103 protein-coding genes, 8 tRNA genes and 1 pseudogene (1 of these 112 cut by a window edge) are annotated in these 115,343 nt (G+C 40.9%); 53 read left to right on the top strand and 59 right to left on the bottom strand.

The window, feature by feature from the left end; all coding sequences use genetic code 11:
• The 4 genes from P3L44_RS15165 to P3L44_RS15180 form a co-directional block, all read right to left on the bottom strand.
• On the bottom strand, window positions 1–1,138 hold the start of the coding sequence (locus P3L44_RS15165) for a glycoside hydrolase family 38 C-terminal domain-containing protein (protein ID WP_272661709.1). It extends 1,448 nt beyond the left edge of the window; 1,138 of the gene's 2,586 nt are visible here — the first part of the coding sequence; the start codon lies at window positions 1,136–1,138; its stop codon lies off the left edge, out of view.
• Window positions 1,139–1,229: 91 nt separating this feature from the next.
• A complete protein-coding gene (locus P3L44_RS15170; RefSeq protein WP_004256743.1) occupies window positions 1,230–2,348 on the bottom strand; it encodes a PTS fructose transporter subunit IIC in 1,119 nt (372 codons plus the stop codon).
• A complete protein-coding gene (locus P3L44_RS15175) occupies window positions 2,335–2,655 on the bottom strand; it encodes a PTS fructose transporter subunit IIB (protein WP_004256746.1) in 321 nt (106 codons plus the stop codon). The genes P3L44_RS15170 and P3L44_RS15175 overlap by 14 nt, the downstream gene beginning before the upstream one ends.
• Before the next feature lie 21 nt (window positions 2,656–2,676).
• Window positions 2,677–3,123, bottom strand: a complete 447-nt coding sequence (locus P3L44_RS15180; RefSeq protein WP_004256749.1) for a hypothetical protein — start codon at window positions 3,121–3,123, stop codon at window positions 2,677–2,679.
• A 931-nt stretch (window positions 3,124–4,054) separates the two neighbouring features.
• Between P3L44_RS15180 and gpmA the strand changes: the two genes are divergently transcribed.
• Window positions 4,055–4,807, top strand: a complete 753-nt coding sequence (gpmA, locus tag P3L44_RS15185) for a 2,3-diphosphoglycerate-dependent phosphoglycerate mutase (RefSeq protein ID WP_140170873.1) — start codon at window positions 4,055–4,057, stop codon at window positions 4,805–4,807.
• A 165-nt stretch (window positions 4,808–4,972) separates the two neighbouring features.
• Entirely contained in the window at window positions 4,973–5,719 is a 747-nt protein-coding gene (locus P3L44_RS15190) for a hypothetical protein (protein WP_004256754.1), read from the top strand.
• Between the two features lie 47 nt (window positions 5,720–5,766).
• Here the strand turns inward: P3L44_RS15190 and P3L44_RS15195 are convergent, their stop codons facing one another.
• The 5 genes from P3L44_RS15195 to P3L44_RS15215 all read right to left on the bottom strand — a co-directional run bounded on the left by P3L44_RS15195 (window position 5,767) and on the right by P3L44_RS15215 (window position 11,509).
• A complete protein-coding gene (locus P3L44_RS15195; protein WP_140170874.1) occupies window positions 5,767–6,711 on the bottom strand; it encodes a hypothetical protein in 945 nt (314 codons plus the stop codon).
• Window positions 6,712–6,911: 200 nt separating this feature from the next.
• Window positions 6,912–7,967, bottom strand: a complete 1,056-nt coding sequence (gene aroG / locus P3L44_RS15200) for a 3-deoxy-7-phosphoheptulonate synthase AroG (RefSeq protein WP_272661708.1) — start codon at window positions 7,965–7,967, stop codon at window positions 6,912–6,914.
• A gap of 353 nt (window positions 7,968–8,320) precedes the next feature.
• Window positions 8,321–9,043, bottom strand: coding sequence for a nicotinamide riboside transporter PnuC (pnuC, locus tag P3L44_RS15205; protein WP_140170875.1), 723 nt, complete (start codon window positions 9,041–9,043; stop codon window positions 8,321–8,323).
• Between the two features lie 70 nt (window positions 9,044–9,113).
• Window positions 9,114–10,154: a quinolinate synthase NadA gene (gene nadA / locus P3L44_RS15210; RefSeq protein ID WP_272661707.1), complete on the bottom strand. Its 1,041-nt coding sequence runs from the start codon at window positions 10,152–10,154 to the stop codon at window positions 9,114–9,116.
• Between the two features lie 503 nt (window positions 10,155–10,657).
• A complete protein-coding gene (locus P3L44_RS15215) occupies window positions 10,658–11,509 on the bottom strand; it encodes a hypothetical protein (RefSeq protein ID WP_140170877.1) in 852 nt (283 codons plus the stop codon).
• A 418-nt stretch (window positions 11,510–11,927) separates the two neighbouring features.
• Between P3L44_RS15215 and P3L44_RS15220 the strand changes: the two genes are divergently transcribed.
• Window positions 11,928–12,797 carry an aminoglycoside 6-adenylyltransferase gene (locus P3L44_RS15220; RefSeq protein ID WP_272661706.1) on the top strand — a complete coding sequence of 290 codons (870 nt, stop codon included), beginning with the start codon at window positions 11,928–11,930 and terminating at the stop codon, window positions 12,795–12,797.
• A gap of 410 nt (window positions 12,798–13,207) precedes the next feature.
• On the opposite strand, the gene P3L44_RS15225 is transcribed toward P3L44_RS15220, so the two are convergent.
• The 21 genes from P3L44_RS15225 to sdhC all read right to left on the bottom strand — a co-directional run bounded on the left by P3L44_RS15225 (window position 13,208) and on the right by sdhC (window position 33,140).
• A tRNA-Lys gene (locus P3L44_RS15225) sits at window positions 13,208–13,283 on the bottom strand.
• Between the two features lie 33 nt (window positions 13,284–13,316).
• Window positions 13,317–13,392: transfer RNA gene (locus P3L44_RS15230), tRNA-Lys, on the bottom strand.
• Window positions 13,393–13,588: 196 nt separating this feature from the next.
• Window positions 13,589–14,380, bottom strand: a complete 792-nt coding sequence (cpoB, locus tag P3L44_RS15235; RefSeq protein ID WP_140170879.1) for a cell division protein CpoB — start codon at window positions 14,378–14,380, stop codon at window positions 13,589–13,591.
• Window positions 14,381–14,402: 22 nt separating this feature from the next.
• The gene (gene pal / locus P3L44_RS15240) at window positions 14,403–14,900 is read right to left on the bottom strand and encodes a peptidoglycan-associated lipoprotein Pal (RefSeq protein WP_004909091.1); all 498 of its coding nucleotides are present in this window, start codon (window positions 14,898–14,900) and stop codon (window positions 14,403–14,405) included.
• Window positions 14,901–14,944: 44 nt separating this feature from the next.
• A complete protein-coding gene (gene tolB, locus P3L44_RS15245) occupies window positions 14,945–16,237 on the bottom strand; it encodes a Tol-Pal system beta propeller repeat protein TolB (RefSeq protein WP_004256782.1) in 1,293 nt (430 codons plus the stop codon).
• 146 nt (window positions 16,238–16,383) lie between these two features.
• Entirely contained in the window at window positions 16,384–17,502 is a 1,119-nt protein-coding gene (gene tolA, locus P3L44_RS15250; RefSeq protein ID WP_272662832.1) for a cell envelope integrity protein TolA, read from the bottom strand.
• Between the two features lie 51 nt (window positions 17,503–17,553).
• Window positions 17,554–17,976, bottom strand: a complete 423-nt coding sequence (tolR, locus tag P3L44_RS15255; RefSeq protein WP_004256786.1) for a colicin uptake protein TolR — start codon at window positions 17,974–17,976, stop codon at window positions 17,554–17,556.
• Window positions 17,977–17,994: 18 nt separating this feature from the next.
• Window positions 17,995–18,678, bottom strand: a complete 684-nt coding sequence (gene tolQ, locus P3L44_RS15260; protein WP_004256787.1) for a Tol-Pal system protein TolQ — start codon at window positions 18,676–18,678, stop codon at window positions 17,995–17,997.
• Window positions 18,675–19,070 (bottom strand): tol-pal system-associated acyl-CoA thioesterase, encoded by a 396-nt coding sequence (gene ybgC, locus P3L44_RS15265; RefSeq protein ID WP_004256789.1) that lies wholly within the window; start codon window positions 19,068–19,070, stop codon window positions 18,675–18,677. The genes tolQ and ybgC overlap by 4 nt, the downstream gene beginning before the upstream one ends.
• A gap of 134 nt (window positions 19,071–19,204) precedes the next feature.
• Entirely contained in the window at window positions 19,205–19,492 is a 288-nt protein-coding gene (gene ybgE / locus P3L44_RS15270) for a cyd operon protein YbgE (RefSeq protein WP_004256791.1), read from the bottom strand.
• Window positions 19,493–19,497: 5 nt separating this feature from the next.
• A complete protein-coding gene (cydX, locus tag P3L44_RS15275) occupies window positions 19,498–19,611 on the bottom strand; it encodes a cytochrome bd-I oxidase subunit CydX (protein WP_004256792.1) in 114 nt (37 codons plus the stop codon).
• Between the two features lie 11 nt (window positions 19,612–19,622).
• Window positions 19,623–20,762: a cytochrome d ubiquinol oxidase subunit II gene (gene cydB / locus P3L44_RS15280; RefSeq protein ID WP_140170881.1), complete on the bottom strand. Its 1,140-nt coding sequence runs from the start codon at window positions 20,760–20,762 to the stop codon at window positions 19,623–19,625.
• 14 nt (window positions 20,763–20,776) lie between these two features.
• Window positions 20,777–22,345 carry a cytochrome ubiquinol oxidase subunit I gene (gene cydA / locus P3L44_RS15285; RefSeq protein WP_272662831.1) on the bottom strand — a complete coding sequence of 523 codons (1,569 nt, stop codon included), beginning with the start codon at window positions 22,343–22,345 and terminating at the stop codon, window positions 20,777–20,779.
• Window positions 22,346–23,186: 841 nt separating this feature from the next.
• Window positions 23,187–24,059 (bottom strand): succinate--CoA ligase subunit alpha, encoded by an 873-nt coding sequence (sucD, locus tag P3L44_RS15290; protein WP_272662830.1) that lies wholly within the window; start codon window positions 24,057–24,059, stop codon window positions 23,187–23,189.
• Window positions 24,059–25,225: an ADP-forming succinate--CoA ligase subunit beta gene (sucC, locus tag P3L44_RS15295; RefSeq protein ID WP_004256812.1), complete on the bottom strand. Its 1,167-nt coding sequence runs from the start codon at window positions 25,223–25,225 to the stop codon at window positions 24,059–24,061. Before sucC ends, sucD begins: the two co-directional genes overlap by 1 nt.
• A gap of 132 nt (window positions 25,226–25,357) precedes the next feature.
• Window positions 25,358–26,569, bottom strand: coding sequence for a 2-oxoglutarate dehydrogenase complex dihydrolipoyllysine-residue succinyltransferase (gene odhB / locus P3L44_RS15300; protein ID WP_004256815.1), 1,212 nt, complete (start codon window positions 26,567–26,569; stop codon window positions 25,358–25,360).
• A gap of 14 nt (window positions 26,570–26,583) precedes the next feature.
• Window positions 26,584–29,397, bottom strand: a complete 2,814-nt coding sequence (gene sucA, locus P3L44_RS15305; protein ID WP_272662829.1) for a 2-oxoglutarate dehydrogenase E1 component — start codon at window positions 29,395–29,397, stop codon at window positions 26,584–26,586.
• 496 nt (window positions 29,398–29,893) lie between these two features.
• Window positions 29,894–30,610 (bottom strand): succinate dehydrogenase iron-sulfur subunit, encoded by a 717-nt coding sequence (locus tag P3L44_RS15310; RefSeq protein ID WP_004256824.1) that lies wholly within the window; start codon window positions 30,608–30,610, stop codon window positions 29,894–29,896.
• 35 nt (window positions 30,611–30,645) lie between these two features.
• A complete protein-coding gene (gene sdhA / locus P3L44_RS15315) occupies window positions 30,646–32,412 on the bottom strand; it encodes a succinate dehydrogenase flavoprotein subunit (protein WP_140170883.1) in 1,767 nt (588 codons plus the stop codon).
• Window positions 32,413–32,757, bottom strand: a complete 345-nt coding sequence (sdhD, locus tag P3L44_RS15320; RefSeq protein ID WP_140170884.1) for a succinate dehydrogenase membrane anchor subunit — start codon at window positions 32,755–32,757, stop codon at window positions 32,413–32,415.
• Window positions 32,751–33,140 carry a succinate dehydrogenase cytochrome b556 subunit gene (gene sdhC, locus P3L44_RS15325; RefSeq protein ID WP_004256840.1) on the bottom strand — a complete coding sequence of 130 codons (390 nt, stop codon included), beginning with the start codon at window positions 33,138–33,140 and terminating at the stop codon, window positions 32,751–32,753. Before sdhC ends, sdhD begins: the two co-directional genes overlap by 7 nt.
• 672 nt (window positions 33,141–33,812) lie before the next feature.
• Between sdhC and P3L44_RS15330 the strand changes: the two genes are divergently transcribed.
• Window positions 33,813–35,099: a citrate synthase gene (locus tag P3L44_RS15330; RefSeq protein ID WP_004256842.1), complete on the top strand. Its 1,287-nt coding sequence runs from the start codon at window positions 33,813–33,815 to the stop codon at window positions 35,097–35,099.
• Between the two features lie 85 nt (window positions 35,100–35,184).
• On the opposite strand, the gene P3L44_RS15335 is transcribed toward P3L44_RS15330, so the two are convergent.
• Entirely contained in the window at window positions 35,185–35,946 is a 762-nt protein-coding gene (locus P3L44_RS15335) for an AraC family transcriptional regulator (RefSeq protein WP_272662828.1), read from the bottom strand.
• Window positions 35,947–36,076: 130 nt separating this feature from the next.
• Here P3L44_RS15335 and P3L44_RS15340 point away from each other — a divergent pair, with 130 nt between their 5' ends.
• On the top strand, window positions 36,077–37,210 hold the full coding sequence (locus P3L44_RS15340; RefSeq protein ID WP_272662827.1) for a multidrug effflux MFS transporter: 1,134 nt from the start codon (window positions 36,077–36,079) through the stop codon (window positions 37,208–37,210).
• A 258-nt stretch (window positions 37,211–37,468) separates the two neighbouring features.
• On the opposite strand, the pseudogene P3L44_RS15345 reads toward P3L44_RS15340, so the two are convergent.
• The 12 genes and pseudogenes from P3L44_RS15345 to P3L44_RS15400 form a co-directional block, all read right to left on the bottom strand.
• Window positions 37,469–37,683, bottom strand: a pseudogene (locus tag P3L44_RS15345) (hypothetical protein); the annotation flags it as partial.
• 200 nt (window positions 37,684–37,883) lie between these two features.
• Window positions 37,884–39,044 (bottom strand): TPM domain-containing protein, encoded by a 1,161-nt coding sequence (locus tag P3L44_RS15350; RefSeq protein WP_316928246.1) that lies wholly within the window; start codon window positions 39,042–39,044, stop codon window positions 37,884–37,886.
• Window positions 39,041–39,637 (bottom strand): LemA family protein, encoded by a 597-nt coding sequence (locus tag P3L44_RS15355; RefSeq protein WP_136135427.1) that lies wholly within the window; start codon window positions 39,635–39,637, stop codon window positions 39,041–39,043. The genes P3L44_RS15350 and P3L44_RS15355 overlap by 4 nt, the downstream gene beginning before the upstream one ends.
• Before the next feature lie 117 nt (window positions 39,638–39,754).
• Window positions 39,755–40,024 carry a type VI secretion system PAAR protein gene (locus P3L44_RS15360; protein WP_136135428.1) on the bottom strand — a complete coding sequence of 90 codons (270 nt, stop codon included), beginning with the start codon at window positions 40,022–40,024 and terminating at the stop codon, window positions 39,755–39,757.
• Between the two features lie 11 nt (window positions 40,025–40,035).
• Window positions 40,036–40,881, bottom strand: coding sequence for a hypothetical protein (locus P3L44_RS15365; RefSeq protein WP_227528829.1), 846 nt, complete (start codon window positions 40,879–40,881; stop codon window positions 40,036–40,038).
• 109 nt (window positions 40,882–40,990) lie between these two features.
• Window positions 40,991–42,832 carry a hypothetical protein gene (locus P3L44_RS15370; RefSeq protein WP_140170887.1) on the bottom strand — a complete coding sequence of 614 codons (1,842 nt, stop codon included), beginning with the start codon at window positions 42,830–42,832 and terminating at the stop codon, window positions 40,991–40,993.
• Between the two features lie 11 nt (window positions 42,833–42,843).
• Entirely contained in the window at window positions 42,844–43,458 is a 615-nt protein-coding gene (locus tag P3L44_RS15375; RefSeq protein WP_316928247.1) for a hypothetical protein, read from the bottom strand.
• Entirely contained in the window at window positions 43,416–43,790 is a 375-nt protein-coding gene (locus P3L44_RS15380) for a DUF4123 domain-containing protein (RefSeq protein ID WP_316928248.1), read from the bottom strand. Before P3L44_RS15380 ends, P3L44_RS15375 begins: the two co-directional genes overlap by 43 nt.
• Window positions 43,783–45,879, bottom strand: coding sequence for a type VI secretion system Vgr family protein (locus P3L44_RS15385; protein WP_316928249.1), 2,097 nt, complete (start codon window positions 45,877–45,879; stop codon window positions 43,783–43,785). The genes P3L44_RS15380 and P3L44_RS15385 overlap by 8 nt, the downstream gene beginning before the upstream one ends.
• Window positions 45,880–45,948: 69 nt before the next feature.
• On the bottom strand, window positions 45,949–46,467 hold the full coding sequence (locus P3L44_RS15390; protein WP_004246976.1) for an Hcp family type VI secretion system effector: 519 nt from the start codon (window positions 46,465–46,467) through the stop codon (window positions 45,949–45,951).
• An 857-nt stretch (window positions 46,468–47,324) separates the two neighbouring features.
• On the bottom strand, window positions 47,325–48,068 hold the full coding sequence (locus tag P3L44_RS15395) for a type 2 GTP cyclohydrolase I (protein WP_110591334.1): 744 nt from the start codon (window positions 48,066–48,068) through the stop codon (window positions 47,325–47,327).
• 234 nt (window positions 48,069–48,302) lie between these two features.
• Window positions 48,303–48,509 carry a YbfA family protein gene (locus tag P3L44_RS15400; RefSeq protein ID WP_036957942.1) on the bottom strand — a complete coding sequence of 69 codons (207 nt, stop codon included), beginning with the start codon at window positions 48,507–48,509 and terminating at the stop codon, window positions 48,303–48,305.
• 452 nt (window positions 48,510–48,961) lie between these two features.
• On the opposite strand from P3L44_RS15400, the gene kdpF reads away from it, so the two are divergent.
• The 7 genes from kdpF to P3L44_RS15430 all read left to right on the top strand — a co-directional run bounded on the left by kdpF (window position 48,962) and on the right by P3L44_RS15430 (window position 57,329).
• Window positions 48,962–49,051: a K(+)-transporting ATPase subunit F gene (kdpF, locus tag P3L44_RS22155; RefSeq protein ID WP_071585860.1), complete on the top strand. Its 90-nt coding sequence runs from the start codon at window positions 48,962–48,964 to the stop codon at window positions 49,049–49,051.
• A 1-nt stretch (window position 49,052) separates the two neighbouring features.
• Window positions 49,053–50,756 (top strand): potassium-transporting ATPase subunit KdpA, encoded by a 1,704-nt coding sequence (gene kdpA / locus P3L44_RS15405; RefSeq protein ID WP_272662547.1) that lies wholly within the window; start codon window positions 49,053–49,055, stop codon window positions 50,754–50,756.
• Window positions 50,757–50,770: 14 nt separating this feature from the next.
• Window positions 50,771–52,834: a potassium-transporting ATPase subunit KdpB gene (gene kdpB / locus P3L44_RS15410; protein ID WP_272662550.1), complete on the top strand. Its 2,064-nt coding sequence runs from the start codon at window positions 50,771–50,773 to the stop codon at window positions 52,832–52,834.
• 10 nt (window positions 52,835–52,844) lie between these two features.
• On the top strand, window positions 52,845–53,438 hold the full coding sequence (gene kdpC, locus P3L44_RS15415; RefSeq protein WP_036957946.1) for a potassium-transporting ATPase subunit KdpC: 594 nt from the start codon (window positions 52,845–52,847) through the stop codon (window positions 53,436–53,438).
• An 8-nt stretch (window positions 53,439–53,446) separates the two neighbouring features.
• Window positions 53,447–56,134, top strand: a complete 2,688-nt coding sequence (gene kdpD / locus P3L44_RS15420) for a two-component system sensor histidine kinase KdpD (RefSeq protein WP_272662551.1) — start codon at window positions 53,447–53,449, stop codon at window positions 56,132–56,134.
• 16 nt (window positions 56,135–56,150) lie between these two features.
• Entirely contained in the window at window positions 56,151–56,837 is a 687-nt protein-coding gene (kdpE, locus tag P3L44_RS15425) for a two-component system response regulator KdpE (protein ID WP_140172798.1), read from the top strand.
• A 96-nt stretch (window positions 56,838–56,933) separates the two neighbouring features.
• Complete coding sequence (locus tag P3L44_RS15430) at window positions 56,934–57,329, top strand: DUF5329 family protein (RefSeq protein ID WP_140172799.1); 396 nt, start codon at window positions 56,934–56,936, stop codon at window positions 57,327–57,329.
• Between the two features lie 216 nt (window positions 57,330–57,545).
• Here P3L44_RS15430 and glnS read toward each other — a convergent pair whose 3' ends face one another.
• The 5 genes from glnS to nagE form a co-directional block, all read right to left on the bottom strand.
• Window positions 57,546–59,213 (bottom strand): glutamine--tRNA ligase, encoded by a 1,668-nt coding sequence (gene glnS / locus P3L44_RS15435; RefSeq protein ID WP_272662552.1) that lies wholly within the window; start codon window positions 59,211–59,213, stop codon window positions 57,546–57,548.
• A 168-nt stretch (window positions 59,214–59,381) separates the two neighbouring features.
• Complete coding sequence (locus P3L44_RS15440; RefSeq protein WP_272662553.1) at window positions 59,382–60,197, bottom strand: sulfite exporter TauE/SafE family protein; 816 nt, start codon at window positions 60,195–60,197, stop codon at window positions 59,382–59,384.
• Between the two features lie 212 nt (window positions 60,198–60,409).
• Window positions 60,410–61,177 carry a sel1 repeat family protein gene (locus P3L44_RS15445; RefSeq protein WP_272662554.1) on the bottom strand — a complete coding sequence of 256 codons (768 nt, stop codon included), beginning with the start codon at window positions 61,175–61,177 and terminating at the stop codon, window positions 60,410–60,412.
• A gap of 195 nt (window positions 61,178–61,372) precedes the next feature.
• Window positions 61,373–61,627 (bottom strand): colicin E3-like toxin immunity protein, encoded by a 255-nt coding sequence (locus tag P3L44_RS15450; protein WP_272662555.1) that lies wholly within the window; start codon window positions 61,625–61,627, stop codon window positions 61,373–61,375.
• 248 nt (window positions 61,628–61,875) lie between these two features.
• Window positions 61,876–63,861: an N-acetylglucosamine-specific PTS transporter subunit IIBC gene (gene nagE / locus P3L44_RS15455; protein ID WP_410480063.1), complete on the bottom strand. Its 1,986-nt coding sequence runs from the start codon at window positions 63,859–63,861 to the stop codon at window positions 61,876–61,878.
• 459 nt (window positions 63,862–64,320) lie between these two features.
• Between nagE and nagB the strand changes: the two genes are divergently transcribed.
• From nagB to P3L44_RS15505, 10 genes are all read left to right on the top strand, one after another.
• Window positions 64,321–65,124, top strand: a complete 804-nt coding sequence (gene nagB / locus P3L44_RS15460; RefSeq protein ID WP_004256954.1) for a glucosamine-6-phosphate deaminase — start codon at window positions 64,321–64,323, stop codon at window positions 65,122–65,124.
• Window positions 65,125–65,199: 75 nt separating this feature from the next.
• The gene (gene nagA, locus P3L44_RS15465) at window positions 65,200–66,363 is read left to right on the top strand and encodes an N-acetylglucosamine-6-phosphate deacetylase (protein ID WP_272662557.1); all 1,164 of its coding nucleotides are present in this window, start codon (window positions 65,200–65,202) and stop codon (window positions 66,361–66,363) included.
• 11 nt (window positions 66,364–66,374) lie between these two features.
• Window positions 66,375–67,598: an ROK family protein gene (locus tag P3L44_RS15470; RefSeq protein ID WP_272662558.1), complete on the top strand. Its 1,224-nt coding sequence runs from the start codon at window positions 66,375–66,377 to the stop codon at window positions 67,596–67,598.
• 371 nt (window positions 67,599–67,969) lie between these two features.
• Window positions 67,970–68,046: transfer RNA gene (locus tag P3L44_RS15475), tRNA-Met, on the top strand.
• A gap of 7 nt (window positions 68,047–68,053) precedes the next feature.
• A tRNA-Leu gene (locus P3L44_RS15480) sits at window positions 68,054–68,138 on the top strand.
• A gap of 31 nt (window positions 68,139–68,169) precedes the next feature.
• Window positions 68,170–68,244, top strand: a tRNA-Gln gene (locus P3L44_RS15485).
• A 31-nt stretch (window positions 68,245–68,275) separates the two neighbouring features.
• Window positions 68,276–68,350, top strand: a tRNA-Gln gene (locus P3L44_RS15490).
• 50 nt (window positions 68,351–68,400) lie between these two features.
• Window positions 68,401–68,477, top strand: a tRNA-Met gene (locus P3L44_RS15495).
• A 10-nt stretch (window positions 68,478–68,487) separates the two neighbouring features.
• A tRNA-Gln gene (locus P3L44_RS15500) sits at window positions 68,488–68,562 on the top strand.
• 546 nt (window positions 68,563–69,108) lie between these two features.
• Entirely contained in the window at window positions 69,109–70,464 is a 1,356-nt protein-coding gene (locus P3L44_RS15505; protein WP_272662559.1) for a dicarboxylate/amino acid:cation symporter, read from the top strand.
• Between the two features lie 70 nt (window positions 70,465–70,534).
• Here the strand turns inward: P3L44_RS15505 and ubiF are convergent, their stop codons facing one another.
• On the bottom strand, window positions 70,535–71,722 hold the full coding sequence (gene ubiF / locus P3L44_RS15510; protein ID WP_140172803.1) for a 3-demethoxyubiquinol 3-hydroxylase: 1,188 nt from the start codon (window positions 71,720–71,722) through the stop codon (window positions 70,535–70,537).
• A gap of 462 nt (window positions 71,723–72,184) precedes the next feature.
• Between ubiF and miaB the strand changes: the two genes are divergently transcribed.
• The 5 genes from miaB (at window position 72,185) to lnt (ending at window position 78,012) form a co-directional block, all read left to right on the top strand.
• Entirely contained in the window at window positions 72,185–73,615 is a 1,431-nt protein-coding gene (miaB, locus tag P3L44_RS15515; RefSeq protein ID WP_096864953.1) for a tRNA (N6-isopentenyl adenosine(37)-C2)-methylthiotransferase MiaB, read from the top strand.
• A gap of 39 nt (window positions 73,616–73,654) precedes the next feature.
• Complete coding sequence (locus P3L44_RS15520; RefSeq protein ID WP_004908988.1) at window positions 73,655–74,707, top strand: PhoH family protein; 1,053 nt, start codon at window positions 73,655–73,657, stop codon at window positions 74,705–74,707.
• A complete protein-coding gene (gene ybeY / locus P3L44_RS15525) occupies window positions 74,708–75,175 on the top strand; it encodes an rRNA maturation RNase YbeY (RefSeq protein ID WP_140172804.1) in 468 nt (155 codons plus the stop codon).
• 423 nt (window positions 75,176–75,598) lie between these two features.
• Window positions 75,599–76,483, top strand: coding sequence for a CNNM family magnesium/cobalt transport protein CorC (gene corC, locus P3L44_RS15530; protein ID WP_036958175.1), 885 nt, complete (start codon window positions 75,599–75,601; stop codon window positions 76,481–76,483).
• On the top strand, window positions 76,483–78,012 hold the full coding sequence (lnt, locus tag P3L44_RS15535; protein WP_140172805.1) for an apolipoprotein N-acyltransferase: 1,530 nt from the start codon (window positions 76,483–76,485) through the stop codon (window positions 78,010–78,012). Before corC ends, lnt begins: the two co-directional genes overlap by 1 nt.
• A 46-nt stretch (window positions 78,013–78,058) precedes the next feature.
• Here lnt and P3L44_RS15540 read toward each other — a convergent pair whose 3' ends face one another.
• Window positions 78,059–78,982: a sugar kinase gene (locus tag P3L44_RS15540; RefSeq protein WP_200129370.1), complete on the bottom strand. Its 924-nt coding sequence runs from the start codon at window positions 78,980–78,982 to the stop codon at window positions 78,059–78,061.
• On the bottom strand, window positions 78,982–80,001 hold the full coding sequence (locus tag P3L44_RS15545; protein WP_004257001.1) for an SPFH domain-containing protein: 1,020 nt from the start codon (window positions 79,999–80,001) through the stop codon (window positions 78,982–78,984). Before P3L44_RS15545 ends, P3L44_RS15540 begins: the two co-directional genes overlap by 1 nt.
• A gap of 151 nt (window positions 80,002–80,152) precedes the next feature.
• Between P3L44_RS15545 and P3L44_RS15550 the strand changes: the two genes are divergently transcribed.
• Entirely contained in the window at window positions 80,153–80,866 is a 714-nt protein-coding gene (locus tag P3L44_RS15550) for an NUDIX hydrolase (protein ID WP_272662561.1), read from the top strand.
• A gap of 48 nt (window positions 80,867–80,914) precedes the next feature.
• Here the strand turns inward: P3L44_RS15550 and P3L44_RS15555 are convergent, their stop codons facing one another.
• From P3L44_RS15555 to P3L44_RS15575, 5 genes are all read right to left on the bottom strand, one after another.
• Window positions 80,915–81,442, bottom strand: a complete 528-nt coding sequence (locus P3L44_RS15555) for a protein K (protein ID WP_096864955.1) — start codon at window positions 81,440–81,442, stop codon at window positions 80,915–80,917.
• A 110-nt stretch (window positions 81,443–81,552) separates the two neighbouring features.
• Window positions 81,553–82,053 carry a protein disulfide oxidoreductase gene (locus P3L44_RS15560; RefSeq protein WP_004908960.1) on the bottom strand — a complete coding sequence of 167 codons (501 nt, stop codon included), beginning with the start codon at window positions 82,051–82,053 and terminating at the stop codon, window positions 81,553–81,555.
• Window positions 82,054–82,403: 350 nt separating this feature from the next.
• A complete protein-coding gene (locus P3L44_RS15565) occupies window positions 82,404–83,135 on the bottom strand; it encodes a DsbA family protein (protein ID WP_272662562.1) in 732 nt (243 codons plus the stop codon).
• Entirely contained in the window at window positions 83,132–85,204 is a 2,073-nt protein-coding gene (locus P3L44_RS15570; protein WP_140172809.1) for a protein-disulfide reductase DsbD family protein, read from the bottom strand. Before P3L44_RS15570 ends, P3L44_RS15565 begins: the two co-directional genes overlap by 4 nt.
• A gap of 48 nt (window positions 85,205–85,252) precedes the next feature.
• A complete protein-coding gene (locus P3L44_RS15575) occupies window positions 85,253–85,663 on the bottom strand; it encodes a metal resistance protein (protein ID WP_096864958.1) in 411 nt (136 codons plus the stop codon).
• A gap of 580 nt (window positions 85,664–86,243) precedes the next feature.
• Here P3L44_RS15575 and P3L44_RS15580 point away from each other — a divergent pair.
• The 8 genes from P3L44_RS15580 (at window position 86,244) to nadD (ending at window position 94,552) form a co-directional block, all read left to right on the top strand.
• Window positions 86,244–87,137: an amino acid ABC transporter substrate-binding protein gene (locus P3L44_RS15580; RefSeq protein ID WP_004908948.1), complete on the top strand. Its 894-nt coding sequence runs from the start codon at window positions 86,244–86,246 to the stop codon at window positions 87,135–87,137.
• 115 nt (window positions 87,138–87,252) lie between these two features.
• Window positions 87,253–87,993, top strand: coding sequence for an amino acid ABC transporter permease (locus P3L44_RS15585; RefSeq protein WP_004257036.1), 741 nt, complete (start codon window positions 87,253–87,255; stop codon window positions 87,991–87,993).
• Between the two features lie 4 nt (window positions 87,994–87,997).
• Window positions 87,998–88,675 (top strand): glutamate/aspartate ABC transporter permease GltK, encoded by a 678-nt coding sequence (gene gltK, locus P3L44_RS15590; RefSeq protein WP_036958176.1) that lies wholly within the window; start codon window positions 87,998–88,000, stop codon window positions 88,673–88,675.
• Window positions 88,672–89,397, top strand: a complete 726-nt coding sequence (locus P3L44_RS15595) for an amino acid ABC transporter ATP-binding protein (RefSeq protein ID WP_004257041.1) — start codon at window positions 88,672–88,674, stop codon at window positions 89,395–89,397. The genes gltK and P3L44_RS15595 overlap by 4 nt, the downstream gene beginning before the upstream one ends.
• Window positions 89,398–89,710: 313 nt before the next feature.
• On the top strand, window positions 89,711–92,293 hold the full coding sequence (leuS, locus tag P3L44_RS15600) for a leucine--tRNA ligase (RefSeq protein WP_272662563.1): 2,583 nt from the start codon (window positions 89,711–89,713) through the stop codon (window positions 92,291–92,293).
• Between the two features lie 30 nt (window positions 92,294–92,323).
• Window positions 92,324–92,863: an LPS assembly lipoprotein LptE gene (gene lptE, locus P3L44_RS15605; protein ID WP_036957952.1), complete on the top strand. Its 540-nt coding sequence runs from the start codon at window positions 92,324–92,326 to the stop codon at window positions 92,861–92,863.
• Window positions 92,863–93,894, top strand: a complete 1,032-nt coding sequence (holA, locus tag P3L44_RS15610) for a DNA polymerase III subunit delta (RefSeq protein ID WP_140172813.1) — start codon at window positions 92,863–92,865, stop codon at window positions 93,892–93,894. The genes lptE and holA overlap by 1 nt, the downstream gene beginning before the upstream one ends.
• Entirely contained in the window at window positions 93,887–94,552 is a 666-nt protein-coding gene (gene nadD, locus P3L44_RS15615) for a nicotinate-nucleotide adenylyltransferase (protein ID WP_272662565.1), read from the top strand. Before holA ends, nadD begins: the two co-directional genes overlap by 8 nt.
• Here nadD and P3L44_RS15620 read toward each other — a convergent pair.
• Entirely contained in the window at window positions 94,543–95,265 is a 723-nt protein-coding gene (locus tag P3L44_RS15620; protein WP_094961797.1) for a YbgA family protein, read from the bottom strand. The genes nadD and P3L44_RS15620 overlap by 10 nt on opposite strands.
• Before the next feature lie 263 nt (window positions 95,266–95,528).
• Between P3L44_RS15620 and rsfS the strand changes: the two genes are divergently transcribed.
• The 9 genes from rsfS (at window position 95,529) to lipA (ending at window position 104,120) form a co-directional block, all read left to right on the top strand.
• Window positions 95,529–95,855: a ribosome silencing factor gene (gene rsfS, locus P3L44_RS15625; RefSeq protein ID WP_004257063.1), complete on the top strand. Its 327-nt coding sequence runs from the start codon at window positions 95,529–95,531 to the stop codon at window positions 95,853–95,855.
• 2 nt (window positions 95,856–95,857) lie between these two features.
• Window positions 95,858–96,328 carry a 23S rRNA (pseudouridine(1915)-N(3))-methyltransferase RlmH gene (rlmH, locus tag P3L44_RS15630; RefSeq protein ID WP_036957956.1) on the top strand — a complete coding sequence of 157 codons (471 nt, stop codon included), beginning with the start codon at window positions 95,858–95,860 and terminating at the stop codon, window positions 96,326–96,328.
• 32 nt (window positions 96,329–96,360) lie between these two features.
• Window positions 96,361–98,250 carry a peptidoglycan DD-transpeptidase MrdA gene (mrdA, locus tag P3L44_RS15635; protein ID WP_272662567.1) on the top strand — a complete coding sequence of 630 codons (1,890 nt, stop codon included), beginning with the start codon at window positions 96,361–96,363 and terminating at the stop codon, window positions 98,248–98,250.
• 37 nt (window positions 98,251–98,287) lie between these two features.
• Window positions 98,288–99,400 carry a peptidoglycan glycosyltransferase MrdB gene (gene mrdB / locus P3L44_RS15640; RefSeq protein WP_004257071.1) on the top strand — a complete coding sequence of 371 codons (1,113 nt, stop codon included), beginning with the start codon at window positions 98,288–98,290 and terminating at the stop codon, window positions 99,398–99,400.
• Between the two features lie 13 nt (window positions 99,401–99,413).
• Window positions 99,414–100,388, top strand: coding sequence for an endolytic peptidoglycan transglycosylase RlpA (gene rlpA / locus P3L44_RS15645; protein ID WP_036957957.1), 975 nt, complete (start codon window positions 99,414–99,416; stop codon window positions 100,386–100,388).
• 172 nt (window positions 100,389–100,560) lie between these two features.
• Complete coding sequence (gene dacA, locus P3L44_RS15650) at window positions 100,561–101,772, top strand: D-alanyl-D-alanine carboxypeptidase DacA (protein ID WP_094961795.1); 1,212 nt, start codon at window positions 100,561–100,563, stop codon at window positions 101,770–101,772.
• A 150-nt stretch (window positions 101,773–101,922) separates the two neighbouring features.
• On the top strand, window positions 101,923–102,186 hold the full coding sequence (gene ybeD, locus P3L44_RS15655; RefSeq protein ID WP_004257083.1) for a DUF493 family protein YbeD: 264 nt from the start codon (window positions 101,923–101,925) through the stop codon (window positions 102,184–102,186).
• Between the two features lie 230 nt (window positions 102,187–102,416).
• The gene (gene lipB, locus P3L44_RS15660; RefSeq protein ID WP_410480064.1) at window positions 102,417–103,031 is read left to right on the top strand and encodes a lipoyl(octanoyl) transferase LipB; all 615 of its coding nucleotides are present in this window, start codon (window positions 102,417–102,419) and stop codon (window positions 103,029–103,031) included.
• Window positions 103,032–103,154: 123 nt separating this feature from the next.
• On the top strand, window positions 103,155–104,120 hold the full coding sequence (gene lipA / locus P3L44_RS15665) for a lipoyl synthase (protein WP_004257088.1): 966 nt from the start codon (window positions 103,155–103,157) through the stop codon (window positions 104,118–104,120).
• A gap of 143 nt (window positions 104,121–104,263) precedes the next feature.
• On the opposite strand, the gene cspE is transcribed toward lipA, so the two are convergent.
• Together cspE and P3L44_RS15675 are read right to left on the bottom strand one after the other, a co-directional pair.
• A complete protein-coding gene (gene cspE, locus P3L44_RS15670) occupies window positions 104,264–104,473 on the bottom strand; it encodes a transcription antiterminator/RNA stability regulator CspE (protein ID WP_004257099.1) in 210 nt (69 codons plus the stop codon).
• A 216-nt stretch (window positions 104,474–104,689) separates the two neighbouring features.
• Window positions 104,690–105,148 (bottom strand): methylated-DNA--[protein]-cysteine S-methyltransferase, encoded by a 459-nt coding sequence (locus P3L44_RS15675; protein WP_004257101.1) that lies wholly within the window; start codon window positions 105,146–105,148, stop codon window positions 104,690–104,692.
• Window positions 105,149–105,436: 288 nt separating this feature from the next.
• Here P3L44_RS15675 and nrdH point away from each other — a divergent pair, with 288 nt between their 5' ends.
• The 8 genes from nrdH to P3L44_RS15715 all read left to right on the top strand — a co-directional run bounded on the left by nrdH (window position 105,437) and on the right by P3L44_RS15715 (window position 114,738).
• Window positions 105,437–105,664, top strand: coding sequence for a glutaredoxin-like protein NrdH (gene nrdH, locus P3L44_RS15680; protein ID WP_140172817.1), 228 nt, complete (start codon window positions 105,437–105,439; stop codon window positions 105,662–105,664).
• 8 nt (window positions 105,665–105,672) lie between these two features.
• A complete protein-coding gene (gene nrdI, locus P3L44_RS15685; protein WP_140172819.1) occupies window positions 105,673–106,086 on the top strand; it encodes a class Ib ribonucleoside-diphosphate reductase assembly flavoprotein NrdI in 414 nt (137 codons plus the stop codon).
• 11 nt (window positions 106,087–106,097) lie between these two features.
• Window positions 106,098–108,230 carry a class 1b ribonucleoside-diphosphate reductase subunit alpha gene (nrdE, locus tag P3L44_RS15690; protein ID WP_004257107.1) on the top strand — a complete coding sequence of 711 codons (2,133 nt, stop codon included), beginning with the start codon at window positions 106,098–106,100 and terminating at the stop codon, window positions 108,228–108,230.
• Between the two features lie 12 nt (window positions 108,231–108,242).
• Window positions 108,243–109,214 (top strand): class 1b ribonucleoside-diphosphate reductase subunit beta, encoded by a 972-nt coding sequence (gene nrdF, locus P3L44_RS15695; protein WP_272662569.1) that lies wholly within the window; start codon window positions 108,243–108,245, stop codon window positions 109,212–109,214.
• Between the two features lie 727 nt (window positions 109,215–109,941).
• The gene (gene proV, locus P3L44_RS15700) at window positions 109,942–111,141 is read left to right on the top strand and encodes a glycine betaine/L-proline ABC transporter ATP-binding protein ProV (protein WP_004257111.1); all 1,200 of its coding nucleotides are present in this window, start codon (window positions 109,942–109,944) and stop codon (window positions 111,139–111,141) included.
• Window positions 111,134–112,309, top strand: coding sequence for a glycine betaine/L-proline ABC transporter permease ProW (gene proW / locus P3L44_RS15705; RefSeq protein WP_272662570.1), 1,176 nt, complete (start codon window positions 111,134–111,136; stop codon window positions 112,307–112,309). The genes proV and proW overlap by 8 nt, the downstream gene beginning before the upstream one ends.
• A gap of 102 nt (window positions 112,310–112,411) precedes the next feature.
• Window positions 112,412–113,407, top strand: a complete 996-nt coding sequence (proX, locus tag P3L44_RS15710; RefSeq protein WP_004257119.1) for a glycine betaine/L-proline ABC transporter substrate-binding protein ProX — start codon at window positions 112,412–112,414, stop codon at window positions 113,405–113,407.
• 131 nt (window positions 113,408–113,538) lie between these two features.
• Window positions 113,539–114,738, top strand: a complete 1,200-nt coding sequence (locus P3L44_RS15715) for an MFS transporter (protein ID WP_272662571.1) — start codon at window positions 113,539–113,541, stop codon at window positions 114,736–114,738.
• Window positions 114,739–115,343 lie beyond the last annotated feature (605 nt).

Consider the following 115,343-nt stretch of genomic DNA (forward strand, 5'->3'; position numbering starts at 1 on the left):
CTTGTTTTGCTTCAATCCCGCGAGCAAGCATCTTCATATTAAGGTCAAACAGTTGATTTGCACTTTCTAAACCATCTTGTAAGCGTGCTTTCACCATGCTATTAACACGATCAGAATTACATCCGCCGATACTATCATGAGCGTGTGACTGCATAGCTTTACGCCAAATATTGTCAATCGCAGTTTGTGGATAAGGTAAACCAAGCCGCCAGTTAATGGATAGAAGAGGCTCAAGTTGTTGACTAACAAATTGTTCTAATTTTGCATTTAATAATTTAATGTCCATTCGAGTAGAAAAAATACCACGATGTACACGCATATATTTCGGGCTCAGCAATTCACCATTAAATTCAGGTAGTTCAGTGCTATTTGCTTGTAAAGCATCAAAAAATGCACTGAAACTACTTTTGACAAAATAATATTCCTTTTGAGCTTTATTTAATTGCTCAAGCATCGCAGGTACGGCATATTCAAAAGGGGATTGGTCATTACCATTAGGTAGTAATATTTGGTCTGAGTGAGCAAAACGGGCTTGTTTTTCCAAGATAGCAGGTAAAACGGCAGAGGCTTTTTCTGGATTATCAGGTAACCATTTCGCGCAGCCGTAGCCCCAAGGTAATACAGCAGTAGCCACACTATGACCTGACTGCGATTTCCAAATAAATTCACTACTTGCGACATCATGTTCACACCATCCACGCCATACGACCGCATGTTTGATACCAAACTCTTGCAAAAACATAGGTAGCTGTGCACTTTGTCCAAATGAATCAGGCACATAGCCTATTGGCATATAACCGCCCCATTGCTCACAATCTACTTTTCCCAACAGTAAGTTTCGCGTGATAGATTCCGCTCCAACGACTAAAAAATCAGTTTGTGTGTACCAAGGGCCAATAAGAATTCGGCCTTGTTTAATTAATTTCTGTAAGCAATCACGCCTTTCTGGTGCAACCTGTAAATAATCTTCCAGCACCACGGTTTGCCCATCTAAAACAAAGGGGCCAAGAGAAGGATCTTCTTCTAAATGTTTAATTAAATCATTCATGAAATAATAAAGAACAATTTTTGAATCATTCTCAGTGAAATACCATTCACGATCCCAGTGCGTATGTTGAATTAAATGTACCGTTTTCATTTTATGACCTTAAAATATTTTTAGCAGAACAGCCCCGTCACGTTATTCACGCTAATTAACACTGTACGACATTATTAAAATAACTCTCTAATTAACGACCAACTTTAAATTTAGGAATAGCTGTTTCTGTTTTTTTAGTTTCTATCGTTTCATTACCACGAAATATTAATAAAGAGCCAATAGTAATAATTGCAGATCCCACAGCAACCGATAATATATATATCGGCCATTTATCTACGGCTAACCACCCATAAAATCCCGAAATAGGAGCATGATTTATCGCACCTAGACCGACCGCCATAGCTGCACCTGTTGCTGCACCAATAATGTTAATGATAATAATCTTTGGATTAGCAAGAGCAAATGGGATCGCGCCCTCAGAAACGCCAATTAACCCCATTAGCGTAGAAGCTTTTCCTGCTTCTCTTAATGATTCAGGAAAACGTTTTGACCAAATTAGCGTTGCTAAACCGATCCCAATTGGGGGAATAATAATAGCAACTTGAGCTGCTGTATTTGGCTCGTAAATTTCCGATGCTAATAATGCCATTGCAGTGGTTACTGCGGCTTTATTAACCGGGCCACCAAGGTCAAATCCAACCATTGCGCCAATAACGGCAGCAAGAATTACTTTATTAGATCCCGACATTGATAAAAGCCATTGCTCCATACCATGATTAAGTGCCGCTAAAGGTGCACCAATCACAAATGCCATAATAATACAGGTGAGTAATGTACCACCTACTGGCAAAATAAAAATCGGTCCTGCTGATGCAAGTGATTTTGGTAATTTCGTATATTTAGCTAACAAACGTACAATATAACCAGCAATAAACCCTGCTGCTAAGGCCCCTAAAAACCCGGTGCCTAAATTACTTGCCAACAAACCACCGACCATTCCAGGCGCTAAACCAGGCTTATTCGCGATAGCAAAGCTGATATACCCCGCGACGATAGGTAACATAAGAGAGAGTGCTAATCCTCCAAAACCATCAAATTTATGAAGCACTTGGACGACGAAATTTGTAGCTTCCAGATGGCTAGAATCCCAAATATTATCAATACCATATAAAGATGCACCAATACGAGATATCCCCATAATCACTGCACCTGCGATAACAAATGGCAGCATCCATGACACACCCGTCATAATGGCATTTTTTATTTCCGTACCAATGCCTAGTTTCGATGTTCCATTAGACTGCCCCATTTTTCATTTCCTCCTCAATTGCATCAATAATTGCATCGCCATACTTGATTGGGTCTGCAACACTGCATTCAAGCTTAATCATCCCATTAAATCGCTCCTTATTAATAACAGCGACATCAGCAGCCAAAATGACCGCATCTGCTCTTGCTAAATCGTCACTGGTAATCTCATTTTCAATTCCCATACTCCCTTGAGTTTCAACTTTAATTTCATGGCCTCTTTTTTTTCCTATGATATCCAACGATTCAGCAGCCATATATGTATGAGCAACACCAGTAGGACAAGCCGCAACACAAACAATAAACATAACAACTCCTTAAAATTTAATTCAGACAATAAAAAAAGCACAATGGCATAAATGCGCATTGTGCTTTTTAAAGGCAGCTAAAGGTAAAGAAATAATATTTCCAGGTGCACCACTAGAATGACGACAAATCATTATGTGGCGCAAACTGGACACAAGGAATAAAAAGATCAATTCGTGACGTTTACGAATATTTAATGATATTAAAGGGTTAACATAAGCATTTCTTTCTAATTTAGTTAAATCGCTATCAAATACAGAAATATAAAGTTTCTGTGCACTCTGCCATAACTGTGACCAATTAACTGAGAAATCATTTTCAGATTGATTAGAATTCTCAGATTCATCTTTTTCAAGGGAAGCAATTGGTACAAACCAGCAAATTTTGCTTAATAAAGCTTTCATTTTGCTATCAAGTGATAGCAAAAATAAAATGCAGCCTTTAAAAAATAAAGCAAAATGTAAAGACATAGTGTCCCCCTTTAGAAACTAGTACCATTCTAAACGTATAAAATAGAAAATTACTGTGATTCCACCCTCATTTATTAAATTAAATAAAAATTAAAATGCTAAAAATATTAATGGCTATTTTCATTTTTCAATAAAAACCTGATTATCAAAGATTTATCTAAAATAAATTTTTTAGATAAATAATAACCTCACTGAAAACCTAAAAGTATAATAATCTAAGAATTTCGCAATACTATTAATTATTAATCTGAGCTTTTTATATTAATCCAATAGAAGCTATTTTTATATGTTTTTATATAGAATGTCATTTTTCTTATTGGCTAAATTTAAAGAGATACAATGAAACAAAAAAATCAAAAAACAATTAATTTAGGATAGAGTAATATAATAATTCGATTGATACCCCTAAAGCACCTAAATGATATTACTCAATATAAGATTATAAAATAACGCATAAATAAACATTAAAAAATTCAACCTTATCAATCCATTAGTCACTTTCATGCTCATTTTTCTTAGCTATATCATTAAAAAATTTAGAGTGAATGCATCCTTGAACAAAATTCATACGAAAAGAGAATCTAATGCTGTAAAATTATAGATAGAAGCAATAATCTCCAATAACTCGTAAAAAACAACCATTACTGGTTCTTCTTGTTAGAGGTAATTGAGTGCTTAGATTGATATCTATCATGGGAATGCACAAACAATCATTTTACCACTTGCTGTATCGATTCAATTCGAGTTAAATTTAGAGTATCCACAGGATCTATGAACCTAGAAAACAAGTCATCACTCTCGTGTAAAATTTGTTTTTCGCATTGATAGGGAGAAAATGCAAGTTGCTACTAGCGTTCGAGTTGACTATCCCTATAATGTAGGTCAGCAATAATTCATTTTTAATTTGAGTGTACTGATAGGAGTTTTAGCTATGGCTGTAACTAAACTGGTTTTAGTAAGACACGGTGAAAGTGAGTGGAACAAAGAAAACCGCTTCACAGGTTGGACTGATGTAGAACTGTCCGATAAAGGCCGCGAAGAAGCAAAAATTGCAGGCCAACTGCTAAAAGACGAAGGTTTTGTGTTTGATTTTGCTTACACTTCCGTTCTGAAACGCGCTATTCATACTTTATGGAATATCCTTGATCAAGTTGAACAATCATGGCTACCCGTTGAAAAAAGCTGGAAATTAAATGAACGCCACTACGGTGCTCTGCAAGGTTTAGACAAATCAGAAACCGCGGCAAAATACGGTGACGAGCAAGTTAAATTATGGCGCCGTGGTTTTGCTATCACACCTCCAGACCTAGAAAAAGATGATGAGCGTTACCCAGGGCACGATCCTCGCTACGCGAAACTGTCAGATAAAGAATTACCCGTTACTGAAAGCTTAGCAACCACTATTGAGCGTGTCGTTCCTTACTGGGAAGAAATCATCAAGCCTCGCGTTACTAGTGGCGAGAAAGTCATTATTGCCGCTCATGGTAACTCTCTGCGTGCTTTAGTGAAACACTTAGACAACTTAAGTGAAGATGAAATTTTGGAATTAAACATCCCAACTGCGGTACCAATGGTTTATGAGTTCGATGAAAACATGAAACCAATCAAACGTTACTATTTAGGTAACCAAGATGAAATTGCTGCAAAACAAGCCGCAGTAGCAAACCAAGGTAAAGCGAAGTAATTATTAACTTTATCTCTAAATATTGAAGGGCTAAGCCATATGCTTAGCCCTTTTTTCTTATCCATTTACTTCTATTCCTCAAAAAAAACTTAACTCACAGTGTAAGAAATCCCAATAACCGATTATTATAGGGAAAACACATTGAAAGGTTGATAAAACAATAAAATGAACAAATTTAATATGTATGTTTGGGTTGGCCTTGTACTTAGCGCCAGTATCTTGGGTTCTCTGCTGTATATGATCCAAGGTGGCGAATTAGTCGTTGATGGTTCAAATGGTGCTGCTAATGCCGAGCTGATGAAAACCTTAATGATCATTGCTTGTATCAGCTTCCCAGTACAAATTATTAGTATGATGGTGATGACTTATAAACCTCGGTTATCCATTGTCCTTGCCGTACTCAGTAGTCTAGCATTAATGCCAATCACCATTGTATTTACCATGGGAATGATTTTCTCTGCGATCCGCTGGCGTTACCATCAGTTAACACAATTTGATACCTCTTTAAATGTTCAATTTGACCAACGCGTTGAGTTCAACAAACGCAATAACCGTATTTTAGTTGTTGCACTTGGCTTAATCAGTATCACCTTTATTATATTAAGCCAAAGCTTAGGGATGTTCCTGTTTGTTTTCACCATTTTCCTTGGTTACTTTGGCAAAAAAGCGGGTGATGGTGTCTATTTAGCGATTAAAGACTCATATTTCTATATTCGCCCAAACATTTTCGCTTACTGTTATCGTATTCCATTAAAAGAGGTGGAATATACAAAAGGCGAGAAAGGCAAAGTACATTTTGATGTCCAGACCGATACTGAACGATTGCAATTAACGGCAACTCCGGCGAATGCAACACCTGAAGAACAGTCAAAATTGAATACCTTCATTAACCAAATTCAAAAAAAACAGTAAGTGGGCGACACAATGACTGCCGCTTGACAAGCCGGCAGTCGTTACGATTAATTTGCGTTAGGTATCATAGGCATTACAGGTGGAGTCAAGTTAATAATATTCACTTCATTAGGAGAACCTATACTAATAAAATGATTATCTATGAACGAAACAGTCCATTCTCCCAAAATATCTACTGGAGAAAAACCACTATTCCCACTTAAATGAATTGTACTATTAGGATTTTTAATTGCATATTCTTTAATAGTTTCATTAATAATAGAAACTATTCTTTTATCTTCTTTAACTTTATCTTTTAAACTTAATATAAATTCATTGTAATATTCAGCGCTAGGAAATAATTCTTTGTCCGATACATAGTCTGCCTCATATTCTAAAATTAATTTCTCAATGCGGGGGATTCCTTCCCGAATATATTTAACATCCTCCATATAATTATAGACATTATTGGAAACATATCCATTATCGTTATCTATTTCTGCATTCATTAAATTAAATATATATTCAACTTCATACTTGAAATCATTATTTAATTTAGGTCCAGAAATATTCGCTTTCAAATCATACCAAATTGCTGAATTCATTGAAGGATAATTTTTGCGAGACAAAATAGGCACTTCATCTAATTGACTTACCTTTTCAGCGAGAGGGCGGATTTGTTCTAAGATAGCCGTTCTTTTATCTGGGTTTTCAATGTACTCATTCATTAACTCAGATACCTTAATATTATCCTTATATTCACTTGCTCTTATGTTAAGATAATCATTTAACGAATCAATATATTTAAATGAATCGGTTTTATCTTTATCATTCCCCCAGCCTCCTCTAATGCTAATATCAATATCATTATTCAGCCTTACACGATCTTCCTCTAACTCTTTCCTAGCATTCATAATACTCTCTTGCATTATTTCTGCATTCTCTTTCAATTTATTAGAAAGCACTCTAAGATTGATTTCATAATTAATTCTTGATTTATCAGTTAATGCCATTTTATATACTCCTTTATATGAAAACTTAACTAACTTTAAAGAATGCCATTAATAAAAATGACAAAAAAATAATAATGCAGCTTAGAATAAAAAACTAATTTATTTTTTGTATGATAAAAAATATAAAATTCCATCGTGCTGTATATATATAAAAAGCCAGATATTAAAATATCTGGCTTTATGTACTTATTATTCTTAAATTATTTATTTCGACGAGCGATCACCGCATCTGATAACTGACGCAATACTTTTTCAGTATCACTCCAACCAATACACGCATCCGTCACACTTTTACCGTAAACTAATGGCTCATCAGATTCGAGATTCTGGTTACCTTCAACAAGATTACTTTCAATCATAATCCCTGTAATCGAACGGTCACCTTGGCGGATTTGCTCGCTAACGTCCGTCGCCACTTCCATTTGTTTCTCGAATTTTTTGCAGCTATTTGCATGGCTAAAATCAATCATGATACTAGGCACAAGCCCCGCTTTCTCTAGCCCTTCACGGACTTCTTGCACATGCTTAGCACTGTAATTTGGTTCTTTACCACCACGTAAAATAATATGGCAATCTGGGTTTCCGCTGGTGTTCACTATCGCAGAGTGGCCCCACTTGGTCACTGACAAGAAACAGTGGGCTGAACGCGCTGAGTTAATTGCATCAATGGCAATTTTAATTGTGCCATCTGTACCATTTTTAAAACCAACAGGGCAAGATAAACCAGACGCTAGCTCACGGTGAATTTGTGATTCAGTGGTTCGAGCACCAATAGCTCCCCAACTCATCAAATCTGCCACGTATTGTGGACTGATGACATCTAAGAACTCACCCGCAGTTGGTAAGCCTTGGTTATTGATTGTCAGCAATAATTCACGAGCAATACGTAAACCTTCGTTAATATCAAAGCTACAATCCATTTTAGGGTCATTAATTAGCCCTTTCCAACCCACCGTTGTGCGTGGCTTTTCAAAATACACGCGCATCACAATTTCCAGAGAACCTTTTAATTCCTCACGTAATTTACCCAAGTGCTCTGCGTATTCTAAAGCCGCTTTAGTATCATGAATCGAGCAAGGGCCAATAACTACCACTAAACGGTCATCTTTACCGGCTAAAATATTGTGGATTGCTAGGCGTGCTTCATGAACGGTAAACGCAGCTTTGTCGGTTGCTGGAAATTTTTCAAGCAGAGCAATTGGTGGTAATAATTCTTTTATTTGTTTTATTCTGACGTCATCGTTCTGATAATTCATACCTGTATATCCAATGTTTATTATTTTTACTGTAGTTGATTTACATGCCAAATTTATCCAAGTTGGTTTCGCCCGAACAAAGCGCAGAGTAGACAGCTGAATTCCTTCACTGTACTCGAAAGGATAAAAGATAATTAGCATCGAAATTTTAATCTAACCGTTCAACAGACATCTGTAAACAGGCAAGCGCACGATAAAACTAGGACTTTATTAGTAGCCAATTATAAAATGAGGTGAAATGTTGAAATTTAGCATGATAAGTAGGCAAAACTGGCATTTTTCAGAGCAAATAATAACTAAAACAGCTAAATGACGATAATGCCACTTTAGCTGTTTTAGATGATTTTTTCTGTCTAAGTACGAGAAATGGGCATGGAGCCGTTTTCTTTTGCTGATTTTATCCAAAGCCTAGAGCCATTTAGGGCGATACCTAATAAAATTAAGTATTCTAAGGACATGGCATAAACACCTTGAATAAAGAAAATCACAATACTGATGACGTTAATAATGACCCACAACAACCAGTTTTCTACATATTTACGTGTCATTAAAATCATCGCGACAACGGAAAGAATGGTCATCGTCGAATCCCAGAATGGGAAGGCATCAGGTTCTATTGCAGGCATTGCGAGGTTAGCGCCAAATAGATTTAATAACTCGACGGCCCATTTCGCCAACACACCAAATACCGCATCAATATTAAATGTCAGATAAATAATCGCGATAATTGAAATAACCAGTGCTATAGCTGCTTTTGGTAAGCTCAACCAACGAATTTTTAACTCTGCTTGCTGCGAACTAGTAACTCTGCTCCATGCGTACCAGCCATAGATATTGGCGGCAAAGAAAAATATCTGTAACAATAGATTTGCATATAGCTGAATTTGAAAGAAAATAACTGCAAACAGAGAAACGTTAATTAACCCAAATAGATAATTAATCGTTTTTTCTAGACTAGCAAGTATAATACAAAGTAAACCAGCAATGGTCCCCACGGCTTCAATGTAAGATAAATCATAAACTGATCCCCAAAGCGGGATCTGCACTAACGTATTGGCTGTACTAAAGAAATCCATCCCAAAATCCTTTATAAGTGATCGTTAATGTTGTATTGCTCAGTATTTCATTCAATCAAATTGTATTTTATTATTTTAGACTCTCTGCAAAATCTAGCATCTTATTTAATGGTCGTAATGCTTTTTCTCGTAATATCTCACTGACATGAATTTGATGGTCTTGCGAATTTCCTTCCAAAGCATCAGCAATCGCTTTTAAGCCATTCATTGCCATCCAAGGGCAATGTGCGCAAGTTCGACATGTTGCGCCCTCACCTGCTGTTGGAGCGATGTAAAGCGTCTTCTCCGGGCAAGTTTGCTGCATTTTGTAAAAAATACCTTTATCCGTCGCCACTATCATCGATGGGTTAGGCAAATTTTGTGCTGCTTTAATTAACTGACTTGTAGAACCGACCGCATCTGCAAGGTCGACTATCGCTTGTGGTGACTCAGGGTGAACCAATACCGCAGCTTCAGGGTATAGAGCTTTCATTTTTTCTAATGATTGTGTTTTAAATTCATCATGAACGATGCAAGCCCCTTGCCAACACAGAATATCAGCCCCAGTTTGTTGTTGGACATAACGCCCAAGATGGCGGTCTGGGGCCCAAATTATTTTTTCACCTAAGCTATCAAGGTGCTCTATTAATTCAACAGCAATACTGGATGTGACTACCCAATCAGCCCGAGCCTTTACTGCTGCTGAAGTATTAGCATACACCACCACAGTTCTATCTGGATGCTCATCACAAAAACGGATAAATTCTTCTTCAGGGCAACCTATATCAAGGGAACATTGGGCTTCTAATGTTGGCATTAAGACTTGTTTTTCTGGGCTAAGAATTTTTGCGGTTTCGCCCATAAATTTCACTCCAGCAACAACTAAGGTAGATGCCGAATGTTTAGCCCCAAAACGCGCCATTTCAAGTGAATCTGCAACACAGCCCCCAGTTTCTTCTGCAAGTGCTTGAATTTCAGGATCAGTATAGTAGTGTGCAACGATTACCGCATTTTTCTCCACCAATAGCGACTTAATCTTCTGCCGATAAAATTCTTTTTCATCCGAGCTTAATCGTGCTGGTTTTGCTGGGAACGGATAAACTGACTGGTCAAAATCGATAAACACGCTCATTGGTTGCCTCTGTTTAGCAAAAAGCGATTTTATTACCTTATGCAAGTTTAAAACCGCAAGTTTACACACATTTTGTTTTATATACTAAACACGATACGCTAGTTTGCTCAATAAGTCTTCACTATTTTTACTTATCTAGCATCATTTCCTCCCTATTACCGATTTACCTCAAAGGATATACCAGACATCAAAGTAAAAGTTGATTGATCTTTGATTTATCAATAAATGGTGTTTAATTAGAAGGTTAATTTGTATATGTAATAAGGAGCGTACAAGTTAATTTTACATAACCCAAATAATTCGAACTGTGATATGCGACAAGGGAAATAGACGGGATGCATAGATAAACTCTGTGACTCGGCGAGAGTAGCCCAGTCACTTATACCTCAACTAAAAGCGCTGCAACTTGAAGAATTACGGTTATAAATGTCATGAAATGAAAAAGTAACAACCTACCTACTTGCATTGTAGGCAGGTATGATGAACCAAAGGAAGATATGCAACTAATATATTGGTATAGGTAGAAGAATGGATTCTATAATATTATCATGACTTACTACATTAGATAGAATTTGCTCTCTGCTATAAAGTCCTGCAATATTATCTGTTAAATTACTACCATCAATATGCCATTCTGATTTTATTTTATTTTTATTACTGATAACCTCACCTTCTTTAGTATTATCTTGTATTAATTTATCACTCGACATGTCCATTTCTTGTCTACATTCATCAACAATTTTAAGTTCATCATTCTCAGAATTACTAGTATTTAAACTCTCATCTAATTGGTTATTATAATGTAAATATCCTACCATATAAGATATATCATTTGCAGTGTATCTTACTTTAGCCAAGGAACCGTGAAAAGCTAAAGTATCCCCTTTAGCATCAATGACCAACTGGCTAACCCTGGCATCAGACTTGGATAACAGTCGGTGTAATCTAGAGCCAATATATGGATAATTACGAATTTTTTCTGTCACATTATCATAATCCTCAGCGATGTTTGGTGTAATGTTTTTTTTCTCTGCTGGGTTTTTAATATAAAAACTTAAGTTATCTTGCAGTTTCTGATAGCTATTTAGAGCATCCTTAACGGTATCGATATAATCTTTAATTCTATAAATATATTTTTTAGATTGAACATATTCAGAGTATGTTAGTTTACTTTCAAACAGGTCACTTTCGGCATCGAATATACTCTTACGTTTAGTTTCTGTTTTTAATATTTTTTCAGCTAACTCACCTAGTTCTACATGAAGTTCTTGTATAATTCCATTCATATATTCATAATGTTTTTTTAATTCCAAAAAACATTCATCTCCGTTTAGTTCCTTTGTTCTCATTCCCATTTTAATTCCCTCTTAAAAAACAAATAATAATTTGTTAAGCAATTAAATACAAATTTCATTTTAATATATAACAAAGTAAATTATACCTTATAAATATAGTTACAAATAATAAAATACAGAGTAATTTCAGAGTGCTTTCAAAAAGTAAAACTTAAAGTAAATTCAGATTAGCTATATCATCATTGTAATCTTTTTCATCCCCATGTTTAATGTAATATACTTTTAGCGATTAAGGCAATTTTGGTACTAACATAGCCGAATTTCTGATACCTCTCCTATAAATGTTAACGACTTTCCCTCACTTTAGAAAAAACTTAGTCATTTAAGTACTCTTTTCATACTTTTTACGTTTGAACCTTCGCTTTTCTACCTCTTTATCGGTATCGTAGCCATCCTTACTTAATTCATTAGGTCAGTTATGGAATCACCTGCATTATTAATAAATAAAATTATTTCAGTTTCATTGCTCGATCCAAGAATTGAAGCCGTGGTATTAACCGGCTCTCGAGGGCGAGAACAACATATCGATAGTTATTCTGATATTGATATCGAATTGATTGGCCACGGGGTGACAGAGCTATTCCAACAAACACATTGGGTTAATAACTTTGGTACCCCCTTGGCTGCTCTTCATTTACTTAACGAAGAAAATGATGCGCCAGACTGGCCTACTTGCTTGGTGATCTATGAAGAAGGCCGCAAAGTTGATTTCACTTTTGCAGAACCTGAGCGTCTCGAAAAAATGAAGTGTGAAGGTTTAGATGCGACATTTTCACGGGGCTTTACTGTTTTATTGGATAAAACAGGGATCGCTAATGGCCTGCCTGAAATTGCCAATTCAACATCTTTACAACCAAAGCCTGTTACTGCCTCTGAATTTGCCGAGATAATCACCGATTTTTGGCATGAGGCTCATCAAGTCGCCATCGCACTCACACGAAATGAGTTATGGGTGGCATGGTCGCGAAGTGCAGATATGAAGCAGTATTTTCTCACACTAGTTGAAAACCTAGTTTCTCTGCAAGGTAAGCATGTTTGGTATAAAGGCCGTCAATATCACGAATGGATGCCTAAACCCTATATCGAGGCATTGGAGGTCATTTTTAATTGTGGAACGGCTCACAGCGCTTCATTGTCTCTTCAGTGTTTGATGCGCTGCTTTAATGAAGTAGCTACCGAGCTCGCTAGCCTTCAAGGCTTCAATGATATGCAGCTTATGGCAGAAAAAATGCAAGAACTGCTTATTGGCATTTTGCAGGATAACGCCCTACTCCCTGAAACACTGTAAAATAAGATAAATATAAATGAAGCACAGCAAAGGAATGCGGTGCTTTTATTGTTGTGAGCGATTAGACAACTAAGTACTTACTTAGGTAAATATTACTTGGATTGCTTGCTTGATAATGGCTTGAGATGGTGGGTCGTGCAGGATTGAAATCCTTCGGATTTGCCCTACGGGCTGAACCTGCAACCAGCTTGTCGAGGTCTAGCTTAACGACTGAATGTTTACTTAGGTGATTGTTTAATTGGATTATTTGCTTAGGAATGCCTTGAGATGGTGGGTCGTGCAGGATTGAAATCCTTCGGATTTGCCCTACGGGCTGAACCTGCAACCAGCTTGTCGAGGTCTGGCTTAACGACTGAATGTTTACTTAGGTGATTGTTTAATTGGATTATTTGCTTAGGAATGCCTTGAGATGGTGGGTCGTGCAGGATTCGAACCTGCGACCAATTGATTAAAAGTCAACTGCTCTACCGACTGAGCTAACGACCCATCTTGGAAGTTCTGATTTTTTTACTGCTTAGATGGTGGGTCGTGCAGGATTCGAACCTGCGACCAATTGATTAAAAGTCAACTGCTCTACCGACTGAGCTAACGACCCATCTAAAACAATATTTCCAACTAAATTTCTTTTTGTATCTCGAGATTTTTGGCTAACCACATTCTCGTCTCAACGGCGGCCTATATTACTGATTTCTGACGAGGGTGCAATGATTTTTTTTAAAAAAAAGTTTAAATGCGCACTTATCATACTGATAACCCCGAAATATTCGGTAATATTGCTTCGGGGCTATAAATTAAAGTGTACTCAGCTTTTTTTCGGCTAATTTTGAACCAGCACTGTTTGGATATTGTTTCAATACCTGCTGGTAAACAGCTTTCGCTTTATCTTTTTGTCCCTTATCTTGCATGATCAGCCCAACTTTATATAAGGCTTCGCTGCTTTTTTGGGATTTAGGATACTGCTTAACTACAGTGGCGAAATAAAAAGCAGCATCGTCTTTGCTACCTTTATTGTAGTTTAACTGCCCCAGCCAATAGTTGGCGTTAGATTGATACCCAGACTTAGGGTAGGCTTTAATAAAACCTTGTAATGCACCTATTGCTTGGTCAATTTGAGCTTTGGATTTGCTTTCCATCGCTAATTTGACTGCAGCATTGTAATCATCTTTCTCATTTCCACCTGTATTGGCCGCTGCCGTAGGTGTCCCTGAGGAAGATGATCCATTTGATGCGCTAGTGTCAGGTGTTGCTGTATCGCCTGAGGTTGCTGAATTACCACCGCCCGCATTATCTAATTGCATGTATAAATCTTTCTGACGCTCAATGACTTGATTCAACTTGTATTCACTTTCTTGAATCTGACCACGTAACATGTCGATGTCGCGTTGATTGTCAGCGAGTTGCTGCTGAATTTGATACAGAATTTGACCTTGAGAGCTAACTGCTGTCTCAAGTTGGGTAAGGCGGTCTGCTGTTGAACCAGATCCGACATTGTTGATTGGCGCTTGGGCAATAGCGGCCCAAGGGGCCGCTACGCCAACCAATAACGACAGACCGACTAGTAAGTGTCTGAAGTTACTGTTCATAATAGATAATTTCGCTTATCTATTAGTATGCAATGACTGCACGACGGTTTTTCGCGTAGTCTGCTTCAGTGTGACCTAACACAGCTGGTTTTTCTTTACCGTAAGAAACCAGTGAAACTTGGTCACCAGAAACACCTTTGCTTTGCAGGTACATTTTAACTGCATTAGCACGACGCTCGCCCAGCGCGATGTTATATTCTGGAGTACCACGCTCATCCGCATGACCTTCAACAACAACACGTACAGATGGGTTGCTACGCAGGAATGCTGCGTGTGCATCTAACATTTCAGCGTATTCTGGAGATACGTTGTATTTGTCAAAGCCAAAGTAAACAGTGTTGTTTTGTTGCAGCTGTTCCATTTGCTGACGTGCCAGCTCTTCCGCAGACAGACCAGTATTAGTTTGGTTAGTAGAAGTATCTACGCCATCTTGGTCATTGTTTTTGTTAGAGCTACAAGCTGCGACTGCCATGATTGGTAACGCGATCATCAGCCCTTTAAGCACTTTATTCAGTTGCATCGTTTTGATCCTTAATATTTTTTGCCACACATTATTATTATGCATCACAGATACGGCGACCAGGCAGGAAATTTAACCTGTCCATCGGTAGCCGGAAGACGCGCTTTGAAACGCCCGTCGGTCGAAACTAGCTGCAATATAGTCCCCAAGCCTTGAGAGGAGCTATAAATTACCATAGTGCCGTTAGGTGCGATACTCGGCGTTTCATCTAGGAACGTTTTCGTTAAAAATTCAACGTTATTCGTTGCCAGATCTTGTTTGGCGACATGTTGCTGACCGCCACCGGAGCTGACCATCACTAAGAAAGTACCATCCGGGCTAACATCAGCGTCCTGATTTTGTGTTCCTTCCCAGGACACACGCTCAGGGCTGCCACCATTAATATTCATTTTATAAATCTGCGGACGTCCTGCCTGATCTGAAGTATAGACTAAAGTTTGGCTATCTGGCATCCAACTTGGCTCGGTATTGTTACTACGACCATCGGTTACCTGACGAATTTGCCCACTCGCTAAGTCCATTACATATAAATTCAAGCTGCCTGTTTTAGACAATGCAAATGCCAGTTTAGTCCCATCCGGAGAGAATGCAGGTGCCCCATTGTGACGAGGGAATGATGCTACCTGACGAACCGCTCCTGTCGATAAGGTTTGAATGACAAGTGCTGAACTGCCACTTTCAAATGTAACATAAGCCAGTTTTTCACCATCTGGTGACCATGCTGGCGACATCAAAGGTTCTGGTGAACGGTGAACCGTAAACTGGTTAAAACCGTCGTAATCAGAAACACGTAATTCATATGGATACTGACCGCCTTTGTTGACAACAATATAAGCAATACGTGTACGGAATGCACCACGAATACCTGTCAATTTTTCAAAGACTTCATCACTTGCAGTATGCGCTGCATAACGTAACCATTCTTTTGTTACTTTATATTGGTTCTGAGATAAAACAGCACCTGGGTTAGCCGCGACATCGACTAACTGATAGCTAACAACAAAGCTACCATCTGCTGCAGGCTGTACTTGCCCCACAACAACTGCGTTAATACCTAACGCTGTCCACGCTTCAGGAATCACTTCAGAAGCGGTACCCGGTTGTTGAGGCATACGGCTTGGTTCGATAGGGTTAAATTTCCCGCTATTGCGTAAATCAGCACCGACTATTTGGCCGACTTCTTGTGGTGGTGCACCGGCACCTGACCATTTGAACGGAACAACACCAATAGGTTGAGCTGAGTTAACACCTTCAGTGATCTCAATACGTATTTCAGCCTGAGCCACTGTCGCCCATAGCATTAGGAACCCTAAAACTACTTTAAAAGCCTGCTTCATTCTTATCTCCCTTACTGCGGATTATTTACTACCGCAATAATTCGCTGAATTTTAACAAAGGTATAATAACAAAACTAGATACCACACAAACTATTTATGCTATTGCCTTAATAATATCAATACAGACTGCTCTGAGTTATTGAATATTAAGGTTTAAACACAACCGTGCTACCTGCTTTATTAAACGTATCATAGACTTCTCTGCTAGGTGGTTTAGGCATCGTTGCAAGTTTTGCTGCTCGGATTGCTGCATCACAGAGTGCCGCGTCATTGGCCGGGGTATTTTTTGGTGTAATACTCACCAATAACCCATCTGGCGCGAGCTTCAATTGAAGTTCACAAGTACGCCCACGGAAAGTATCTGAATCATAAAACTTACTTTGGATAGCCGCTTTGACTTTACCAGCATAGCTGTCCACATCAGCATTGGATGCCCCTGATTTTTTACCACCACCTTTTCCAGCTGCAGCTTCGCCACCTTGCTTGCTAGGGCCTGATGCCGTTAAATCACCAAGCAAATCGTCAACGGAAGCCGCGTTTTTTGCAGCCTCAGCCTTAGCTTTTGCCGCTTTGGCTTTCGCTTCTTTATCTGCTTTTTCTTTGGCTTCCTTATCGGCTTTAGCTTTAGCTTCTTTCTCAGCTTTTACTTTAGCGTCCTTTTCTGCTTTTTCCTTGGCTTCTTTTTCGGCTTTCTCTTTAGCTTCTTTTTCAGCTTTGGCTTTCGCCGCTTCTGCTTCTTTCTGAGCTTGTGCCTCAGCTTTCGCCTTTTCAGCGGCTTGCTCTTTAATTAATTTTTCTTTTTCTGCTTTCGCTTTCGCGGCAGCTTCTTCAGCTATTTTTTGCTCTTCCTTCGCTTTTTTAGCCGCTTCTAATGCTTTTTTCTGTTGTTCTTCGGCTTGCTTTTGTTGCTCCGCCGTTGCACGCTCAGTTTTAATACGCTCTTCTTCAAGCTGCTGAAGACGCTTTTGTTCCTTTTCTTGCTGCTCTCTAAGCTCAGCCTCTTGCTTTTGTTCTTGCTCTTTACGCTCTTTCGCCGCTTGTCTGACGTTATTTTGCTGCCTTTGCATTTCTTCATACTGCTCAACAACCACGCCAGGGTCAACCATCACCGCATCGATGACAGTTCCCTCTTCTCCGCCACCACCAAGTTTGACGACGGAAACTAAAGAGCCTATAACAATCAAGCCGATCAATAGGACGTGCAATACAATTGACATCACTAATGATCGATTTAAGTTATCTTTTTTCTCTTTTGTTTTTCCCACTCTGGTATCCAAAAAAAGAATTGTGACTTATTCAAACGACAATAACCCAGCCTAAATAGGCTGAGTCATCAAGCCAACCGATTTTATCCCTGCGCTGTGTAATATATTCAGCGCCTTAATCACTTCTTCATAAGGGACTTCTTTTGCTCCACCAATCAAGAAAATCGCTTTTGGATTTTTCTCTAATTGAGATTTTGCTTCTGCCGCAATTTGCTCTGGTGGTAACAATTCTAAAACCTCACCATCAAGACGCATATTATATTGGCCAACCCCCGACACTTCTAAAATAATCGGTGGGTTATCACTTGATGAAACGGTTTGTGTATCTGTTGCATCCGGCAATTCAACTTCCACACTTTGAGAAATAATCGGTGCTGTTGCCATAAATATCAGCAACAGTACCAACAATACGTCCAGTAATGGAACAATGTTGATTTCGGATTTCAGCTCACGTCTGCGACTTGTGCGCGCCATTCGCTTATCTCCCCCGTCTTATTTCTTATCAGCAGAGAAAGCTTGACGATGCAAGATGGCTAAAAACTCTTCCATAAAGTTATCGTAGTTTTGCTCTAATTTGCTGACACGTAAGTTCAAACGGTTAAATGCCATAACTGCAGGGATCGCTGCAAACAAACCAATTGCGGTTGCAATCAATGCTTCAGCAATACCCGGTGCAACCATTTGTAATGTTGCTTGTTTTACCGCGCCCAATGCAATAAATGCATGCATAATCCCCCAAACGGTACCAAATAAACCAATATAAGGGCTAATTGAACCAACAGTACCTAAAAATGGGATATGTGCTTCAACTGATTCAAGTTCACGATTCATTGAAATACGCATTGCACGAGAAGCCCCCGTGACAACCGCATCTGGCGCATGAATATTCGCTTGGTGTAAACGAACGAACTCTTTAAAACCAGAATGGAAAATTTGTTCGGCACCACTCAATTCATCACGGCGAGCTTGGCTTTCTTTATATAAGCGCGATAACTCGATACCTGACCAGAACTTATCTTCAAATGCTTCAGCCTCACGAGTTGCCGCATTTAAAATTTTCGTTCTTTGAATAATGATCGCCCATGATGCGATAGAAAAACCGATCAAAACGAACATAATGAGCTGAACCAAAAGGCTCGCTTTAAGGAATAAATCCAGGATATTCATGTCAGTCACTGTTTAAACTCCGCGACAATAGACTTAGGAAGCGCAATCGGCTTCATTTTTGATGTGTCCACACAAGCAATAAGGGCATTTGCCCCACAAAGCAGGTTACCTTGCGAATCAACTAACCTTTGCTGAAAAGTTAATGAAGCACGTTTCATTTCAATAATTTGCGTTTCAACTTCCAGCAGGTCATCTAGCTTAGCGCCTTTGACAAAATCAATTGTCATGCTTCGCACAACGAAGCCAAGGTTTTCAGCAAGCATACTTTGTTGATTGATACCTTTATTTCGCAGCATTTCGGTTCTTGCTCGCTCAAAAAAGGCTAAATAGCGTGCATGATAAACAACACCGCCCGCATCTGTATCTTCATAATACACGCGAACAGGCCAGCGAAATAACATAACAATCACTCCGTCTTAGGTTAAATTAATTAACGGTGCCACTATACGCAAGACAGTGCCAGTTTGGAATCACTTTGAAAGTAAAGATATCAAAAATAATTATGGGTCCATTGACCCATAATTAGCAATTAGAATTATCTAAAGACCTGAAAAAGTCCCCAAATAAGAATGATGGCAGCAGGCAATGGATGGAAAATTGCACGGAAGATAACTTTTTTAGGTTTAAAACCCACACCAAAAATCATCGCGGTACATGTTGCCCATATTAACAACAGCCCTTGCCATATCTGAAATGAACTCGTTTTCGCAGCAAATAGGGTTGGATCCCACATGACTGCACCTGCAGTTACTAAAGCTAAAATAAGGATAAGGGCCCTTATCGGCCCCTTATCCAATAGCTGATAGGTTTTATCCACCAGCATTTTTATTACTCACCATCTTTAGCTGTTTTAGAGTCTTCTGAGTGCTCTAATGCTAATGCTGCAATCACTGCAAAACTACAAGCTAACAGCGTGCCGAGGATCCAGGCGAAATACCACATAGTTATGCTCCTTAATACAGCGAGTGCTTGTTGCCTTCGATGAAGTTTTTGTCCAAACGACCGAACATTTTGTAGTAACACCATGCGGTGTATGCCAGTACAATTGGAACAAAGATAATAGCAACAACAGTCATCACTTGCAGTGTGAACAAGCTAGATGTTGCATCCCACATGGTCAAACTTGCGTTTGGCATGATGCTTGAAGGCATGATGAATGGGAACATTGCTACACCACAGGTTAAAATGATACAAGCGATAGTTAATGAAGAACTCACAAACGCCCAACCATTTTTGTCTGCTTTACTAAACAGCATTGTGACTAACGGTAGTGCTACACCCAGAGCAGGCAACGCCCACAGAATTGGATAAGTGTTGAAATTAGTCAACCAAGCACCTGATTCAACTGCGACTGTTTTGTTTAGTGGGTTAGAAACACTCAATGTATCGATAGTTGAAGTAACAACATAACCATCAATACCCATTACTAACCAAACACCTGCGCCTGCGAAAGCAACTAAAGTAACTAATGCACAGATATAAGTCGCTTTACGAACACGTAAGTACAGTTCACCCGTGGTACGCATTTGCAAATAAGTTGCACCTTGCGTCACAATCATCATTAAGCCGACAATACCCGCTAACAGACCATATGGGTTTAGCAGACCAAACAGGTTACCTGTATAAGTCAGGTACTGCTGGTTATCGATTTGTAGTGGAACACCTAATAACAGGTTACCAAACGCAACACCGATAACTAATGGTGGAACGAAACCACCAATAAACAGACCCCAGTCCCACATATTACGCCATTTTGGGTTCTCCAGTTTTGAACGGTAGTCGAAACCAACCGGACGGAAGAACAGTGCTGCTAATACCAAAATCATAGCGACATAGAAGCCGGAGAATGCCGCAGCATAAACTTGTGGCCATGCAGCGAACATAGCACCACCCGCGGTGATTAACCAAACTTGGTTACCATCCCAGTGAGGTGCAACTGCGTTAATCATGATACGGCGTTCAGTATCTGTTTTACCTAAGATAGGTAATAAGAAGCCAACGCCCATGTCAAAGCCATCTGTGACAGCAAACCCAATCAGTAATACACCGATAAGGATCCACCACACAAATCGAAGAACTTCATAATCAAACATAAGTGGACTCCTATTTACTGAACGTCGTGTGCAGAAGTGTTTTTCTGTTCAAAGTGGTAACGACCGGTTTTCAGGCTACTTGGCCCTTTACGAGCGAATTTGAACATTAAGAACATTTCAGCAATTAAGAACAGTGTGTACAGACCACAGATCAATACCATAGAGAAGATCAGGTCATGGGTTGTCAAGTTGGAGTGTGCAACCGAAACCGGTAACACTTCACCAATTGCCCATGGCTGACGACCATATTCAGCAACGAACCAGCCCGATTCAATTGCAATCCATGGTAATGGAATACCGAATAGAGCAATACGCAGCAATAGTTTATTTTGACCAATACGGTTACGAACTACTGACAGGAATGCCCAGCCAATAATCAACAGTAACAGGAAGCCAACACCAACCATGATACGGAATGCCCAGAACAGAGGCCCAACGTTAGGAATACTATCTTTCACTGCTTTTTGGATTTGAGCTTCAGTTGCATCAACAACATTTGGTGCATATTGTTTTAACAGAAGACCATATCCAAGATCTTTTTTGCTTGCTTCGAATGCCGCACGCAGTTCAGGATCTTTATTACCTGCAAGAAGTTCTTGTAACTGACCGTATGCAATCATACCGTTACGAATGCGAACTTCGTGTTGTTTCATTAGGTCTTTCAAGCCTAAAACAGGTGTGTCGACAGAACGGGTTGCAATGATACCCATCGCCCAAGGAATCGAGATAGCAAATTTATTTTCTTGTTTCTCGGTATCTGGCCAAGCGATTAAGTTAAACGCGGCTGGAGGAGCATGAGTTTCCCACTCAGCTTCAACGGCTGCAAGTTTCGTTTTTTGTACGTCACCCATTTCGTAACCTGATTCATCACCAAGAACGATAACAGATAGAACCGCTGCAATACCAAAACTTGCCGCAATTGCAAAAGAACGCTTAGCAAAAGCAACATCACGACCTTTAAGCAGGTAGTAAGAGCTAATACCTAAGATAAACATTGCACCGGTACAATAACCTGCAGCAACTGTGTGGACGAATTTAACTTGTGCGACTGGGTTCAAGACTAGCTCAGAGAAGCTAACCATTTCCATACGCATGGTTTCAAAGTTGAAATCAGCAGCGATTGGGTTTTGCATCCAACCGTTCGCGACCAAAATCCACAGAGCAGAGAAGTTAGAACCTAAAGCAACTAACCATGTTACAGCAAGGTGTTGTTTTTTGCTTAAACGATCCCAACCAAAGAAGAATAAACCAACAAAGGTAGATTCTAAGAAGAACGCCATCAAACCTTCGATTGCAAGAGGTGCACCGAAGATATCTCCAACGTAGTGAGCGTAGTAAGACCAGTTAGTACCGAATTGGAACTCCATGGTCAAACCCGTTGCAACACCCAGAGCAAAGTTAATACCGAATAACTTACCCCAGAACTTAGTCATATCTTTATAAATTTGTTTGCCTGACAGTACATATACCGTTTCCATGATCGCAAGCAAAAACGCCATACCTAGCGTTAATGGTACGAACAGAAAGTGATACATCGCAGTTAAGGCAAACTGTAATCGTGACAGTTCGACAATATCAAACATCTTGACTCCTTGCTCCTAGCAGGAAGACACCGACTTGCGGCAACCCAGCTTCCAGTTTTAAATACTTAGAAAGCCTCTTAACTACCAGCAAAAAATGCCTCAAAACAACAAATAATTAACAAAATTAAAAGAACAAACGTTACTATAATAATAGTACGCCTATCTTCACACACAATAAACTTCTTTTACGTGACTCAGATATGAATTCTGAATTTACATCAATAATTATACCCTTTAATAGAAAACCGAGTATTTGATCGAGCACCAATTTAAGCAATTTGAACAAATAAAGCCAGAGGCAATGAATTGATTTACGTCAATTTTTTTCCTGTTGTTAATTGATATACCTGTCAGTCAATTAATGGTTATTTACTTGTTAAAATGCTGTTATTGATAATGATGCAAATGTTCTTAATTTTTCCAAAGATTAACAAAAAATATAATCATTGAATTAAAGCCTCGAAAAAAGAATATTTAATTTGTAATAGTATCTTATTTTAAACTTATTATGAATTTTATTAATATAGCCGTTTTTATCAACTAAACGGTTATATTGGTTTAATTGAATTGCCGTCAATATTATAAAATTGACATGCCGCAATTTTGCTATTTTTTGCACAAAATGCGATTAGCGCCTCCCCTACTCGTCTAATTGCCCCTCATTATCAATTTTCCTTCATATAAGCCTGTAATACGCATTTTTAAGTATAGACACTCTTTTCAGAAAACCGCATAACCACATAAAATTTGTTTGAAATATTTTTGTAAACCATAAAAAAACCCGCGCTCACATGAGCACGGGCTTTCGTCTCTTACTCTTGCTAGTTGCCTAGCGAATCACTTATTTGTTCAGTAATGATTTTACTGCATCACCGATGTCTGCAAGGCTACGAACGGTTTTCACACCAGCCGCTTCTAATGCAGCAAATTTCTCATCAGCTGTGCCTTTACCGCCAGCGATGATTGCACCTGCGTGCCCCATACGTTTGCCTTTTGGTGCAGTTACACCTGCGATGTAACCGACAACAGGTTTAGTGACGTGCTCTTTAATATAAGCCGCCGCTTCTTCTTCTGCGTTACCACCGATTTCACCGATCATGACGATAGCTTCAGTTTGCGGATCCGCTTGGAATAATTTCAGGATATCAATGAAGTTTGAACCTGGGATTGGGTCACCACCAATACCTACGCAAGTCGATTGACCTAAGCCTGCATCTGTTGTTTGTTTAACAGCTTCGTAAGTCAACGTACCTGAACGCGAAACGATACCGACTTTACCTGGCATATGGATATGACCAGGTTGGATACCAATCTTACATTCACCCGGAGTGATAACACCTGGGCAGTTAGGCCCAATCATACGAACGCCTGCTTCGTCTAATTTCACTTTCACTGTCAACATATCCAACGTTGGGATACCTTCAGTGATGGTGATGATCAGTTTAATGCCTGCATCGATAGCTTCTAAAATAGAATCTTTACAAAATGGTGCTGGAACATAGATAACAGAGGCTGTTGCGCCCGTTGCTTCTACAGCTTCACGAACAGTGTTAAATACAGGTAGACCTAAGTGAATAGTGCCACCTTTACCTGGAGTCACACCACCGACCATTTGCGTGCCATAAGCAATCGCTTGTTCTGAGTGGAATGTACCTTGACCACCAGTGAAACCTTGGCAAATTACTTTAGTGTTTTTATCGATTAAAATAGACATTATTTAGCCTCCGCTGCTGCTACTGCTTTCTTAGCTGCATCTGTCAGGCTATTTGCAGCGATGATGTTCAAGCCGCTATCTGCCAGTTTTTTAGCACCTAACTCTGCATTGTTACCTTCTAAACGCACAACTACCGGTACATTTACGCCAACTTCTTCAACTGCACCAATGATGCCGTCTGCAATCAGGTCGCAACGAACGATACCACCAAAGATGTTAACAAAAACCGCTTTCACGTTTTCATCAGAAAGAATGATTTTAAATGCTTCAGTTACACGCTCTTTTGTCGCGCCGCCGCCAACATCTAAGAAGTTAGCTGGTGCGCCGCCGTGTAATTTAACGATGTCCATCGTACCCATTGCAAGGCCTGCACCGTTAACCATACAACCGATGTTGCCGTCTAATGCAACATAGTTCAGTTCCCACTGAGCCGCTTGTGCTTCACGCGCATCTTCTTGTGATTCATCACGCAGTTCACGGATTTCAGGTTGGCGATATAACGCGTTGCTATCGATACCTAATTTACCATCTAAGCAAACTAAATCACCCGCAGTGCTGATAACCAGTGGGTTGATTTCAGCTAATGCTAAATCACGTTCTAGGAATAATGTTGCTAGACCCATGAAAATTTTTGCAAATTGGCTAACTTGTTTGCCAGTTAGACCTAATTTGAATGCTAACTCACGACCTTGGAAAGGCATTGGGCCAGTCAATGGGTCGATAATCGCTTTGTGGATTAACTCTGGGGTCTCTTCTGCGACTTTCTCAATTTCCACGCCACCTTCGGTAGAAGCCATGAACACAACGCGGCGAGTGCTACGGTCAACAACAGCACCTAAATAGAGTTCTTTATCAATGTCAGTCGCAGTTTCAACTAAAATTTGGTTTACTGGTTGGCCATTAGCATCTGTTTGATAGGTAACTAAGTTTTTACCTAACCAGTGTTCTGCAAACGCTTTAACTTCATTGATATCGCTAGTGACTTTCACGCCACCCGCTTTACCACGTCCACCAGCGTGAACTTGGCATTTAATTACCCATGGGCCGTTACCAATTTTTTTAGCTGCATCGACGGTTTCAGCAACTGATGAACAGGCATAACCTGTCGGTGCAGGCATCCCATAACGTGCAAACAACTGTTTTGCCTGGTACTCGTGTAAATTCATGATGTTCTATCCATAATTGAGTCTGAAGAGGCGTTTATTCGCCTCCTGCAATTGTTACTGATTTAGCAACCCGCGAACGGGTTGCATCGGTTACTTCAGACCGGGCAAGTTGTACCCTGCCCTGTTATGTTGCTATACGTCCAGCAGTAAACGAGTTGGGTCTTCCAGCATATCTTTGATAGCGACTAAGAAGCCAACTGACTCACTACCATCGATTAAACGGTGGTCGTAAGACAGTGCTAAATACATCATAGGAAGAATTTCTACCTTACCATTTACAGCCATAGGGCGGTCTTTAATCGCATGCATGCCTAAAATCGCGCTCTGTGGTGGGTTAATGATAGGTGTAGACATCAGAGAACCGAATACGCCACCGTTAGTGATAGTGAAGTTACCACCACTTAAGTCTTCGACAGTTAATTTACCGTCACGACCTTTGACAGCCAGTTCTTTAATTTTCTTCTCGATATCAGCCATGCTCATTGCATCGACATCACGCAGCACTGGCGTTACCAGACCACGTGGTGTTGATACAGCAATACTGATATCGAAATAGTTATGGTAAACCACATCATCGCCATCAATAGAAGCATTCACTTCTGGGTAGCGTTTCAGTGCTTCAACCGCAGCTTTAACATAGAAAGACATAAAGCCTAAACGAACACCATGACGTTTTTCGAATACTTCGCCATATTGTTTACGTAAGTCTTTGATTGGTTGCATGTTGACTTCGTTAAACGTCGTCAGCATTGCAGTCGTATTTTTCGCTTCTAACAGGCGCTCTGCGATACGTTTACGTAAACGAGTCATTGGAACACGTTTTTCACTACGGTGCGCTAATGGCGCTTGTGGCGCTTCTGGTGCTTTCGCCGCAGGTGTCGCAGATTTATTTGCCGCTAAATGTTTTTCAACATCTTCACGAGTTAAACGACCGCCAACGCCAGTCCCTTTGATATCCGCAGGGTTTAAATCGTGCTCTGCAATTAAACGACGAATAGCTGGTGTCAGCGCATCGTTGCTTTCTGTTTCTAAACTTGCAGTTTGACGTTGTGCAGGTGTTGACTCTTGTGCTTCTTTCACTTCAGCTGGAATACCAGTGCTATCGCCTAAACGAATGCGACCCAGTAACTGCTTAGACAATACTGTTGCACCTTCATCTTCAACGATAGCTTCTAATACACCCGCTTCGCTTGCAGGAACTTCTAAAACGACTTTATCTGTTTCGATCTCAACCAGTACTTCATCACGCTGAACACTGTCACCTGGTTTTTTATGCCATGTGGCAACCGTAGCATCTGCAACGGACTCAGGAAGATCGGGAACAAGAATTTCTACGCTACTCATTTTCTATCCTTTAATTATTCAATGTTCAAAGCGTCATTAACCAGGGCTTTTTGTTGTTCCTGGTGTACGGACGTATAGCCAACTGCTGGAGATGAAGAAGCAGCTCGACCTGCATAACGTAAAGTTGCCCCTGCTGGGATAGCTTCACGGAAGTTATGTTGACTGCAATACCAAGCACCTTGGTTTAATGGCTCTTCTTGACACCATACAAAGTCTTTTACATCAGTATATTGCGCCAACGCTTTTTGGATATCTTCGTGTGGGAACGGATATAGCTGTTCGATACGCACGATAGCAACGTCAGTTTGTTCATTTTTACGACGCTGTTCTAACAGATCGTAATAGACTTTCCCTGAACACAGAACGGCGCGTTTCACATTTTTCGGATTGATTTCATCGATTTCACCGATAACTGGCTCAAATGTACCATTAGCCAATTCTTCCATGCTAGAAACCGCTAACGGGTGACGCAGCAGAGATTTTGGTGACATCACAATCAGAGGACGGCGCATTCCACGTAAGGCTTGGCGACGTAACATGTGATAAACCTGAGCTGGTGTTGATGGCACACACACTTGCATGTTTTGGTCAGCACACAGTTGCAGGTAACGTTCTAAACGTGCAGATGAGTGCTCTGGCCCCTGACCTTCATAACCATGAGGCAGTAACATGACCAGACCACACATACGACCCCATTTTTGCTCACCAGAGCTAATGAATTGGTCGATAACCACTTGAGCACAGTTAGCGAAGTCACCAAATTGTGCTTCCCAGATAGTCAATGCACGAGGTTCTGTGGTTGCATAACCATATTCGAATGCTAATACGGCATTTTCAGTCAGAACAGAGTCCCAAACATTAAACACGCCTTGGCCATTATGAATATTTTGCAGTGGAACATAAACTGAACCATTCGTTTGGTTGTGGACCACTGCATGACGGTGGAAGAATGTACCACGGCCCGCATCTTCACCCGATAAACGAACAGGAATACCTTCATCAACCAATGTTGCGTACGCTAAAGTTTCAGCGGCGCCCCAGTCGAGAAGTTTTTCACCTTTCGCCATTTCGGCACGGTCTGCATAGATTTTCTCAACACGAGATTGTGCAACCACGCCTTCTGGAATAGTACTGACTTTAGTTGCCAGTTCAGTTAGGCGTTTAATATCAACGGTTGATTTGTATGATGCATCCCATTCATGGTTTAAATATGGAGCCCATGTGTATGAGTTCAGACCCATTTCACGGTATTCTTCAACCACACAGTTACCCGCATCTAACGCATCACGATACAGATTAACCATTTCAGTGACATCATTAGCACTTAACACATTTTCTGCAATTAAACGGTCTGCATAAATTTTACGTGGTGTTGGGTGCTGTTTGATTTTTTGATACATCACTGGCTGAGTTGCACTTGGCTCATCCGCTTCGTTATGCCCATGACGGCGATAGCATACTAAATCAATCATAACATCGCGTTTGAACGTGTTACGGAAATCCAGTGCCAAACGTGTTACAAATGCCACTGCTTCAGGGTCATCTGCATTCACGTGGAAAATTGGCGCCTGCACCATTTTAACGATGTCAGTACAGTATTCGGTTGAACGTGTATCTTTTGGATTTGAAGTAGTGAAACCAATTTGGTTATTAATTACGATACGTACAGTACCGCCAACTTCATAACCACGTGCTTGAGACATATTTAATGTTTCTTGCACAACGCCTTGGCCAGTTACTGCTGAGTCACCATGAATGGTAATTGGCAGAACCATATTGCTGCGGCCTTCATCCAGACGGTCACGACGAGCACGTACTGAACCAATAACTACAGGGCTAACAATCTCAAGGTGAGATGGGTTAAATGCTAATGCTAAGTGAACACGAGAACCTGCGGTTTCAAAATCAGAGGAGAAACCTTGGTGATATTTAACGTCACCCGCACTAGAGTGGTCTTTATGTTTACCCGCGAACTCATCAAATAATTCGCCAGGTTTTTTACCTAAGATATTAACTAGAACGTTTAAACGACCACGGTGAGCCATACCCAAAACAACTTCACGGGTATCTTGCTTGCCTGCGTGGTGGATTAAATCTTTCAGCATTGGGATTAGTGAATCACCACCTTCCAATGAGAAACGCTTGGCACCTGGGAATTTAGCCCCAATGTAACGCTCAAGCCCTTCAGCTGCCGTTAATTCTGCTAAGAAGCGTTTTTTCTCTTCTACTGAGAAAATTTTAGATACGTCTACAGATTCAAGACGCTGCTGAATCCAACGTTTTTCTTCTGTATTTGTGATATGCATATATTCAGCACCGATAGAACCGCAATAAATACGTTTCAGGTGCTCATATAGCTCACTCAGCTTCATGGTTTCTTTGCCAATAGCAAATGAACCCACGTTGAATGTTTCGTTGAAGTCTTCTTTCGTCAGGTTGTGGAATGCTGGGTCTAAATCTGGAACAGATTCACGTTTCCAAAGACCTAACGGGTCAAGATTCGCATTTTGGTGCCCGCGGAAGCGGAACGCATTGATTAATTGCAAAACTTTAACTTGTTTTGCGTCGATAGCTGGATCGCTAACAGAGGTGTGATAACGTGTAGAGTCTTTTGCTAAGCGACGGAAGTAATCGCGCGCTTGGGAGTGGAATTGTTCGCCGCTAGTGCCTAATGCTGCACCAGGGAGTTGCTCAAAAATTGCTTTCCACTCGGCATCGACAGAGTTAGGGTCAGTCAGATAATCTTCATAGAGCTGTTCTATATAAGTCTGGTTCGCGCCTGCCAGAAAGCTTGAATCCAGCCAGTCCTTCATTACGCCGTTCTGCATTGTGATCCCTTAAGCTATTAAAGCTTTAGTTTTCGCCGTGGTTAACTAATCGCCGCATTTAAGCGACCTCGATAAAGGTTCTCTTGGACGTGCTTTATGCATGTTCTCTCTTTGGGAGGCCCTTTATCAGTAAGGGTTTCCCTTTTAAGGAACCTTTAAAAACTGGCTGCGGTTTTTAAAGGCCCCTATGCTTGGGCTGTCGTCTTCATCTTTTGCAGTTGGCTATTTTTTCTACTTTTTACTGTTACTTTCTTTGCTTTCACTTTTTTACGCTTTTGTAATGACAACGTTTTAATAAATACTACTTTTTATGGGTGACAATGTTACTTTCTGATGCTCATTGTTGGTATTTCGTTTTCGCGCTTTTGTGAGCTTCCGCGCATTAAAATCATGTCATTGTTTTTACTTTACGCGTTTCTTTTAACTTATGTTTTTATTTTGTGCTATTTCCATTTTAACCCACAGCACCTGAGCACTGCGGGTTAAATATTCATCATTAAGCGCTATGTTTTAGTAACATAGATTTAATATGACCAATAGCTTTCGTTGGATTTAGTCCTTTAGGGCATACATTGACACAATTCATGATGCTATGACAGCGGAAGACACTAAAAGCGTCGTTCAGATCATCTAATCGTGAATCGGTTTCAGTATCACGGCTATCAATTAAGAAGCGATACGCTGCCAACAAGCCTGCAGGCCCGATAAACTTGTCCGGATTCCACCAGAAAGATGGGCAAGAAGTCGAACAACAAGCACACAAAATACACTCATATAAACCATCGAGTTTTTCACGTTGTGCAGGAGTTTGTAAATTCTCACGCGCCGGTGGATTCTTGTTATCATTAATGAGATATGGACGAATTTTTTCGTATTGGGTATAGAATTGTGTCATGTCGATAATCAGGTCACGCACAACAGGCAGACCCGGCAATGGACGAATGACAATTTTCTTCCCACCACGGATTAAAGCAGATAATGGCGTAATACATGCCAACCCGTTTTTACCGTTCATGTTCAGACCATCAGAACCGCACACCCCTTCACGACAAGAACGACGGAAGGATAATGTTGGATCTTGCTCTTTGATTTGGATTAACGCATCCAGCAACATCATGTCACGCCCTTCAGGAACTTCTAGCGTGTAATCTTGCATACGAGGTGCGTTGTCCACATCAGGATTGTAGCGATAAATCGAAAATTGTAATTTCATAGTTTATTTCTCCGCAACTGGATTAACACCACGCATTAGTAGGTACGAATTTTCGGTGGGAAGGCTTCACGCAGTTTTGGCTGCATGTTGACTTCACGACGCGTCATCGTTTCAGATTGCGGTAAATATAATGAGTGACATAACCAATTCGCATCGTCTCGCTCTGGGTAGTCAAAGCGGCTATGCGCACCACGGCTTTCTGTACGGAAGTTTGCAGCTTGTGCCGTTGCATAAGCCGTTTCCATCAGGTTATCCAGTTCTAAACATTCGATACGCTGAGTATTAAACTCAGTCGAGGTATCATCAAGACGTGCATTTTGCAGGCGCTCACGAATCACTTTCAGCTCTTCTAAACCTTTCGCCATGGCATCACCTTCACGGAATACCGAGAAGTTATGCTGCATACAGGTTTGCAGTGCTTTACGGATTTCAGTTGGGTCTTCACCAGTACGTGCATCTTCCCAACGGTTAAAACGAGTCATCGCTGCATCGATATCAGATTCAGACGCATCACGCATTGAACCTTGTTCCATGATGGACTCTTTCAAATGCAGACCCGCTGAACGACCAAATACCACTAAGTCGAGGAGTGAGTTACCGCCTAATCGGTTAGCGCCGTGTACTGATACACAGGCAATTTCGCCGACTGCAAACAAGCCAGGAATGACTTCATCTTCACCTTTTTCGTTATAACGAATGGCTTGGCCTGTAACTTTAGTCGGAATACCACCCATCATGTAGTGGCAAGTAGGAATTACTGGGATTGGCTCTTTGATTGGGTCAACGTGAGCAAAGGTACGAGATAACTCAAGAATACCTGGTAAACGAGATTCCAGAACTTCTTTTCCTAAGTGATCCAATTTCAGTTTAGCATGTGGACCCCATGGGCCATCGCAACCACGACCTTCACGAATTTCAATCATGATAGAACGCGCAACAACGTCACGACCCGCAAGGTCTTTCGCATTCGGCGCATAACGTTCCATGAAACGCTCACCGTCTTTGTTCAGCAAGTAACCACCTTCACCACGGCAGCCTTCAGTAACGAGAACACCCGCACCTGCGATACCCGTTGGGTGGAACTGCCACATTTCCATATCTTGTAGTGGAACACCTGCACGAGCAGCCATCCCCACACCATCACCTGTATTGATGTGTGCGTTAGTGGTTGATTGGTAAATACGCCCTGCACCACCGGTTGCTAAAATAGTTGCTTTCGCTTTGAAATAAACTAATTCGCCTGTTTCCATACAAATTGCAGTACAACCTACAATATCGCCATCTTGGTTTTTAACTAAATCAAGGGCATACCATTCAGAAAAAATGGTCGTGTGGTTTTTTAAGTTCTGCTGATACAAGGTATGTAACAGTGCGTGGCCAGTACGGTCAGCCGCAGCCGCAGTACGTGCAGCTTGCTCACCACCGAAGTTTTTAGATTGACCACCAAATGGACGTTGATAAATACTTCCGTCATCAAGGCGAGAGAATGGCAACCCCATATGCTCTAATTCAAGGATAGCCTCTGGCCCTGTTTTACACATGTATTCAATAGCGTCTTGGTCACCGATGTAGTCGGAACCTTTCACGGTATCGTACATGTGCCATTCCCAGTTATCAGGGTGAGTATTACCTAACGCAACAGTAATACCGCCTTGCGCTGAAACAGTATGAGAACGGGTTGGAAAGACTTTTGACAGCAGAGCACATGATAGGCCCAACTGTGAAATTTGCAGTGCAGCACGCATACCTGCGCCACCCGCACCGATAACGATAGCGTCAAACTCTCTGATTGGCAGATTCATTTATGCACCCCACACAACAATTGTTCCGTAAATTAAATAAGCCAACAGACCTACAACGATAGCCAGTTGCAACACTAAACGGACTGCTAAAGGCTTAACGTAGTCAGTCAGCACTTGCCACATGCCAATCCACGCATGGACAAGAATCGAGAACAACGTGAGGATAGTGAATACTTTCGTCACAGAAGAGGCGAAAAAACCACGCCAGACGTCATAGGTAATGTCATTAATAGCAACAAAACCAACAATGTAGAGTACATAGAGCGCGATGACAATCGCAGAACCACGGATTAATAGCCAGTCCTGGATACCAGTACGGCCTAAAGCTGAAGCATTACTTACCATACTAAAACCCCCGCCAGAATTGCTAAAATCACGGTAATGACAAATGTAATTTTTGCAGATGAGTTACCAGCAGCAAGCGTTTCATCAACACAACCGAAATCCATTAGCATATGACGAATACCACCACAGATGTGGTAAGCCAAAGCCGTCAAGATGCCCCAAAGAATGAACTTAGCAAAAAAGCCAGTCATTATTTCAGACGCGTATTGAAAACCTTCTGGAGAGGAGAGAGATGTCCCTAACAACCAAAGCAGAATACCAACTGCGATGAGAGTAATGACGCCAGAGACACGGTGCAAGATCGAAGATATTGCAGTGATCGGGAAGTGAATCGTCTGCAAATCAAGGTTGACAGGTCTTTGTTTTTTCACAATTTTGCCCACACAGCTCTTTATTATTTTCCATCCTCCGGACCTGGGGTGGAAATCAGACAGCGACAGGGGGTACAAAATGCAACTTAACACAAACTCTAATCCATCATGTTTAAATAAAGTTGCATACTGATCACGCTGGGAACTCCTACTACAGGGTAATCCGGAGACCTGCCGCTAGTATAAAGTCTTCACAATGCCATTACAATTCCCACACAAAATGTTTGGAGACATTTAGCCCGAACAGTGAGAAGGATCACGATTTAAACATTTTGTATAAATGTGCTTATCTTATTTGACAATGATTCAACATTTATCTTACATATAGGTCTGGCAGAATTATCTTAACGGTGCTGTTGACACTTCATCGTAAAAGAAAAAAACGTGAATGTTGCAATGTTAAGTACTCTTCAATTTGAACTATGATGGGTATTAATAACAAAAGTTATGAAAGTTGTTCCTCTTACCACAAATAATGATATTGTAGGGAAAACAACAAAAAGAACATAACATCTACACACTCATAAACAACCTAACTACATTGTCATCGGTCTCAGATTTCAGGTTTTATGTGATATCTAGCTGATTTCCAAAGCATACCGGTAGAACAATGCACGAAGACGCAGTATAACGCTGGGCTTCTGGGTTGTTGGGTGTCGATTATCAAGCGCTAAGGAGACCGTAATGGCTGATAACAAAGCTAAGCTAACGACTGGTAGTAAGGGTGATATTGACCTAGATATTTTAAGCCCAACGATTGGTCAAGACGTTATCGATGTCCGAACTTTAGGTTCTAAAGGGTTCTTTACCTACGACCCTGGTTTTACTTCTACTGCATCCTGTGAATCAAAAATCACCTATATCGATGGTGAGCAAGGCATTCTGTTACACCGTGGTTTCCCTATCGATCAACTCGCTACTGAAGCCTCTTATCTCGAAGTTTGTTATATCCTGCTATACGGTGAAGCACCGACTCAAGAACAATATGACGTATTTAAAAATACGGTGACTCGCCACACCATGATCCATGAGCAAATTACTCGCATGCTTAATGGTTTCCGCCGTGACTCACACCCAATGGCTGTATTATGTGGTGTTACAGGCGCACTAGCTGCCTTCTATCACGATGCATTAGACGTGAATAACCCACGCCACCGTGAAATTACGGCTTATCGTCTGCTATCAAAAATGCCAACAGTTGCAGCGATGTGTTACAAATATTCAATTGGCCAACCTTTTGTTTATCCACGTAATGACCTGTCATACGCGGGTAATTTCTTGCACATGATGTTCTCTACACCATGTGAAGAATACACAGTTAATCCTGTTTTAGAACGCGCAATGGATCGTATTTTGATTCTGCACGCCGACCATGAACAAAACGCCTCAACATCGACAGTTCGTACTGCGGGTTCATCTGGCGCAAACCCATTTGCTTGTATCGCAGCGGGTATCGCTTCACTGTGGGGGCCTGCTCACGGTGGAGCTAACGAAGCTTGCTTACGTATGTTGGAAGAAATTCAAACCGTTGAGCACATCCCTGCATTTATCGAGCGCGCTAAAGACAAAAATGACTCTTTCCGCTTAATGGGCTTCGGTCACCGTGTTTATAAAAACCATGACCCACGTGCAACCGTAATGCGTGAAACTTGCCATGAAGTTCTAAATGAACTTGGCTTGAATGACAGCTTGCTGGAAGTCGCTATGGAGCTGGAACGTATCGCATTAAACGACCCGTATTTCATTGAGAAAAAACTGTACCCGAACGTTGACTTCTATTCAGGTATCATCTTGAAAGCAATGGGTATTCCATCTTCAATGTTTACTGTTATTTTTGCCATTGCACGTACCATTGGCTGGATTGCACATTGGAATGAAATGCACGATGACGGCCTGAAAATTGCACGTCCTCGCCAGCTATATACCGGCTATGACAAACGTGAATTCAACTCTGAATTATCAAAAAAATAATATTTAATTAAATCTGAACTCCTACATGTGCTAAGGCCTCGAATTTTCGGGGCTTTTTCATGTTTGTTTACCAAAGTCATTTAGCTTACTGCTGCTGATATTCCCTTGGGGTCATCCCACTCATTTTACGGAAAAAACTAATAAACGCACTATCACTTGTTAAGCCAAGTTCTTGAGTAATATAATGATATGGCTTTTCTTGTGCGAGTAATTCAATGGCTTTAATATAACGCCACTGTTGGCGCCATGCTTGATAACTCATTCCTGTTTCTTTAAAAAAAATCCGTGTAATCGTCTTCTCACTTGCACCGATAGTTTGCGCTAATTGGTTTAAATTCGGTGGTAATTGTTCGATATCAACCCCTTTAAAGCGCCTATCTTGCGGTAGTGCTAACAGTGTTGGTTCTAAAGCAGCACTCTGTAATTCATCAATAAATACCGGTAATAAGTTGGCCAAACGCCCCTGCTGCCAATCACTATCAAACGGAGCAATAGCAATACGTTCTAGCACTTCCCTTAGCAATGGGGAAATATTTAAAATAACCACATCGTTCCCGATTTCTTTGGCATATTCTTTTGATAAATAAACCGAACGATACCCCACTGATGCCCTCATTTGCGCCCGATGAAGAACAAATGGTGGGATCCAAGCCATTCTACCAGGGGGAAGCAAAGACAGGCGATTTTCCAGTGAAATCCGTATACACCCTTGTTGTGTAAACAAAAGCTGTCCCATTTCATGTTTATGAAAGCCAGAGTCATGCTGCCCCAATTTTGCTGCAATTCCCAATACTGGCGAGCGGTACCAGTGAGTTTGAAATTCATCTGTTTGATTTAACCAAGCCATAATGTCTCTTTTTTGATATTTATAGTCTTTATTATTGTAATAAGACAATAAAAATAACACTAAACTGCCTGCTATTAAATCGTTGTATCCGATTAGACCCTTTATTTTTAGTAGATTGGCAGGAAAATGTATGAAACATCCTCTCTCATTATGGCTTGCTGTTGCCTTAATGATGTTTCCTCAAATTGTGGAAACCATATACAGCCCCGCTCTCACTGATATCGCCAGTGCTTTCTCAGTAAATGCGGAACAAGCTTCACAAACACTGTCGCTTTATTTCTTTGCTTTTGCATTAGGCGTGGTGTTTTGGGGCCGAATGTGTGACACCTTAGGGCGTCGCCCGACTATTTTGGCGGGTTTATTGATTTATGGTATTGCCTCTGTTGGCGCGTTATTTGTGACACATTTTTATTTATTATTACTAATGAGAATGTTGTCAGCATTTGGCGCTGCCGTAGGTTCAATTGGCACACAAACTACCATGCGTGATAGCTACCAAGGCCATGAATTAGCGAAAGTTTTTTCTATTATGGGAGTTGCTTTAGCAATTAGCCCTGCGTTGGGAATGTTATCTGGTGCTGGGTTAGCCAATTTTGGTGGCTATCGTGCCGTTTTTATCGGCTTAGCGATTTTAGCAGCGGTGCTTTTTCTCTGGTCCGTCTGTCGCTTACCTGAGACCAAGCCTGAAAACGTGACACAAGTCTCATTTATTGAGACATTTTTACGCATGATTGCGGATAAAGAAATTATTAGAAATGTGATCTTGATTGCATTTTTCAACATTAATTTATTTAGCTATTATCAGCTGGCACCTTTCAATTTTGAACAATTAATGCTCACTCAACAACAGTTTGGATTAACTGGGATATTATTAGCACTTGGGGTCGGTTTAGGTTCGATATCAAATCGCTATTTATTGGCTAAAAAACACACATCTGAACAACTTGTTAAGCTATCAAGTATCATTTCTTTAGTTAGTGGCTGCTTAGTTTTTGCTCTAATGGATTCTATTTGGTTTGTTTTACCGGTTATTGGTGTCGTTATTGGTTACGGAATTGCGATCCCGAACATACTTGCCCATGCATTAAACCGTTATGGTGAGCAAAAAGGCACCGCCGGAGCAATTTTAGGTTTATTTTACTACATCGGACTCGCCATCGGTCTAATGGTCGCTGGTTGGAGCCAACACTTAGGTTTAGTACTAACTATTTCGGGTTTGGTGTTGGTTTTTGCGTCACTTAAGTGGAGTAGCCAAGTACACTAAATAGATTTAGAGAAGCCCTTTTAGGTAGCTGTACAGCTCAAATAATGCCTGCTTGAGCCTATGGTCGACCAATAATTCAGAGACACGGATAACTTTTCTTCGGTTTTTAGAGGGATAACGTTACCGTGTCTATACATATACTTTGAAAGCGCTTTTTCTTAAAAATAAACGACATTCCCAAGATGAGCAAACCAAACTACGATAAGCCCTGTAAGTTCTAATATACATAGAAACAAACTATGCAACTAATTACTTCAAACACACATACACTAGTAATATGATAAATAAAAGTATTGTATTAGTGAGTTGGCTATTACGCTGTGATGAGTTATCACACAACGCTGTTTATTGACCGCATCTAAAAATACCAGTTTTTGAGGCTACAATGGATCATCGTAGTGATGACTTTCCGCAATTAATGGCGTGGTTTCTAATTGTTCGAGGTGTTTTGTTACGGTGTATAAACTCATCATTTGGTGTATAAACTCGTCATTCGGTGCCTTCCTCATCAATGGGGTATTCAAAATTTACTGAAATGCATGACAAGATTATTGGTACTTTTACTAAAACGGAACATTAATTTAACTAAATCAATACATTTAATACACGACCAGCTAGGTGGGATTCACCTGACGCTTACTTATAAACCTAAATCAAGACCTTAATAGACACTTTACCAATGCCCCGAAGCACCGCCACCACCGCTAGAACCGCCTCCCCCACCGCTTGATGAACTTGACGAACTTGATGAACTTGATGAACTTGATGAGCTGAAATCGTGACTGGAAGTAACATTAGAAGCGTGTTTATGGGATGTGTTTACTGAATATGAAGGTTGATAAAAAGGTGAACCAAATCGACTGAACTCACAAATCGCTTTCCATTCTTTTCTCTGCTGTCGATAAATCGGAAATAAGATATTGATGCCAATAAACAACACGGTTAATGAAATAAGGTTAAAGAATAATGATAACACCACCATCAGTAATAAGATAAAAGGGTTAACAATACCACTAAGAATTATTTGTGTATAAAAAATGACAACGACTGAACAAAACACTACAGGGAAATACAGCGAAAATGATGTTGGAAAATAGAATGAGTAATTCAGATAATTTTTTAACCGTTTTAGCTGATTTGCACCTATCTTATATCCTCGCTTTTCTGAATTTTTCTTTTTTTTACCTGACTGCGCTATCACTTGATTAATTTTTCTTTTTAATTTTTTCGTTGAAAATACAAGCTGAAAACAATAAATTAGCCCTAATATTATCACATAAATTAAAATAAAATGTGTTTGTAATATTTTAAGAGGAATAAGATCTGTCAAAGAATTCGTTGAGCTTATTGGCCTATCATTAGCTACATGAATGGCATTTATAATCCCTTGCTCAATCCCCGTATAATAGTTTTCTGCTCTAAAATACGGCAACATATTTTTTCGAATAATTCTCCCAGCAAGAACATCGGTAAATGTCCCCTCATAGCCGTACCCGACTTCAAAGCGAACACTGCGGTCATTTATTGCCACAACAAGCAGTAATCCATTATCAAGCCCCTTTTTACCTATCCCCCATTGATTAAAAACACGATTTGCGAAAGTTTCTATATTTTCACTCCCAGTAGTCGGAACGATATAAACAACAAATTGTGAACCATCATTCCGATTATTTTCAAAATTAATCAATAAATTATTTAGCGTTTTGAATTGCTGCGCCGTTAATAAATTTGCACGATCAATGACCCTATCTATTTTTAATGGGGGTGTATTATTCACTGATGCGCTCGCAATAGCACTAAATAAAAGCAAGGAAAATAAAATATTACGTATCATGAGTTAAAATCCACCGTTGGTGTTCTTTTGATTTCATGCCCATTCTCAACGTTAAAATTAATTTTTTTATCATACCCCATAGATTCCGCAATTAAGTTATAGGGGAATTGCCTAATTTGAGTATTATAATGGCGTACCGCCTCTATATACCGCCCTCTCGCAACTGAAATACGATTTTCAGCTCCCTCCAACTGTACCATCAGGTCTTGATAGAGTGAGTTTGCTTTCAATTCAGGGTAATTTTCTGAAATGACTAACAGACGTGATAGAGATTGCCCTAAATTATCTTGAGCTTTTTGATAGCTCGCAGAAATTTCAGGATCATCAAATACGCGACCATCCACATTAATTTTCCCGACAGACGCTCTCGCCTTTACAATTTCTTGTAACACATTGCTTTCATGACTTGAATATCCCTTAACTGTACTGACCAGATTAGGGATCAAATCAAATCGACGCTGATATTGGTTTAATAATTCTGACGCTGCCGCAGAGACTAACTCATCATTTTTTTGGATTGTATTGTAAGAATTAACTAACAGAGTAAAAATTACAACCATCACTAATACCAAACCTATCGCTAACTTGCGCATTAAATATCCTTATATTAACCACTTAATGTTAATATTGACTATCTGGTGTAACACTAATTTCTTTACTATCATCAATCCTAGCGAACTCAATTATTATCTGTCAGAACATCGTATTTTCTAACCAATTTTTACCGTTGAATTACCAATTAATACGCCACCGCAACTTACTGTATCACCTGTTCTGGCCGCAGGCTTGCCATCAATAAATACACTACTTGATCCACCAACGATAGTTCTTGAATGCCCACCGTGAGGCGCTAACGCATCTCCTTGCCGAGCAACCGCTTTACCATCGACTTTTACCGTTGATGAACCTGTAATCACATGGGTAGGGCCATGTTTACCATGGCCTGTATCAGAATCACCAATAAGAATAATGTTTGGCATAAATTAATTCCTTATCGAACAATCGTGACTTTTCCATCAATAATGGATAAATAGGGATTGTAGTGAAATGTTCGCCCCTCAGGACTAACTAACTTTATTGGTGACAGTCGGCTAAAACCAATTTCATACCGGAATATTCGTTTATCTTCATAAGTACTGAATATATAGCGACTCCAATCTATTTTAGCTGGCTTATATCCTTCATCTAGCATTTCTTTAAATTCTAAAGAGTTCCAAAATATATCAGGAGAACTATTATCCGCATATGCCAATTCATCCCATGATATTTTACCCATTGTTTTTAATTTGTTAAGATTTTTATCAGCAAATGCTTGTTGTAGCTCTAAATAAAACGCTTGAACCTTAGGAATATCAGATTCCGTAACAGGCGTTGCTTTTTCCCACTGCCATTTTGGGAGCCCTTGCACATTAAATTGATTTTTTGCTTCTAAAACATCGAATTCACTTTCCCTATTTGGTCCACCAAAATATATTTGATCATTATTCTTTTTATATTTATCAGAAACAACGAGTTTTCCCTCTTCGTTGCCTGTTAATTTAATGCCCGAAACAAATGTGCTATTACCTTTTTCGGATAACTTATTTAGCTCTACTTCACACCACATATCGGATGTCAATTTCTCTCTTCCATCAATTATCGAACCATTGTACATAATTAAACCCAATGTATTCTGTCCATCGGTCAGGATATTAGAAATATTTTGCCCTGCTGAATAATGACCTTCGGCAGCCTTATTATTTTTCATCACTAACATTTCATTAATTTTTACACCGCAAACTGCGTCATTGGAGGATAAGTTTATTACATAAATTTCATTCATTGTATTTTTTGCCATACTGACTCCACTAAAACTTAGGGCGATAATAGTACTCAACAGACAAAATGTGTTGGCCCATAAAAAACGTTTATTAATTCTATATCTTGACTTGGAAGTATCCTGATGGTTAAAAAAGTAACCAACGATATTGAGACTTCTCTTTGGATAACGGCTCATGAATAATCCACTCCTTATCTAATGGTTTGGTTGTTTCCTCTATTTTTATGTTAGTTTTTTTTGCTCCTACTGCGCCATTACTCTCTTCCTCTTCTTGAGCACCAATCCCCATTCCATATTCAACACTCGCATAAGCCTTTATCCCCTCATGATAAAAAACAATCTCACCATTTCCATTTGGAACCCAAGCCGCTTTTACAACTGCGGTTACTTTCGCTTCCGCTTTAAAAAAGCCTGAGATACCATAATAACGAAAGCCTCCGCGGATGTTCGTTACACAGCTCATTGTGAACGATAAGTGGACATCACTACTTTTCTCATCAAATTTTGTAATGCCATCACTCTCTGTCTTATATTTTACGCCGCAGTTTAAAGACAGATTAAAGGTTAAATCAAGCTGGACACCAATAAATGCCCCATCTTCCCCTCTATTGACCTTCCCTTCACTCTGTGTCCCCCTTTCTCGAATAACGGTGACAATAGTGTTGATACCAAAATAAGCAGCAAAAGCCTGTATCATGTCAAATGTGAATTTGAAACCAAAAAACGGGTCGCCACGTAAATACACATCATATTTAGGCATGACTTGATTATTTTTTGTTAATGCAATTTCTCGGCTACCACTGACTTTGATTGTCGGATAAATAAGCTCAAATTTTGCCAATTCATATTCTTGTTGTTTGTACTTACTTGGGCTTTTATCTGGAGCGGTCGATAATAATCGATTAAAACTATCGACGCCTTTATTTACTTTTTCAAGCAAAGAAAGCTCTTTTTTCTTTTTTAATTGTGAGTATTCATGTTTCAGTTCAGCACTCCATTTTTTACTGTCCATCCCCAATATTTTTGAAATCGAGCCTTCAAATTTAATACTTGAGGTTGTCAGTTCTGTACCTGATTTTGTCCAGCCACTGTGAGGTTTTGAGCCGTTATGGCCCAACGCTTGGTTCTTTTGTGCAGTTAATTTTTTTCTCGCAACATCATTTTGACCTGTTGTTTTTTCATTGAACGCAATCGTTAAATCAATTTTGGTTTTTTGCTGTAAAATTAAATAGAACTTTGTATCAAAAACCGACCTCGAACCAAATTTTTGATACACGAAAGCCCCTGCATTTAACAAAATATTATTGTTGATTGAGGCATTATACATTTTGGGCTCAAACGGTTTGTGCCCACATTCTGCAATCGATAATCGATATTCTTGGGTATGCTTCAATCTACTAACGGCGTATTCATCATCCAAATCATTCCATAAATCAACGAATAAATCAGCCAACACCGTAAACGGATTCATCACCTCTGCACCAAATTGACGAAATTGTTTTGTGTAAACTAACGGAATATCTAATGCCTTAGCTGGCGTGACTTTACCCACAAACGTATTCTTGACTTCCCCAATCGGTTTTACACCTTGAGGTACTTGTGCCACTTTATTGTTATAAGATGTTGATTGCCCAAAGTCATAGGCAACATCACCATAGACATTTCCAATGGGGCACTCAGGATTATTAGAGACACATACCTTCGAACAGGTCTTTACCTTAAAAGGCACTGAGATTTCAGGTAAAAACGATTCAGGATTTTTTTCAATGTTGAAAATATTATTAAAATCAGAAAGCTCTGCCGCTAGAAAACTATTTTTACCTTTAAATTCGATAATATGAAAAAAATCTTTTTTAATCCCATTTTGGCGATAAGTTTCTTTTTGTTGACCAAATTCAATCTCGACTTCAAGTGTGCAATCATCGGGTAATTTACAATCACAAACGACCTCTGGATATTCTTTAGACACTGGCAATCTCCTTACGCACTGTACTGCCGATAAAAATCTGGAATGGTATTTATTAACATCATCGATAACTTTTCAATTTTATAAAAGTCCATTGCATCCGTTATTGATAAAATCACACGCCATTCCGAAGGAAGAGAATCCACATCATATATTTCGTAATAGACAAGAAGATAACAAAATAGACTTATTGATTTTTCGTGATTGATATCGTGTTCATAACAAATATCTACGATCCTTTTTGCATACTCAAAGTAAAATGCCCATGTTTTTTCATGACACAAATCTGACGTAAAATATTTTAATGAACGTATTTTGGGATTACAGATAGTTTGCAAGATTAAACTTTCAATCGTTTCATGTTCTTTTTGAGTCTGATATTTTTCAGTTGCTCGAACAAAAAAAAGTGCCATTTTCGCTGTTAGTAACGCTATTTTTTGTTGAGATAATAATTTCATTTCTGCATCAGTAAAACGCATCAGCTTGCCCCCGAGCTTCGCATTATCCGGAAATCCGCGGCGCTCACGCTCAAAGCGGGAAGCGGTTTCCTCTCCCCATAACAACGTCTTCAGCTGCGTGATAGGACCTAAAAATACATGCAATCGCCAGTTATCAAAGGTTCCAAGCACATCCCAAACATTGCGAGGGTCATAAAACGCCAAAAGACCGGCTTTTCTTGTCCCGGTATCATCACCATCAAGTATTTGCGCAGATGCTGACGTAACTCACGCATGGTTGCGTGCGTATAAACATAAATTCCCCAAGGCGTCTCTCGCGTACTTAACCAGCGTTGCACCTCTTCGGTCACTTCCACTAAATAGGGCGCTAATGACACAATTTCAGGTTGAATCGGTTCGCTGTATAAGCAACTCGCCGGCGGTTCGTGCTCGGCGAACAAATTAAAGACATCGGGCTCGGAAGCTGCATCGATAATGGCATAGCACGTTTCAGGTTTAACCATTTTCCGCCTCCTCTTGCCCTTCCTTCATAGGGCAATGCGCCACAAAGGCCGCGCCACTGCTCGCAGCGGCTTTAAGTACCGCAGGGTTAGTTGCTTGCAGGATATCCCCAGGGCTTCCCCCTGAATTTAAGTTTATCGCCGGTCCTTTAATATCCACGCCACCGCTGTGAACAACGACAAAGCTTCCGCCCACTTTTAACGTGATTTTACTGCTGCTTTGTAAGGTGATATCCCCTTGTGCATTCACGCTGACCACACCTTGTATTGCCTTAACCAAATCCCCCTCAACCGAAAGGTGGTGGTCTCCTTCCACTTTATCTTGGTAGTTACCGGTTGTTTTGTGCGCTTGATTACCTTCAACCGTCACGGTCCGATTACTGGCAACATTATGACCAATACTGGTTGTCCGGTCGTAATTAATCCGTTCACCCCGTGAGTTCAGCACATTGATGGCCAAATTCTTTTGCGCATGCAGATAGATTTCTTCTTGGCCTGCTTCATCTTCAAAACGCAACTCATTAAAGCCATCCCCTTTGTGGGTTTTGGTGCGAAACGTCGTGCGCGTTTTGTGTTTCGGTAAATCAATAGGGGGACGATTACGGCCATTATAGGTACAGCCTGTAATAATCGGTTTATCTATATCATTGTTAAGGTAAGAAATAATCACTTCTTGCCCAATTCTGGGGATGGACATAAACCCAAAGCCATCGCCGTTCCAACCGTGGGCGACTCGCACCCAACAAGACGCGCTATGGTCAGGTTTGCCGCGCCTGTCCCAATGGAAATAGACGGTCACGGCACCCTGCGCATTGGTATAAATTTCTTCACCCGGTGGCCCGACGACGGTAGCCAGCTCATCCCCATCCGCTGTGGGTTTATACCGATAGGGCGGTCGCCATTCTTGAGTGCTAGGCACAAAGGACAGCTGGTTACTCAATTGAGTCCCTTCACCGCCACTGTTATCAGCAAGAGGTTGCACACCGTGATGGGATACGCTAATCACTTGCCACGTCGTATTCATTCGAGGGCTAGGATGGTTAGACAAGGTAAAAATACGCCCCGGTGCTAACTCAATGCAGTTCGTCGTAGCCGTTCCTACTTGACGCTGGTTTTGCGATTGCTCGTAACGAATTTGGTTTAAGGGTTTACCTTCTGCATCTTCTTGAAAGCGACCGTAACTTTCAAACACTTCATGTTGCTGATGGACTTCGCCGGTGACTTTATGGCTCAGTGGGTAAGAGGGCCTGAGTTGATTGTAGTCTTTATCCACGCGAATATCGCTGCACAACTGCTCGGCATAGCGCCATGTGGTGGCGGTGCTGTCGGTGATATCCGTTTCAGATTGCGGATTATAGGTGAGCGATATCCCCGCTTTCATGCCTAAATGACGGTCACTGTAAAACAGTTGTGGGCCTTCTTCGAACCAGTAATTAATTCCCTCTTCGGCAGCAAGCCGACACCAGAATTCATACAGGGTTTCACGCTTTTGAGTGATGTACTCGCGTTTCAGATGCTCTTCGGGGTGATAAAGCTGTTTATCAAATTTGATATGAGACTCGCTCAATAGCGTCTCAAGAATGTTCGGCACCGTCATATTTTGGAAAATGCGGCTGTCTTGCTTAAGCGTCATCACCCACATTTCAGGGCGTATCACAAAGTGATACCAGGTTTTAACCCCATCGGTATTCCCTTGTTCAGCCCCCGCTAAAATCCCTTGTACCGTGCGAAGAATTTTTCCATCTCGTTTTACGGTCAGCGAGGAGGCCACACCCAATACTGTTTGAAAATCAATCTCGGGTAACGGGCTGACCGCCTGAATCGACAGTGAAAAGAGTTGGGAAAGCCCTTCTTGTAAATCAAATTGCGTGACTTGAAAGGTATTTTCAGGTAGCCCACCAATCGTACAAGTGAATACTAATCCTGTCCCCATTTCGCCATTCATAATACGCTCTAGCAGTTGCCCATGGGCTTCTTGCAAGGCTTGGTCTTGTGCATAGGTTCTGCCACCCGCATACCCACCACCGTGAATAAGTGGGTTATTTTCGGGGCTGCCAAGTCGTTTGTTTTTATTGGGGTCTTTCCAAGACATGGGAGTTTCCTCTACAGGAGAAAAAGCTAAAAACGCAAACGAGCCTCGAAAGGCTCGCTAAATTCGAACTTACGCTTCGAGCGGCGCACGCCAGTCATCGGCACCGGATGTACCTGCAACGGTATGTTCCCAGTCAATTTTACGGTAAGACAGAGACACTTCGATTAACTGCGTGAAATCCGCTTTCGCGGGGTCTTGGCAATGCGGCATTTGGCAATCGATATTCACGATAGTCGCATCCGTTAATGTGGTGGTGAAGAAATGCTCTTGCTTGCCTTCAACCGATGTGCGGTACCATTTGAGTTCCACTTTCGGCAGCATTTCGCCAGACGCTAAGGCGTTATACAGCAGCGGAACGGCTTTATTTAACGCCACGGTGAAACGGAACGGCTTGTGCGCACGTTGGCCTGAAGGCTGGCCGGATTGTGGGTCTGTCGGTACAGTCACGACGTGAGAGAACTCTTGCACTAACATTTGGTCTTCATGACCTTGCACATAGATGTTACCCACTGAATCGGCAGTAAATGCACCGGCAGTGATGTTGCCTTGGGTTTTTCCTTCAATGGAAATATAACATGGAGTTGGCATAGCGATATCCTTTATCCAGAATGACAAATTGGGTTAAGTCGACATAATTATCGATTAATTTCGGTCATCTCAGCCCGTGCGCACGGTAAGATTTGAGTTAAGGATAATAAAAGCTGATGAATGGACTGTAAACCGGAGGGCCAGTTTGTATCTCTCTAGGATAAGTGACTTAGCGTAAACGGGTTGAAATATCGCTATATAACTCCAGAAAAACACCAAAAACGAATCATAACAAAACAATCATCGAGCAAAAAATAGACCAAACTGCGATAAGCCCAGTAAGTTCTAATGTACATAGAAATAAACTATGTAACCAAATATTTCAGCTTAAGAGGTTATCGCAACCACATGATTTAAAATAAATAAAATAGAGAATTTAAGCTACCCTCTACTAGCAGTGAAATTATCGGCCTAATTTTATAGTGCATTTAACTACCCAACATGAAATTACAAGTGATTAATATTAGTTAACTCACTAACTAATTGTAAGTTTTACATTTTTCCCGTGTGGTACATGAGCGGTACAATAATTTAGCAAGAAAGCACTATATTAAAGAATAATATTAAAAGAAAAACAGTGGGATACTTATCTAAGCTTATGATAAGTATCCCTCATATTGATAATACGTTCAAATATCAAACTAAATCTTAGGTACATACATATTAAGTGAAGACAACACCGCCACCGCTCGAATAAAACGAAAATTTAATTCTATAAATATATTATTAATCCATCTTCTATGCTTTTCAAATCACAGCTAGGCGGCAAGAGAGCGAAGCCCTAGGAGCATACATAAGTATGTGACTAGGGTTCGTGAATGCAGCCAACAACGCTGTGGTTTGAAAGGCGACGAAGATTAGGCCGGGTTATCGATATCGATAAACTCTGCATCTAACCCCTGCTCATCAACTAACCACTTAGTTAACGCTTTGATCCCATATCGCTCCGTTGCGTGATGCCCTGCACTGTAGAAATGGATACCCATTTCTCTTGCTATATGAATGGTTTGCTCGGAAACTTCCCCTGTTACAAAGGCATCTACGCCAAATTCCGCCGCTTGTAGGATGAAACCTTGCCCTCCTCCTGTACACCATGCAATTTGGCGAATTTCTTCTTTTGCATTATCACCACAATGAAGAACTTTACGGCCAAGACGAGTTTCTAAGCGAGACGTTAATTCTGAAGGTGTAATAGGTTGATCAAAAAAACCAAATGGCATTAATGGGTCGATTTGGCCGTTCACCTGCACCCCCATAATATAAGCAAGCTGGGTATTATTACCTAACTGGTGATGTGCATCTAATGGGAGGTGATAACCATACAGGTTTATATCATTCGCTAATAATGTTTTTAAGCGATTTCTCTTCATGCCTTTGATAATGGCTGGCTCATTTTTCCAAAAATAGCCATGATGAACAATGACGGCATCAGCTTTCTTTTCAACAGCAACATCCAGCAATGCTTGGCAAGCTGTCACCCCTGTGATGATTTTATGTACATGGGGCCGCCCTTCAACTTGCAATCCATTCGGTGCAAAATCTTGGAACTCACTAACTTTCAATTCTTCATTAATGATTTCTTCTAATCTTAAATTATGCATTATGTTGTCCTTTTTACTGCACAGCTAAACGGTTTATCCACCAGTTTGAACGTAATTGACTGATAATCAATAAGCATAAACGGAAACATAATTTTTTTCTGTGTTATTTAGAACAAATCGAGGGCATTAATCGAGAAAAACCCAAGTGGATAGTAAATGCAAGTAAGAAAATAAAAAAACAAAACCCCCACAATTCAACATTGTAGGGGTTATTACTCGCCATTAAGTACTAAATTAGCGGTGACTTTCCAGCGTTGTCTCTGAACGTTCTAGCCAAACCGGTTTATCACTGGTTTTTGCCCAAACTTTATGTAAATGGCTATAAAACTTTGCTCTTTTTGGATAAAAAACCATAACCGGAAACGCAATAATGCCAGCTGTTACAGCAGCAGTGCGGCGTGCAAGTACCTGATTACGGGAATATTCGCGATATGTGGACATCGGTATCCTCCTTCAGTTGCCACTTTATTTGTCGATTCCAGCTTTGCTCTACCATTCCCCATTAACACACATTTCCCATTAACACAGTAGTAAAGAGCGACTAAAACCGAACAGATAATATGAAATATCTTGACTGTAGATAGGATATCGCAAATTGTGTAATAAAACTACTCATCTGACCACTTGATGTGTAAATTTTTCTAAAAAATCTGTTCATTCCGTATTTTTATTACATTTTTTAACCAATAAATGTTTTATTGGTATATTTAAATTACAATTATTTAACAAATAAATTAATAAAACCACACGCCACTTTCTCTATTAAGCACTCTCTTCTTGCTCGATAAATAACCATTTTTATACTTTTTTTACATCCTACCCGTGATTTTTATCAGCTTCTTTACAACGAACTCTTTAGCCTTATCTCATGGAAATAATAAGGAGAAAATACTGTGTCATTACTTTCCATTATTGGGGCAGTTCTCGTTGTTTTACTGCTGGCGTATCTGATTTATGCCCTGCTTAACGCGGAGGATTTCTGATATGACTACCACTACATTGCTATTTTTAGGTAGTTTTTTACTGATCTTATTCATCTTAGCAAAACCTTTAGGTAACGGTATTGCTCGGCTAATCGACAATGATATACCTCGTCGGTTAGCAAGCAGTGAGTCCTTACTTTGGCGCCTTGCTGGAGTCAAACAACCAGGGCGTGAAATGGCTGAGATGAATTGGCGACAATATGCCTTAGCAATTGTATTATTTAATCTTTTAGGCTTTGTTTTATTATTCGTTATTTTAATCTGCCAAGGCCGTTTGCCCCTTAACCCTCAACACTTTGAAGGGATGAGCTGGGACTTAGCCTTTAATACCGCGGTTAGTTTTGTTACTAATACTAACTGGCAAGCCTATAGCGGCGAAAATACATTAAGCTATTTAAGCCAAATGGCAGGGCTGACTGTACAAAACTTTCTTTCCGCAGCGACAGGCCTTGCTGTGGCCTTCGCAATTATTCGTGCTTTTTCACACCATGGCAGTAAAACTGTCGGTAATGCGTGGTTAGATATTTACCGCATTACTGTGTATTTGCTCTTCCCTTTAGCGATTATTTTTGCGCTATTTTTTGTCAGCCAAGGTGTGATCCAAAATTTTTCCAATTATTTACTTATTCATCCTTTAGATAACAGTGAACAGCTATTACCGATGGGGCCAGTTGCGTCCCAAGAAGCGATAAAATTGCTCGGCACAAATGGTGGCGGGTTCTTCGGCTCTAATTCATCGCACCCTTTTGAAAATCCAACTGCACTGAGTAATTTTGTGCAAATGTTAGCGATTTTCCTAATCCCTACTGCACTTTGCTTTGCCTTTGGTCGTGTCGTTGGTAACAACAAGCAAGGCCATACCTTACTCTGGGTTATGGGGATCATTTTTGTGGTTGCTGCCATAGTCGTAGTTAAAGCGGAATATGTGGGAAACCCATTTTTAGCCGAACTGCATGCCACTAGCTCTGCCAATATGGAAGGAAAAGAGAGTCGTTTTGGGATTGTCGGCTCCGCTTTGTTTGCCGTCGTCACCACCGCAGCCTCTTGTGGAGCGGTTAACGCCATGCATGACTCCTTTACTGCAATGGGTGGAATGGTGCCGATGTGGTTAATGCAAATTGGTGAAGTGGTATTTGGCGGTGTCGGTTCCGGTTTATACGGCATGTTGCTATTTGTATTACTCGCAGTCTTCCTTGCTGGTCTCATGATTGGCCGTACACCTGAATACCTGGGTAAAAAAATTGAAGTGCGTGAAATGAAAATGGTCGCACTGGCGATTTTAGTCACCCCAACCTTAGTGCTACTTGGTACAACTATTTCATTAATGACCGAAGCTGGGCGTGTAGGGATTTTAAACCCAGGCGCGCATGGGTTTAGTGAAGTGCTATATGCCTTTTCTTCTGCCGCCAATAATAATGGTAGCGCTTTTGCAGGGCTCAGTACGAATACGCCGTTCTACAATGTGCTACTTGCAATAGCCATGTTTATCGGTCGCTTTGGTGTCATTCTTCCTGTTTTAGCGATCGCGGGTTCTATGGCCAATAAAAAACCACAAGCCCAAAGCCACGCCACTTTACCCACAACAGGCCCTTTATTCATTGGGTTACTGATTTTCACTGTGCTTCTCATTGGCGCACTCACCTTTGTGCCGGCTTTAGCATTAGGGCCAATCGCTGAACAATTACACATTGGTTTTGCAGGATAATGAGGGGAAAAAAAATGAAAAATAAACAAACTAAATTATTCAACAATCAATTAATTAAACAATCTATTATTGAATCAATCAAAAAATGCACCCCGCAAGCGCAATGGCGTAACCCAGTGATGTTTGTAGTCTTTATTGGCAGTATTATCACTACGTTACTTTGGTTAGCCATGGTAATGGGTTACACACAAGGTAGTGCTTGGTTCAGTGGTATGATCACCCTTTGGCTGTGGTTTACGGTTATTTTTGCCAACTTTGCGGAAGCGCTCGCTGAAGGGCGTAGCAAAGCACAAGCCCAAAGCTTAAAAGGCGTAAAGCAACAAAGTAGCGCAACGCGTTTAGCGTCTGCTTCGCTGGATGCCAATCAAGAAATAGTGAATTCAGATCAGTTACGTAAAGGCGATATTGTGTTGATCCGTGCCGGAGATACCATTCCTTGCGATGGGGAAGTCATCGAAGGCGGCGCCTCTGTGGATGAAAGCGCAATTACAGGGGAATCCGCTCCAGTGATCCGTGAATCTGGTGGTGATTTTTCCTCTGTAACAGGGGGAACTCGCGTACTTTCCGATTGGCTGATCGTGGAATGTACGGTCAACCCCGGTGAAACCTTCTTAGATAGAATGATTTCCATGGTGGAAGGTGCGCAACGCCGTAAAACACCCAATGAAATCGCACTCACCATTTTGTTAACTGCATTAACGATCATTTTCGTCCTTGTCTGTGCAACTTTGTACCCCTTTACCTCTTTTGCCGCAGATTATGCCGGTGCTGGCGATGCAGTTTCTATTTTAGTGTTGATTGCCCTATTAGTTTGTTTAATCCCAACCACCATTGGTGGCTTGCTTTCGTCTATCGGTGTAGCAGGGATGAGCCGCATGCTAGGAGCAAATGTAATTGCCACCAGCGGCCGTGCTGTAGAGGCAGCAGGTGATGTCGACGTTCTATTACTTGATAAAACGGGGACCATTACACTGGGAAACCGCCAAGCCTCTGAATTTTTACCGCTAACAGGTATTACAGAGCAGCAACTGGCGGATGCCGCACAACTATCGTCTTTAGCGGATGAAACCCCAGAAGGACGCAGTATTGTGGTCTTGGCAAAACAAAAATTTAATTTACGTGAAAGAGATATTCATGCCCTGAATGCAACTTTTGTTCCTTTCTCCGCAATGACACGTATGAGTGGTGTCAATATTGGCGAGCGAATGATCCGCAAGGGCTCTGCGGATGCCATCCGCCGTTATATCGAAGCCAATCACAGTAAATTTCCTGTCGAAGCGGATCAACTGGTCGAAAAAGTGGCCCATTTAGGCGGAACGCCACTTGTGGTGGTTGATAATAAAACGGTTTTAGGTGTCGTTGCATTAAAAGATATCGTCAAAGGGGGTATGAAAGAACGCTTCGCCCAAATGCGTAGTATGGGCATCAAAACCGTGATGATCACGGGGGATAACCACTTAACAGCCGCCGCAATTGCAGCCGAAGCAGGTGTCGATGATTTCCTTGCTGAAGCCACACCGGAAGCCAAACTGGCGTTGATCCGCCAATATCAATCTGAAGGCCGCTTAGTTGCCATGACAGGTGACGGCACCAACGATGCGCCAGCACTGGCGCAAGCGGATGTCGCAGTGGCAATGAACTCTGGCACCCAAGCGGCAAAAGAAGCCGGTAACATGGTTGATTTAGACTCTAACCCAACCAAGCTAATCGAAGTCGTGCATATTGGTAAACAAATGTTGATGACTCGCGGCTCATTAACCACCTTCAGTATTGCCAATGATATTGCTAAATATTTTGCCATTATCCCTGCAGCTTTTGCGGTGACATGGCCACAATTAAATGCATTAAATATTATGCAATTACATTCACCTGCGTCCGCTATCCTTTCTGCGGTTATCTTCAACGCATTGATTATTATCTTCTTGATCCCTTTAGCCATTAAAGGTGTCCATTATCGCCCAATGAGTTCCCAATCATTATTGCAACGTAATTTAGGCATTTATGGCTTAGGCGGGTTAATTGTGCCATTCGTTGGGATCAAACTGATTGATCTGCTTATTAGTTTTTTTGGAATATAAGGAGTTGATTATGAATATGATCCGTTCGTCGATTATCATGTTACTAGTACTCACCATTTTTACCGGTATTGCTTACCCATTAATGGTAACTGGTCTCGCTAACATCTTTTTTCCATGGCAGGCTCACGGCTCTCTACTTATGCAAGATGAACGTACTGTTGGCTCAGCCTTGATCGGGCAAAATGTGGGTGATGTCCGCTATTTTCACGGTCGCCCCTCTGCGACGGTTGATAGCCCCTACAACGCATTAGCTTCTGGCGGAAGTAATTTAGCGGTCAGTAACCCGTTATTACAACAAACGATGATTGAGCGTAACGAACAACTGCGCGCAGCAAACCCCGATGCAGATAACGCCACCCCAGTGGATTTACTCACGGCGTCTGCCAGCGGCTTAGACCCCAATATTTCTATTGATGCAGCGTTATACCAAGCTCCACGCATTGCAAAAAGCAGGCAAATTCCTTTGGATGCGGTAAAATCACTGATAGAAACACATACTGAACAGGCGCTGTTACCCTTTTTAGGCGAATCAGTCATTAATGTGCTAAAACTGAACCTAGCACTTGATGAATATCAACAACAAATAAACAGTCAAACTCACTAGGGGCTGTGATGAACAATCAGGAACCTATTCGCCCTAACCCCGATGAACTCTTGGTCAAAGCCAATGAAATTGGGCGTGGCAAATTAAAGATTTTTTTCGGTGCCTGTGCAGGTGTTGGAAAAACGTATGCCATGCTGCAAGAAGCGCAAAGGCTTAGAGCCCAAGGGCTAGATGTTCTGGTTGGCGTGGTAGAAACCCATGAAAGAGAAGAAACAGCCGCGTTACTTGACGGCCTTTCTCTGTTACCACCTAGGCGCATAACTCATCACGGTCGCCGCCTAAATGGTTTCGATATTGACGCAGCAATTGCTAGGCATCCAGCCATAATTTTAATGGATGAATTAGCATTTAGTAACCCCCATGGCAGCCGCCACCCTAAACGTTGGCAAGATGTCGAAGAACTCCTTGATGCCGGAATTGACGTACTGACAACCATCAACGTTCAACACATTGAAAGCCTGAATGACATCGTGGGAAGTATTACAGGTATTCGCGTACGTGAAACAGTTCCAGATCATATTTTTGATGCAGCTGATGAGGTGGTATTAGTTGATCTTCCTCCTGACGACCTACGACAACGCCTTAAAGAAGGCAAAGTGTATATACCGGGGCAAGCCGAACGCGCTATTGAGCATTTTTTCCGCAAAGGAAACTTAATTGCACTGCGTGAGCTGGCTCTTCGGCGTACTGCTGACCGGGTTGATGACCAGATGCGTGAATTTCGTGATGGTAAAGGCCAAGCCCCCGTATGGCACACTCGCGATGGGCTCTTGCTATGCATTGGCCATAATACCGGAAATGAAAAATTAGTCCGTACTGCCGCACGACTTGCTGCAAAATTCGGTAGTGTCTGGCATGCTGTTTATGTTGAAACTCCCTCACTTCATCAGCTACCTGAAACCCAGCGTAGAGCTATCTTAAAAGCGTTGCGTCTTGCTCAAGACTTAGGTGCAGAAACAGCAACTTTATCCGACCCTTCGGAAGAAAAAGCGATATTACGTTATGCCCGAGAACATAATTTAGGGAAGATATTGATTGGTCGGCGTAATAAAGTAAACAAATGGTTTAAGCTCAATTTACGTCCCGGTTTTGCCGATCGTCTTGGTAAGCTCGGCCCTGATCTGGATTTAGTGATCGTCGCACTTGAAGAGAAAAGTGAGTGGGACAAAGAACCAGAAAGAAAGCCGTTCTCTGAAAAATGGCGATCGGATATGAATGGCTATTTAATGGCTATTGTGATGTGTGCTGCTATCACCTTATTTTCGCGCACCTTTTTATTGGCTCTCGATAAAGCCAACCTCGTGACACTCTATCTATTAGGTGTCGTGTTAATCGCATTATTTTATGGCCGACGCCCCTCTGTCTTCGCCGCCTTGGTTAACGTGATCAGTTTTGACCTGTTCTTTGTTCAACCCCATTTCTCCCTTGCTATCATGGATATGCAATATTTAGTCACGTTTACAGTGATGCTAATTGTGGGGGTTGTTGTGGGGAATTTAACTGCAGGTATGCGCTACCAAGCTCGTATCGCTCGGTATCGAGAGCAGCGAACACGTCACCTATATGAAATGACAAAAGAATTAGGACAAGCTATCACGACTGATGATATTGGGAGAACTGGGTACCATTTCCTTAATAATGCATTTCAAGCCAAAAGCTGCTTACTGCTCCCCGATGAAAACGACCAGTTATCACCATTAAAATGTGAAGGCCACAGTGAAATGCTGATTGATAAAGCCATTGCTAAATGGTGTTTTGATAAGCGGCAACCCGCCGGTGCTGGTACGGATACACTACCAAGCGTTCCCTATCAATTGCAACCTATCATCACTGCCGATCAAACCCTTGCCGTTCTTGCCATTGAACCAAGAAACATGCGCCAGTTATTGATCCCAGAACAGCAACGCATGCTGCAAACCTTTACAGGACTGATTGCGAGTGCTCTTGCACGTCTGCAGCTGACAAAACAAGCTGAATCAGCCAAATTAGATATTGAACGAGAACAACTAAGAAACTCCTTACTTGCCGCACTGTCTCATGACCTAAAAACACCGCTCACCGTTTTATTCGGCCAAACCGAAATCTTAATGTTGAATTTGTCTGCGGAAAAATCACCACTAACAGAACAAGTGAACCAAATGCGCCAGCAAGTACTTAGCACTTCGCGCTTGGTGAATAATTTACTGGATATGGCTCGCTTACAATCTGGCAGTATTCAGCCCAATTTAGCGTGGGAATCACTGCAAGAAATTACCAGTAGTGCTGTTAGAACCTTAGATTACACCTTACACAGCCATCCTTTAGAAATTGATATTCCAGCAGACTTACTACTTTATTGTGATGCTAACTTGATTGAACGGGTGCTAATCAACCTATTAGAAAATGCCGTAAAATACAGTCATGACGATACCCCGATTGGTATTCGAGCTACAGTTGAAGGGCAAAAAATTCATATTGAAATATGGGATGCCAGCAATGCGATTCCAAACGGACAAGAAAAAACCATTTTTGATAAATTTTCTCGGGCGCAAAAAGAGTCCGCAATTCCAGGAGTTGGCTTAGGGCTCGCCATTTGTCGTGCTATTATTCAGTTACATGAAGGCGAAATTTGGGCGCAAAATAATAATAAAGGTGGAGCGAGTTTCCATTTTGTCTTACCTTTAAAGCAACTACCTGATATCGAAGTAGAAACATAAAAGGATTAACAATATTGTGAGTACTAGCCATCAAATTCTGGTTGTTGAAGATGAAAAAGAAATCCGCCGCTTTGTTCGTTTAGCGCTGGAAGGTGAAGGCTGGAAGGTATTTGAGGCGGAAAATTACCAACGCGGCCTCATTGAATCCGGTACGCGACAACCTGATTTATTGATTTTAGACCTTGGCTTGCCCGATGGTGATGGGCTTGATTTAATTCGTGACCTACGCCAGTGGAGCAGTATTCCGATTATTGTTTTATCCGCTCGCGAAGAAGAATCACAGAAAGTGGCTGCATTGGATGCAGGCGCTGATGACTACCTCACAAAACCCTTTGGGATTAGCGAATTACTGGCTCGTGTTAGGGTTGCTTTACGGCGTTTCGGCAAATCCACCCAAGAAAACTCAAAATGCCAGTTTGGGGATATCACTATCGATTTTATTAATCGAATTGTTACCAAGCAAGGTGAAGAGCTCCACCTTACCCCGATTGAGTTCCGTTTACTCAGTGAACTCGTGGCTAATAGCGGTAAAGTATTAACTCAACGGCATTTATTACTGCAAGTTTGGGGGCCTAATTATGTGGAACATAATCATTACTTACGCATCTATATGGGCCACCTACGGCAAAAATTGGAAAATGACCCTGCTCGCCCTATTCACTTATTAACCGAAACAGGGATTGGTTATCGGTTTATGCCCTAATGGATTACCATTCATTGAATTCTAGGAATCTTACCGATAGTTTAAATTAAAAGGCTGCCTATAATTTACTCACCTTTTTTCTATGGAGAGAAATTCGTGCAGTCACTCACAGCCCAACTATCAAACCGTTTTTCATCTGCTTTAGTACTTTTTTTAAGCGTTTTTGTTACCACCCAAGCACTTGCGCTAAGCCCTGAAGAAAAAGTTCGTACTGAATCATTACTAGCAGAGCTTGGTAAGCAACAGAACCTTACTTTTACTCGTAACGGAACTGAACATTCTGCTGCCGACGCAGAATCTCACTTACGTTTAAAACTACGTAAAACAGAAAAACGTCTCAAAACTACAGAACAATTTATTGATAATGTTGCCTCAAAATCGTCCATTACTGGCGAAGAGTACCAAGTCAAAGATGCTCAAGGTAATGTGACTTCCGCGAATGAATATCTGCATGAATTATTAAAAGAAAAAGTGGATAGCAAATCCAAATAGGTTCTTCAGATTTTGTAGGCTTTGTAGATTACTATAAAAAACGCTGACATTTATTTGTCAGCGTTTTTTGTGCTAATACTCGATCTGGCCCCTAAATAATTTGTACCACAGGTAGGCGGCAAATTAAGTTATCCCGTGAGCATACATAAGTATGTGACTCGAGTAACTTAATGAAGCCAACACCCCTGTGGTGCAAAGTATGACGGGGACATCAAATTAAGAATTTTCGAGTTTCGCCCAAGTATCACGTAACCCCACAGTACGATTAAACACTAAATGATCTTCGCTGCTTAAACGGCTGTCAGCACAGAAATACCCTTCACGCTCAAACTGATACGCTTTTTCTGCCTCTGCATTTTTCAGGCTTGGCTCAACAAAACCGTGGCGAATAATTAACGAGTCAGGGTTGATAACGGATAAGAAATCGTCTTCTGCACCTGGGTTTGGCACAGTGAATAAACGGTCATACAGACGAATTTCTGCAGGCAAGGCATGCGCTACGCTAACCCAATGAATAACGCCTTTCACTTTACGGCCATCTGCTGGGTCTTTATTCAGTGTGCCTGCATCATAAGTACAGTAAATGGTTGTAATATTACCATCCGCATCTTTTTCAACACGCTCTGCTTTAATGATGTATGCATTACGCAAACGAACTTCTTTGCCTAATACTAAACGCTTATATTGGCGATTTGCTTCTTCACGGAAGTCCGCACGGTCAATATAAATTTCGTTACTAAATGGCACTTGGCGCGTTCCCATCTCCGGTTTATTTGGATGGTTTGGCGCTGTTAAAATCTCTTCACCAGCAGGCATGTTTTCAATGACAACACGAACTGGGTCGATAACCGCCATAGCACGTGGTGCTGACTCATTCAGATCATCACGAATACAAGATTCTAAAGAAGCCATTTCGACGTTGTTATCTTGCTTCGTCACACCAATACGTTGGCAAAATTCACGAATAGATGCTGCGGTATAACCACGACGACGCAAACCTGAAATGGTTAACATCCGTGGGTCATCCCAACCATTTACGTGTTTTTCGCTCACTAATTGGTTCAGTTTACGCTTAGACATCACCGTATATTCCAGATTCAGACGAGAAAACTCATACTGACGAGGGTGACAGTCAATCGTGATATTATCTAAAACCCAATCATATAAACGGCGATTGTCTTGGAATTCTAAGGTACATAAAGAGTGAGTAATGCCTTCTAATGCATCAGAAATACAATGCGTGAAGTCATACATTGGATAAATACACCATTTGTTGCCAGATTGGTGATGTTCCGCAAATTTAATACGATATAAAACTGGGTCGCGCATCACCATAAATGGGGATGCCATATCGATTTTCGCACGTAAACACGCTTTTCCTTCTTCGAAGCCACCCGCACGCATTTTTTCGAATAATGCTAAGTTGTCTTCAATTAGGCGCTCACGGTATGGGCTATTTTTACCGGGCTCTTTGAGTGTCCCACGATATTCGCGAATTTCGTCTGGGCTGAGCTCATCAACGTAAGCTAAGCCTTTTTTGATCAACTCGATCGCGTATTGATACAAGGTATCAAAGTAGTCAGAGGAATAACGAACATCGCCGCTCCACTCAAAACCAAGCCATTTAACGTCTTCTTGAATAGAGTTAACGTATTCGACATCTTCTTTTACAGGATTTGTATCATCAAAACGTAAGTTACATTGGCCCTGATAATCCTTGGCAATGCCAAAATTCAAGCAGATTGATTTCGCATGACCAATATGTAAATAGCCATTCGGTTCAGGTGGAAAACGCGTATGCACTGACGTGTGTTTTCCAGTCGCCAGATCTTCATCTATGATCTGACGGATAAAATTTGTTGGGCGAGCATCTGCCTCATTCATTGTCATCATTCCTCAATGCCAAAAGCGCGCAAAAGCGTATAGTAATTAAATATATTCTACCATAATCAATCAGGAAACAACCGTTTGATTGCGCCAAGTGCAGCAAAAGCGATGAACAGAAGGAATTTCGGGCAAAAACCTCATTTTTGCCCACCGAAATACGCGATTTTAAACCAGCAACATAACAGCTAAAACCACGAGTAACAGTAGTGGATAACTTTGGGCATGACGTTTATCGCTAAGGTAAGGCATTAATAATGAAGCAAAACGGATCCCTAACCACGATGTCACAATTAAAATTAATGCCCCTTTGATATAAATCATCCCCAGAAACCCTGCTCCGAGATCAATGTGCTTATCAATAGCGAAATAAAAATAGGTTAATGTGCCCGTGATTGCCATTGGTAATGTCAATGGGTTCGCAAATGCGGCTGCTTGGATCATACTGGCACCACGGCGCCGCATTAGTGGAACAGTCATCACACTGCCGCCAACACCTAAAAATGCCGCCACCGCACCAATCACCACGCCAATCGGGGTATCGGCAAAAATACCGCCACGGGAGGCTTGTATACCTATAGATTCTGTTTTCATAAAACCGGGACGAATAAAGCAATCTAAAATAGTGATAATTAAATAACCAATAAATATCCAACGAATTAATGCACTATCTACGGATAGCGCAACAATGGCCCCAAATATGCCACCAATTGAAATTGGAATAATAAACGGACGAATAATTGCCCAGCTAAGATTACCTTTTAAGTAATGGGCACGACTTGATAACGTTGATGAAAAAATCATCACGCAGGTTGAAGTTGCCACCGCAATTTGCATTGCCACACTGCCTGCATCGCTTTGCGGCCCCCACACTAAGGTAATCAAGGCATATAACAGTGGAACCGTAATAAAACCGCCACCGAAGCCGAATAGTGCGGTGGTGATCCCCGAAATAAAGCCAAATAAACACAGAAGCAGTTCCACAGATAACCCCTCTCAGTAATTGAGAAAATATTTTATCGATGAAAAAAGCCCCTTGCTTATGCAAATTTGACAACCTTGTTTGCGATTTCGCCAATGTTATTAACAAATGCAACTTTTTTAACACAGAAAATTAAAGTATTCTTTGTTCTATACTTTTAACTTATTATTTATAATGACCTTTCACACTAGTCATAAAATAAAACTTTACTAAATCAACCAATCGCATCTTCTTCTTTTTGATTTCCTCTATATTTTTTTAGGTATGTTTCTATTTGTTTTTCTACTTTATCATTACATTCTTTAACCCAAATACGATTATTAGGATCCTGTTGTTTACATTTATCGCCCTCATTTGATATTTTGAGTAAATCAACATAGATATCAAAATTCTTGAGGCAATATGCATCTTGCCCCTTTGGATTATCTCTTGCGGCCATTTCTAAATAGTATTTAGCTTTATTAAAGTCCTGAGGGATCCCGCCGAGTCCATGTAAATAAATCGTCGAAAGATTTTTTCCTGCTACAATTACCTTATTACCATGAAGGTGGTAAGCTCGTTCATAATATGAAATTGCTTCTGGCATATTTACTTCCCCCCCATTACCATGCTGATAGTTTACCCCTGTAAATAACAGAGCTAACCCATTGTTAGAATTAATTTTTAATACTCTCTTCAAAAAGAAATTTGCCAGTGCACACTCTTCTTTTGCAGCTTTCACATTATGTAAATGCTTAAAATCGGTGCAACCAATTCTGAAAAAAGAAAATAAGGCATAATTATCATCTTCATTATTATTTTTTAATGCCCGATGATATAACTCAACCACTTGTTGTTGGTTTTTGGGATAAGGAACTCGCTTAGGTAGGTCTGGATCATAACGAAGTTCTGTTTCATTATATTCAATGGTATATAGACGATCCCTCACAGTTGGAATTAAAGGAGGATTTATATTTCCCCCCCAAGTTGGAGTCCCGATCATGAACGCTCCTATAACGATAAACCATGAAATCAACCTCACGAAATTTCTCCTAAATCATAAGCCGAGAGTGAAGTTATAAGTATTTCACTAATTCAGTAATATTACATATTTCTTATGTTTTTGTTTTAGATAAATATTAATTTGTATAAAACAAGTAAATTAAATTATTTACTAATAATTTATAAATATAGATAATTACCATTCATCTCGATAATCGAATGAAACTTGATAATCATATTTACTAAATTCAATGTTATGTTTTATATGATATTGAAGATTAGAAACCCAGTCAGAAACCATATCAAAACAACCATTATTAATAATATTTTCCTCGGGATTAATGGTTTCCTCTATAATGCTATCATCATCGCCTAGATCTAGAGAATACTCTTCCCCAACATATTCCTCTGTTTGTTTATCAAACCAAACCAAATGAATTTTTAATCCCATTTCTTTCTCCTTATAGATACTTTTTTTATAATTATTTTAGGCGCTTTAATTTTAATTATTCGCGTATTTTAGAAAAAACACCTCCCCACAAAGCTAACAATTAATTATATTTTCTTTATACACTAGACTCAATTGATACTGATTATCATTATTTGTTATACCTTGAATGATTATCTTTTTCTTATTTAACCACCATAAAAAAGGGTGGCCTAAGCCACCCTCTTACTAACTTATAATATTAAACTGAACTATTTCAGAACATTATAAATAACCGTTTCGCCTGCTTTTACTTCACCGTCAACTAAAATCTCGACGCCAGCAAAGTCATCGATATTACTGATGATAACTGGGCTAATCATTGATTTAGCATTGGCTTCAAGGAACGCAAGGTCTAGGTTCAGTATTGGTGTGCCAGCGGTTACTTCAGCTCCTTCTTCCACTAAACGTGCACAACCTTCGCCTTTCAGTGCAACAGTATCAATACCCATATGAACTATGAGCTCAACACCGTTTTCTGTTTCAAGGCAGAATGCGTGGTTAGTTTCAAAAATTTTCACCACCGTACCTGATGCCGGCGCTAACACTTCGCTGCTTGTTGGTTTGATGGCAATACCATCGCCCACAATGCGGCTAGAAAACGCTTCATCTGGCACATCGTCAAGGGAGAACACTTGGCCGCTGACTGGCGCAACCAGAGATAAAATCACATTACCTTTTGCTTTCGCTGGCTCTGCGGCTTTTTTCTCTTCTGCTGCTGCAACTGGAGCAGCTCCTGCGATAGGGCCTTTTGCAATTACTTCAGTCATTGCTTTTGCGACCAATTCAGCACGTGTACCGACAATCACTTGCACATTTTGTTTGCTTAAGCGGATAACACCTGAAGCGCCTAAACGTTTAGTCATGGCGTCATTAACAATCGCTGAATCTTTAACACCTAAACGTAAACGTGTGATACAGGCATCAATACTGACGATATTTTCACTACCACCAACCGCTGCAACATATTGGCGAGCTTCTTTTTGAATATCGCTGTCACTGTTATCGGCAGGGCTAATGCTTTCGTCATAACCATCAATCGTTTCATCACCTGCGCTCTCTTCACGGCCTGGTGTTAACAGGTTGAATTTACGGATCATAAAACGGAAAATGACATAGTAAATGCAGAAGAAGACTAAGCCTTGAACAATCAACATATACCACTGAACGGCTAATGGGTTACGTGATTGCAATAACATATCGACTAAACCTGCGCTGAAACCGAACCCTGAAATCCATTCCATTGTTGCTGCGATATAAACCGAAATACCTGTTAACAATGCGTGGATCACATACAGAATCGGAGCCACGAACATGAATGAGAATTCAAGTGGTTCAGTGATACCGGTGAAGAATGCCGCAAACGCACCGGCAATCATAATACCAGCAACTTTCGCTTTATTTTCTGGACGTGCGCAGTGGTAAATCGCTAATGCCGCGCCCGGCAGACCAAACATCATGATTGGGAAGAAACCAGCTTGGTAGCGACCTGTAATACCTACCGTTGCCAGACCTGCTTCAATAGACTTAGCACCGCCTAAGAAGTTTGGAATATCATTGATACCCGCAACGTCAAACCAGAATACCGAGTTGAGCGCGTGGTGCAAACCAACTGGAATTAATAAACGGTTGAAGAATGCGTAGATACCCGCTCCCACAGAGCCTAAATCTTTAATACTTTCACCGAAAGAGACTAAACCGTTGTAAACCACCGGCCAAACATACATCAGAATGAAGGCTAAAATGATCATTAAGAACGATGTCAAAATCGGCACGAGGCGACGACCGCTAAAGAAAGACAACGCTTTTGGTAGCTCTACGCCACTGTAGCGGTTGTACAATTCAGCAGACAATACCCCAACTAAGATACCCACAAACTGGTTATTTATTTTACCGAATGCCGCAGGAACGCTTTCCAACGGAACATTCATGATCATGGAATAAGATGCAGGAGAACACAGTGTTGTCACCACTAAAAAGCCAACAAAACCGGTCAGCGCAGCCGCACCGTCCTTATCTTTTGACATCCCATAAGCAACACCAATAGCAAATAGCACGGACATATTATCAATAATAGCCGCACCCGATTTAATCAGTAACGCCGCGATTGCACTATTGGCTCCCCAACCATCTGGGTCAATCCAATAGCCAATCCCCATCAGGATTGCTGCGGCTGGTAGTACAGCAACTGGCACCATAAGTGCCCTACCAATCCGCTGTAAGTAGCTAAGAATATTCACAAACTCCCCCTTTATCGCCCTATTTTTGCCCCATTTACGGGATCTTATTGTTCACACACCTAAATCATAATTTAGGTTATTGAGAGTATCAATTTCATAGTCTAAATTAATTGTTTCGCGATGCAAAATAAATAGGTTCGATTTGTGATAAATGTCAACGAAAGAGTTACCGATATGACTAAATTACTAGCTATTATCGAAAACTTATTTTATGATTAAAAATAACTTATTTATGTTATTAACCTGTATATTCTCAGCGCGTTTAAAATGCAGGTGTAGCCGTTAAAACGGCACTGTGTACCAACACCAGCGCGTAATAAATTTGTAGTATAACGAGTATTCCTATATCTAATGAATAACATCAGGGATACATATATACATGAAAGATTTCACAGACTTATTAGAGGTAATTGAGACATGAGGCTAATTCCACTTAACAATGCGCATGATGTCGGCATTTGGTCCGCACAGTATATTGCTGACAAAATTAACGCATTCAACCCAACTGCTGATCGCCCTTTCGTTCTTGGGTTACCAACAGGCGGCACTCCTCTTGCCACTTATAAGGCATTGATTGCTTTATATAACGCAGGAAAAGTCAGTTTTAAGCATGTGGTAACATTTAATATGGATGAGTATATTGGTATTCCCGCTAATCATCCTCAAAGCTATCACACATTTATGCATGATAATTTCTTTAACCACATCGACATTCAAGCGCAAAATATCAATTTACTGAATGGTAATGCCCCTGATGTTGATGCGGAATGCCAACGTTATGAAGATAAAATTAAATCTTACGGCAAAATTAATTTATTTATGGGCGGCGTAGGTAACGACGGTCACATTGCTTTTAATGAACCCGGTTCTTCATTGAACTCTCGTACCCGCATTAAGACATTAACACCAGAAACGCGCCAAGCTAACTCACGTTTCTTTGATAATGATATCAATCAAGTACCAAAATTCGCTTTAACTGTGGGTGTAGCCACGTTAATGGATGCTGAAGAGTTAATGGTACTCGCTACGGGTGCGAATAAAGCGAACGCAGTTCATGCAGCAGTTGAAGGTTCAATTAACCATATGTGGACAGTGAGTTGCGTGCAAATGCACCCAAAAGCACTGGTCGTTTGTGATGAACCAGCAACACTCGAATTAAAAGTTAAAACACTTAAATATTTCAAACAGCTAGAATCTGAAATTATTGAAAAGTTTAACTAAGATTATGTTTATCAATCACCCGGTCAGCGAAGGCTGATCGGTGACCCACCTTCCAGAGGTCAGGAGTTTTAAGCCATGTATGCATTAACAAATTGCATTATTTATACAGGTCATGAAAGACTGGATAACCATGCGGTCGTCATTGATGGTGAAATCATCAAAGATGTTTGTCCTGTCTCTGAATTACCTTCCCATATTCCACTGCATGACCTACAAGGTGCAATCTTATCCGCTGGGTTTATTGACCTGCAAGTCAACGGCTGTGGTGGTGTCCAATTCAATGATAATAAAGAAAATGTCACATTGAAGAATTTGGATATCATGCAAAAAGCCAATGAGCGTACAGGGTGCACCAGTTACCTGCCAACGCTGATTACTTGCTCTGACGAATTAATGAAGCATGGTATTGAGGTCATGACAGAGTACTTAAAAGACCACAAGAACCAAGCTCTAGGACTTCATTTAGAAGGCCCATATATTAATGTTATCAAAAAAGGTACGCATAACCCTGAATTTATCCGCCAACCATCCGCGCAGATGATTGATTATTTAGCCGCTCATGCAGACGCTATCACTAAAATTACTTTAGCGCCTGAAATGGTAGAACTTGATTACATTCACCAATTGAAAGATTCCGGCATTGTTATTTCTGCTGGACATTCAAATGCGACGTATGAAGAAGCCAAACTGGGTTTTAAAGCCGGAATTCGCTTTTCAACGCACCTTTTTAACGCCATGCCATATATTTCAGGCCGTGGCCCAGGTTTAGTTGGCGCTATTTATGACACTCCTGAAGTATATGCGGGAATTATCGCTGATGGCTTGCATGTCCAGTGGGCAAACATTCGTAATAGCAAACACTTAAAAGGTGATAAATTAATTTTAGTGACTGATGCCACAGCGCCCGCAGGAATAGATCCTCAAACTGGTGAAATGGATCATTTTATCTTCGCAGGTAAAACCATATACTACCGCGATGGATTATGTGTAGATGAAAATGGCACACTCAGCGGCTCATCACTCACAATGATAGAAGCAGTGAGAAACAGTGTAGAGTACGTGGGTATCCCATTAGATGAAACACTGAGAATGGCAACGCTCTACCCCGCAAGAGCCATCGGAGTTGATGAGACCTTAGGGTCTATTGCTCCGGGTAAAATTGCGAATTTAACCGCGTTTAACCACGACTTCGACGTCCTTGCAACCTATGTTAACGGAGCAGAAGTCTACAAAAAATGAGTAACTAGCTAATGAATCAAAGCCACTCGCTGAAGCAAATTGGTAATATTGATCTCGTCAAACAACTAAATAGCGCTGTCGTCTATAGTTTAATTGACCAACATGGCCCGATATCAAGAATTCAAATCGCGGAGCAAAGCCAACTTGCCCCAGCCAGTGTGACTAAAATCACTCGCCAGTTACTCGAACGTGGTTTAATTAAAGAAGTTGACCAACAGGCCTCCACTGGGGGCCGTCGTGCTATATCTATTGTTTCTGAGCACAAAAATTTTCATACGATTGGCGTCCGCTTAGGCCGCTATGATGCCACCATTGCCTTATACGACTTAGGTGGCAAAATGATTGTCGATGCTCATTACCCTATCACAGAGCCCTCTCAGCAAGCGGTTGAACAAAAACTGATTGCCGCCCTTGAAGACTTTATCGAACACAATCAGAAACGCTTAAAAGAGTTGATCGCGATTTCTATTATTCTCCCTGGGTTAGTTAACCCAAACAGTGGTATTGTCTACTACATGCCGCATATCAAGGTCGATAATTGGCATCTCATCGACAACTTGCAAGCACACTTTAAAATTACCTGTTATGCAGGGCACGATATTCGCAGCCTAGCCCTCGCTGAGAGCTATTTTGGTGCAACTCGTGATTGCGAAGACTCACTGCTCGTTCGCATCCACAGAGGCGCAGGGGCAGGCTTAGTCATCAATAAAGAGATATTGCTCAACCATCGAGGTAACCTAGGGGAAATCGGCCATATCCAAGTTGACCCCCTTGGCGAACTTTGCCACTGTGGTAATTTTGGTTGTTTAGAAACCATTGCCTCAAACCAAGCGATTGAAGCCCGCGTAAAACAGCGTTTAGAACAAGGCTATTCAAGTTCCCTTACATTGGAAACTTGTACGATTTTCCATATTTGCCAAGCTGCTAATAAGGGAGACCCACTTGCTACGGAAGTTATCCAGCACGTTGGTCGGCAAATCGGTAAAGCGATTGCTATCTCTATAAACTTATTTAACCCTGAAAAAGTCGTTATTGCAGGGGATATCACGGAAGCAGAACAAATTCTGATACCCGCGATTCAAAGCTGTATTGACACACAAGCCTTAAAAGGATTTAGGGAAAATCTTCCCATCGTCACATCGCAGTTGGTTCATAATTCGGCAATAGGCGCTTTCGCACTCACTAAACGTGCGATGCTTAATGGTGAATTATTACAAAAATTGTTTGAAAGCTAATTTTTGGCGTTATTTTCTTTAAAGCAGGTTGAGATACCTGCTTTTTTATTGTCTATAAACTGAATATTTTCATTTCATATATCATTTTTAGCATACTCCCCATTCCTCCACGTTGTTCCCCGCACAAATTTTTGAGCTCTTTCGCTGTATTATTTCCTCCCCTTAACAAATTACATTTATCTAGCGTCTAAGACAAAAAGTGATTTTTTTCAAATACGGGCTTGTTTTTTGCTGGCTTTATCGACAAAATGATTATTCAACAAACAAACAGTCACGTTTTCTGAAAAATAGTGCAAAAAGCTGTTGACTGTCGGGTCTGTAATTAGCATAATGCGCCCCGCAACGCCGACGAAGGTTATGCAAAAAAAGATGGCTATGTAGCTCAGCTGGTTAGAGCACAACACTCATAATGTTGGGGTCACAGGTTCGAATCCCGTCATAGCCACCATTATTTTGCGGGAGTGGCGAAATTGGTAGACGCACCAGATTTAGGTTCTGGCGCCGCAAGGTGTGCAAGTTCAAGTCTTGTCTCCCGCACCATTTTCCTTCTCGGTAGCATTGAATTTAAGATTGGGGTATCGCCAAGCGGTAAGGCACCAGGTTTTGATCCTGGCATTCCCAGGTTCGAATCCTGGTACCCCAGCCATCTTAAAACAATCAATAGTAGAATTCCCGGATGGGGTATCGCCAAGCGGTAAGGCACCAGGTTTTGATCCTGGCATTCCCAGGTTCGAATCCTGGTACCCCAGCCATCTACTATCCTACCTAGAGTTGCACAATTCATTTCAAAGAAATTATATATGGCTATGTAGCTCAGTTGGTTAGAGCACAACACTCATAATGTTGGGGTCACAGGTTCGAATCCCGTCGTAGCTACCATTTCTTTTGTTGGGGTATCGCCAAGCGGTAAGGCACCAGGTTTTGATCCTGGCATTCCCAGGTTCGAATCCTGGTACCCCAGCCATTCTCTTTTCAACATCGCTTAAATTAACTCCCTGTTCTATCTTACTATGCTTAGGCAGTCTTAATTTTACTTATCGATTTTATTGATAAATTAAATAAAAAGTAACAAATTAGCAGATAACTCCATTTTTTAAGCAGTAAAGTATCCCTCTCTACTGTTTTCTATATTTACATCCCTATTTTTAGTTTAAATGATTACTTTTTGGTCATTTACTTATTTATTTAATCCTAATATTACCGATTAACCAATAGCTTAATCGTTTAAAGTGGTGTTAAAGCAACATTTACCTCATAAAATTTACGTTTGCATAACTTTTCTATCAAATGTGTGACTTCAATCATTTCTATATAACCATCGAAAGTGGTAATCTGCGCTCGAATTGTAGTTAGGTATGATTATTACCAGTTAAATTATTATCAACCTCTGGTACTAATAAATTCAGCCCCTTCTTCCATTCCAACTAAATTAGTTCTCAGAAACTCTAATAAAAGTTTTAAACCTAATAATTATAAATTGCCAAACGCAACATTTTTACAGAGAAAATTTATGCGAAACATGATAAAGCAACCAATATATAAGATCTTATATGTTCAGGTAATCGTAGCCATCGTTCTGGGTATCGCACTTGGCCACTTTTTTCCAGACATTGGAGAGTCATTAAAACCGCTTGGTGATGCATTCATCAAAATCGTTAAAATGATTATCGCGCCAGTTATCTTCTTAACTGTAGTCACTGGTATATCAGGCATGTCAAACATGAAGGCCGTTGGTAGCGTCGCAGGTAAAGCGATGCTCTACTTCATCACTTTCTCGACCATCGCTCTCATCATCGGTCTTATCGTCGCAAATATCATTCGCCCAGGATCAGGCCTTAACATTGATCCGGCAACCCTTGATAGCACTAAAGTTGCCACCTACGTTGAAAAAGCACACGAATCTTCGATAGTTGGCTTCTTGATGAATATCATCCCTGATACCGTCATTAGTCCATTAGTAAACGGCAACATTCTGCAAGTTCTATTTATTGCTGTCATTTTCGGATTAGCATTGGCGGCAACAGGTAAACACGGCGAGCCTATTGTTAAGCTACTGCAAAACTTTTCTGAACCTGTGTTCAAAATGGTTGCGATGCTCATGAAACTCGCACCTATTGGGGCATTTGGGGCAATGGCATTTACCATTGGTAAATATGGAATTTCATCTATTGGCAACTTAATGATGCTGATAATGACGTTCTATATTACCTCACTGTTGTTCGTCTTACTTGTTCTGGGTGCAGTTGCTAAATACAACGGCTTCTCAATCATTGCGCTAATTAAATATATCAAAGACGAGCTATGGTTAGTTTTAGGTACCTCTTCTTCCGAAGCGGCACTGCCAAGCTTAATGCGCAAAATGGAGCATGCTGGGTGTGAAAAATCGGTTGTCGGGTTAGTGATCCCTACAGGCTATTCTTTCAACCTTGACGGTACTAACATCTATATGACGATGGCCGCATTATTTATTGCCCAAGCCACTAATATTGAGCTGACTATCTGGGAACAAATTTCATTGCTGCTAGTTGCCATGATAAGCTCGAAGGGGGCAGCTGGTGTAACGGGTGCAGGTTTTATTACCTTAGCAGCCACTTTGATGGTGGTACCAAGCGTTCCTGTTGCAGGCATGGCGCTTATTTTAGGTATCGACCGATTTATGTCTGAGTGCCGTGCTTTAACTAACTTAGTCGGTAACGCATGTGCGTGTATCGTTGTTGCACGTTGGGAAAAAGAACTCGACACAGAAAAACTGGCTCATGCATTTTCAGCAAAAAATGAAACTTTAGATTCAGTGATTACTGAAGACGACAGCATCAATACAGATATAAGTCACATTCAGCCAATTGATTTAGCTAATAATAAATAGCGCTAACTTCTTCATTTAATTATAAATAGGCCTCTAATTTTGCGGCCTATTTATATATCTAAGATAAGTTCTATAACCCTAACGCATACTTCAGAGCCAGTTTTTTTGCTTCTCCGGCGCGCTGTGCCGCCATCAACCCAAGATTCCTAACTATTTTCAATCCCGGTAACTTTTCACTAAATGCCATGTAAAAAACATCCATCCCAGCTTGCATAATTAAATTATCAGGCAAACGACGTCGTTGGTAACGTTTCAATACATCAAGGGAACTCCAAGGTTGTATATATTCACGCGCGTAAATTACTTCTTTCAAAAGAGCATCAACATCTCGGTAGCCTAAATTCACACCCTGCCCCGCTAATGGGTTGATAGTATGGGCTGCATCGCCAATCAATGCTAACCCATCCATCACATAGCGGCTTGCATGATGACGAGTCAGTGGAAATGCCCCTGACGCAATTGCAGTAACAGGCCCTAAACGTTCAGGAAAGGCTTCGGATATTGCTCCCGTCAATTGTTCCATTGACATACCTTGTAAACGTCTAATCTTTGCGGGACTGTCATACCAGACTAATGAGGCCCAATTATCATACAGAGGTAAAAATGCCCTTGGCCCTGATGGGAAAAACTGCTGCCATGTTTTATCTTGCTGAGGTTGCTGTGTTTGAATGCTAATCAACATACATGACTGGCGATACTGCCAGCCGCGGCTACCAATTCCTGCCATTTTACGGACTTGCGAATTAGCGCCATCGGCTCCGACCACAAGCTTAGCTTGTAAAGTATGGCCATCATCTAATGCTAACATCCATTCTTTTTGCTGCTTAGGTTGGTATAAATTGATGAGTTTCGCCGGGCAAACAAGGTCTAGATTGCTGTATTTTTCACATTCTTGCCATAACGCAAGCTGTAGTACTCTGTTTTCTACCATAAACCCAAGTTCAGGTAGCCCAAGGCTTTTAGCATCAAAAATCACATTGCTATCTGGTTCTTCCCATGTTTCTAACTGGCGATATGGGGCACTTCGCATTGCCTTAACATGTTGCCAAGCCCCTAATTGCTCCAACAATTCAACAGAAGCGCGGCTAATCGCAGAAATACGAACATCAGGGGCACTTTGTGGGTCAAAGGCCACAGGTTGTGCTTTTTCAAGCAAAGCAACTCGCATGCCTTCTTGAGCAAAGCCCAATGCTGCTGCCGCGCCAGTCATACCCGCGCCAACGACGACAACATCATAAGATTCGATTAATTTATTCATACGTTCGCTACTATTTACTGTTTAATAAAGGTTATTGTTTGATAACAGTGACCACGTGGATAAAGGTATTGTACCGAAAAATGAGAGTTCTCACAGGAAATATAGGCATTGAAGTCTCAGAGGCCATTCATTCCTCCACCTTAATAACCTTACAAATAGTATATTTTGCTGAAAACACTTTGATTTGCACAAAAAACAACCACAATTTTGCAACATCCTCTGGTCACTGATGCCGCAAATGAATACAATACGTGCTAATTTTAAAACAATAGGCAAATTGCCTGCCCTTAGATTTCGTGTAGTGATATCATTTTAAATATCTTTGCATTTATCCCATCATACAATGATGTCCTTAATCAAAATGCATGCGAGTTCCCAAAAATATAAAGGGTAGGACTTTGGATTTACAACGCGTTTCGGAGTCCATTACACTAGCCGCTTCGAAAACACCGGATATACGACATGTCGACGAATAAAAAGCTATATATTAAAACTTGGGGTTGCCAAATGAATGAGTATGACTCATCCAAAATGGTTTCTTTATTAGAAAATACCCATGGTTATCAACTCACTGAAGTTGCAGAAGAAGCAGACTTATTACTGCTTAATACCTGTTCCATTCGTGAAAAAGCACAAGAAAAAGTCTTCCATCAACTTGGTCGTTGGAAGTTTTTTAAAGACAAAAACCCTGACATTATTATTGGTGTAGGCGGCTGTGTCGCTTCACAAGAAGGGGATTTTATTCGCCAACGTGCACCAAGTGTTGACATCGTTTTCGGCCCGCAAACTTTGCACCGTTTGCCTGAAATGATTAATCAAGTTCAAGGTACGCGTAGCCCTGTTATCGATATCAGTTTCCCTGAAATTGAAAAATTTGACCGCTTACCAGAACCTCGCGCTGAAGGCCCGACCGCATTCGTTTCCATTATGGAAGGCTGTAACAAGTATTGCACTTTCTGCGTAGTGCCTTATACCCGTGGTGAAGAGGTTAGCCGCCCTTGTGATGATATCTTGTTTGAAATCGCGCAGTTAGCGGCACAAGGTGTACGTGAAGTTAATTTGCTTGGCCAAAACGTGAATGCCTACCGCGGTGAAACCTTTGATGGTGAAATTTGCTCATTTGCAGAATTATTGCGTTTAGTCGCTGCGATTGATGGTATCGACCGTGTCCGCTTTACCACTAGCCACCCAATTGAATTTACTGACGATATCATCGAAGTTTACCGCGATACCCCTGAATTAGTCAGTTTCTTGCATCTACCCGTGCAAAGTGGCTCAGACCGCGTTCTAACAATGATGAAACGCGCTCATACCGCACTTGAATACAAAGCCATTATTCGCAAACTGCGTGAAGCACGCCCTGGTATTCTAATCAGTTCAGACTTTATCGTGGGCTTCCCCGGTGAAACAACCGAAGACTTCGAAAAAACCATGAAACTGATTGCAGACGTGAACTTTGATATGAGCTACAGCTTTGTCTATTCCGCGCGTCCAGGCACCCCAGCTGCGGATTTACCTGATGATGTAACCGAAGATGAGAAAAAACAGCGTCTATACTTACTGCAACAGCGTATTAATCAGCAAGCATTAAGCTTCAGCCGCCAAATGGTGGGAACCGTTCAACGTATCTTAGTTGAAGGAACATCGCGTAAAAACGTCATGGAGCTGTCTGGACGTACTGAAAATAACCGTGTTGTGAACTTTGAAGGCACACCGGATATGATCGGTAAATTTGTGGATGTCGAAATTGTGGATGTTTATACCAACTCATTGCGCGGTAAAGTCATTCGTACAGAAGATCAAATGGGTCTTCGCGTTCATGAATCACCAGAGTCTGTTATTGCACGTACTCGTAAAGAAGATGAGCTAGGTGTTGGCAGCTTTCAACCCTAAGCCACAACCATAGGATATTCAGTGACCGAGACAAAAAATTTGCAAATCGCAACACAAGAAATCTTTCTAGAACCCGCAGATAACCAGCGTTTAATGAGCCTCTGCGGGCCATTTGACGATAATATCAAGCAGCTAGAACGCCGCCTTGCTATCGAAATTAATCGCCGCGATAACCGTTTTAAGTTATCGGGTAAGCCGCTGAATGTTCAAGCGGCGAGCAAAATTTTACGTCAACTGTATGTCGATACCGCGCCTGTGCGCGGTGTTATCCCTGATATCGACCCTGAAAATATTCACTTAGCCATTCTGGATAGCCGTGTTTTAGAGCAATCTGCCGATAGCGTTCCTGACTACGGTAAAGCGGTGAATATTAAGACTAAACGTGGTGTGATCAAACCACGCACTCCAAATCAAGCGCAATATATCGCCAATATTTTAGACCATGATATTACATTTGGCATTGGCCCTGCAGGAACTGGGAAAACCTATTTAGCGGTAGCCGCGGCAGTAGATGCGTTAGAGCGCCAAGAGGTCCGCCGTATTTTGCTAACCCGTCCTGCGGTTGAAGCAGGTGAGAAACTTGGTTTTTTACCGGGCGACCTCAGCCAAAAAGTCGACCCTTATCTACGCCCACTTTATGATGCGCTATTCGAAATGTTAGGCTTTGAAAAAGTTGAAAAGCTGATTGAGCGTAATGTTATCGAAGTCGCACCGCTGGCCTATATGCGTGGCCGTACCTTGAATGATGCTTTTATTATTTTAGATGAGAGCCAAAACACCACCATCGAACAGATGAAGATGTTTTTAACACGTATTGGTTTTAATTCCAAAGCGGTTGTGACGGGTGATATTACTCAGGTTGACTTACCTCGCGGGAGTAAATCAGGGTTACGTCATGCCATTGAAGTGCTCTCCGAAGTCGATGATTTAAGCTTCAATTTCTTCCACAGTGAAGATGTGGTTCGTCATCCTGTTGTTGCCAAAGTCGTCATGGCTTATGAAGCATGGGAAGAACAAGACAATAAACGTCGCCAACAGTTACGTGAAGAAAAAGAACAGCAAAAGCAATTTGAAAAGCAGGAAAATCTATAAATGAGTGACATTATTCTCGATTTACAAATTGCGTGTGAAAACCCTGATGGCTTGCCTTCGGAAGCCGAGTTTCAGCGTTGGTTAGCTGCTGTTTTGCCTAAATTTCAAGCACTAAGTGAAGTCACTATTCGGGTAGTTGATGAACCCGAAAGCCATCACTTAAATTTAACCTATCGCGGCAAAGACAAACCGACTAACGTGTTGTCATTCCCCTTTGAGGCTCCGCCAGAAATTGAGCTGCCTTTGCTTGGTGATTTAATTATTTGCCGCCAAGTCGTTGAGCAAGAAGCTATTGACCAACAAAAAACAGCAGAAGAGCACTGGGCTCATATGGTCGTTCATGGTTGCCTTCATCTTTTAGGCTATGATCATATTGAAGATGATGAAGCGGAAGAAATGGAAGGTTTAGAAACTGAAATTCTGGCTGAGTTGGGCTATGAAGACCCATATCTTGCAGAAAAAGAGTGACCTAACTATAATTTTTTGAGATATCTTTCTCAAAGAAAGCATTACTTTACAAAAAATTGACGGTTATTTTGCAGATAAACCGTCAATTTTGTGCTAAAAAAGAATGTAGTAAACTGTTTTTATTAACTAACCTAAGCTCCAAATACTTTGACTTGGGCTACTTTTGGTACCAAGTGCGGCCAGCGAGGGTATCTCGATGAGCATACATAAGTATGTGATTCGAGTAGCCGAATGCAGCCAACAACGCTGCGGTTCGAGATACGACGAGTGAATACTCTAAATAATTCGAATTGCAGGTAGGCGGCCAGCGAGGATATCTCGATGAGCATACATAAGTATGTGATTCGAGTAGCCGAGTGCAGCCAACAACGCTGCGGTTCGAAGTATGACGAGTATTTTTTGAGGAAAAAAAAATTAACCGCCATGAGCGACGATAACTCTTCGAGTAGCGATAACCCTGGTCCTAAGAAAGGGTTCTTTGCACTGTTAAATCACCTATTCCATGGTGAACCTAAAAATCGTGATGATTTGGTCGAATTAATCCGCGACTCTGAACAGAACGATTTGATCGATCCTGACACCCGCGAAATGCTTGAAGGGGTAATGGATATTGCGGATCAGCGTGTGCGCGACATTATGATCCCGCGTTCCCAAATTGTTACCTTAAAACGTAACCAAACGCTTGATGAGTGCCTTGATGTCATTATTGACTCTGCTCACTCACGCTTCCCTGTTATTAGTGAAGATAAAGACCATATCGAAGGGTTATTAATGGCAAAAGATTTACTGCCATTTATGCGTACTGACGCTGAGCCTTTTAGTATCGATAAGGTATTACGCCAAGCGGTTGTTGTCCCTGAAAGTAAGCGAGTAGACAGACTACTCAAAGAATTCCGCTCTCAACGCTACCATATGGCTATCGTTATCGATGAGTTTGGTGGTGTTTCTGGTCTAGTGACCATTGAAGATATTTTAGAGCTCATCGTGGGCGAAATTGAAGACGAATACGACGACCAAGACGATGTTGATATTCGTCAACTTAGCCGCCATTCTTATTCTGTGCGCGCCCTTACGCAGATTGAAGATTTCAATGAAGCCTTTGGGACTCATTTTAGTGACGAAGAGGTTGATACGGTCGGTGGCCTCGTTATGCAAGCCTTCGGTCATCTACCTTCTCGTGGTGAAACCATCACAATTGACAACTATCAATTTAAAGTTGCGATGGCAGATAGTCGCCGGATCCTTCTGCTTCACGTGAAAATTCCAGACGACGCGCCAGTTCCAACTTTGGAAGAAGAACAGACTTAATGAACTCAACGTCTATTTATCAAAGTCAGCGGTTGCGGTTACTGCTGGCTTTAATTTTCGGAGCCAGTGGAACGCTGGCTTTTTCGCCTTTTGACATCTGGCCTGCCGCACTACTTTCTATCCTTTTTCTCCAATTACTGACCTTGCAGCGCACCGCCAAGCAATCTTTTGCTATCGGTTTCGCTTGGGGATTTGGCTTATTCGGTAGTGGCGTTAACTGGGTTTACGTCAGTATCGCGGATTTTGGGGGGATGCCAGGGCCTGTTAACGTCTTTATTGTCATTCTTTTGGCAGCATACCTTTCCCTTTATACAGGGCTTTTTGGGGCATTGATGGCTAAATTTGCCCCACATGCCAATATTTGGCGTTTAGTATTTCTTGCTCCTGCCCTGTGGCAAGTCACTGAATTTTTACGTGGTTGGGTTCTCACTGGTTTCCCATGGCTGCAATTTGGCTACAGCCAAATTGATGGCCCCATGAAATCGCTCGCTCCAATATTCGGCGTCGAAATGATCACATTGCTATTATTTAGCATTAGTGGTTTGTTAGTGCTCGCTATCCTACGTCGTAGCTTTATTGCATTAGCCACAGCGGTAGTTTTACTGTTTGCTCCATTAGTTGCCAAAAATATTCAGTGGTTTACCCCACTTGAAAGCCAGAAAATGGAAGTAGCACTGGTTCAAGGCAACATTCCCCAATCAATGAAATGGGAAGCCAGTTTTTTACAAAAAACCAAAGATACCTATATGGAGTTATCTCGTCCTTATATTGGTAAAGCATCGCTAATTATCTGGCCTGAATCTGCCGTACCTTCTGTTGAACTGGATAACCAAGCATGGCTAAAATCCCTCGACCGGCTGTTAGCGGCTTCGAACACTCAATTAATCACAGGGATCGTTGATGCAAGGCCAATGGATGGGGAATATGAGTTCTTTAATACGATTATTGTATTAGGGGATAAAAACCCGTATCTCTACCCATCAAAAAACCGTTATAACAAACATCATTTAGTGCCATTTGGGGAGTTTGTTCCATTAGAAGATATCCTGCGCCCTATTGCACCGTTTTTTAACTTACCGATGTCTGGATTCAGCCGTGGTGATTACCAACAAGCCCAACTCGCTGTAGGGAATATTCACCTCACTGCCGCTATTTGTTATGAAATTATCTTAGGTACACAGGTCAGAGATAATTTTAAACCTGATAGCGACTACTTACTTACTGTTTCAAATGATGCGTGGTTTGGCCAATCTATCGGCCCATGGCAGCATTTCCAAATGGCACGTATGCGTTCGTTAGAATTGGGACGCCCATTATTACGTTCCACTAATAACGGAATAACTGCGGTGATCCGTGCGGATGGTTCAATACAAGATATGCTACCACAATTTAAAACAGCGACTCTAGCCACTGAAGTCACACCGACAACAGGGCTAACCCCTTACGCACGTTGGAGTAATCATCCAATGTGGGGAATCGCCATTATGTTTGGTATTCTTGGTTTTGCTATGAATAGACGTCAAAAGTAACGATGTTGACCCCACCTCGGTACCTGTAAATGAGGTGGGGAATTAGCTAAGCAACCAATAACCCCTGTGTGTCCGCAATCTTCACCGTCACAATACAGCCTGAATTAAATTGTAAGAAATCATCTTCAATGCCATCAGAAAAAATAACGCCGTTATCTGGCATTAATGACTCAACAGCTAACGGGCTACTCGGCTCAATCGTGCCAAATACCCATTTGGTTCCTGTCGTTTTACTTAAAAACGGCTCCCTAACACTAAATTGTAATTTACTTTCCCCCCAACCAAATCCTTTTGCCAACGGGTGAGTACTTACTCCCATAATGGCCTGTGCTCCCGCTAAAATAGATTGAAACCACCCCGTTGACCCAAGTCCTGTGGATATAATTATTCCAGAAGATGATTGAAACTCTTGTTCCCCATTCCAGTTCAATAAATAGCGTGCCGAAGTGTGGCTTTTCGGGCCAATGAATAAATCGTTTACCGCTAATAGTGATTGCCCATCATTGGTTGTAGCTTGTGCAAAAGTCACTATTTTTTGCTCTATTTTTCCTTTTAAGGTATTTATCACGACTTCCTGCAATTGGCCTATTTCAAAAGGAAGTAGTTGGCCATCCCACCTTTCAGGATCAGGGTTAATAGCAATAACTGGCTGTCCATTTAAGTATTTCAAGGTATTCGCCACTAAACCATCTTGGCCAATGACAACAACAATATCCTGTTTAGAAAATTGGTAACTAGGCAATAATTTTCGTTCCAATAATTGAAATCTACCCAATGATTTCAATACCGATTCGGCTTGTACTAATTGGCGCTGATATAAATCATGCTCATTTAAATAATCGCTGACTTCAACATGGTTATGCTCCAAGTAAAATTTGGCTTGAGGCCAGGTGTTAAAGCGTTCAATCAATTCCTGTAAACGCGTTTTACGCATGACTAATACAAATCGCACGTCATTATTCCTTTGCATTATTTACCTCCTTTTTTCATTAACTGGCTAAATAAATCAGGCGATATATTGAGCTCACCAATTTTTCCAGCATTTTGTGCCAATGATTCGAATGCCATCGCCATCAACTGCTCAGGTCCCATTTTAGCCAACGCTAACGCTTTTAAGTTTTCAACGGGTAATTGACTGTAAGCTTTCATTTTAGATTCAATGGAATAAGCATCTGCATCAGACTGTATACGCTGGTTTTCAACACTAAGCGCAACCAGCTCATTGCGTTTTGCCTCTGCACTTACTTGTGCAATTAACTCTTCTTGCTCTATTTCGGCTCGCTCTCGCAATATTTTTCGCTCATTATCAAGACGAGCCTCTTCAATTTGTTGTTCTTTGGCCTGAACAGATAAATCTGTTTCTAATTCAGCTTCTTTAATTGTTCGCTCTTGTTCTACAGAAAACTTACGTCTTGCATAAATGGCATCATCAGCCTCTTTCAGTATGGATTCTCTCGCTTGTGCTTCTAACGCTTTGAGCGTTTCAGGTAATGGTGCGATGGCAGAAATAGAAACATCCAAAATTTCAATTCCCAGTGACTCAATAACCGCCTGCTCTGCTAATTGCTGGTTCACCAAAATCACCAATGATTGGCTAATCAATAATGCATCTCGCAATGAAGTAGTTTGTATTTTGGCTTGAATCACTGTTTGAGCTGCTCGCACAACTCGGTCACTTAATTTAAGGGGATCTTCAGAAGAGTAGCTTTTCCCATCCTTAGATAAATTAAAATTTAAGACGTCCGCGGTTTTTTCCGGCTGCTTTACCTGAAAAGAAATTTGCCCCTGGATACGTAAACTTTGGAAATCAGACGTTTGTAAATTAAAAATAAATGGGGCTTCTTGGGCATTTAATGGAAGTGCCGCAATGGATGTTTTATCGGAGTTATACCAAAAACTAAGCCCCTTACCTTGCTTACGCACTTTCCCATTCACCGATTGAATAACAAAAGTTGATGAGTCTGCTTTGAAATATTTAAAGTTAATCATAGTGGATCCCTCATTATTGTCTTTATGACCTTAATTAATTATTGTCCTATAGACACAAACAAGTCAAGCATTAAATGTCTTAATGACAATAACTATTTTTACCTGTATGATTTAACCCTAAACTTCATCTTTAGCGATAAGTGGTAACAATATGAATGAAAAAGAGTTTCTTGCTAGTTATGACAGAAAAGATTATTTATCGCCTTTACTCACTGTCGATGCCGTTTTATTTACTTACCATGAAAACACGTTGAAAGTATTACTGGTTGAGCGAGCAAGTTTCCCTGAAAAAGGGAAATGGGGCTTACCGGGAGGATTTATTGATGAGCAAAATGATCAAACCTTAGAAGAGACTGTTTTACGTAAACTAAAAGAAAAAACAGGAGTTATTCCTCCTTATGTTGAGCAACTTTGTACGGAAGGAAACCACCAACGAGACCCTCGCGGCTGGTCTGTCACTGTTTGCTATACAGCTCTAATTGCTTACCAAGCCTGCGAATCCCATATTGATACCGTGGATTCTGTAAAATGGGTTTCTATTGATGAAATTGAACAACTGACTCTTGCATTCGACCACCTCAAACTTTATCAACAAGCGAGAGAACGCCTAAAGCAAAAATCACTCTATTCGATAGTTCCAGGTTTTGCATTACCTGACGTTTTTACCTTAGCAGAGCTACAACATGTCCATGAAGTTTTGATTGGTAAGCCTTTACAAAATAAATCGTTTAGGCGCCGACTCGAACAAGCTGATTTGTTAATTGATACCGGAGAAAAACGCCACGAGCGTGGCCGACCCGCTAATTTGTATCGTTTAAAACCACAATCAGCGGACTACCGTTTTATTCGTAATTTAGAATTTTAATCATTGATATGCCTGATAAACAAATATTATCAGGCATTCCAATGAATGCTATTGGCAAATTGCAGGGGTAACAATATAGGTAAAAATGAGTTTGTTAGACTTATGATAATTATGCGTAATGCCTTCGGGAAACATTTCATGCAAAATATCCATACCTGCATTTTTACCGCAATAGTTGCGATTTAAAATCTCACGCATATTTTGCTGCCAACTATCACCTTCCAATATATTGTCAGGGATCCCTTTGATAGTGTATTGGTAAAATAACATGCCATTTTTAGCAGTCACTTCCGTCAATAGTGTTACGTCATCAATCAGCATAGGCAATGATTCCGCCATGTCAGATAGAAAAATGCCCCGTAACATCGTTGGGTCATCATCTCCTTTTGCATTAAACGCATTGATTTTATCTTCTGTTGAATTAGCTTTTATTTCATCATAACGCTGTTCTATTTTTGAATTTTCTATTGTTCCTGATGGTTCTTTCGTTGTCGTTTTTTCTTCCACATCAGGGGAGCATCCCGTGATTAATACCGCGCCTAAAAATAATCCAACCACTTTTTTAAACATAGCCATCCCATTCACCTATTTTATTATTTATATGTCCGAATGAGTTTACCATAATGATAAATTAAACTTATAGGCAGAAAAATCCCCTTTTTTAGCCCAAAGGGGATGATAGAAAACTAAAAAGATGCCAACCACATACGCATTTTTAAGCCATAAGAACTCGTCCAACCCGATGTAAAACTGACTAGCTCACCGTTATCAATCACCATAAAAGTGGGCGTCGCACTGACCCCAACCGCATTGGAAAGTTGCCCGCTTATATCGTTGATCACAGGAAAGGTTAGCTCCTTGTTTTCCATCCCCTTGATTAAGCGAGATGTTTCACCTGAACGTATCGCTACCGAAATAATTGGCATACCTGATTGGCTTAATTCTGATACCGTTGGCGAAGTCAAATTACAGACCCCACACCACGTCGCCCAGAAATAAACCAATATCGGTTTTTCTTTACTTAACTCTGCCAATGAAACCGTCTCACCGTTTGCCAGAGTGTGTTGTTCCAATAATACAGGCGCAAGGGTTTGTGGCTTGCGCCATAAATCCATCACTGTAAAGGCAATAAATAAAATAATTGCCAAAACAATAATTTCTTTAGACCATTTTTTTATTTTATTCATATAGTTGCTTACCTATTTGGTATCAAATAGTACAAATCAATGATGTAAGAAACCAAAACATCCACTTAAAATGAATGCTTTAGCATTTAATTAAATATTTGTTTTCCTATCCTCTAATTCTAGAGTTTTGGATTGTTTAATCTTTATCCTCTAATTTTAGAGTTTGGATTATTTAATCTTTATCCTCTAATTTTAGAGTTTGGATTATTTAATCTTTATCCTCTAAATAATTCGCGTTGTGGCTAGGCGGCAAACGAGACTATCGTGGGAAGCATACACAAGTATGTGACTCACGTAGTCGAGAGCAGTCAACAACGCCACAGCGCGAAATATGACGAGGATAACGAGGATTATTTGAGCTTAGCCAACTGCTCCTTCACTACCGCCTCAAACTGCTGTGCATCAATAGCACCTGGGATCATTTCATCACCCACCAATGTTGCTGGGGTACCATTCACACCCAATTTTTCTGCCAATATCATATTGGTACGAATACCATCGCGGCTCTTATCACTCGCTTTTAGCTTATCGTTGCCAGTGGCTTTGAGAGCATCTTTGATATTTGCATCTGATAGCATGCCCTGTTTTTGCATAAATTTATGGTGTAAAGCTTCAAATGCTTTCGGGTCTTCTTGCCACAGTGTCATGGTTAACTGAGCTGAATCCATTGAAGTCTGGCCTTTAAATGGTAAGTATTTAATTACCACAGCCACATCATCAGGGTATTTTTTCACAATATCCATCAGTTGAGGGTCGAAACGCTTACAGAATGGGCAGTTAAAATCAGTAAAGTTAACTAAAACTAACTTGGCATCTTTTTTACCGATACGCGGGCTGGTTGGGTCATTGAATAAAGCATCGTGCTCCGCTTTTAACGTTTCTTTCATTTGGGCTTGTTGTTTTTCCCCTTGTTTGGCTTGCAGGGCAACGATAGCTTCTTCAAGAATTTCTGGGTTTTCAACCAAAGTATCACGCACTAATTTACGCACTTGTGCTTCTTGGTCTGCACTCAAAGGTGCCGCCTGTGCTACTGACCCCATCATTAACGACGAAAATAAAACAGCTAAAATTGTTTTTTTCATTTTGTGGCTCCTTTGGCCTGATTCATAACGGATATTAGCGATTCACGATCAAGTATCGTTGAAAGTACTTCGCCTTCGGCCAAGTTAGGGCCATAGATTTGATTAAATGGAACAGCGACCTGCCCACGTTTTTGTAAAAATGCCGTAATTTCAGGTGAAGGCTTCGTCCAATCACCACGTAAAGCAACAACATCAGGTTCACTAAGCAGCTGTTGAATATCATCTCTTAGCAATACATTGTATTTATTTGCCTTACAGGTTACGCACCATTCCGCGGTAACATCAATAAATACGCGTTTATTATCCGCTAGCGCATCAGCAATTGCCTGTTCAGTTAGCGGTTGCCAATTCACCGTATCTTTAACGAGAGAACGGCTACCTGAGTGCTGTTCTTGCGTCATCCAAACAAATCCACCAGCAAAAACAGCGAATAATATAAATGGCAAGATAGCTGCTCTTACACCACGTTTTATCGCGATAAAGACCACTAATAACACTAAGAAAATGACAGCAATCGAGGTCGAAGTAGAGACACCAAAATGCGGAATTAATAAACTAATTAGCCATAAGCTGGAAACTAGCATCATGACTCCAAGTATTGCACGCAATTTGAGCATCCACATACCCGGTTTTGGTAACAACCTCGCAATAGCAGGAAAAGCGGCAATTAATAGCCAAGGCAAACTCATTCCGACACCTAATGCCGTGAAGATCAACCACAACTCTTCCATTGGCGCTGCCAGTGCAAAGGCCACGGCTGTGCCCAAAAATGGTGCAGAACAAGGCGTTGCCAACAATGTCGCGAATACCCCTTGCCAGAAATGACCACTATTGCCATGACCACCTGCGGTCGCCAAGCGTGTATTAGCCTTACTTCCAAGGTTGATTTCGAATAAACCAAATAAATTTGCAGTAAATAACGCCGTTACCACCACCATAAAGCCGATAAACCACGGGTTTTGGAACTGAATGCCCCAGCCAACGGCTTGCTGACCGACCCGCAGTAAGGTCATCAGTAAGGCGAGTAACCAGAAGGAAACCAAAATCCCTGAAGAAGACAGTAAAAATTGGCGACGAATGGTTTTCTGCTCACCTTGCGGAACCATTAAGACTGAGCCCAGTTTCATGGCGAGCACAGGAAGAACGCATGGCATTAGATTAAGGATCAAGCCACCTAAAAGTGCAAATAACACTACTTGCCATAAAGAAGCACCGCTCACTTTTGACACTATTGTGCCAGTAAATGTGCTAACTTGATGGCTAATTTGCTGGGAAATGTCACCATCAGAAACCACAAAAGAAATGGTTTTTCCGGTTAAATCAGGAGACTCGCCCCCCCAATCATCACCAACATCTATTGTTGCTGTTAAATGTTCTCCTGATGTTTCTATTACAGGTACGCCTAACGCCGCCCCTTCAACCACATCAGTGAAAATGTTCGGTTGTTCCCACGAGTTCCCTGTATTTTTTTGTAATTCAATGATTAGCTTATCATTAGCAAAACCAACTTTGGTTTGCTCAACTAAACCACTTGATGGCGGAACCGCACCTTTGGCTTGGTTAAACGCCCAAGTAAAGTCAGCAGGAACAGGTTCTGTTAAATCGAGCTCAAATGGGTAATCGGTTAAAATACAAACATTACTACATGTTGATAATGTTAACGTTCCTGCCAGTTTGTCCAACTTCTCATTACTTGTTACTGTTATGGGGAAAACCACATCGCCCATATAACCTTGAGTTGAAACACCCGCGACATCAAAGCGCCCTGGTGTTGGCCATTGCCAATCTGTTGATTCAACAGGTGACGACCATACAATTTCAGGCGCTACTCCGCCTTCGCCTGGCGAGCGCCAATAGGTTTTCCACCCCCCATCAAGTTTCACATCAAGCAAAACCTCAATTTTGCCATTTTCCTGTGCTGAACTTAATAACCTGACCTGCGCATGCCGTGGAGTGTTGTCATTCATCCACCCCGTATTCGCAGGTTGCAACCACCCCGTATCTGCAGCGTATAAACTGCTCGAAAATAGTGCGAAAAATATAAAAAATGAATTAATTAAAAAACGCATTGTTTCCTCCAGAATAAATTACACAACCGAATCCCTATTCGTTGTGTGTTAATTCCGAAGATTACAAAATTGTAAGTGTCTTCTGACTCTTGGAGGGGCATGCTTCTCTTCATTATTTGCTCTAGATATAAATAGATTAGTACAAAATAAAGTTAGCGCAGCCAAAGTAAGGAACATAAAGAAGAATGGTTCAAGCACAGCAGGTAACAAAGTCATTAATGACTTGGCGCTCAGTTCACAACTAGAAAGATGTGTACTACTGCCATCACCTTGTTTTACTTGTGATTGTTCGATATAGGAAAGGTTAGCTCCAGTATTAATTTGCACTTGAGCTAAGACGTCGGGCACAAAAAAATTGGCGAGCAGACGCTCTCCGACGGCGCGTTGATTCATACAAATCAATACCATCAGACAGGCGAATATCACTAATCCTTTACCTAATTTTAAATGCCTGTTCATGCGCACCTTGGTATAACTTCCTGAAATAATACTAATTATGCGACTTTGATAACCATAACGATAAAAACCAGTCTTTGATTAATACCGTTACACCGTCTATAAGTTAAATAGAGGTTACATCTTACACAGCAAAATATTCCGTACAAGTGTCATCAGCTAACTTTACAAATATTATTCTCTTCCCAATGAACAAAAATGCAGTTCCATCAAAACTAGGCACGTAAATTGCTTTATCCAATATATGACATGAAATGAAGATAGATTGCACCTTAACAGTGCGTGACTATCAGTTTAGGACAATATTAAGTGGCAAATCACCATGTTAGTGCGGTAATTCAAAAATTACCCAAATAATATGCGAGACAGCTCCCGAAATTGAAACAATTTGTTTTCATTAATTAACAAATTTAATTATTTTTTAACAACAATAAAACATATAGCGGATAATCGCGGTATTGTCTAAATCTGCGAAATATTTGCAAACACAACACTACAAAACCACAGTAATTCAGGCGTTATCTCGTGATGACCCCTTAAAATTACAACGGGTTTACACCGATGTTCTAAAGGAGTTGTAATTATGCGTATAAGTAAACTTGTATTATCGATGATGATTTTAGGTGCAACCTGCGCAGTCCAAGCAGAAGAATTAAACGGCACTCTGAAAAAAATCAAAGACAACGGTGTAATAGTTGTTGGTCATCGTGAATCATCCGTACCGTTCTCTTACTATGATAATAGCCAGAAAGTGGTTGGTTACTCGCAGGATTATTCAAATGCCATTGTTGATGCAGTGAAGAAAAAATTAAACATGCCTGATCTGCAAGTCAAACTCATTCCCATTACATCACAAAACCGTATTCCACTCCTGCAAAATGGCACATTTGATTTTGAATGTGGTTCAACAACCAATAACGTAGAAAGACAAAAACAAGCAGCTTTCTCTAACACTATCTTTGTGGTCGGGACACGCTTACTCACCAAAGGTGATTCCGGTGTAAAAGACTTTGCTGACTTAGCCGGTAAAAATGTTGTCGTGACCTCAGGTACGACTTCTGAAATTCTGTTGAATCAGTTGAATGATGAAAAAAATATGAAAATGCGCATTATCAGCGCGAAAGACCATGGTGACTCATTCCGTACCTTGGAGTCAGGCCGTGCTGTTGCCTTTATGATGGATGATGCATTGTTAGCGGGTGAGCGAGCAAAAGCGAAAAAACCGGATATCTGGGAAATCGTTGGCAAACCGCAAACTGAAGAAGCTTATGGCTGTATGTTGCGTAAAGATGATCCTCAATTTAAAGCACTTATCGACGAAACCATTGCGAATGCACAGACCTCGGGGGTCGCAGAGAAATCCTTTGACCGCTGGTTCAATCAGCCTATTCCACCAAAAAATCTGAACCTGAAATTTACTTTGTCCGATGAAATGAAAGCCTTATTTAAAGAACCAAATGACAAAGCATTAAACTAATAAAAAGACAAACAGGGTATTACTGAAGTAAGAATTGCAAGGCGGTCGTTCCCCGCCTTGCATCCTCTCTTACGACAGTATTCGGGAATTACATTGCCCACAGGAAGTCAATATCATGTCTATTAACTGGAATTGGGGGATTTTCCTTCAGGAAGCCCCATTTGGGAATACCACCTACTTAGGGTGGTTAATATCTGGCCTCGAAGTCACCGTAACACTTTCTATTTGCGCTTGGATTATTGCATTTCTAGTCGGTTCATTCTTCGGTATTTTACGTACAGTACCTAACCGTTTTTTAGCTTTTTTAGGTACCGCATACGTAGAATTATTCCGTAACGTGCCGCTTATTGTACAATTTTTTACTTGGTATTTAGTTATTCCAGAACTTCTCCCGCGTTCAATCGGGGATTGGTTTAAAATGGATTTAGATCCTAACTATCAATTCTTTATTTCCTCAATGCTTTGCCTTGGGTTATTCACCGCAGCGCGGATGACTGAGCAAGTGCGCGCAGCCATTCAGTCACTACCTAGAGGGCAAAAAAGTGCCGCACTCGCAATGGGGCTGACTTTGCCACAAACCTATCGCTACGTTCTATTACCCAATGCCTATCGGGTTATTTTGCCACCAATGACGTCAGAAATGTTGAACTTGGTTAAAAACTCAGCCATTGCGTCAACCATTGGCTTAGTCGATATGGCAGCACAAGCCGGAAAGCTATTGGACTATTCTGCTCACGCGTGGGAATCATTTACCGCCATTACGTTAGCTTATGTCGGTATTAACGTCATTATCATGATTCTGATGACGTTATTAGAGCGCAAAGTTCGCTTACCTGGCACTCTTGGAGGGCGGTAAAATGATGTATGAATTTGACTGGAGCTCAATTGCTCCGAGTATGCCCTTTTTAATCGATGGCTTTATTGTCACAGCAAAAATCACACTAACCGCGATAGTAGTCGGAATATTGTGGGGTACCGTCCTTGCCGTGATGCGGTTATCCACATTCAAACCAATTAGCTGGTTTGCGGCCTTGTATGTGAATACATTCCGTTCTATTCCGTTGGTTATGGTTTTACTGTGGTTTTACTTAATCGTACCTAGCTTATTACAAAATGTTCTAGGCTTATCACCAAAAAATGATATTCGTTTAATTTCTGCAATGATAGCCTTCTCTCTTTTTGAAGCGGCCTATTACTCTGAGATTATTCGTGCGGGTATTCAAAGTATTTCACGAGGACAAGCTTCTGCGGCGTTAGCTTTGGGAATGACAAATATGCAAACTATGCGGCTCGTGGTGTTACCGCAAGCCTTTAAAGCCATGGTGCCGTTGTTGTTAACTCAAGGGATTGTGCTGTTCCAAGACTCATCCCTCGTGTATGTGCTCAGTTTGACAGACTTTTTCCGTACCGCCACCAATATTGGTGAGCGTGATGGGACACAAGTAGAGATGGTACTGTTTGCGGGTCTGGTGTACTTTATTGTCAGTTTTGGCGCTTCTATGTTAGTGAATTATCTTAAGAAAAGGACTGTTTCATGATAACCCTGAAAAATGTATCCAAATGGTATGGCCAATTTCAGGTGCTTACAGACTGCACAACTGAAGTTAAAAAAGGTGAGGTTGTGGTTGTGTGCGGGCCATCTGGTTCTGGTAAATCCACATTAATAAAAACAGTGAATGGTTTAGAGCCGATTCAACAGGGTGAGATTTTTGTGAATGATATTCAAGTTAATAACAAAAAAACTGACCTTGCAAAACTTCGCTCTAAAGTTGGGATGGTATTCCAACACTTCGAGCTATTTCCTCATTTGTCGATTATTGAAAATTTGACATTAGCGCAAGTTAAGGTATTAAACCGCGATAAAAAAGAAGCGGAAGCAAAAGGTTTGAAATTATTGGAACGCGTAGGTTTATCCAGCCATGCCAATAAATTTCCAGCTCAGCTTTCAGGTGGGCAACAACAGCGTGTCGCTATCGCTCGAGCACTGTGTATGGACCCTATCGCTATGCTATTTGATGAACCTACTTCAGCGCTAGACCCAGAAATGATCAACGAAGTGCTTGATGTTATGGTTGAGTTAGCCAATGAAGGCATGACCATGATGGTGGTTACCCATGAAATGGGATTCGCCAAGAAAGTGGCTAATCGTGTTATTTTTATGGATGAAGGCAAGATAGTTGAAGACAGTAAAAAAGAAGACTTTTTTGCTAACCCACAATCTGACCGTGCAAAAGATTTTCTCGCAAAAATCCTCCATTAATATTCGAGAGGGAGCTCATTAGCTCCCTCGTCTTATCACTGTGCTATTAGCAAATAAATCAACAGCAACAACCTGAATTCGAAATAGATCAATAAACCACTACCATTTAACAAACTTTTTAGTTAAGTTGTTTGGTTATTAGCGTAAAATATCCTGATCCGTTCCCCGAAAAGCAATATCCAGCCTCCCTCGTAGGTTCAGCTAATCAACTATTGTTGTTTTCGGTGTAGATCCGCTATGCTATGCGATCTCAATTAAGAAAGACATTCACGCTACAGATGTAGCATTTATTCACCATAGGATTATCGGTGCCATGCAAGAACAATATCGTCCAGAAGATATAGAGCCTAAAGTACAGCGTCACTGGGATGAAAAAGCAACTTTCAAAGTGACTGAAGACAACAGCAAAGAAAAATACTACTGCCTGTCCATGCTACCTTACCCTTCTGGTCGACTACACATGGGCCACGTACGTAACTACACCATGGGTGACGTTATCTCTCGTTACCAACGTTTGTTGGGGAAAAACGTTCTCCAACCAATTGGTTGGGATGCGTTTGGTCTGCCTGCTGAAGGTGCTGCGGTTAAAAATAATACTGCTCCTGCGCCTTGGACTTATGACAATATCGATTACATGAAAAACCAGCTGAAAATGCTCGGTTTCGGTTACGATTGGGATCGCGAAGTCACGACTTGTACCCCTGAATATTACCGTTGGGAACAATGGTTCTTCACTAAATTGTATGAAAAAGGTTTAGTGTACAAAAAAACCTCTGCGGTTAACTGGTGCCCACATGACTTAACTGTTTTGGCGAATGAACAAGTGGTTGATGGCTGCTGCTGGCGTTGTGACACCCCTGTTGAGCGCAAAGAAATCCCACAGTGGTTTATTAAAATTACCGACTACGCAGAAGAGCTGCTCAACGACCTTGACAAATTAGATGACTGGCCAGAGCAAGTCAAAACCATGCAGCGCAACTGGATCGGCCGTTCCGAAGGGACTGAGATCACGTTCAATGTTGCAGACCGTGATGAAACCTTAACAGTCTATACCACTCGCCCTGATACTTTTATGGGGGCAACTTATGTGGCTGTTGCAGCAGGTCACCCTCTGGCTAAAGAAGCCGCGACAAATAACCCTGAATTAGCCCAATTTATTGATGAGTGCCGTAATACCAAAACTGCGGAAGCAGATATGGCAACCATGGATAAAAAAGGTATGGCAACCGGTTTATTCGTTATTCATCCATTAACCCAAGAAAAGCTGCCAATTTGGGTCGCTAACTTTGTCTTAATGGAATACGGTACTGGTGCTGTTATGGCCGTTCCTGCCCATGACCAACGTGACTGGGAATTCGCTCACAAATATAACTTACCCATCAAAGCAGTTATTGCCGATGCTGATGGCAATGAGCCTGATTTATCCCAAGAAGCGATGACCGAAAAAAATGCACTGATTAACTCAGGTGAATTCAGTGGATTAGACCACCAAGCTGGCTTCAATGCCATTTCAGATAAACTTGTCGCACTAGGTGCAGGTCAACGTAAAGTAAACTACCGCTTACGTGACTGGGGTGTTTCACGTCAACGTTACTGGGGGGCACCAATCCCAATGGCAACATTGGAAGATGGTACTGTCGTTCCTGTTCCTGAAGACCAGTTACCTGTCATTTTGCCAGAAGATGTCGTGATGAACGGCATTACCAGCCCAATTAAAGCTGACCCTGAGTGGGCAAAAATGACCATTAACGGTCAACCTGCATTACGTGAAACCGATACCTTCGATACCTTTATGGAATCTTCTTGGTACTATGCACGTTATACCTGCCCGCAATATGACGACGGCATGTTAGACCCCGAGGCAGCAAACTACTGGTTACCGGTTGACCAATATATTGGTGGTATCGAACACGCCATCATGCACTTAATGTATTTCCGCTTCTTCCATAAGTTGATGCGTGATGCAGGGTTAGTCAACTCCGATGAACCAGCAAAACGCTTACTGTGCCAAGGCATGGTGCTGGCTGATGCATTCTACTACACAGGTAGCGATGGTCAGCGTGTTTGGGTTTCTCCAGCAGACGCCATTGTTGAACGTGACGACAAAAACCGTATTATTAAAGCCGTAGATAATGAAGGCCATGAACTGGTGTATACCGGTATGAGCAAAATGTCTAAGTCGAAAAACAACGGTATTGACCCACAATTAATGGTCGAAAAATACGGTGCGGATACCGTTCGCCTATTTATGATGTTTGCTGCACCACCAGAGTTAACCCTTGAGTGGCAAGAATCCAGCGTTGAAGGTGCTAACCGCTTCGTTCGTCGCGTTTGGCGTTTAGTACACGAGCACTCACAAAAAGGTGCAACTTCACCTTTAGATATCAGCACATTAACACCTGAACAAAAAGACTTACGTCGTGATCTGCACAAAACAATCGCGAAAGTCTCTGATGATTTCAGCCGTCGTTATGCATTCAACACTGCAATTGCTGCTATCATGGAATTCATGAACAAATTGGTTCGTGCGCCACAAGAAACGGAACAAGACCGTGCATTAGTTCAAGAGTCTCTTGAGGCTATCACGCTGATGTTATCACCAATCATTCCACATGCTTGCTTTGAAATGTGGAAAGCGCTCGGTCACAAAACAGACATCGATTTCGCACAATGGCCTGTTGCTGATGAAAAAGCCATGATTGACGATACCAAACTGGTTGTCGTTCAAGTTAATGGTAAGGTTCGTGGTCGTATCACCGTTCCGGCTGATGCAAACCAAGAATTTGTCCTAGATATGGCAAAAAATGAACCGAGCGTAGCGAAATACCTTGAAGGTGTTGGCATCCGCAAAGTAATCTATGTCCCAGGCAAATTGCTAAACCTTGTTGTAGGTTAATATTAGGTTGTTGGCTGATAAGGAGGCCAGGTGCGTTATCTGATAACTTTATTTTTGAGCCTGGCGGTGCTAGTCACCGCAGGTTGCGGTTTTCGTCTTCAAGGAACAACTCAAATTCCTGAGGAACTGAGAACTTTGCAGCTAAGTTCAAGTGATCCATATAGCTACCTTACAAGGGCGCTTAGGGAACAACTGCGGCTCAATAATGTGACCATTCTCGAAACTGGAAGAGCCGGTGTTCCCATTTTGAAAGTTCTGAGTTCTAATGAAAACACTGAAACTGTGTCCGTTTATCAAGATGGTAAAGCGGCAGAGAAACAATTAACACTGGTAATGAATGTGCAAGTGTTAATGCCTGATGGTGCTATCTATCCTTTACAAAGCCGTGTTGAACGCACTTTCTTCGACAACCCTTTAGAAGCACTGGCGAAAGATGCTGAAAAAGAAATTGTAAGGCAAGAAATGCAAGAACAAGCTGCACGCAATATCGTGCGTAAATTATTGCTTGTTCATTCAGCAGAACTTGAAAAAGCAAAAAACCAAGCGGCTGATACGAATACTCAACCATAATGACGCGTATCTACCCTGAACAGCTGGCCTCTTCGTTACAAGAGTCTCTAAGAGGCCGCTATTTAATTTGGGGCAATGAGCCCCTTCTTCTTCAAGAAAGCCAAGATGCCATCCGCAAAGCGGCACAAGAGCAAGGCTTTGAAGAGCATTTTTCGTTTTCTCTAGAGCAACATACTGATTGGGATGAGATTTTTAGCCTTTGCCAAGCTCTCAGCCTATTTGCTAGCCGTCAAACTCTCACGCTGTTATTGCCTGAAAATGGCCCTAACGCTGCCATGGCTGAAAAGCTGAACCAACTGGCGCAATTACTGCATTCAGATCTCCTGCTTGTGTTACGTGGTCATAAGCTCACTAAAGCACAAGAAAACAGTGCTTGGTTTAAAGCAATTAGCCAAGATGCTATTTATATCAGCTGCCTAACGCCTGAATATCAGCGGTTACCACAATGGGTTTCTAAACGCGCCTACAGTATGCGGCTTTCTTTAGAAACCGAAGCTAACCGACTACTTTGCTATTGTTATGAAGGGAATTTACTTGGTTTAGCGCAAGCACTTGAGCGGCTGTCTCTTCTTTATCCAGATGGTAAACTCACCTATCCTCGGGTTGAGAGTGCCGTTAATGACTCTGCGCATTTTACTCCCTACCATTGGGTTGATGCCCTATTGGCGGGTAAATCCCGCCGTTCATGGCATATTTTAGAGCAATTGCAGCAAGAAGATATTGAGCCTGTTATTTTATTGCGATCAATCCAACGCGATCTAATGTTGCTTATTACATTAAAACGCCAGTCTGCAACAACCGCGTTAAAGACATTATTTGATCAACACAAAGTGTGGCAAAACCGCCGAGGTGTGCTCACGGAAGCCTTACAACGTTTAACATTGCATCAATTACAATCTGCATTAATGTTATTAACGCAAGCAGAAATCAATATTAAACAAGATTTTAGCCATTCTCCATGGCCTGACCTGCAGTCACTGTCTATGCTATTATGTGGTAAAGCATTTGCAGAGAATTTTATTCATGAGTAACTCATTTTCAAAACAACATAACTTGCTCGCATTATTCGGTGGGACGTTCGACCCCATTCACTTTGGCCATTTACGTCCAGTGCAAGCACTTGCTCAACAAGTTGGGCTCGAAAAAGTTATCTTGTTACCTAACCACGTTCCCCCCCATCGCCCACAACCAGAAGCGACGCCATCACAACGTTTAGAAATGGTGAAACTCGCAATTCAAAATGCGCCTTTATTTGCTATCGATACACGTGAATTAGAGAAAAATAGCCCTTCTTACACGATAGAAACACTGGTTGAATTACGCCAAGAAATTGGGCCAGAAAAACCTCTGGCGTTTATTATTGGTCAAGATTCCTTATTGTCGATTAATAAATGGCACGGCTGGGAGCGGATACTTGATAACTGCCATTTATTGGTTTGTTCCCGACCGGGATATGCCACACAGTTTGCCGATCCTAAAATGCAAAACTGGCTGTTAGAACATCAAACAACAGACCCTATTGCCTTAAACCAAGTGGCGAATGGGTATATTTTTATTGGAGATACTCCACTGGTAAATATCTCAGCAACAGAGATCCGCGAAAAATTAAATTCAGGCGACTCTTGTCACGATTTAATTCCAGATGCAGTTCTGCAATATATTCATCAACATCACCTTTATCAGCAATAAGGGAGCTCCCTTATTGAACAACTATTCGGATATGGCTCAAAAATGACTTGCTCTATTAAATAGTTGTCTGGGTATTGAATAAGCAATTGTTTCATCATCTCTAACGGCCTGTTTAACGGTAAATTCCCCGCTAAATAGTCGTTAATCAGCCATAATAAGCGTTTTTTCTCATCCTTCGTGGCTTTGTGTTTGAAATAACCTTGCATATGGCTCAGCGCATTAACTTCCGTATTTCTTGCAGGCACTGTCGCCAATATTTCCATTAAACAAGCTTTATATTGATTAAAAAAACACACGAGGTCGGTACTGCTTTTAATACTCGCCACTAAACGCCCTGTATACTGATAGCCAACAGGGGAATACGCCATGATGAGATATTTGTGGCAGCTATGAAATTGAATAATGTTGTGATGTGTTAACTCGTTGTATAAGCCATCTAACCTTTGTAACGTATACAATTTCGTCAAAAAGCAGTCCCAGAACGTTGTATCTTGTAGTTTATTACTGGTTAATATTGGAATGTTAGCAGGGAATAGCCCCTGTAATTCAGGGAGTTGCTGCCCAAAGCAAATAATACCATTAACTTTGTTTTGCCTGTCCTCATGGGAAAAATCCGTGATAAATTCAACCATGGAACTCACTTGTCGATGAATATTAACAGGAAGATGATTAATCCCTTCAAATATAAAAACTTTTGGCTTAATTATTTGCATAATACCTATCTCATCCTAAAATGTTTTTCAGGAGTACAGTTTCTAGAGTTATTTTGTAAAGTTAACACAAACTTCTTGCTCAAATGTACGGATATCCCTATAAATTTCACTCCACAATGAATAAAAAATAATTTAGCCGATTTTTCTTAAAATCTAGGGTAAAATAACAAGGCTGTTAATGTGTTTGATTCGTTATCAGCCATTATTTTATCTACAAACTACAAACAGTGTTTAACGTGATATTCTGTTTATTTGAATAAAAGGTGAACCTTTTGCAAGGAACTGAACTCCAACAATTTATTATCGATCAGCTTGATGATGCTAAAGCAGAAGATATCATTACTATCGATGTTCAAGGGAAATCAAGTATTACCGATCAGATGATCATCTGTACAGGGACATCAAGCCGCCATTTGATGTCAGTCGCTGACAGATTAATCGAAGCTTGCCGCAAAAATGGTTTAATGCCATTGGGTGTTGAAGGGCAAGGCATTTCTGATTGGATTGTCGTCGACCTTGGCGATGCCATTGTTCATATTATGCAAGAAGAAAGTCGTCGTATGTATGAATTAGAAAAGCTTTGGAGCTGAGTTTGAAATTACAGCTCATCGCCGTTGGAACAAAAATGCCGGACTGGGTCCAGACCGGCTTTATGGATTACCTCCACCGTTTTCCTAAAGATATGCCATTTGAATTAACGGAAATTCCAGCAGGAAAACGCGGGAAAAATGCAGATATAAAGCGCATTCTAGAAAAAGAAGGCGAATTAATGCTCGCAGCTGTAGGTAAAGGAAATCGCATCGTCACTTTGGATATTCCAGGGGATCGTTGGGATACCCCAAAACTTGCCGTACAGCTCGATAAATGGAAACAAGATGGCCGTAATGTTAGTTTATTAATCGGTGGTCCCGAGGGTCTTTCACCCGCTTGCAAAGCAGCCGCGGAGCAAAGCTGGTCGCTTTCACCGCTTACGCTGCCCCATCCACTGGTTCGTGTCCTTGTTGCTGAAAGTCTTTATCGCGCATGGAGTATTACGACTAACCACCCTTATCACAGGGAATAGTCAGGTTTAAATATGTTCAAAATGGCAATGGGATGAAAACACAACGCACCCCTTTTCGCGACCATACCGCTGAATCAGTTTTGTTTATCCGCCGAGCGCTTATCGCCTTCGGTGTGATTGTCATTTTAACGTCTATTCTTGTGACGAATTTGTATCACTTACAAATTGTCCGTCATGAAGATTACCAAACGCGGTCAAACGATAACAGAATCAAATTGGTGCCTATTGCACCAAGCCGTGGGATTATTTATGACCGCCGAGGAACCCAACTCGCACTTAATAGCACGTTTTACCAGTTAGAAATCGTGCCCGAAAAAGTCAGTAATCTACAAGAAACCTTAGATAATCTTCGTAGTGTGGTCGATTTAACTGACGAAGACATCACTAATTTTGAAAAAGAGCGTAAGCGCTCACGTCGGTTTACCTCTATTGCACTAAAAACACAGCTTAACGAAGTCCAAGTCGCTCGTTTTGCTGTTAACCAGTACCGTTTTCCTGGTTTAGAGGTCAAAAGCTACCAACGTCGTTCTTACCCATACGGTTCTGCACTAACCCATGTGATTGGCTATGTGGCAAAAATTAATGACAAAGATGTTGAACGTCTTGATAAAGAAGGTTTATTACCCAATTATGCCGCTAGCCACGATATCGGTAAATTAGGTATTGAGCGTTATTATGAAGATGTCTTACACGGTAAAACCGGCTATGAAGAAGTGGAAGTGAATAGCCGCGGTCGTGTTATTCGCCAACTTCATGAACAACCACCGCAAGCTGGTCGGGATATCTACCTTACCATTGATCTCGAATTACAGATTTATATCGAAAAACTGTTAACCACTAGCCGTGCTGCCGTTGTGGTCACTGACCCACGTAATGGCGAAATTTTGGCTCTGGTGTCTAATCCAAGTTATGACTCTAACTTGTTTGTTAACGGTATCTCAAATAAAGATTATCAAGCGTTATTAAATAACCCTGATAGGCCGTTGATTAACCGGACAACTCAAGGGCTTTACCCCCCTGCATCAACAGTAAAACCCTTTATTTCTGTCGCCGCATTGAGTGAAAAAGTAATCACGCCAAATACGACTATTTTTGATCCTGGTTGGTGGCAATTACCGGGTTCAGAAAAACGCTACCGCGACTGGAAGCGTTGGGGACACGGTAAACTTAACGTATCGAAATCCATTATTGAATCTGCGGATACCTTCTTCTACCAAGTCGCTTATGATATGGGAATTGATCGTATTTCTGAATGGATGAGCCGTTTTGGTTTTGGCGATTATACGGGTATTGACCTGGCTGAAGAGCGTTCTGGCATAATGCCAACCCGTGAATGGAAACAAAAACGCTATAAAAAACCTTGGTATCAAGGTGATACGATCCCTGTTGGGATAGGACAAGGCTATTGGACAGCAACTCCAATTCAAATGTCAAAAGCATTGATGACATTAATAAATGATGGCCAAGTTAAGACCCCTCATTTACTCTACGGCACAAAGTTGGGTAATGCCATGGTGCCTTATGAAGACAAAGAAACCAAACAAATCGGCGATATTAACTCAGGTTTTTGGGAACTAGCTAAGCATGGAATGTACGGTGTAGCCAATGCCCCGAATGGTACTGGCCGCCGTAGTTTCATTGGTACACCATATAAAGCAGCTGCGAAATCCGGTACCGCACAAGTCTTCAGCTATGAAACCTATAACGCCAGTAAGCTGGCAGAGCACTTGCGCGACCACAAGTTAATGATTGCTTATGCTCCGTATGATAAACCCACTATTGCCGTTGCGATTATTTTAGAAAATGGGGGCGTAGGCCCAGCAGTCGGTGATATTGTGCGGCAAATATTTGACCACGTTCTTCTTGGTGATAACCGAACCGAAGTCGCAGTGTCAGCAACCAATGCAGGAGAAGATCGCTGATGCGCAATTCTATGAATAACAATGAGCTATAAAGAATATGACAGACGATAAGAAAAAAATTTCGTTATCCACACGTCTGCATATAGATGTGCCTATGCTGCTAATTATTATCGCGTTGCTTGCATACAGCGCATTTATTATGTGGAGTGCCAGCGGCCAAGATCCTGAAATGATGGAGCGTAAATTAGGGCAGATAGCGACAGGCTTCGTCGTCATGATAGTGATGGCGCAGATCCCCCCTAGAATGTATGAAAATTGGGCACCTCACCTGTTTATCTTCTGCGTTATTTTACTGGTTTTTGTTGATGTCTTTGGGCAGATAAGTAAAGGGGCTCAGCGTTGGCTAGACTTAGGGTTCATTCGGTTCCAACCCTCTGAAATTGCAAAAATTGCCGTCCCTTTAATGGTCGCTCGTTTTATGAACCGAGACCTATGCCCTCCTTCATTCAAAAATACCGTAATTGCACTAGTATTGATTTTTGTACCCACATTATTGGTGGCGGCGCAACCAGACCTTGGTACTTCAATTTTAGTTGCAGCTTCAGGCTTGTTCGTTTTGTTCCTTGCAGGGATGAGTTGGCGGCTTATTACTGTTGCAGCGATTGCGCTCGCGGCCTTCATTCCCCTGCTGTGGTTCTTTTTAATGCATGGCTACCAAAGAGCCCGTGTCATGATGTTATTAGACCCAGAAACTGACCCATTAGGGGCTGGTTACCATATTATCCAGTCAAAAATTGCAATTGGTTCTGGTGGGTTAATGGGGAAAGGTTGGCTACATGGCACTCAATCACAGCTTGAATTTTTGCCAGAAAGACATACCGACTTTATTTTTGCTGTGTTAGCAGAGGAACTTGGCTTAGTTGGGGTGCTCATTTTACTTGGCCTATACCTTTTACTGATTATTCGCGGGCTTTATATTGCTGCTAGCGCACAAAACACCTTTGGTCGAGTTATGGTTGGCGGCTTGATCTTAATCCTTTTTGTCTATGTATTTGTGAATATCGGTATGGTCAGTGGTATATTACCTGTGGTTGGTGTCCCCCTCCCTTTAGTGAGTTATGGGGGCTCCGCATTGATTGTTTTAATGGCTGGATTCGGTATTATCATGTCGATACATACACACCGAAAATTCCTTTCTAAAAGTTTATAAAATGAGGCTTAGTATGCGTTTACAATGGATAATGCTTGGCGTCACAGCCGCGCTACTCAGTGGCTGTGTGACAGATGAAGTTAAACAACCAGCCCAAGTGCCAACCAATGTACCCACTCAAGATGTATTAGGTGCAGAGCCTCATTATGAGCCGTACCATCCAACCGCAAATAATGATTACTCACGTAATGGTCAACAATACCAAATCGTACGTGACCCATCACAATTTAGCCAAGTGGGTTATGCATCCATTTATGGTGCTGAGTCTGCAGGTAATATGACTGCGATTGGGGAACGCGTTAACCCAGTGGAATTAACAGCGGCTCACCCGACTTTGCCAATCCCAAGTTATGTACGTATCACCAATATGATGAATGGCCGCATGATGGTTGTTCGTGTTAATGACCGCGGGCCTTATGTTCCAGGTAAAAGTATTGCTGTTTCAAGAGCTACCGCTGACCGCCTGAATTTAATGCCTACGACAAAAATTAAAATTGATGCCATTCAAGTTGCCCAAGATGGCTCCTTATCAGGGACAGGAACAGTAGGTTCTAACTTTGTGAAACAGAGCTATGCTTTACCGGGACGCCCACAATTAGGTTCTGGCCCAATGGGCACCCCTGTGATGGAAAACTTGCCAACTCCAGAAAATACATTGCCAGTTCAGCAGCCCAAAGAACCGATGCAGCCTACTATGCCAGACATGAACCTGCAAACACCAACACCGCCACCTGCAGCCGTTGTAGCTGAAGAACCGGTTCCAGAGCGTGGTTTTCTTGTTCAAGCTGGTGCCATTAGTAGCCAAGCCAACGCGCAAAATATGCTGAATGAGTTGAAAACACAATTTAATGTTCCAGGCCGTCTACAACCCTATAATGGTATTTACCGAGTACAGCTAGGGCCATTTAGTACAAGGCAACAAGCTGTTGAGGTTCAAGGCCGTTTACAGTCTGAAAAAAACCAATCGTCAATGGTCGTTGCACCATAGAGCTATGTAACTTTAGGTTGCTCAATCATATTTTGGGCAACCTAAATACAGGCAATATTCAACTGACAAAAAAATCATTGGTACAGCGCAAAAGTCACTTTTTCCTTATCCCGTTCTTTTGCTAAACTGCGCCTCCTTGTGTTAACCGAATTTCGGATGTAATGGTAAAACCATGAATAATGTCGCTCCATCACGCATCGTGCGTCATACTGTGCTGGGTTCCGCACTCCTTCTTATGACTGCTAACATTGCGAACGCTAATGAAACCTTCCCAAATACATCAATTCCTGCAGCACCCGCTATTGATGCTGAAGCTTATATCTTAATTGATTATAATTCAGGCAAAGTTCTCGCCGAAAGTAATGCTGACCAACGTCGTGATCCTGCAAGTTTGACAAAAATGATGACCAGCTATGTTATCGGTCAGGCAATTAAGTCAGGCAAAATTGGTGAAAATGATATTGTCACGGTTGGAAATGATGCGTGGGCTACTGGTAACCCAGTATTTAAAGGCTCATCATTGATGTTCTTAAAACCAGGCGATCGTGTTAGCGTTTCTCAGTTAACTCGTGGCATTAACTTGCAATCAGGTAATGATGCCTGTGTTGCAATGGCCGACTATATTGCGGGTGACCAAGCCAACTTTGTTCAGCTAATGAATGGTTACGTGAACAAATTAGGGTTGAAAAATACCCATTTTCAAACTGTTCATGGGTTAGATGCTGAGGGCCAATATAGTTCAGCACGTGATATGGCTCTTATTGGGCAAGCGCTAGTACGTGATGTGCCTGAAGAATACGCAATTTATAAAGAGAAAGAGTTTACCTTTAACAACATCCGTCAAACAAACCGCAATGGGCTGTTGTGGGATAAGAGCTTAGCTGTTGATGGCATCAAAACAGGCCATACTAATGCCGCGGGCTATAACCTTGTCGCATCAGCAACTGAAGGTGACATGCGCCTGATCTCCGTTGTTATGGGGGGGAAAAGTAGCAAAGGCCGTGATGCCGAAAGTAAAAAATTACTCACTTACGGTTTCCGCTTTTATGAAACCGTTAAACCATTACAAGCCAATGTGGATTTTGCCAGTGTGCCAGTCTGGTTTGGTGATGAAAATGAAGTAAAATTAGGTGTGACCGAAGATTTATACCTCACTATCCCACGAGGCCGCTTAAAAGATTTAAAAGCCAGCTATGAATTAACGACAACTGAACTAGAAGCACCATTAACCAAAGGCCAACAAGTAGGGACAATTAGCTTCCAACTTGATGGTAAAATCATCGAACAGCACCCTTTAGCAGTGTTAAAAGATGTTGAAGAAGGTGGTTTTTTCAGTCGGTTAATTGACTACATAAAATTACTCTTTCATCGCTGGTTTGGTTAAGACTTGAAACTAAAATAAGTCGTCCCCATATAGTAAATATCGAAATAGATAAGTACCGAAATGTTTGTTGGATGAATACATCTCATTGGCTGGTTTAATACCAGCCAATCTTTTTCAGCCAGCAGCCCAATTTAAAAATTAGGAGTGCCCATGAAAACGAAATTAGGTGAACTGCTTGAGTTCCCATGCCCATTAACCTACAAAGTGATGGGCTTGGCACAGCCTGAACTGGTTGATCAAGTGATTGAAGTGGTACAGCGTCATGCGCCAGGTGACTATAGCCCAGACGTAAAACCAAGTAGCAAAGGCAATTATCACTCAGTTTCTATTACTATCAATGCAACTCATATTGAACAAGTTGAAACCTTGTATACTGAGTTAGGTGCATTAGAGTTAGTGAAAGTTGTACTTTAAACAACAAGTTATCAAAGGCCGAATAGTCTACTGTTATTCGGCCTTTTTCATTTTTATGCCCTACGTTAAAATGCAATATATTCACTCCTAAATAACATTTGTTTCCAATCTAAATCACATTTTATGCAAGCATCCAGTCGTATGTTAACTTGAAGTATGGCAAACATAGGCGTTATACTGCCCGCAACGATAAAGACAACGTGGACACCTAAATTTTGTCAGATAGATGTATAACCATACGCCAACTTGGCCTTGCTCCTTATCAAACTGTTTCTGATGCGATGCACCAATTCACAGAACACCGTACGCCAGAAACCCATGATGAAATTTGGCTAGTTGAACATCCTCGCGTATTTACCCAAGGCCAAGCCGGAAAAGCGGAGCACGTTCTTGCCCCTGGTGATATCCCTGTTATCCAAAGTGATAGAGGCGGCCAAGTTACCTATCATGGGCCAGGGCAACAAGTGATGTATGTTATGCTCGATCTAAAACGCAATAAAATTGGTGTTCGTGAGCTAGTTACCGCATTAGAAAATACCATCGTAAATACCCTTGCCCATTTTAATATTGCAGCGTATCCTCGCCCTGATGCTCCCGGTGTCTATGTTAATGGCGACAAAATTTGCTCCCTCGGATTACGCATCAGGAAAGGCTGTTCTTTTCATGGGCTCGCATTGAATATTGATATGGATCTTGAACCCTTTAATCGTATTAATCCTTGTGGTTACAGTGAATTAAAGATGACTCAAATGAGTAATCTTGCTCCCAAAGTATCAGTTTCCGATGTTCAGCCTGTGCTAATTCGCCAATTCTGTGACACACTAGGATTTCATATTGTTCAATAATAATGCTATAATTTTTTAACATTTTTAAAAAATATTTTAATGAATGGATAACAGTCTCCATTCGGTTTTATTTAGAATTATCACTTATCCATCAGCATAAAAGATAACTGGAACCGTCATATTATGAGTAAACCAATTCAGATAGAACGCGGAATTAAATATCGTGACGCCGACAAAATGGCGCTGATCCCTGTCAAAAACGTTGTGACTGAACGAGAAGAAATTCTACGTAAACCTGACTGGATGAAAATTAGGCTTCCTGCTGATTCCACTCGTATTCAAGGCATTAAAGCAGCCATGCGCAAAAATGGCTTACACTCTGTATGTGAAGAGGCATCATGCCCTAACCTTTCTGAGTGTTTTAACCATGGTACCGCGACCTTTATGATTTTGGGGGCTATTTGTACCCGCCGCTGCCCATTCTGTGATGTTGCCCATGGTCGCCCAAATGCACCAGATGCCAACGAACCCGAAAAATTAGCGCAAACTATTAAAGATATGGCGCTACGCTATGTCGTCATTACGTCTGTTGACCGTGATGACCTACGTGATGGCGGAGCACAGCATTTTGCTGATTGCATTAGTGCTATTCGTGAAAAAAGCCCATCAATTAAAATTGAAACGCTGGTTCCTGACTTCCGCGGCCGTATGGATCGCGCATTAGAGATTTTAACCGCAACACCACCTGATGTGTTTAACCATAATCTTGAAAATGTGCCACGTGTTTACCGCCAAGTTCGCCCTGGCGCTAACTATGAATGGTCTTTAAAATTACTCGAAAAATTTAAAGAAGCACATCCAAATATCCCAACTAAATCGGGGTTAATGGTCGGTCTTGGTGAAACCAATGAAGAAATTATCGAGGTTATGCGCGACTTACGTCGTCATGGTGTAACGATGCTTACACTAGGACAATACTTACAACCAAGTCGCCATCACTTACCCGTCAAACGCTATGTCAGCCCTGCTGAGTTCGATGAAATGAAAGAAGAAGCCATGGCAATGGGCTTCACTCACGCAGCCTGTGGACCATTCGTTCGCTCTTCTTATCATGCCGATTTACAAGCTAAAGGCGAAGAAGTTAAATAACCTCAACTGTTTAATTTATAGACAATTTATTGCTGGAAAGGCCTGGTTTATATCAGGCCTTTTTTATTTTTATAAATAAAAAAACTCGCCCTAGATAGCTAGGGCGAGTTTTCAGCTGTTCGTTTTAATCTTAATTATAAAAATTACAGAGGAATAACGTTAGCAGCAGATGGACCTTTAGCACCTTCAGTAATTTCAAATTCCACTTTTTGGCCTTCAGCTAAGGTTTTGAAACCATCGCCCATAATCGCAGAAAAGTGAACAAATACATCTTTGCTACCATCTTCTGGAGTGATAAAACCAAAACCTTTAGATTCGTTGAACCACTTAACGTTACCTTTAACTTTAGACATCAAATATTACCTTTAAAATAAAATAGACACACCATCTGTATCAGGCTCAGTACATCAGATTTCTCAGTTACTTGTCTACAACCTAGATCACGAAAATGGACTAAAAAGATAAAAAAATATTATTTATCGATAGAATAGGTTCTGATTTCGACAATAATTCTTACCAATAGTAATTATTACAACCAATAGTATTACCTATAACTAATTATTTAGTGTTTACTTCTCATGCAAAAGTAACCAATCTTTAATATCTAATCCCCCTGTATACCCCACTAATTTTCCATCATGCCCAAGTACGCGATGACAAGGAACAATTAATGAGATTGGATTACGTGAGTTTGCCATACCGACCGCACGACAATAATTTACGGAGCCTAACTTTAACGCCAAATCTTTATAGCTCCATCGCTCCCCGTAAGGGATCCCACAAAGATGTTTCCACACTTTTTTCTGAAATTCTGTTCCTTGTGGATTTAATGCAACCGTAAAAACGGTTCTTTTATGATTAAAGTATTCCTTTAATTCTTTCACACAAAGCTTGGAGTGCTCATTCTTCGTTTCTTTTTCTGTTTTTTCATCCACAAAATAGAGGCTCGTTATTCCGTCATCATCAGCCGTAATATGTATCCACGGTTTAGGAAATTTATCCGGTGTTGCTAAATATTGATGGTACATAGTATCTCCTCAAAAGGACTCAATTACCTGATTGTATATACAGTTATAGAGTAAATTATTTCCACTTTGCAATGATCTTTTTTCTTAGAGTGTCTATCTGAATCATCCAATACCATACTTTTTTATTTTCAATGTTAATAACCACCTAGCTGATAATTAGAATAATTATCATTCAATATTTTCTATTCACTACATATTGTGTGGTTGATAAGTTAAAAATCTATATATAGTATTTATATGTCACGCACCTTATTTTTACTGCTATTAAACATTCAAAAGGTAAATAACATGGCTAAGATTACCATTTATAGTAAACCTAACTGCGTTCAGTGTAATGCAACTTATCAAGCCTTAGATCGCAAATCTATTTCCTACCAAATCATTGACCTTACTGAAGACAGCCAAGCTCTTGAATTAGTCAGAAAATTAGGCTACCAGCAAGTTCCTGTTGTTATTGCGGGAGACAAACATTGGGCAGGTTTTCGACCAGACATGATTAGCTTATTAGCCGCTTAGGTGGTGTTATGAAAACGGAATCACTCATCTATTTTTCAAGTCGCTCAGGAAATTGCCATCGCTTTATTAAAAAGCTAGGTGTCCCAGCAACGCGGTTGCCTATTGGCAACCACGAAAGTAGCCTAATTGCGACAAGACCTTATGTTTTATTACTGCCGACCTACGGTGGTGGTGGTAGCAAAGGTGCTGTCCCAAAAGAGGTGATCCAATTTCTTAATATTGAAGTCAACCGCACACTTATCCGCGGAGTTATTGCTGCGGGTAATACCAATTTTGGTGATGCCTATGCGATAGCTGGAAATATCATTGCGCAAAAATGCCATGTCCCCTACCTATATCGTTTTGAACTTCTTGGTACTGATAAAGATGTTCAGTCCGTTCAACAAGGCCTAAAAACGTTTTGGCAACGTACAAACAACTAGAGTTATTTCAAATGGATAAAATGCAAAATATATCAGATGTGGATTATCATGCGCTCAATGCGATGTTGAATTTATATGATAATGAAGGCCGTATTCAATTTGATAAAGACAAAGAAGCGGCTCACCACTATTTTCGACAGCATGTGAACCAAAACACCGTATTTTTCCATGATTTAAAAGAAAAATTAGACTTTTTAGTACAAGAAAATTATTACGAAAACAGTGTATTAGAACAATATGACTTTGAATTTATCAAAGCACTATTTAAACAGGCATACGCTCATAAATTCCGTTTTCAAACGTTTCTCGGTGCCTTTAAATATTACACGAGCTATACGCTGAAAACTTTTGATGGCAAACGCTATCTCGAACGCTATGAAGATCGCGTTTGTATGGTTGCTTTAACGCTTGCGCAAGGGAGTGAATCTCTTGCTAAATTGTATGTCGATGAAATTATTACAGGTCGTTTCCAACCTGCAACTCCCACCTTCCTTAACTGCGGTAAAAAACAACGCGGTGAGCTAATCTCTTGTTTTCTTTTAAGAATCGAAGACAACATGGAATCTATTGGCCGCTCTGTGAATTCGGCTTTGCAGCTATCCAAACGAGGTGGCGGAGTCGCCTTTCTAATGACCAATTTGCGGGAACAAGGCGCCCCAATAAAACTGATTGAAAACCAGTCTTCTGGTGTTGTTCCTGTCATGAAAATGTTAGAAGATGCATTTTCTTATGCCAACCAATTAGGTGCAAGGCAAGGCGCCGGTGCCGTCTATTTGCATGCTCATCACCCTGATATTATGCGTTTTCTTGATACTAAGCGTGAAAATGCAGATGAAAAAATACGGATTAAAACACTTTCTTTAGGGGTCGTTATCCCCGATATTACTTTCCAGCTAGCGAAAGATAACCAGGACATGTATTTGTTCTCTCCTTATGATATTGAGCGCATCTATGGGGTTCCTATGTCTGAAATTAGCGTTACAGACAAATACCATGAGATGGTCAATAACAAAGCGATAAAAAAATACAAAATTAATGCTCGGGAATTTTTCCAAACTTTAGCTGAGATTCAGTTTGAATCTGGATATCCGTATATTTTATTTGAAGATACTGCCAACCGAGCTAACCCTATCGCAGGGCGCATAAATATGAGCAATCTTTGCTCAGAAATACTGCAAGTTAATCGCCCTAGCGTTTATGAAGACGATTTGAGCTATCAACAAATTGGTAAAGATATTAGCTGTAATTTAGGCTCCATGAATATTGCTAAAACAATGGATTCACCGGATTTCGCCCAATCAATAGCTGCGGCAGTCAGAGCATTGAGCGCAGTTTCCGATATGAGCGATATTCGCTCTGTCCCTTCCATTGCTGAAGGTAACCGACAATCGCATGCGATTGGGTTAGGTCAAATGAATTTACATGGCTACTTGGCAAGGGAGCATATTTATTACGGCTCAGAAGAAGCGCTCGATTTCACCAATATCTATTTTTATGCGGTCACCTATTACGCATTAAAAACTTCAAACCAATTAGCCATCGAAAGAAAAACTGCATTTGTTGGTTTTGAACATTCAACCTATGCCTCTGGTGATTATTTTGATAAATATATCAACAATATTTGGCTACCAAAAACACAAACCGTTCAGGAATTATTCCGACGTTCGGGTATCGAAATTCCAACTCGTGAAGATTGGCAAGCTTTAAAGCAGTCTGTCATTACCTATGGGATTTATAACCAAAACTTGCAAGCAATACCTCCTACTGGGTCTATTTCTTATATCAATAATTCAACATCAAGCATTCACCCGATTGTTTCACGAATTGAAATTCGTAAAGAAGGTAAAATTGGTCGTGTCTACTACCCTGCTCCTTTCATGACGAATGAAAACTTAGAATATTACCAAGATGCTTACCAAATCGGCCCTGAAAAAATTATTGATACTTATGCCATGGCAACTCAGCACGTTGACCAAGGTTTATCTTTGACTCTATTTTTTAAAGATGATGCCACCACACGAGATATTAACCGAGCGCAAATATATGCCTGGCGAAAAGGAATCAAGACATTGTATTACATCCGATTACGCCAAACTGCCCTCGAAGGAACTGAAGTCGAAGGCTGCGTATCTTGCACTTTGTAATAGGAAAATATTATGACCACCAGCGCATCTAACACACCAGTAAAAGCCATTAACTGGAACCGTATTCAGGATGATAAAGACTTAGAAGTATGGAACCGATTAACAAGCAATTTTTGGCTTCCAGAAAAAGTGCCATTATCTAATGATATTCCGTCTTGGAATACCCTTACTGCTGCAGAAAAACAGTTGACGATACGTGTATTTACTGGTCTTACCCTGCTAGATACGATTCAAAATACGGTCGGTGCACCTTGCTTAATGCCAGATGCTAAAACCCCCCATGAAGAAGCGGTTTTGTCGAATATTAGCTTTATGGAAGCAGTACATGCCCGCTCTTATAGTTCAATATTTTCAACACTCTGCTCAACGGTTGATGTCGATGATGCATACCGCTGGAGTGAAGAAAACAATGCATTACAAAATAAAGCTAAGATCATCCTATCTTATTATTGTGATTCACATCCTTTAAAGAAAAAAATAGCAAGTGTCTTTTTAGAATCATTTCTATTTTATTCAGGTTTTTATTTACCAATGTATTGGTCAAGTAGAGGCAAATTAACCAATACCGCAGATCTTATACGCTTAATTATTCGTGATGAAGCCATACATGGCTATTATATTGGCTATAAATTTCAAAAATCATTAGCACAATATGATGAGAATACTCAGAAAGAAATTAAGGATTTTTCTTTTTCATTATTATTCGATTTATATGAAAATGAAGTAAAATATACACAAGAGCTTTATGACACAGTTGGTTGGTCAGAAGATGTCAAAAAATCCCTTCATTATAATGCGAATAAAGCATTAATGAATTTAGGTTATGAAGCCTTATTTCCTGATACGGTCACCGATGTCAGTGCTGCGATATTATCTGCTTTATCTCCTGATGCAAATGAAAATCATGATTTCTTTTCGGGCTCTGGTTCATCTTATATTATTGGTAAAGCAGTCAGTACCGAAGATGATGACTGGGACTTTTAACCAAAGCTTTAATTTAGCTTATTGATAAACATCATTCACAACAAAAACCATACCATGATGAATTATAATGATTTTATTCATCATGGTATTTTTTGGTTCAAAAAATAGACTGATTCATTCGTTTTTTATATGTATATCTGTTTAATTACTCATTTTTAATGAGTTAATCTGGCCATTAATTTCAATTCAATCAAGTTTCACTTCATTTTTCATTAATTTGATTAATCAATAAGCTATTAAATTCAATTTTTTCATCCATCAGTTCAACATCTATCCACCTAAAAATTAAATAAAATCAGTAGTCCCCATATTAATAAAAGCAAAGTGTATTATTTTTGAATAAATTCAACCTCACCAGTAAGTTAACTTTGATATGGAAATCATAAAAATTATTATCCTATAGCTCAATGACACTTTTATTTATATTAATAAAATCATTTTTCACCTCTAACTTTTTTGATTAATTATACTTAACCTAGGGTTGCCAGCTGATTTTATTATGCTAGGGTTTATTGCTTGCAAATTTTACTAATAACTCAAACGGAGGAATTTGAATTTAATCCATAATTAGCTAATCAATTAAACTAAATACAGGAATCTATGCCCTAATAATTTTCAAAGGATAATCATAGTTAGGAAACATAGTGTTAACTATCACTATAGAATTCATCACTCTCAATACAGGTAATACATTTTCCTTATTGATTGAAAATTGGGTAAATAATATATGGCAATAAAATTACAAGTTAAAAACTTATATAAAATATTTGGGGACAATCCTGATCAAGCATTTAAGCTATTAGAATCAGGTATGAATAAAGATGATATCTTTGAAAAAACAGGCCTAACCGTAGGTGTTCAAGATGTTAATCTGACGATTGAAGAAGGCGAAATCTTTGTTGTCATGGGACTTTCTGGCTCAGGAAAATCTACCTTGGTGCGCCTCCTCAATCGCCTGATAGAACCTACTAGCGGGCAAGTCATGATAGATGGAGAGGATATTTCCAATATCTCTGACAAAGCACTGCGCGAAGTTAGGCGAACAAAAATTAGTATGGTGTTTCAATCCTTTGCATTGATGCCACATATGAACGTCATTGATAACACCGCTTTTGGTATGGAACTTTCTGGTATTCCAAAAGAAGAGCGCCATAAGAAAGCCATGAATGCACTTGAGCAAGTTAATCTTGAAAAATGGGCGAATTCATACCCAGATGAGCTCTCGGGTGGGATGCGTCAGCGTATCGGGTTAGCCAGAGCACTAGCCAATGACCCTGATATTCTGTTAATGGACGAAGCGTTCTCAGCCCTTGACCCATTAATTCGTACTGAAATGCAAGATGAACTGCTCTCCTTACAAGGAGATAAACAACGCACTATTGTCTTTATTTCTCATGATCTTGATGAAGCCATGAGAATTGGTGACCGCATTGCCATTATGCAAGGAGGCGTTGTCGTTCAAGTTGGTACGCCTGATGAAATTCTCAATAATCCAGCGAATGATTATGTTAAGACCTTTTTCCGCGGTGTGGATATCAGCCAAGTATTCAGCGCTAAGGACATCGCGCGTAGGCGGCCAAATGCCCTATTACACATCGCACCGGGTTTTGGTCCCCGTTCCGCGTTAAAAGTCCTTAATGATGAAGATCGCTATCACGGTTATTTAATTTCCCGAGGACATACCTTTGCCGGAGTAGTTTCTGTTGAATCCTTAGAAAAAGCGCTTCACGAAAAAGCAGGTATAGAAGCCGCAATTTTAACTGATATCGAACCAATTCAAGGTGATACATCCTTAAATGAAGTTATTTCTACAGTAGCACAAGCCCCTTGCGCCGTTCCGGTTATTAACGAAAAAAACCGGTATTTAGGCGTGATTTCAAAAGGAATGCTGTTACAAGCGCTGGATAAGGAGACACCAAATGAGTAAGCAAAATCAAGAAACAACGACGAACCAGCAAGATCCATGGGCTGATACTGAAGTCACTGAGACACCAACACAAGGTACTGAAAATACACCAGCTGATGACCCATGGGCAGCGACAAGCTCTAGCGAGACAAATACCTCTGCGGATGATCCTTGGGGCAATGCATCAGACACAACAACACCTGCTGATACCAGTTCGAGTGATTGGCTTGATGCCGCACCGACTGATAGCATCGGGCCCGATCAGTTTAATATTATGGACCCCTTCCAAAACACACTGATCCCCCTTGATTCATGGGTTACGCATGCTATCGATTGGGTTGTTCTCAACTTTCGTCCTGTATTCCAAGGAATACGCGCCCCCATTGATTTCATTCTGAGCGGGTTTGAACAATTTCTTACATCACTACCAGCTCCTGTTGCCATTATTATTTTCGCATTACTCACTTGGCAATTAGCCGGACGCGCAATGGGGGTGGCCACATTTATTTCGATGATAGCCATCGGGGCGATTGGTGCTTGGTCAGAAGCGATGGTGACACTATCTCTAGTGCTCACATCTTTACTGTTTTGTATTGTGATAGGACTACCACTGGGTATTTGGTTGGCACGTAGTGATAGAGCCGCTAAGATTATTCGCCCATTACTTGATGCGATGCAAACCACACCTGCATTCGTCTATTTAGTCCCGATTGTTATGTTATTTGGTATCGGTAATGTACCCGGTGTCGTCGTCACCATTATATTTGCTTTACCGCCAATCATTCGTTTGACCATTTTAGGGATCAAACAAGTCCCAGCTGACTTAATTGAAGCCGCTGAATCATTCGGTGCAAGTCCTCGCCAAATGCTGTTTAAAGTGCAATTGCCATTAGCAATGCCAACCATTATGGCCGGGGTGAACCAAACCTTAATGTTAGCGCTGTCGATGGTCGTTATCGCCTCAATGATTGCCGTCGGAGGCTTAGGCCAGATGGTCTTACGGGGTATTGGTCGCCTTGATATGGGTCTCGCGTCTGTCGGAGGGGTCGGTATTGTTATTCTGGCTATCATCTTAGACCGTTTTACCCAATCTTTAGGGCAAGATACTCGCGGCAAAACATCATGTCGTTGGTATCAAAAAGGCCCTATTGGGCTAGTCATGCGCCCATTTTGTAAAAAAAACCATTAATCAGAACATCCTACATTCACCTAAGTGCCACTCACGTGGCACCTAACTTGGCTCTTAACTTTAAAGCCAAGCTCGCTGCGAAAAAACAGAGGGAACAATATAATGAAACATAAAATCATTCTTGCATCTGCACTAACAGCCATGTTTACCGTCCCATTTGCAGGTGCTAACGACCTGCCAGGTAAAGGGGTAAAAATTAACCCTGTGCAAAGTACGATCAGTGAGGAGACATTCCAAACACTAATTGTTGCGAAAGCCCTTGAAGAACTCGGCTATGATGTCCAACCGATCAAAGAAGTCGACTATAATGTCGCTTACGCATCAATTGCGAACGGTGATGCGACTTACTTAGCCACCAGCTGGGTTCCTTTACATAATGCGCAATATGACGCCGCTGGTGGTGATAATGTGTTCTATCGTCAAGGTAATTATGTTGTCAATGCGGCTCAAGGCTACCTCATCGACAAAAAAACCGCTGAAAAATACAAGATTACCAATGTTGAACAACTCAAAGACCCTAAAATTGCCAAACTCTTTGATTCAAATGGTAATGGTAAAGCTGATTTAACGGGATGTAACCCCGGTTGGGGCTGTGAAGCAGCCATCAATAACCATTTAAAAGCCTATGACTTAGAAAAAACGGTTGACCATAACCAAGGGAACTACGCGGCAATGATGGCAGATACCATTACCCGATATAAAGAAGGTAAGCCTATTTTATATTATACGTGGACGCCTTATTGGATAAGTGATGTCCTCAAGCCGGGCCGTGATGTAGTTTGGTTAGAAGTGCCATTCTCATCAATGCCAAACGGTGAAAAAACAGACACCACATTACCTAACGGAAAAAACTATGGTTTCCCACCAAATACCATGCATATTGTCGCCAATAAAAAATGGGCTGCAGATAACCCTGCTGCAGCAAAATTATTTGAAGTAATGAAACTACCTATTGCCGATATTAATGCGCAAAACTTAAGAATGCATAATGGTGAAGCATCTCAATCGGATATTCAGCGCCACACAAATGCTTGGATCAAAGCCCATCAATCCACTTTTGATGGCTGGGTAAAAGAAGCACAAGAAGCCGCTAAGTAAGTATAAACAGCTCGATTAAGTCACCTTAGCCACCCTAGCCGGTGGCTTTTTTACATCAATGACAAAAAGAAATAAACCAAGGTAATAAATTTTGTTTATAGTAGTCGCCTAGCTAATAATAGGTAATCCTCATGAAACAGCCCCAAACTGCAGAGCTAACAACGGGCCTCACTATTTTAATGGCCATTGCCACAGGTCTTGTCGTTGCCAGTAATTACTATGCTCAACCGCTTTTAGACACCATTGCGGGGCAGTTTAATTTAACCACTAATATGGCTGGGTTTATTGTCACCGCGGCCCAACTGGGCTATGCGGCAGGTTTACTTTTTTTAGTCCCGTTGGGAGATTTGTTTGAACGCAAGCGTTTAATTTTAACGATGACCTTTCTTTCGGCATTAGGGCTATTAATTACAGCGCTTTCAAATAATATTTGGCAAATCCTTTTAGGTACCGCCCTTACTGGACTATTTTCAGTTGTTGCACAAGTCCTGATCCCACTAGCAGCATCTATTGCTAAGCCTCATAAACGCGGTAAAGCGGTAGGAATGATTATGAGTGGGTTATTGCTGGGCATTTTACTTGCAAGAACGGTTTCAGGTGCTGTTGCTATGGTCGGTGGCTGGAGAGCGATCTATTGGGTGGCCTTTGCATTATTGATGCTGTTAATGATTGTTCTAGCCATTAAACTTCCCCGTTACCATCAAAAAACTAACTTAAACTACTTCCAGCTCATTGGTTCTATTGGCCGGTTATTTTTCGGCACTCCAGTGCTTGCGGTACGCGCTTCTCTCGGTGCATTATCATTTGCCAATTTTGGTTTACTGTGGACCGCAATGGCTTTCTTATTAGCCAGTCCGCCATTCAGTTATTCCGAAGGGACTATAGGTTTATTTGGCTTAGTCGGTGCCGCAGGTGCCATTATGGCCTCCCAAGCAGGGCATCTTGTCGATAAAGGCAAAGGAAAGCTCATTACAACTATTGGGTTGGTGTTATTACTATTATCCTGGATACCCATCGGTTTAGCGAAATATTCCCTGGTCGCATTTATCATTGGTATTTTGGTGCTAGACCTTGCAGTACAAGCCGTCCATGTCACCAGTCAGAGTACGTTATATCGAATATTACCTGAAGCTCGTAACCGCCTAACGGCAGGCTATATGACCAGCTATTTCATTGGGGGCGCACTAGGTTCTCTACTTTCAGGCTATGCCTATGAACACGCGGGTTGGGAGGGAGTTGCGATTGCAGGTGCAATCTTAACTACTCTAAGTTTAATTATTTGGGCTATCGGTATTCGCTATGATCCCATCATCACCACAACTGATGACTAAACATAACTGATATCTGTATCAATACATTTTATGATGAAAATTTTCGAGATCACATAAACATATAAAATCTCATAATACATTAAACTTATGTGACTCAATTTTACCCATCAAATCTGTTGAATATTAAATAAATAAACAGTTCATCATAAGGCCAATAATTATCAACTGTAATAGTAAACAAAGTAAATATTAGGGAATGACACAGTTAAACAAATACAATGACTCTATGAAAAGGTAGTATAACTGTTAATAAATCAAATTATTGCTATATCAGATAATGTTTAAATTATACAAAAATAAGTAATTACACCTATCCATTAAAAATATCTATCTAAGTTGTAATTATTGGGTAACAAAAAAAATGGTATTGAGTTAATGTCGTGTGATTATATATTGTTTTGTATGATTGAAATTAACCTTTAATTAAGCATTGGCTTGGTTATTTTATAACCCAAAATGACACTATCAGTGTAAAAAGGTCAGCCTGCTATACAAAAATAGGTAAATTACATTCATAAAATTTATGAATCATGTATCATTATCAAAATAAAATCGGCGATATTAATTAAGTATAATTGCTAATTCTATCTTTTAATATACCATTT

Origin of the sequence: Providencia sp. PROV175 (assembly GCF_032707045.1) — a bacterium.
GTDB classification, from domain to species: Bacteria; Pseudomonadota; Gammaproteobacteria; order Enterobacterales; family Enterobacteriaceae; genus Providencia; species Providencia hangzhouensis.

What these genes read in the sequence shown, in the direction of transcription:
- P3L44_RS15170 (WP_004256743.1), bottom strand. Translation starts at nt 2,348, where the DNA reads ATGGGGCAGTCTAATGGAACATCGAAACTAGGCATTGGTACGGAAATA.
- P3L44_RS15175 (WP_004256746.1), bottom strand. Translation starts at nt 2,655, where the DNA reads ATGTTTATTGTTTGTGTTGCGGCTTGTCCTACTGGTGTTGCTCATACA.
- P3L44_RS15180 (WP_004256749.1), bottom strand. Translation starts at nt 3,123, where the DNA reads ATGTCTTTACATTTTGCTTTATTTTTTAAAGGCTGCATTTTATTTTTG.
- gpmA (WP_140170873.1), top strand. Translation starts at nt 4,055, where the DNA reads ATGGCTGTAACTAAACTGGTTTTAGTAAGACACGGTGAAAGTGAGTGG.
- P3L44_RS15190 (WP_004256754.1), top strand. Translation starts at nt 4,973, where the DNA reads ATGAACAAATTTAATATGTATGTTTGGGTTGGCCTTGTACTTAGCGCC.
- P3L44_RS15195 (WP_140170874.1), bottom strand. Translation starts at nt 6,711, where the DNA reads ATGGCATTAACTGATAAATCAAGAATTAATTATGAAATCAATCTTAGA.
- aroG (WP_272661708.1), bottom strand. Translation starts at nt 7,967, where the DNA reads ATGAATTATCAGAACGATGACGTCAGAATAAAACAAATAAAAGAATTA.
- pnuC (WP_140170875.1), bottom strand. Translation starts at nt 9,043, where the DNA reads ATGGATTTCTTTAGTACAGCCAATACGTTAGTGCAGATCCCGCTTTGG.
- nadA (WP_272661707.1), bottom strand. Translation starts at nt 10,154, where the DNA reads ATGAGCGTGTTTATCGATTTTGACCAGTCAGTTTATCCGTTCCCAGCA.
- P3L44_RS15215 (WP_140170877.1), bottom strand. Translation starts at nt 11,509, where the DNA reads ATGGGAATGAGAACAAAGGAACTAAACGGAGATGAATGTTTTTTGGAA.
- P3L44_RS15220 (WP_272661706.1), top strand. Translation starts at nt 11,928, where the DNA reads ATGGAATCACCTGCATTATTAATAAATAAAATTATTTCAGTTTCATTG.
- cpoB (WP_140170879.1), bottom strand. Translation starts at nt 14,380, where the DNA reads ATGAACAGTAACTTCAGACACTTACTAGTCGGTCTGTCGTTATTGGTT.
- pal (WP_004909091.1), bottom strand. Translation starts at nt 14,900, where the DNA reads ATGCAACTGAATAAAGTGCTTAAAGGGCTGATGATCGCGTTACCAATC.
- tolB (WP_004256782.1), bottom strand. Translation starts at nt 16,237, where the DNA reads ATGAAGCAGGCTTTTAAAGTAGTTTTAGGGTTCCTAATGCTATGGGCG.
- tolR (WP_004256786.1), bottom strand. Translation starts at nt 17,976, where the DNA reads ATGGCGCGCACAAGTCGCAGACGTGAGCTGAAATCCGAAATCAACATT.
- ybgC (WP_004256789.1), bottom strand. Translation starts at nt 19,070, where the DNA reads ATGTTATTTCGCTGGCCTGTTCGCGTGTATTATGAAGATACAGATGCG.
- ybgE (WP_004256791.1), bottom strand. Translation starts at nt 19,492, where the DNA reads ATGCTGGTGGATAAAACCTATCAGCTATTGGATAAGGGGCCGATAAGG.
- cydX (WP_004256792.1), bottom strand. Translation starts at nt 19,611, where the DNA reads ATGTGGTATTTCGCCTGGATCCTCGGCACGCTGTTAGCTTGTAGTTTT.
- cydB (WP_140170881.1), bottom strand. Translation starts at nt 20,762, where the DNA reads ATGTTTGATTATGAAGTTCTTCGATTTGTGTGGTGGATCCTTATCGGT.
- cydA (WP_272662831.1), bottom strand. Translation starts at nt 22,345, where the DNA reads ATGTTTGATATTGTCGAACTGTCACGATTACAGTTTGCCTTAACTGCG.
- sucD (WP_272662830.1), bottom strand. Translation starts at nt 24,059, where the DNA reads ATGTCTATTTTAATCGATAAAAACACTAAAGTAATTTGCCAAGGTTTC.
- sucC (WP_004256812.1), bottom strand. Translation starts at nt 25,225, where the DNA reads ATGAATTTACACGAGTACCAGGCAAAACAGTTGTTTGCACGTTATGGG.
- odhB (WP_004256815.1), bottom strand. Translation starts at nt 26,569, where the DNA reads ATGAGTAGCGTAGAAATTCTTGTTCCCGATCTTCCTGAGTCCGTTGCA.
- sucA (WP_272662829.1), bottom strand. Translation starts at nt 29,397, where the DNA reads ATGCAGAACGGCGTAATGAAGGACTGGCTGGATTCAAGCTTTCTGGCA.
- P3L44_RS15310 (WP_004256824.1), bottom strand. Translation starts at nt 30,610, where the DNA reads ATGAAATTACAATTTTCGATTTATCGCTACAATCCTGATGTGGACAAC.
- sdhA (WP_140170883.1), bottom strand. Translation starts at nt 32,412, where the DNA reads ATGAATCTGCCAATCAGAGAGTTTGACGCTATCGTTATCGGTGCGGGT.
- sdhD (WP_140170884.1), bottom strand. Translation starts at nt 32,757, where the DNA reads ATGGTAAGTAATGCTTCAGCTTTAGGCCGTACTGGTATCCAGGACTGG.
- P3L44_RS15330 (WP_004256842.1), top strand. Translation starts at nt 33,813, where the DNA reads ATGGCTGATAACAAAGCTAAGCTAACGACTGGTAGTAAGGGTGATATT.
- P3L44_RS15335 (WP_272662828.1), bottom strand. Translation starts at nt 35,946, where the DNA reads ATGGCTTGGTTAAATCAAACAGATGAATTTCAAACTCACTGGTACCGC.
- P3L44_RS15340 (WP_272662827.1), top strand. Translation starts at nt 36,077, where the DNA reads ATGAAACATCCTCTCTCATTATGGCTTGCTGTTGCCTTAATGATGTTT.
- P3L44_RS15350 (WP_316928246.1), bottom strand. Translation starts at nt 39,044, where the DNA reads ATGATACGTAATATTTTATTTTCCTTGCTTTTATTTAGTGCTATTGCG.
- P3L44_RS15355 (WP_136135427.1), bottom strand. Translation starts at nt 39,637, where the DNA reads ATGCGCAAGTTAGCGATAGGTTTGGTATTAGTGATGGTTGTAATTTTT.
- P3L44_RS15360 (WP_136135428.1), bottom strand. Translation starts at nt 40,024, where the DNA reads ATGCCAAACATTATTCTTATTGGTGATTCTGATACAGGCCATGGTAAA.
- P3L44_RS15365 (WP_227528829.1), bottom strand. Translation starts at nt 40,881, where the DNA reads ATGGCAAAAAATACAATGAATGAAATTTATGTAATAAACTTATCCTCC.
- P3L44_RS15380 (WP_316928248.1), bottom strand. Translation starts at nt 43,790, where the DNA reads ATGGTTAAACCTGAAACGTGCTATGCCATTATCGATGCAGCTTCCGAG.
- P3L44_RS15385 (WP_316928249.1), bottom strand. Translation starts at nt 45,879, where the DNA reads ATGTCTTGGAAAGACCCCAATAAAAACAAACGACTTGGCAGCCCCGAA.
- P3L44_RS15390 (WP_004246976.1), bottom strand. Translation starts at nt 46,467, where the DNA reads ATGCCAACTCCATGTTATATTTCCATTGAAGGAAAAACCCAAGGCAAC.
- P3L44_RS15395 (WP_110591334.1), bottom strand. Translation starts at nt 48,068, where the DNA reads ATGCATAATTTAAGATTAGAAGAAATCATTAATGAAGAATTGAAAGTT.
- P3L44_RS15400 (WP_036957942.1), bottom strand. Translation starts at nt 48,509, where the DNA reads ATGTCCACATATCGCGAATATTCCCGTAATCAGGTACTTGCACGCCGC.
- kdpA (WP_272662547.1), top strand. Translation starts at nt 49,053, where the DNA reads ATGACTACCACTACATTGCTATTTTTAGGTAGTTTTTTACTGATCTTA.
- kdpB (WP_272662550.1), top strand. Translation starts at nt 50,771, where the DNA reads ATGAAAAATAAACAAACTAAATTATTCAACAATCAATTAATTAAACAA.
- kdpC (WP_036957946.1), top strand. Translation starts at nt 52,845, where the DNA reads ATGAATATGATCCGTTCGTCGATTATCATGTTACTAGTACTCACCATT.
- kdpD (WP_272662551.1), top strand. Translation starts at nt 53,447, where the DNA reads ATGAACAATCAGGAACCTATTCGCCCTAACCCCGATGAACTCTTGGTC.
- glnS (WP_272662552.1), bottom strand. Translation starts at nt 59,213, where the DNA reads ATGAATGAGGCAGATGCTCGCCCAACAAATTTTATCCGTCAGATCATA.
- P3L44_RS15445 (WP_272662554.1), bottom strand. Translation starts at nt 61,177, where the DNA reads ATGATCGGGACTCCAACTTGGGGGGGAAATATAAATCCTCCTTTAATT.
- P3L44_RS15450 (WP_272662555.1), bottom strand. Translation starts at nt 61,627, where the DNA reads ATGGGATTAAAAATTCATTTGGTTTGGTTTGATAAACAAACAGAGGAA.
- nagE (WP_410480063.1), bottom strand. Translation starts at nt 63,861, where the DNA reads ATGGTGCCAGTTGCTGTACTACCAGCCGCAGCAATCCTGATGGGGATT.
- nagB (WP_004256954.1), top strand. Translation starts at nt 64,321, where the DNA reads ATGAGGCTAATTCCACTTAACAATGCGCATGATGTCGGCATTTGGTCC.
- nagA (WP_272662557.1), top strand. Translation starts at nt 65,200, where the DNA reads ATGTATGCATTAACAAATTGCATTATTTATACAGGTCATGAAAGACTG.
- P3L44_RS15470 (WP_272662558.1), top strand. Translation starts at nt 66,375, where the DNA reads ATGAATCAAAGCCACTCGCTGAAGCAAATTGGTAATATTGATCTCGTC.
- P3L44_RS15505 (WP_272662559.1), top strand. Translation starts at nt 69,109, where the DNA reads ATGCGAAACATGATAAAGCAACCAATATATAAGATCTTATATGTTCAG.
- ubiF (WP_140172803.1), bottom strand. Translation starts at nt 71,722, where the DNA reads ATGAATAAATTAATCGAATCTTATGATGTTGTCGTCGTTGGCGCGGGT.
- miaB (WP_096864953.1), top strand. Translation starts at nt 72,185, where the DNA reads ATGTCGACGAATAAAAAGCTATATATTAAAACTTGGGGTTGCCAAATG.
- ybeY (WP_140172804.1), top strand. Translation starts at nt 74,708, where the DNA reads ATGAGTGACATTATTCTCGATTTACAAATTGCGTGTGAAAACCCTGAT.
- corC (WP_036958175.1), top strand. Translation starts at nt 75,599, where the DNA reads ATGAGCGACGATAACTCTTCGAGTAGCGATAACCCTGGTCCTAAGAAA.
- lnt (WP_140172805.1), top strand. Translation starts at nt 76,483, where the DNA reads ATGAACTCAACGTCTATTTATCAAAGTCAGCGGTTGCGGTTACTGCTG.
- P3L44_RS15540 (WP_200129370.1), bottom strand. Translation starts at nt 78,982, where the DNA reads ATGCAAAGGAATAATGACGTGCGATTTGTATTAGTCATGCGTAAAACG.
- P3L44_RS15545 (WP_004257001.1), bottom strand. Translation starts at nt 80,001, where the DNA reads ATGATTAACTTTAAATATTTCAAAGCAGACTCATCAACTTTTGTTATT.
- P3L44_RS15550 (WP_272662561.1), top strand. Translation starts at nt 80,153, where the DNA reads ATGAATGAAAAAGAGTTTCTTGCTAGTTATGACAGAAAAGATTATTTA.
- P3L44_RS15555 (WP_096864955.1), bottom strand. Translation starts at nt 81,442, where the DNA reads ATGGCTATGTTTAAAAAAGTGGTTGGATTATTTTTAGGCGCGGTATTA.
- P3L44_RS15560 (WP_004908960.1), bottom strand. Translation starts at nt 82,053, where the DNA reads ATGAATAAAATAAAAAAATGGTCTAAAGAAATTATTGTTTTGGCAATT.
- P3L44_RS15565 (WP_272662562.1), bottom strand. Translation starts at nt 83,135, where the DNA reads ATGAAAAAAACAATTTTAGCTGTTTTATTTTCGTCGTTAATGATGGGG.
- P3L44_RS15570 (WP_140172809.1), bottom strand. Translation starts at nt 85,204, where the DNA reads ATGCGTTTTTTAATTAATTCATTTTTTATATTTTTCGCACTATTTTCG.
- P3L44_RS15575 (WP_096864958.1), bottom strand. Translation starts at nt 85,663, where the DNA reads ATGAACAGGCATTTAAAATTAGGTAAAGGATTAGTGATATTCGCCTGT.
- P3L44_RS15580 (WP_004908948.1), top strand. Translation starts at nt 86,244, where the DNA reads ATGCGTATAAGTAAACTTGTATTATCGATGATGATTTTAGGTGCAACC.
- P3L44_RS15585 (WP_004257036.1), top strand. Translation starts at nt 87,253, where the DNA reads ATGTCTATTAACTGGAATTGGGGGATTTTCCTTCAGGAAGCCCCATTT.
- gltK (WP_036958176.1), top strand. Translation starts at nt 87,998, where the DNA reads ATGTATGAATTTGACTGGAGCTCAATTGCTCCGAGTATGCCCTTTTTA.
- P3L44_RS15595 (WP_004257041.1), top strand. Translation starts at nt 88,672, where the DNA reads ATGATAACCCTGAAAAATGTATCCAAATGGTATGGCCAATTTCAGGTG.
- leuS (WP_272662563.1), top strand. Translation starts at nt 89,711, where the DNA reads ATGCAAGAACAATATCGTCCAGAAGATATAGAGCCTAAAGTACAGCGT.
- holA (WP_140172813.1), top strand. Translation starts at nt 92,863, where the DNA reads ATGACGCGTATCTACCCTGAACAGCTGGCCTCTTCGTTACAAGAGTCT.
- nadD (WP_272662565.1), top strand. Translation starts at nt 93,887, where the DNA reads ATGAGTAACTCATTTTCAAAACAACATAACTTGCTCGCATTATTCGGT.
- P3L44_RS15620 (WP_094961797.1), bottom strand. Translation starts at nt 95,265, where the DNA reads ATGCAAATAATTAAGCCAAAAGTTTTTATATTTGAAGGGATTAATCAT.
- mrdA (WP_272662567.1), top strand. Translation starts at nt 96,361, where the DNA reads ATGAAAACACAACGCACCCCTTTTCGCGACCATACCGCTGAATCAGTT.
- mrdB (WP_004257071.1), top strand. Translation starts at nt 98,288, where the DNA reads ATGACAGACGATAAGAAAAAAATTTCGTTATCCACACGTCTGCATATA.
- rlpA (WP_036957957.1), top strand. Translation starts at nt 99,414, where the DNA reads ATGCGTTTACAATGGATAATGCTTGGCGTCACAGCCGCGCTACTCAGT.
- dacA (WP_094961795.1), top strand. Translation starts at nt 100,561, where the DNA reads ATGAATAATGTCGCTCCATCACGCATCGTGCGTCATACTGTGCTGGGT.
- ybeD (WP_004257083.1), top strand. Translation starts at nt 101,923, where the DNA reads ATGAAAACGAAATTAGGTGAACTGCTTGAGTTCCCATGCCCATTAACC.
- lipA (WP_004257088.1), top strand. Translation starts at nt 103,155, where the DNA reads ATGAGTAAACCAATTCAGATAGAACGCGGAATTAAATATCGTGACGCC.
- cspE (WP_004257099.1), bottom strand. Translation starts at nt 104,473, where the DNA reads ATGTCTAAAGTTAAAGGTAACGTTAAGTGGTTCAACGAATCTAAAGGT.
- P3L44_RS15675 (WP_004257101.1), bottom strand. Translation starts at nt 105,148, where the DNA reads ATGTACCATCAATATTTAGCAACACCGGATAAATTTCCTAAACCGTGG.
- nrdH (WP_140172817.1), top strand. Translation starts at nt 105,437, where the DNA reads ATGGCTAAGATTACCATTTATAGTAAACCTAACTGCGTTCAGTGTAAT.
- nrdI (WP_140172819.1), top strand. Translation starts at nt 105,673, where the DNA reads ATGAAAACGGAATCACTCATCTATTTTTCAAGTCGCTCAGGAAATTGC.
- nrdE (WP_004257107.1), top strand. Translation starts at nt 106,098, where the DNA reads ATGGATAAAATGCAAAATATATCAGATGTGGATTATCATGCGCTCAAT.
- nrdF (WP_272662569.1), top strand. Translation starts at nt 108,243, where the DNA reads ATGACCACCAGCGCATCTAACACACCAGTAAAAGCCATTAACTGGAAC.
- proV (WP_004257111.1), top strand. Translation starts at nt 109,942, where the DNA reads ATGGCAATAAAATTACAAGTTAAAAACTTATATAAAATATTTGGGGAC.
- proW (WP_272662570.1), top strand. Translation starts at nt 111,134, where the DNA reads ATGAGTAAGCAAAATCAAGAAACAACGACGAACCAGCAAGATCCATGG.
- proX (WP_004257119.1), top strand. Translation starts at nt 112,412, where the DNA reads ATGAAACATAAAATCATTCTTGCATCTGCACTAACAGCCATGTTTACC.
- P3L44_RS15715 (WP_272662571.1), top strand. Translation starts at nt 113,539, where the DNA reads ATGAAACAGCCCCAAACTGCAGAGCTAACAACGGGCCTCACTATTTTA.